Origin of the sequence: Oceanobacillus chungangensis (assembly GCF_003369565.1) — a bacterium.
In the GTDB taxonomy this organism is placed as follows: Bacteria; Bacillota; Bacilli; order Bacillales; family Amphibacillaceae; genus Oceanobacillus; species Oceanobacillus chungangensis.
Genome location: NZ_PIOD01000003.1, coordinates 1 through 115343, shown reverse-complemented (window position 1 = coordinate 115343; position 115343 = coordinate 1). Strand labels below are relative to the sequence as shown.

The 115343-nt window shown below is 37.8% G+C and carries 123 protein-coding genes, 1 tRNA gene, 2 pseudogenes, 2 riboswitches and 2 other annotated features (1 of these 130 running past the window's edge); of the genes and pseudogenes, 70 read left to right on the top strand and 56 right to left on the bottom strand.

Translation table 11 applies throughout. The annotated features are described in order from the left end of the window. A protein-coding gene (locus CWR45_RS03260; protein ID WP_115748369.1) for a phosphotransferase family protein crosses the window boundary here: on the bottom strand, nt 1-322 show its start. It extends 689 nt beyond the left edge of the window; only the first 322 of its 1011 coding nucleotides appear in the window; it begins with the start codon at nt 320-322; its stop codon lies off the left edge, out of view. Nucleotides 323-737: 415 nt separating this feature from the next. Here CWR45_RS03260 and CWR45_RS03255 point away from each other — a divergent pair, with 415 nt between their 5' ends. From CWR45_RS03255 to CWR45_RS03230, 6 genes are all read left to right on the top strand, one after another. Beyond that, the gene (locus CWR45_RS03255; RefSeq protein ID WP_115748368.1) at nt 738-1238 is read left to right on the top strand and encodes a GNAT family N-acetyltransferase; all 501 of its coding nucleotides are present in this window, start codon (nt 738-740) and stop codon (nt 1236-1238) included. 33 nt (nt 1239-1271) lie between these two features. Then, a complete protein-coding gene (locus CWR45_RS03250; RefSeq protein ID WP_115748367.1) occupies nt 1272-1763 on the top strand; it encodes a GNAT family N-acetyltransferase in 492 nt (163 codons plus the stop codon). A 159-nt stretch (nt 1764-1922) separates the two neighbouring features. After that, a complete protein-coding gene (locus CWR45_RS03245; protein ID WP_115748366.1) occupies nt 1923-2309 on the top strand; it encodes a GntR family transcriptional regulator in 387 nt (128 codons plus the stop codon). Then, the gene (locus CWR45_RS03240; RefSeq protein WP_115748365.1) at nt 2306-3196 is read left to right on the top strand and encodes an ATP-binding cassette domain-containing protein; all 891 of its coding nucleotides are present in this window, start codon (nt 2306-2308) and stop codon (nt 3194-3196) included. Before CWR45_RS03245 ends, CWR45_RS03240 begins: the two co-directional genes overlap by 4 nt. After that, nucleotides 3183-3929: a hypothetical protein gene (locus tag CWR45_RS03235; RefSeq protein ID WP_115748364.1), complete on the top strand. Its 747-nt coding sequence runs from the start codon at nt 3183-3185 to the stop codon at nt 3927-3929. Before CWR45_RS03240 ends, CWR45_RS03235 begins: the two co-directional genes overlap by 14 nt. Next, nucleotides 3926-4618, top strand: coding sequence for a hypothetical protein (locus CWR45_RS03230; RefSeq protein ID WP_115748363.1), 693 nt, complete (start codon nt 3926-3928; stop codon nt 4616-4618). The genes CWR45_RS03235 and CWR45_RS03230 overlap by 4 nt, the downstream gene beginning before the upstream one ends. A gap of 54 nt (nt 4619-4672) precedes the next feature. Here CWR45_RS03230 and CWR45_RS03225 read toward each other — a convergent pair whose 3' ends face one another. From CWR45_RS03225 to CWR45_RS03215, 3 genes are all read right to left on the bottom strand, one after another. Further along, nucleotides 4673-5449 (bottom strand): DUF2935 domain-containing protein, encoded by a 777-nt coding sequence (locus tag CWR45_RS03225; protein WP_281271822.1) that lies wholly within the window; start codon nt 5447-5449, stop codon nt 4673-4675. A gap of 155 nt (nt 5450-5604) precedes the next feature. Continuing rightward, a complete protein-coding gene (locus CWR45_RS03220; protein ID WP_115748362.1) occupies nt 5605-6870 on the bottom strand; it encodes an ATP-binding protein in 1266 nt (421 codons plus the stop codon). Between the two features lie 27 nt (nt 6871-6897). Further along, nucleotides 6898-7755 carry an alpha/beta fold hydrolase gene (locus tag CWR45_RS03215; RefSeq protein ID WP_211315922.1) on the bottom strand — a complete coding sequence of 286 codons (858 nt, stop codon included), beginning with the start codon at nt 7753-7755 and terminating at the stop codon, nt 6898-6900. A 321-nt stretch (nt 7756-8076) separates the two neighbouring features. On the opposite strand from CWR45_RS03215, the gene CWR45_RS03210 reads away from it, so the two are divergent. The 5 genes from CWR45_RS03210 (at nt 8077) to CWR45_RS03190 (ending at nt 12490) form a co-directional block, all read left to right on the top strand. After that, on the top strand, nt 8077-8373 hold the full coding sequence (locus tag CWR45_RS03210; protein WP_115748360.1) for a DUF3219 family protein: 297 nt from the start codon (nt 8077-8079) through the stop codon (nt 8371-8373). A gap of 100 nt (nt 8374-8473) precedes the next feature. Further along, nucleotides 8474-9574: a histidinol-phosphate transaminase gene (gene hisC / locus CWR45_RS03205; protein ID WP_425453588.1), complete on the top strand. Its 1101-nt coding sequence runs from the start codon at nt 8474-8476 to the stop codon at nt 9572-9574. 18 nt (nt 9575-9592) lie between these two features. Next, on the top strand, nt 9593-10882 hold the full coding sequence (locus CWR45_RS03200) for an aminotransferase class I/II-fold pyridoxal phosphate-dependent enzyme (RefSeq protein ID WP_115748358.1): 1290 nt from the start codon (nt 9593-9595) through the stop codon (nt 10880-10882). 156 nt (nt 10883-11038) lie between these two features. Further along, entirely contained in the window at nt 11039-11206 is a 168-nt protein-coding gene (locus CWR45_RS03195) for a Fe3+ hydroxamate ABC transporter substrate-binding protein (RefSeq protein WP_115748357.1), read from the top strand. 87 nt (nt 11207-11293) lie between these two features. After that, the gene (locus CWR45_RS03190) at nt 11294-12490 is read left to right on the top strand and encodes a class I SAM-dependent rRNA methyltransferase (protein WP_115748356.1); all 1197 of its coding nucleotides are present in this window, start codon (nt 11294-11296) and stop codon (nt 12488-12490) included. A 47-nt stretch (nt 12491-12537) separates the two neighbouring features. Here the strand turns inward: CWR45_RS03190 and CWR45_RS03185 are convergent. The 4 genes and pseudogenes from CWR45_RS03185 to CWR45_RS03170 all read right to left on the bottom strand — a co-directional run. Next, nucleotides 12538-13875, bottom strand: a pseudogene (locus CWR45_RS03185) (MATE family efflux transporter); the annotation flags it as partial. A 487-nt stretch (nt 13876-14362) separates the two neighbouring features. After that, nucleotides 14363-15265 carry a DsbA family protein gene (locus CWR45_RS03180; RefSeq protein ID WP_425453590.1) on the bottom strand — a complete coding sequence of 301 codons (903 nt, stop codon included), beginning with the start codon at nt 15263-15265 and terminating at the stop codon, nt 14363-14365. A 38-nt stretch (nt 15266-15303) separates the two neighbouring features. Continuing rightward, the gene (locus tag CWR45_RS03175) at nt 15304-15627 is read right to left on the bottom strand and encodes a winged helix-turn-helix transcriptional regulator (protein WP_115748353.1); all 324 of its coding nucleotides are present in this window, start codon (nt 15625-15627) and stop codon (nt 15304-15306) included. A gap of 125 nt (nt 15628-15752) precedes the next feature. Next, nucleotides 15753-17114: an FAD-dependent oxidoreductase gene (locus CWR45_RS03170; protein ID WP_115748352.1), complete on the bottom strand. Its 1362-nt coding sequence runs from the start codon at nt 17112-17114 to the stop codon at nt 15753-15755. A gap of 182 nt (nt 17115-17296) precedes the next feature. Here CWR45_RS03170 and argF point away from each other — a divergent pair, with 182 nt between their 5' ends. Together argF and CWR45_RS20265 are read left to right on the top strand one after the other, a co-directional pair. Then, nucleotides 17297-18262, top strand: a complete 966-nt coding sequence (gene argF / locus CWR45_RS03165) for an ornithine carbamoyltransferase (RefSeq protein ID WP_425453589.1) — start codon at nt 17297-17299, stop codon at nt 18260-18262. Between the two features lie 94 nt (nt 18263-18356). Next, nucleotides 18357-18479 (top strand): hypothetical protein, encoded by a 123-nt coding sequence (locus CWR45_RS20265; RefSeq protein ID WP_281271821.1) that lies wholly within the window; start codon nt 18357-18359, stop codon nt 18477-18479. A 147-nt stretch (nt 18480-18626) separates the two neighbouring features. On the opposite strand, the gene thrB is transcribed toward CWR45_RS20265, so the two are convergent. From thrB to CWR45_RS03150, 3 genes are read right to left on the bottom strand one after another with little or no spacing between them, the layout of a single operon-like run. Further along, complete coding sequence (thrB, locus tag CWR45_RS03160; RefSeq protein WP_115748351.1) at nt 18627-19523, bottom strand: homoserine kinase; 897 nt, start codon at nt 19521-19523, stop codon at nt 18627-18629. Continuing rightward, nucleotides 19520-20581: a threonine synthase gene (gene thrC, locus CWR45_RS03155; RefSeq protein ID WP_115748350.1), complete on the bottom strand. Its 1062-nt coding sequence runs from the start codon at nt 20579-20581 to the stop codon at nt 19520-19522. The genes thrB and thrC overlap by 4 nt, the downstream gene beginning before the upstream one ends. After that, a complete protein-coding gene (locus tag CWR45_RS03150) occupies nt 20578-21879 on the bottom strand; it encodes a homoserine dehydrogenase (protein WP_115748349.1) in 1302 nt (433 codons plus the stop codon). The genes thrC and CWR45_RS03150 overlap by 4 nt, the downstream gene beginning before the upstream one ends. A gap of 227 nt (nt 21880-22106) precedes the next feature. Here CWR45_RS03150 and CWR45_RS19685 point away from each other — a divergent pair, with 227 nt between their 5' ends. The 3 genes from CWR45_RS19685 to CWR45_RS03145 all read left to right on the top strand — a co-directional run bounded on the left by CWR45_RS19685 (nt 22107) and on the right by CWR45_RS03145 (nt 23428). Then, a complete protein-coding gene (locus CWR45_RS19685) occupies nt 22107-22271 on the top strand; it encodes a hypothetical protein (RefSeq protein WP_170138775.1) in 165 nt (54 codons plus the stop codon). Between the two features lie 73 nt (nt 22272-22344). Continuing rightward, the gene (locus CWR45_RS20260; protein ID WP_281271820.1) at nt 22345-22470 is read left to right on the top strand and encodes a hypothetical protein; all 126 of its coding nucleotides are present in this window, start codon (nt 22345-22347) and stop codon (nt 22468-22470) included. A 670-nt stretch (nt 22471-23140) separates the two neighbouring features. After that, nucleotides 23141-23428: a hypothetical protein gene (locus CWR45_RS03145; protein ID WP_115748348.1), complete on the top strand. Its 288-nt coding sequence runs from the start codon at nt 23141-23143 to the stop codon at nt 23426-23428. Nucleotides 23429-23609: 181 nt separating this feature from the next. Here CWR45_RS03145 and CWR45_RS03140 read toward each other — a convergent pair whose 3' ends face one another. Genes CWR45_RS03140 through CWR45_RS03130 form a run of 3 tightly spaced genes read right to left on the bottom strand, consistent with a single transcriptional unit; the run spans nt 23610 to nt 25923 of the window. Further along, nucleotides 23610-24776, bottom strand: a complete 1167-nt coding sequence (locus tag CWR45_RS03140; RefSeq protein ID WP_115748347.1) for an alanyl-tRNA editing protein — start codon at nt 24774-24776, stop codon at nt 23610-23612. A 51-nt stretch (nt 24777-24827) separates the two neighbouring features. Beyond that, nucleotides 24828-25601, bottom strand: a complete 774-nt coding sequence (locus CWR45_RS03135; RefSeq protein ID WP_245975324.1) for a DUF1129 family protein — start codon at nt 25599-25601, stop codon at nt 24828-24830. Continuing rightward, nucleotides 25573-25923 (bottom strand): PadR family transcriptional regulator, encoded by a 351-nt coding sequence (locus CWR45_RS03130; RefSeq protein WP_115748346.1) that lies wholly within the window; start codon nt 25921-25923, stop codon nt 25573-25575. The genes CWR45_RS03135 and CWR45_RS03130 overlap by 29 nt, the downstream gene beginning before the upstream one ends. Before the next feature lie 172 nt (nt 25924-26095). Here CWR45_RS03130 and CWR45_RS03125 point away from each other — a divergent pair, with 172 nt between their 5' ends. Continuing rightward, a complete protein-coding gene (locus CWR45_RS03125; protein WP_115748345.1) occupies nt 26096-26314 on the top strand; it encodes a helix-hairpin-helix domain-containing protein in 219 nt (72 codons plus the stop codon). A 272-nt stretch (nt 26315-26586) separates the two neighbouring features. Here the strand turns inward: CWR45_RS03125 and CWR45_RS03120 are convergent, their stop codons facing one another. Then, nucleotides 26587-27750, bottom strand: coding sequence for an MFS transporter (locus tag CWR45_RS03120; protein WP_115748344.1), 1164 nt, complete (start codon nt 27748-27750; stop codon nt 26587-26589). 472 nt (nt 27751-28222) lie between these two features. On the opposite strand from CWR45_RS03120, the gene CWR45_RS03115 reads away from it, so the two are divergent. The 3 genes from CWR45_RS03115 to CWR45_RS03100 all read left to right on the top strand — a co-directional run bounded on the left by CWR45_RS03115 (nt 28223) and on the right by CWR45_RS03100 (nt 31310). Further along, nucleotides 28223-29041 (top strand): squalene/phytoene synthase family protein, encoded by an 819-nt coding sequence (locus tag CWR45_RS03115; protein ID WP_115748343.1) that lies wholly within the window; start codon nt 28223-28225, stop codon nt 29039-29041. 29 nt (nt 29042-29070) lie between these two features. After that, the gene (locus CWR45_RS03110) at nt 29071-29298 is read left to right on the top strand and encodes a hypothetical protein (protein ID WP_147294821.1); all 228 of its coding nucleotides are present in this window, start codon (nt 29071-29073) and stop codon (nt 29296-29298) included. A 455-nt stretch (nt 29299-29753) separates the two neighbouring features. Continuing rightward, nucleotides 29754-31310: a BCCT family transporter gene (locus tag CWR45_RS03100; RefSeq protein WP_115748340.1), complete on the top strand. Its 1557-nt coding sequence runs from the start codon at nt 29754-29756 to the stop codon at nt 31308-31310. 154 nt (nt 31311-31464) lie between these two features. On the opposite strand, the gene CWR45_RS03095 is transcribed toward CWR45_RS03100, so the two are convergent. After that, the gene (locus CWR45_RS03095; RefSeq protein WP_115748339.1) at nt 31465-31668 is read right to left on the bottom strand and encodes a hypothetical protein; all 204 of its coding nucleotides are present in this window, start codon (nt 31666-31668) and stop codon (nt 31465-31467) included. Between the two features lie 72 nt (nt 31669-31740). Continuing rightward, nucleotides 31741-32187: a hypothetical protein gene (locus CWR45_RS03090; protein ID WP_211315921.1), complete on the bottom strand. Its 447-nt coding sequence runs from the start codon at nt 32185-32187 to the stop codon at nt 31741-31743. A gap of 234 nt (nt 32188-32421) precedes the next feature. Between CWR45_RS03090 and CWR45_RS03085 the strand changes: the two genes are divergently transcribed. From CWR45_RS03085 to CWR45_RS03070, 4 genes are all read left to right on the top strand, one after another. Next, entirely contained in the window at nt 32422-33903 is a 1482-nt protein-coding gene (locus CWR45_RS03085; RefSeq protein WP_115748338.1) for an MDR family MFS transporter, read from the top strand. A 525-nt stretch (nt 33904-34428) separates the two neighbouring features. Then, nucleotides 34429-34758: a PadR family transcriptional regulator gene (locus CWR45_RS03080; protein WP_115748337.1), complete on the top strand. Its 330-nt coding sequence runs from the start codon at nt 34429-34431 to the stop codon at nt 34756-34758. After that, nucleotides 34755-35153 carry a permease prefix domain 1-containing protein gene (locus tag CWR45_RS03075; RefSeq protein WP_115748336.1) on the top strand — a complete coding sequence of 133 codons (399 nt, stop codon included), beginning with the start codon at nt 34755-34757 and terminating at the stop codon, nt 35151-35153. Before CWR45_RS03080 ends, CWR45_RS03075 begins: the two co-directional genes overlap by 4 nt. Nucleotides 35154-35164: 11 nt before the next feature. Then, nucleotides 35165-35803: a hypothetical protein gene (locus tag CWR45_RS03070; RefSeq protein ID WP_115748335.1), complete on the top strand. Its 639-nt coding sequence runs from the start codon at nt 35165-35167 to the stop codon at nt 35801-35803. Nucleotides 35804-35903: 100 nt separating this feature from the next. Here CWR45_RS03070 and CWR45_RS03065 read toward each other — a convergent pair whose 3' ends face one another. After that, nucleotides 35904-36665 carry a MerR family transcriptional regulator gene (locus tag CWR45_RS03065; protein WP_115748334.1) on the bottom strand — a complete coding sequence of 254 codons (762 nt, stop codon included), beginning with the start codon at nt 36663-36665 and terminating at the stop codon, nt 35904-35906. A gap of 311 nt (nt 36666-36976) precedes the next feature. On the opposite strand from CWR45_RS03065, the gene CWR45_RS03060 reads away from it, so the two are divergent. The 4 genes from CWR45_RS03060 (at nt 36977) to CWR45_RS03045 (ending at nt 39906) form a co-directional block, all read left to right on the top strand. Beyond that, nucleotides 36977-37702, top strand: a complete 726-nt coding sequence (locus tag CWR45_RS03060; protein ID WP_115748333.1) for an ABC transporter ATP-binding protein — start codon at nt 36977-36979, stop codon at nt 37700-37702. A gap of 1 nt (nt 37703) precedes the next feature. Continuing rightward, nucleotides 37704-38732 (top strand): ABC transporter permease, encoded by a 1029-nt coding sequence (locus CWR45_RS03055; protein ID WP_115748332.1) that lies wholly within the window; start codon nt 37704-37706, stop codon nt 38730-38732. 71 nt (nt 38733-38803) lie between these two features. After that, a complete protein-coding gene (locus CWR45_RS03050) occupies nt 38804-39418 on the top strand; it encodes a TetR/AcrR family transcriptional regulator (protein ID WP_245975323.1) in 615 nt (204 codons plus the stop codon). 38 nt (nt 39419-39456) lie between these two features. Continuing rightward, a complete protein-coding gene (locus CWR45_RS03045; protein WP_115748330.1) occupies nt 39457-39906 on the top strand; it encodes a GNAT family N-acetyltransferase in 450 nt (149 codons plus the stop codon). A gap of 36 nt (nt 39907-39942) precedes the next feature. Here the strand turns inward: CWR45_RS03045 and thiE are convergent, their stop codons facing one another. From thiE to CWR45_RS03015, 6 genes are all read right to left on the bottom strand, one after another. Next, nucleotides 39943-40566, bottom strand: a complete 624-nt coding sequence (gene thiE / locus CWR45_RS03040; RefSeq protein WP_115748329.1) for a thiamine phosphate synthase — start codon at nt 40564-40566, stop codon at nt 39943-39945. Continuing rightward, entirely contained in the window at nt 40567-41340 is a 774-nt protein-coding gene (gene thiM / locus CWR45_RS03035) for a hydroxyethylthiazole kinase (RefSeq protein WP_115748328.1), read from the bottom strand. After that, nucleotides 41337-42143 (bottom strand): bifunctional hydroxymethylpyrimidine kinase/phosphomethylpyrimidine kinase, encoded by an 807-nt coding sequence (thiD, locus tag CWR45_RS03030; protein ID WP_115748327.1) that lies wholly within the window; start codon nt 42141-42143, stop codon nt 41337-41339. The genes thiM and thiD overlap by 4 nt, the downstream gene beginning before the upstream one ends. Then, nucleotides 42143-42823, bottom strand: coding sequence for a thiaminase II (gene tenA / locus CWR45_RS03025; protein ID WP_115748326.1), 681 nt, complete (start codon nt 42821-42823; stop codon nt 42143-42145). Before tenA ends, thiD begins: the two co-directional genes overlap by 1 nt. A gap of 74 nt (nt 42824-42897) precedes the next feature. Continuing rightward, nucleotides 42898-43001, bottom strand: a riboswitch (TPP riboswitch). 534 nt (nt 43002-43535) lie between these two features. After that, complete coding sequence (thiW, locus tag CWR45_RS03020; RefSeq protein WP_115748325.1) at nt 43536-44021, bottom strand: energy coupling factor transporter S component ThiW; 486 nt, start codon at nt 44019-44021, stop codon at nt 43536-43538. Between the two features lie 92 nt (nt 44022-44113). Beyond that, nucleotides 44114-44231: riboswitch (TPP riboswitch) on the bottom strand. Nucleotides 44232-44443: 212 nt separating this feature from the next. Beyond that, a tRNA-Ala gene (locus tag CWR45_RS03015) sits at nt 44444-44514 on the bottom strand. Nucleotides 44515-44730: 216 nt separating this feature from the next. Here CWR45_RS03015 and CWR45_RS03010 point away from each other — a divergent pair. From CWR45_RS03010 to CWR45_RS03000, 3 genes are all read left to right on the top strand, one after another. Continuing rightward, complete coding sequence (locus CWR45_RS03010) at nt 44731-45021, top strand: YhdT family protein (protein WP_245975322.1); 291 nt, start codon at nt 44731-44733, stop codon at nt 45019-45021. Beyond that, nucleotides 45018-46466, top strand: coding sequence for a sodium/pantothenate symporter (gene panF, locus CWR45_RS03005; protein WP_115748324.1), 1449 nt, complete (start codon nt 45018-45020; stop codon nt 46464-46466). The genes CWR45_RS03010 and panF overlap by 4 nt, the downstream gene beginning before the upstream one ends. Nucleotides 46467-46630: 164 nt before the next feature. Continuing rightward, nucleotides 46631-47140, top strand: a complete 510-nt coding sequence (locus tag CWR45_RS03000) for a DUF4097 family beta strand repeat-containing protein (RefSeq protein ID WP_170138774.1) — start codon at nt 46631-46633, stop codon at nt 47138-47140. A 223-nt stretch (nt 47141-47363) separates the two neighbouring features. On the opposite strand, the gene CWR45_RS02995 is transcribed toward CWR45_RS03000, so the two are convergent. From CWR45_RS02995 to CWR45_RS02960, 8 genes and pseudogenes are all read right to left on the bottom strand, one after another. After that, nucleotides 47364-48506, bottom strand: a complete 1143-nt coding sequence (locus tag CWR45_RS02995) for a conserved virulence factor C family protein (RefSeq protein WP_115748322.1) — start codon at nt 48504-48506, stop codon at nt 47364-47366. A gap of 182 nt (nt 48507-48688) precedes the next feature. Continuing rightward, nucleotides 48689-49210 carry a type 1 glutamine amidotransferase domain-containing protein gene (locus CWR45_RS02990; RefSeq protein ID WP_115748321.1) on the bottom strand — a complete coding sequence of 174 codons (522 nt, stop codon included), beginning with the start codon at nt 49208-49210 and terminating at the stop codon, nt 48689-48691. A gap of 184 nt (nt 49211-49394) precedes the next feature. After that, nucleotides 49395-49643, bottom strand: a complete 249-nt coding sequence (locus tag CWR45_RS02985; RefSeq protein ID WP_115748320.1) for a DNA alkylation repair protein — start codon at nt 49641-49643, stop codon at nt 49395-49397. 74 nt (nt 49644-49717) lie between these two features. Continuing rightward, nucleotides 49718-50262, bottom strand: a pseudogene (locus CWR45_RS02980) (phosphoribosyltransferase family protein). A 73-nt stretch (nt 50263-50335) separates the two neighbouring features. Then, nucleotides 50336-50788: a YueI family protein gene (locus tag CWR45_RS02975; RefSeq protein WP_115748319.1), complete on the bottom strand. Its 453-nt coding sequence runs from the start codon at nt 50786-50788 to the stop codon at nt 50336-50338. A 238-nt stretch (nt 50789-51026) separates the two neighbouring features. Further along, complete coding sequence (locus CWR45_RS02970; RefSeq protein ID WP_115748318.1) at nt 51027-51212, bottom strand: YfhD family protein; 186 nt, start codon at nt 51210-51212, stop codon at nt 51027-51029. Between the two features lie 96 nt (nt 51213-51308). Further along, on the bottom strand, nt 51309-52109 hold the full coding sequence (locus CWR45_RS02965; protein WP_115748317.1) for a TIGR00266 family protein: 801 nt from the start codon (nt 52107-52109) through the stop codon (nt 51309-51311). Between the two features lie 664 nt (nt 52110-52773). Next, on the bottom strand, nt 52774-53388 hold the full coding sequence (locus CWR45_RS02960; RefSeq protein ID WP_115748316.1) for a spore coat protein: 615 nt from the start codon (nt 53386-53388) through the stop codon (nt 52774-52776). Between the two features lie 144 nt (nt 53389-53532). Between CWR45_RS02960 and CWR45_RS02955 the strand changes: the two genes are divergently transcribed. Continuing rightward, nucleotides 53533-54480 carry an MBL fold metallo-hydrolase gene (locus CWR45_RS02955; RefSeq protein ID WP_115748315.1) on the top strand — a complete coding sequence of 316 codons (948 nt, stop codon included), beginning with the start codon at nt 53533-53535 and terminating at the stop codon, nt 54478-54480. Nucleotides 54481-54647: 167 nt separating this feature from the next. Here CWR45_RS02955 and CWR45_RS02950 read toward each other — a convergent pair whose 3' ends face one another. Further along, on the bottom strand, nt 54648-55043 hold the full coding sequence (locus tag CWR45_RS02950; RefSeq protein WP_115748314.1) for a VOC family protein: 396 nt from the start codon (nt 55041-55043) through the stop codon (nt 54648-54650). Between the two features lie 474 nt (nt 55044-55517). On the opposite strand from CWR45_RS02950, the gene nagZ reads away from it, so the two are divergent. Continuing rightward, on the top strand, nt 55518-57209 hold the full coding sequence (gene nagZ, locus CWR45_RS02945; protein ID WP_170138773.1) for a beta-N-acetylhexosaminidase: 1692 nt from the start codon (nt 55518-55520) through the stop codon (nt 57207-57209). Between the two features lie 92 nt (nt 57210-57301). Here the strand turns inward: nagZ and CWR45_RS02940 are convergent, their stop codons facing one another. Then, the gene (locus CWR45_RS02940) at nt 57302-58063 is read right to left on the bottom strand and encodes an exodeoxyribonuclease III (RefSeq protein ID WP_115748312.1); all 762 of its coding nucleotides are present in this window, start codon (nt 58061-58063) and stop codon (nt 57302-57304) included. A gap of 657 nt (nt 58064-58720) precedes the next feature. On the opposite strand from CWR45_RS02940, the gene CWR45_RS02935 reads away from it, so the two are divergent. From CWR45_RS02935 to CWR45_RS02920, 4 genes are read left to right on the top strand one after another with little or no spacing between them, the layout of a single operon-like run. After that, nucleotides 58721-59092, top strand: coding sequence for a GntR family transcriptional regulator (locus CWR45_RS02935; RefSeq protein WP_115748311.1), 372 nt, complete (start codon nt 58721-58723; stop codon nt 59090-59092). Then, nucleotides 59089-59778 carry an ABC transporter ATP-binding protein gene (locus CWR45_RS02930; RefSeq protein WP_115748310.1) on the top strand — a complete coding sequence of 230 codons (690 nt, stop codon included), beginning with the start codon at nt 59089-59091 and terminating at the stop codon, nt 59776-59778. Before CWR45_RS02935 ends, CWR45_RS02930 begins: the two co-directional genes overlap by 4 nt. Next, nucleotides 59775-60608: a hypothetical protein gene (locus CWR45_RS02925; protein ID WP_115748309.1), complete on the top strand. Its 834-nt coding sequence runs from the start codon at nt 59775-59777 to the stop codon at nt 60606-60608. The genes CWR45_RS02930 and CWR45_RS02925 overlap by 4 nt, the downstream gene beginning before the upstream one ends. Nucleotides 60609-60626: 18 nt before the next feature. Continuing rightward, entirely contained in the window at nt 60627-61868 is a 1242-nt protein-coding gene (locus tag CWR45_RS02920; protein ID WP_115748308.1) for a hypothetical protein, read from the top strand. Between the two features lie 283 nt (nt 61869-62151). On the opposite strand, the gene CWR45_RS02915 is transcribed toward CWR45_RS02920, so the two are convergent. The 8 genes from CWR45_RS02915 to trpE all read right to left on the bottom strand — a co-directional run bounded on the left by CWR45_RS02915 (nt 62152) and on the right by trpE (nt 69452). Further along, nucleotides 62152-62562, bottom strand: a complete 411-nt coding sequence (locus CWR45_RS02915) for a hypothetical protein (protein WP_115748307.1) — start codon at nt 62560-62562, stop codon at nt 62152-62154. 494 nt (nt 62563-63056) lie between these two features. Further along, nucleotides 63057-63848 carry a tryptophan synthase subunit alpha gene (gene trpA, locus CWR45_RS02910; RefSeq protein WP_115748306.1) on the bottom strand — a complete coding sequence of 264 codons (792 nt, stop codon included), beginning with the start codon at nt 63846-63848 and terminating at the stop codon, nt 63057-63059. Next, nucleotides 63849-65054 (bottom strand): tryptophan synthase subunit beta, encoded by a 1206-nt coding sequence (gene trpB, locus CWR45_RS02905; protein ID WP_425453587.1) that lies wholly within the window; start codon nt 65052-65054, stop codon nt 63849-63851. It lies immediately after the preceding gene. Continuing rightward, entirely contained in the window at nt 65020-65661 is a 642-nt protein-coding gene (locus CWR45_RS02900; protein ID WP_115748304.1) for a phosphoribosylanthranilate isomerase, read from the bottom strand. The genes trpB and CWR45_RS02900 overlap by 35 nt, the downstream gene beginning before the upstream one ends. 3 nt (nt 65662-65664) lie before the next feature. After that, entirely contained in the window at nt 65665-66450 is a 786-nt protein-coding gene (trpC, locus tag CWR45_RS02895) for an indole-3-glycerol phosphate synthase TrpC (RefSeq protein ID WP_115748303.1), read from the bottom strand. Further along, nucleotides 66451-67476: an anthranilate phosphoribosyltransferase gene (trpD, locus tag CWR45_RS02890; protein ID WP_115748302.1), complete on the bottom strand. Its 1026-nt coding sequence runs from the start codon at nt 67474-67476 to the stop codon at nt 66451-66453. After that, on the bottom strand, nt 67448-68059 hold the full coding sequence (locus CWR45_RS02885; RefSeq protein ID WP_115748301.1) for an anthranilate synthase component II: 612 nt from the start codon (nt 68057-68059) through the stop codon (nt 67448-67450). Before CWR45_RS02885 ends, trpD begins: the two co-directional genes overlap by 29 nt. Beyond that, nucleotides 68040-69452, bottom strand: a complete 1413-nt coding sequence (gene trpE / locus CWR45_RS02880) for an anthranilate synthase component I (RefSeq protein WP_115748300.1) — start codon at nt 69450-69452, stop codon at nt 68040-68042. Before trpE ends, CWR45_RS02885 begins: the two co-directional genes overlap by 20 nt. A 64-nt stretch (nt 69453-69516) precedes the next feature. Continuing rightward, nucleotides 69517-69772, bottom strand: a binding site (T-box leader). Nucleotides 69773-70090: 318 nt separating this feature from the next. After that, nucleotides 70091-70335, bottom strand: a binding site (T-box leader). Nucleotides 70336-70555: 220 nt separating this feature from the next. Here trpE and CWR45_RS02870 point away from each other — a divergent pair. After that, nucleotides 70556-71419, top strand: a complete 864-nt coding sequence (locus CWR45_RS02870; RefSeq protein ID WP_115748299.1) for an AraC family transcriptional regulator — start codon at nt 70556-70558, stop codon at nt 71417-71419. 105 nt (nt 71420-71524) lie between these two features. Here the strand turns inward: CWR45_RS02870 and CWR45_RS02865 are convergent, their stop codons facing one another. Continuing rightward, nucleotides 71525-72073, bottom strand: coding sequence for a nitroreductase family protein (locus CWR45_RS02865; protein ID WP_115748298.1), 549 nt, complete (start codon nt 72071-72073; stop codon nt 71525-71527). A 171-nt stretch (nt 72074-72244) separates the two neighbouring features. Between CWR45_RS02865 and CWR45_RS02860 the strand changes: the two genes are divergently transcribed. The 3 genes from CWR45_RS02860 (at nt 72245) to CWR45_RS02850 (ending at nt 74122) form a co-directional block, all read left to right on the top strand. Beyond that, nucleotides 72245-72952, top strand: a complete 708-nt coding sequence (locus CWR45_RS02860; protein ID WP_170138772.1) for a metallophosphoesterase family protein — start codon at nt 72245-72247, stop codon at nt 72950-72952. Nucleotides 72953-73037: 85 nt separating this feature from the next. Next, nucleotides 73038-73496: a DUF2269 family protein gene (locus tag CWR45_RS02855; protein ID WP_115748296.1), complete on the top strand. Its 459-nt coding sequence runs from the start codon at nt 73038-73040 to the stop codon at nt 73494-73496. Nucleotides 73497-73603: 107 nt separating this feature from the next. Then, nucleotides 73604-74122, top strand: a complete 519-nt coding sequence (locus CWR45_RS02850) for an HD domain-containing protein (RefSeq protein WP_115748295.1) — start codon at nt 73604-73606, stop codon at nt 74120-74122. An 85-nt stretch (nt 74123-74207) separates the two neighbouring features. On the opposite strand, the gene CWR45_RS02845 is transcribed toward CWR45_RS02850, so the two are convergent. After that, nucleotides 74208-75257 carry a D-alanyl-D-alanine carboxypeptidase family protein gene (locus CWR45_RS02845; RefSeq protein WP_245975321.1) on the bottom strand — a complete coding sequence of 350 codons (1050 nt, stop codon included), beginning with the start codon at nt 75255-75257 and terminating at the stop codon, nt 74208-74210. Nucleotides 75258-75857: 600 nt separating this feature from the next. After that, nucleotides 75858-77087 (bottom strand): peptidase T, encoded by a 1230-nt coding sequence (gene pepT / locus CWR45_RS02840; protein WP_115748294.1) that lies wholly within the window; start codon nt 77085-77087, stop codon nt 75858-75860. 127 nt (nt 77088-77214) lie between these two features. On the opposite strand from pepT, the gene CWR45_RS02835 reads away from it, so the two are divergent. The 7 genes from CWR45_RS02835 (at nt 77215) to CWR45_RS02805 (ending at nt 81576) form a co-directional block, all read left to right on the top strand. Beyond that, entirely contained in the window at nt 77215-77715 is a 501-nt protein-coding gene (locus CWR45_RS02835; RefSeq protein ID WP_245975320.1) for a GNAT family N-acetyltransferase, read from the top strand. Between the two features lie 2 nt (nt 77716-77717). After that, a complete protein-coding gene (locus CWR45_RS02830; RefSeq protein ID WP_115748292.1) occupies nt 77718-78560 on the top strand; it encodes a sulfurtransferase in 843 nt (280 codons plus the stop codon). 1 nt (nt 78561) lies between these two features. Further along, nucleotides 78562-79131 carry a DNA-3-methyladenine glycosylase I gene (locus CWR45_RS02825; protein WP_115748291.1) on the top strand — a complete coding sequence of 190 codons (570 nt, stop codon included), beginning with the start codon at nt 78562-78564 and terminating at the stop codon, nt 79129-79131. A gap of 78 nt (nt 79132-79209) precedes the next feature. After that, the gene (locus tag CWR45_RS02820; protein WP_115748290.1) at nt 79210-79779 is read left to right on the top strand and encodes a DNA-3-methyladenine glycosylase I; all 570 of its coding nucleotides are present in this window, start codon (nt 79210-79212) and stop codon (nt 79777-79779) included. A gap of 275 nt (nt 79780-80054) precedes the next feature. Then, nucleotides 80055-80357, top strand: a complete 303-nt coding sequence (locus CWR45_RS02815; protein ID WP_115748289.1) for an antibiotic biosynthesis monooxygenase family protein — start codon at nt 80055-80057, stop codon at nt 80355-80357. A 43-nt stretch (nt 80358-80400) separates the two neighbouring features. After that, nucleotides 80401-80937, top strand: a complete 537-nt coding sequence (locus CWR45_RS02810) for a GNAT family N-acetyltransferase (RefSeq protein WP_115748288.1) — start codon at nt 80401-80403, stop codon at nt 80935-80937. 123 nt (nt 80938-81060) lie between these two features. After that, nucleotides 81061-81576 (top strand): nucleotidyltransferase family protein, encoded by a 516-nt coding sequence (locus CWR45_RS02805; RefSeq protein WP_115748376.1) that lies wholly within the window; start codon nt 81061-81063, stop codon nt 81574-81576. Between the two features lie 236 nt (nt 81577-81812). Here the strand turns inward: CWR45_RS02805 and CWR45_RS02800 are convergent, their stop codons facing one another. Beyond that, nucleotides 81813-83546, bottom strand: coding sequence for a methyl-accepting chemotaxis protein (locus CWR45_RS02800; protein ID WP_115748287.1), 1734 nt, complete (start codon nt 83544-83546; stop codon nt 81813-81815). Nucleotides 83547-83738: 192 nt separating this feature from the next. On the opposite strand from CWR45_RS02800, the gene CWR45_RS20255 reads away from it, so the two are divergent. The 8 genes from CWR45_RS20255 (at nt 83739) to CWR45_RS02760 (ending at nt 91766) form a co-directional block, all read left to right on the top strand. Further along, a complete protein-coding gene (locus tag CWR45_RS20255; protein WP_281271819.1) occupies nt 83739-83861 on the top strand; it encodes an RAxF-45 family protein in 123 nt (40 codons plus the stop codon). A 120-nt stretch (nt 83862-83981) separates the two neighbouring features. Beyond that, the gene (gene abc-f / locus CWR45_RS02795; RefSeq protein ID WP_115748286.1) at nt 83982-85616 is read left to right on the top strand and encodes a ribosomal protection-like ABC-F family protein; all 1635 of its coding nucleotides are present in this window, start codon (nt 83982-83984) and stop codon (nt 85614-85616) included. A 48-nt stretch (nt 85617-85664) separates the two neighbouring features. Continuing rightward, nucleotides 85665-86489, top strand: a complete 825-nt coding sequence (locus CWR45_RS02790) for an aldo/keto reductase (RefSeq protein WP_115748285.1) — start codon at nt 85665-85667, stop codon at nt 86487-86489. Between the two features lie 483 nt (nt 86490-86972). Next, nucleotides 86973-88067 (top strand): ribosome small subunit-dependent GTPase A, encoded by a 1095-nt coding sequence (gene rsgA, locus CWR45_RS02780; RefSeq protein ID WP_425453586.1) that lies wholly within the window; start codon nt 86973-86975, stop codon nt 88065-88067. Between the two features lie 354 nt (nt 88068-88421). Further along, entirely contained in the window at nt 88422-89123 is a 702-nt protein-coding gene (vanR, locus tag CWR45_RS02775) for a vancomycin resistance response regulator transcription factor, VanR-F/VanR-M family (RefSeq protein WP_115748282.1), read from the top strand. Next, the gene (locus CWR45_RS02770) at nt 89116-90228 is read left to right on the top strand and encodes a sensor histidine kinase (protein WP_115748281.1); all 1113 of its coding nucleotides are present in this window, start codon (nt 89116-89118) and stop codon (nt 90226-90228) included. The genes vanR and CWR45_RS02770 overlap by 8 nt, the downstream gene beginning before the upstream one ends. Nucleotides 90229-90332: 104 nt before the next feature. After that, complete coding sequence (vanY, locus tag CWR45_RS02765; RefSeq protein WP_115748280.1) at nt 90333-91208, top strand: VanY-A/VanY-F/VanY-M family D-Ala-D-Ala carboxypeptidase; 876 nt, start codon at nt 90333-90335, stop codon at nt 91206-91208. Between the two features lie 18 nt (nt 91209-91226). Beyond that, on the top strand, nt 91227-91766 hold the full coding sequence (locus tag CWR45_RS02760) for a VanZ family protein (protein WP_115748279.1): 540 nt from the start codon (nt 91227-91229) through the stop codon (nt 91764-91766). Nucleotides 91767-92006: 240 nt separating this feature from the next. Here CWR45_RS02760 and CWR45_RS02755 read toward each other — a convergent pair whose 3' ends face one another. Beyond that, nucleotides 92007-92546 carry an HD domain-containing protein gene (locus tag CWR45_RS02755; RefSeq protein ID WP_115748278.1) on the bottom strand — a complete coding sequence of 180 codons (540 nt, stop codon included), beginning with the start codon at nt 92544-92546 and terminating at the stop codon, nt 92007-92009. Nucleotides 92547-92777: 231 nt separating this feature from the next. Between CWR45_RS02755 and CWR45_RS02750 the strand changes: the two genes are divergently transcribed. From CWR45_RS02750 to CWR45_RS02715, 8 genes are all read left to right on the top strand, one after another. Further along, nucleotides 92778-93320 carry a 2TM domain-containing protein gene (locus CWR45_RS02750; protein ID WP_115748277.1) on the top strand — a complete coding sequence of 181 codons (543 nt, stop codon included), beginning with the start codon at nt 92778-92780 and terminating at the stop codon, nt 93318-93320. 398 nt (nt 93321-93718) lie between these two features. Continuing rightward, the gene (gene fni, locus CWR45_RS02745) at nt 93719-94774 is read left to right on the top strand and encodes a type 2 isopentenyl-diphosphate Delta-isomerase (protein ID WP_115748276.1); all 1056 of its coding nucleotides are present in this window, start codon (nt 93719-93721) and stop codon (nt 94772-94774) included. Between the two features lie 496 nt (nt 94775-95270). Further along, complete coding sequence (locus CWR45_RS02740) at nt 95271-95993, top strand: DsbA family oxidoreductase (protein ID WP_115748275.1); 723 nt, start codon at nt 95271-95273, stop codon at nt 95991-95993. A gap of 471 nt (nt 95994-96464) precedes the next feature. After that, a complete protein-coding gene (locus CWR45_RS02735) occupies nt 96465-97418 on the top strand; it encodes an ABC transporter permease (RefSeq protein ID WP_115748274.1) in 954 nt (317 codons plus the stop codon). After that, a complete protein-coding gene (locus CWR45_RS02730) occupies nt 97408-98358 on the top strand; it encodes an iron chelate uptake ABC transporter family permease subunit (protein ID WP_115748273.1) in 951 nt (316 codons plus the stop codon). Before CWR45_RS02735 ends, CWR45_RS02730 begins: the two co-directional genes overlap by 11 nt. Further along, nucleotides 98352-99107, top strand: coding sequence for an iron ABC transporter ATP-binding protein (locus CWR45_RS02725; protein WP_115748272.1), 756 nt, complete (start codon nt 98352-98354; stop codon nt 99105-99107). Before CWR45_RS02730 ends, CWR45_RS02725 begins: the two co-directional genes overlap by 7 nt. Before the next feature lie 487 nt (nt 99108-99594). Beyond that, complete coding sequence (locus CWR45_RS02720) at nt 99595-100563, top strand: siderophore ABC transporter substrate-binding protein (RefSeq protein ID WP_115748271.1); 969 nt, start codon at nt 99595-99597, stop codon at nt 100561-100563. 192 nt (nt 100564-100755) lie between these two features. Beyond that, nucleotides 100756-101466: a SurA N-terminal domain-containing protein gene (locus CWR45_RS02715; RefSeq protein WP_115748270.1), complete on the top strand. Its 711-nt coding sequence runs from the start codon at nt 100756-100758 to the stop codon at nt 101464-101466. Between the two features lie 317 nt (nt 101467-101783). Here CWR45_RS02715 and CWR45_RS02710 read toward each other — a convergent pair whose 3' ends face one another. The 9 genes from CWR45_RS02710 to hisZ all read right to left on the bottom strand — a co-directional run bounded on the left by CWR45_RS02710 (nt 101784) and on the right by hisZ (nt 109979). After that, nucleotides 101784-103013, bottom strand: coding sequence for a carboxylate--amine ligase (locus tag CWR45_RS02710; protein ID WP_115748269.1), 1230 nt, complete (start codon nt 103011-103013; stop codon nt 101784-101786). 465 nt (nt 103014-103478) lie between these two features. Beyond that, nucleotides 103479-104117, bottom strand: a complete 639-nt coding sequence (gene hisIE / locus CWR45_RS02705; RefSeq protein WP_115748268.1) for a bifunctional phosphoribosyl-AMP cyclohydrolase/phosphoribosyl-ATP diphosphatase HisIE — start codon at nt 104115-104117, stop codon at nt 103479-103481. Next, a complete protein-coding gene (hisF, locus tag CWR45_RS02700; protein ID WP_115748267.1) occupies nt 104108-104881 on the bottom strand; it encodes an imidazole glycerol phosphate synthase subunit HisF in 774 nt (257 codons plus the stop codon). The genes hisIE and hisF overlap by 10 nt, the downstream gene beginning before the upstream one ends. Next, on the bottom strand, nt 104871-105593 hold the full coding sequence (gene hisA / locus CWR45_RS02695) for a 1-(5-phosphoribosyl)-5-[(5-phosphoribosylamino)methylideneamino]imidazole-4-carboxamide isomerase (RefSeq protein WP_115748266.1): 723 nt from the start codon (nt 105591-105593) through the stop codon (nt 104871-104873). The genes hisF and hisA overlap by 11 nt, the downstream gene beginning before the upstream one ends. Continuing rightward, nucleotides 105590-106198 carry an imidazole glycerol phosphate synthase subunit HisH gene (gene hisH, locus CWR45_RS02690; protein WP_115748265.1) on the bottom strand — a complete coding sequence of 203 codons (609 nt, stop codon included), beginning with the start codon at nt 106196-106198 and terminating at the stop codon, nt 105590-105592. Before hisH ends, hisA begins: the two co-directional genes overlap by 4 nt. A 54-nt stretch (nt 106199-106252) precedes the next feature. Continuing rightward, complete coding sequence (gene hisB, locus CWR45_RS02685) at nt 106253-106837, bottom strand: imidazoleglycerol-phosphate dehydratase HisB (protein ID WP_115748264.1); 585 nt, start codon at nt 106835-106837, stop codon at nt 106253-106255. Further along, a complete protein-coding gene (gene hisD / locus CWR45_RS02680) occupies nt 106830-108116 on the bottom strand; it encodes a histidinol dehydrogenase (RefSeq protein WP_115748263.1) in 1287 nt (428 codons plus the stop codon). The genes hisB and hisD overlap by 8 nt, the downstream gene beginning before the upstream one ends. Before the next feature lie 6 nt (nt 108117-108122). Then, nucleotides 108123-108749, bottom strand: coding sequence for an ATP phosphoribosyltransferase (gene hisG, locus CWR45_RS02675; protein ID WP_115748262.1), 627 nt, complete (start codon nt 108747-108749; stop codon nt 108123-108125). Next, on the bottom strand, nt 108750-109979 hold the full coding sequence (gene hisZ / locus CWR45_RS02670; protein WP_115748261.1) for an ATP phosphoribosyltransferase regulatory subunit: 1230 nt from the start codon (nt 109977-109979) through the stop codon (nt 108750-108752). Between the two features lie 416 nt (nt 109980-110395). On the opposite strand from hisZ, the gene CWR45_RS02665 reads away from it, so the two are divergent. The 6 genes from CWR45_RS02665 to CWR45_RS02640 all read left to right on the top strand — a co-directional run bounded on the left by CWR45_RS02665 (nt 110396) and on the right by CWR45_RS02640 (nt 115243). After that, nucleotides 110396-111193 (top strand): histidinol-phosphatase HisJ family protein, encoded by a 798-nt coding sequence (locus CWR45_RS02665; protein WP_115748260.1) that lies wholly within the window; start codon nt 110396-110398, stop codon nt 111191-111193. 89 nt (nt 111194-111282) lie between these two features. After that, nucleotides 111283-111663, top strand: a complete 381-nt coding sequence (locus tag CWR45_RS02660) for a YbaN family protein (protein ID WP_115748259.1) — start codon at nt 111283-111285, stop codon at nt 111661-111663. A gap of 14 nt (nt 111664-111677) precedes the next feature. After that, the gene (locus CWR45_RS02655; protein ID WP_245975319.1) at nt 111678-112481 is read left to right on the top strand and encodes an alpha/beta fold hydrolase; all 804 of its coding nucleotides are present in this window, start codon (nt 111678-111680) and stop codon (nt 112479-112481) included. A 237-nt stretch (nt 112482-112718) separates the two neighbouring features. Beyond that, nucleotides 112719-113645: a UDP-N-acetylmuramate dehydrogenase gene (gene murB / locus CWR45_RS02650; protein WP_425453585.1), complete on the top strand. Its 927-nt coding sequence runs from the start codon at nt 112719-112721 to the stop codon at nt 113643-113645. 456 nt (nt 113646-114101) lie between these two features. Next, nucleotides 114102-114266, top strand: a complete 165-nt coding sequence (gene ytzI, locus CWR45_RS02645) for a YtzI protein (RefSeq protein WP_115748256.1) — start codon at nt 114102-114104, stop codon at nt 114264-114266. Next, the gene (locus CWR45_RS02640) at nt 114263-115243 is read left to right on the top strand and encodes a Gfo/Idh/MocA family protein (RefSeq protein WP_115748255.1); all 981 of its coding nucleotides are present in this window, start codon (nt 114263-114265) and stop codon (nt 115241-115243) included. The genes ytzI and CWR45_RS02640 overlap by 4 nt, the downstream gene beginning before the upstream one ends. Nucleotides 115244-115343: the final 100 nt, after the last annotated feature.

The following is a 115343-nucleotide window of genomic DNA, read 5'->3' as shown; positions in this document are numbered from 1 at the left end:
GCGGCATTATAGAGTAACTCCAACCAAATATTTCTTCGGAATCATCAATAATATATGGAATAGGTACTTCAACTTTTGTTCTTTTATTGATATTTTCAATAAAATATTTTTCCTCAACCAATTGACCAGTATAAAGTGGGTTTCCTTTTAAAACAAAATTCCCTTCAGTTGATGAGACAAACATAGTCTGCCCCATCGCCCCAAATGCTGTTTTATTTGATGAAATAAGTTTACCTAAGTGATGCTTATCAAGCATTGACTGTAACTGGTCATTTTTTATAGTTCCTAATTTATTTGATGCAAATATTATTTTAACAGTCATTTAATATCCCCCAAGCCAATATAAACTAACATATCTTTAAACTTCGCTACCAATTTGAAAACTCCTTCTCCCATAAGATAATAAACTTCTTTTTCAACAAATCTGCAACTCAATGAAATGATGATAATTAATATCCTAATTAAGGTTATGAATCTTCTCAAAAGCTGATATATCAATAAAGAATAGGTGATAAACGCAATGCGAATTGCATCTAATCACTATGTTAGTTCGTGTTACTTATCTTGAACTGGACATGATTAATATCAACCTAAGTTATTCGTAGTTTATATATATCGACAAGAAATAAAAACTGATCCCAAAAAAGTATTCCCAGATGAAGCGTAATTGATTATAATTATTTAATCAATTACGCTATTAAAATTATTTAATCTCTAAAGAAAATGGAGGGATTTATATGAAGCTAGTAAAGGTAGAGAAGCGATGGCAGTCTGAGCATGAAGCCTATGTTAAGGAATGGGGTTCAGCACGTATGGTTCCTAGTAGTTTTAGTTTATCTGGGTATGATACATATGAAGCATATTTAGAGGAACTAGAGATGCGCCAGCAAGGCATAGAAAATTGGGTGCCAAATTCAAATTATTTTTTAATAGATAATCGGAATCGTATCGTAGCGATGGTGAATATCCGTCATAGATTAAACGATTATTTACAAAATATCGGTGGTCATATCGGTTACGGTGTTAGACCGTCTGAACGGCAAAAGGGCTACGCAACGCTTATGTTGGCCCAAGCATTGAAAAAATGTAAAGAACAGGAGCTTAAGCGTGTACTTGTCACTTGTGATGATGATAATATTTGCTCTGCGAAAGTGATTTTGAAAAATGGTGGTATTGAGGATGAGCCATTCCGAGATGAGGATGGCAGTGTAATAAGGAGATTTTGGATTGAACTATAAAAATGATGAATTTAGATTAGATAAGGTGATCACATGATAATTGACAACATGAAAGAAAATGACTGGGAACAGGTTCGTGCTATTTTCATTGAAGGGATAAATACTGCTAATGCGACGTTCGAAACAGAAGCACCGAGCTGGGATACTTGGAATAGGAAGTATTTGCAGGATTGCAGATTAGTCGTAAGGGATGGAGACAAGGTTATTGGCTGGGCTGCATTGCTCCCAACTTCTAGTCAGAAAGCTTACCATGGTGTAGCAGAACTGAGTATTTATCTTGGTGTGGAAAGTAAAGGAAAAGGAATTGGCACAAGCCTATTAAGCGAGTTAATTAAGACAAGTGAGGAAAATGGATTCTGGACATTACAATCAGGAATTTTTACAGAAAACAGTGGAAGCATTCACTTACACGAAAAAGCTGGCTTTCGAGAAGTTGGAGTGCGGAAGCGGGTAGGAAAACTAAATGGTGTTTGGCGTGATGTCATGCTGATGGAAAGAAGGAGTCAGGTTGTTGGGCTTGAATAAGGGAGCGAGACTATAACAACCTCGACTTTATAACGAAGAACCTTGTAAATTTCTATGTAATTTGCAAGGTTTTTTTAAATTTCGTTGATTTTTCAGAAAAAATATCATATACTACATTACATGACTAATGTACTGACTTAGATAAAAGGAGGTGCAAGCTTGATTCTTGATACGGATGGGTCTAAACCAATTTATGTACAAATTGCAGAGTGGATTGAGACGGAAATATTAAAAGGTAATTTAAAACAGGATGAGAAGGTGTATTCGCAATATAGCCTTGCGGAAATGTTTACAATTAACCCAGCAACAGCTGCGAAGGGATTAAACCTTTTGTCGGACGAAAATATTCTCTATAACAAGCGGGGGCTTGGGAAATTTGTGACAAGCGAGGCTCTAGAGCTGATTATGGATAAACGAAAGAATCAAACGCTTAAGGGCTTGCTTTTTGAGGCAGCTATTGAAGCTAAACAACTGAATGTAAGTGAAGCAGAGTTGATTCAGATGTTGCAAGGAATCATGACGAATCTTAAGGGGGATGCGAAGTGAATGTGATTGAATGTGAGGGGTTAACGAAGAAGCAAGGAAGACTAAGAGCATTAGATGAATTGTCATTTGCAATTAAGGAGAATACGATTACAGGCCTAATCGGAAGAAATGGGGCAGGGAAGACAACATTATTAAAGATTCTCGCTGGTTTTTGGCAGGAAACAAATGGCACCGTGAAGGTTTTCTCTGAGCGTCCTTATAATAATCTCTTTTTATCTGCCAATGCAATTTATGTTGATGATCAAATGCAATTTTCAAATCGGCTAACATTATTAGATATTTTGCATGAAGCAGGGAGATTCTATGGTAACTGGAATGCAACGCTTGCCGAGCGCCTTTTTCGCTACTTTTCATTTCATCCGAATCAGGCCCATCATCATTTGTCAAAAGGGAAAAAGAGTACGTTTAATATGATTATTGGATTGGCTTCCAGGTGTGCGTTAACAATGTTTGATGAACCAACAACTGGAATGGATGCTGCGGTACGGAGTGATTTTTACCGTGCACTTCTGAAAGATTACCTTGCACATCCTAGGACAATCATTATTTCTAGCCATCATCTTGAGGAAATAGAAGATTTACTTGAGGATGTATTATTGATTGATAGGGGAAGAAAGTACTTGCATTTACCGATGGATGAATTGAAGGAGTATGCTGTCGGGTTAACGGGAAGAACAGAAATCGTACTGCAATGGACAGCAAATCAAGAGTTGATTCATACGCGTCAGATTGGGGAGGATCTAACTTATACTGTTGTCAAGCATGCTAATCTACCACTTGATAAGGCGAGACAGCTTGGGATTGAGGTTTCAAAAGTATCTGCCAGTGAATTAAGTGTATTTCTGACAAATAAAACAAAGGGCGGGATTGATGATGTCTTTAAATAGGATGGGGTTGGGAACCGTTGTAGCAAAACAGCTCCAATATAAAATGAAAGCATACATTGGTGTATTCAGTTCCTTAGTTTTAGTGCAGGTAATAGCGGTGCTCCTCTCATTAGGCGGAAATGGATCAGGTTCTTCAAGTATCTATGGTTTGTCAATTAATTCCACGTTATATATGAATGTAAATGTAATTGCCTTTACCTTTATGTGGATATTTATTCACGCAATCATGATGACCACAAAGGCTGAACGTGAAAATGGTTTTAGCTTTGTATCCAATCAGTTAAGTAATAACATTTCAAATAGCTGCTTACTACTAATTGCTAGTATTATTGGCGGAATAACAACTATTTTATCTGGATACTTGTTACGAGTAATTGTATATTTTTTCATAGATGTAGATTTATTTATTGGAACGGAATTCTATTATCCACCAGTTGAAGTATTACAGGGAATAATTGCTATGGTTAGTTATTTAGTTTTTGCTAGTTCAATAGGATACTTATTAGGTATTATTACACAGCTAAATCGAATGCTTCCCGTATTGTTGCCAATAATATTAATCGGTATGTTAATTGCAATGGAACGTGCGTGGCAAGGTGCTTTCCTTAAGATTGGAGAATTTTATTTTCAGGAAACGAATGTCTTCCTATTTCTATTTAAGTTTATTGGAACTGCAGTAATTTGCTTTGTAGCTGCGATATTATTATCGAATAGATTGGAGGTAAGAAAATGAGTGTAGTTGCTTCCGTGCTTCCATTTATAATTTTGCTTATTATTATCGTAGCTGTAATAGTCGTTGTATTAAGGGGATTTAATAGGGTAAATATTACAAGAAAAGGATACTGGATATTAGGTGGATATGTTATCGTATTACTTCTATCCGTTGTCATTTATTATTTTATCCCTGGCCCTAAAGAGGAATCTCAACAAGCACCAACAGGTAGGCAAGATTTAAGCGAGGTTCTTTATGGTGAATTACCAGTTGAATCTATTAATGAGTATTTCGAAGAAGAATGGGATTTCTCATATGATAAAGATAGTATTCAAATCGGTTATAAAGGGGATTTAAATAATTCCGTTAGTATTGCGGTGGAGAGAACAGATGGTAACTCCATTAAAGCTGCATTCTATCAGACACCGATTTATGCATCAGGTATTGAATTAACAGAGCATATTAAACCAATAGATATGCAGCTGTCAGAAGACAGATTCTTAATTAATTTACCTGAAACGGTACATTTGGACTTTACGTCTTTCAGGAAGGAATTTCCACTGCTGCAATTTAAAGATTCACCTAATGAAGATTGGATGGGTGATTCTGAAAGGTTTCACTGGGGGGATCAGCTTCTATACTTGCAAATTCCTAGGGAAATAGAGATTAAAACGGAGATGGATGTTTACCTTGAATATGTGAATAAATAATATGTAAAAAAAAAGCGTGATTAAGTGACAAAATTAATCGCGCTTTTGAACTTCCTATTGATTCGCCATGAGACTTTCATCAAACATATCAATAATATGAAGGAACCGATCAGCTTCCCGGAAGACATGGTCAGCAAGAAGAGGGTGGATATTGCTTTTTATTTTACATTCATCAATTAATTCACTCGCAGTTTTCTTGAATTCGCGCAAGGACTTAACGGATACACGATTCTGATCGAGAAATTGATCTAGGATAGGTACCGTTTCCGATTGTGGGCGCATGGAATCGAGATCTAATGCTTGAAAGACGAGCTGATCGAAATCATGACTAAATTCTCGTGCTTGGGAGACCAATTTTCGTTCAGAAGGGTCGAGCAAATGCCCAATAAATTTCGAGTGATCTGCCATGATTCTTAAGAAGAAAACATTCTCTTTAATAATGGTTTCAGGTAATGGTTGTAATTTCCCTTCATTTAAGTCTTTCAATCGATTCGCGAAGTATGCAGCCTCTCGGCTCGTATGGTCAAGTAATAACGGATAGTTATTTGAGCGAATATCGCAATTTAAGCTTAAGCCAAGGACCTTTCTTTTATATGCCCAAATCGATGTTGCGGCTTGATACACCTCTACATTAAATTTAGCGACTTCCTGTGGATCGGAATTCCAGGAAAACTTACTTAGCTTCTCTTCAATCCTTTCAAATAAAGTGATGAATTCCTGTGCCTCTTCTATCAGCTTCGTATCACCATAGCTGAAGCCTAAACTTAAAAATAAAGCATGCTCCTTCATTATTCTTGACCAAAACCTTGTCTCTTCTAGTGATCTAGACACAAATGTGCTTATCTTAACCCGCCTCCTTTATATAACACTAATTGTGTATTCCATTCATAGGTTTATGTTTAGACTAGGTTGTCTAAGAACAGATCGAAATTGAATATAATAAAAAAGCTTGACTAATCATTGATTAACCAAGCTTTCCGTGTAGACTAGAATCCCATTCTCCCTGCATATTCTTCAGTTTCCCAATCCTGCCTCATCGTTCGTCTTTGATTTTCTAGCAGGTCTTTGACGATTTTATCTACATCAATTTGCTGTTCATAATGCCACTGAAGCGCTACAGACATATATAATTCGTTCAGCTGGGCAATAGACAATCCCTTTGTCTGTGTTGTTACTTGCTCTAACATCACCTCATCAAGGAATTGTGTCAGCCCTTTCTTACGTAAATATTCACTGCGTAATGTATCATCAGGCTGCTTGATTTCGTATGCGCGATCAAAGCGACCAGCTCGATTAATCAGTGCCGGATCAATCTTTTCAGGGTAATTCGTTGTCCCGATTAAAAAGATGCCTTCTTTAGATGTTGCTCCGTCCAATGTATTTAGGAATACGGATCTTGCATGTTCTGGCATCGAGTCAATATCCTCGATGATAAGGATCATTGGTGCCATCTTCGTAACTGTGGAGAACACTTCTTTTATTGAGTAGCTCGTTGTATATTCGGTAATTTGCCAATAAACAACGGGTGCTGAAACACTTCCGGCAATTGACTTTACAAGTGTTGTTTTCCCGTTCCCAGGACTTCCGTATAAGAGAATCCCCCGTCGATATGGGATATTGTATTTTTTAAAGAAGGTCCCACTCTTTTGGAAGAATTCATCGATTGAGCGGTAAATATCCGTTTTTACATCTTCCTCCAATAAAATGTCTTCTCTTTGAATTTGGTTTGTAATCTGTTCCTTCAATCTCTCTAGTCCATCCTCTGTATCTGTCAGTACGTTGATACCCTCAAGCATATAATTGCGCTGCTTCTCAAGAATGTAATTTAAAAAGTTGAGCAATAACTGATGATCCGTTGCAAAAACAAATTCCTGAATATAATCAGAGTGACTTTGATATATCGGAATTCGGACGATTGCAACCTCATAGTTCGGAAAGTAGAAAATATTATTTACGAGTGAAGGGGTAACGGAAAAGCGCTCTCCCTCGTTATAGCTAATATTGAAGGTACCCAAAGTATCATAGATGCTTGCAATCACTTCCACATCGAGTTCTTTTTTCGCCAAAATTTGTCCAATTGTATTGAAAACTTCCTCAATACCTTCCTCTAAAGCAAACAGATTGAAATCATGTCCAAGCTTTTTCGCTAATATTTCTTTAATCTTCGTGATTGCAACAGCATAATCGTAATAATGTGAAATCGTGTTGCTATCAGTATCACTATATTTAATTAATGTCGGTTTGTTGTTCATGCGAAATTCCTCTCGAATTTATTTGTTTTAGTTTAATTGTTTTAGAAATTGGTCAATCTCCTTTCCGATTCGCTCCGGCTCCCATGCGTGGATATAGTGACCAGCATCAAGGGTTAAGTGTTTCCCGTAAATTAAATCCTCTGTATAACTGAAAAGTATCTCCTGCCAATTAGGGACGTCTATTTCTTCCCCGTCCGAGATGAAAAAGTACATTGGTGTTTCAAAGGGAACAGGATCATTATTAACCTTTTTTGCATTCTCTTTAATTTGCTTTACTTCCTCCTGCATGTTGGAAGTAAGTGTCCTTCTATAGAAGAGGGCTTGATATGTATCTACTTCTTCTGCTGATAAATAACCCGACTGAATAGCTGCAGAACTATTTGCTACATCCGGAATAAATCGTAATAGCCCAGTACGTGCTGCGAATACTGCGAGATTTTGTGTAAATATATTCGGTAGTACCATATTTTCATAGCTTCCTGGAATAGCAGGATCTAGGCCAATAATGGCTGTTACCTCCTCTGGATATTTTTGTGCCCAGCGGATTGCTTCGATTCCTGACATAGAGTGGGCTGCTAATACATATGGAGATGCTATCCCTGATTTTTCTAGTGAGGTACGAGATTCTTCTAAAATAACATCGATATCTCGCGAAACATCGGCAATGTCGCTCCAGCCGTAACCTGCCTTCTCAATGACGGCAATTTGGTATTGGTCAAGGAGTTCTGACCAAAGCGGCTTAAAATCAAGCGTTGGCGCACTTGTTCCGCCACCAGACATGAAAACTATGGCTGTATCACCTGTACCTTCAGTATATACCTGCATCAAATGACCATTGACAACAACAAGTTTTCCTGGTGGAGGTGTCTCCTTGATTTCCTTCACTGTTACGATTTTATTGTAGATCCAAGAACCACTAATTATTAAGATTAATAGGATGATAATTGTTAGAAATAAAATGGTAATGATTTTTTCACAAGGAAACCCCTTCTAATAAATTTGAAGATATTTCTGAATCATCTAATCATTATCATACCATATTCGAAATAGTACTTAAATATTTTTGGCGGTGCATGTCAATTCTCATATTTTGTCGAATCTTAGTTTTGATAACAAGCATGAGCAAAATCAATAGGCTAGTAATGATGTTGGTGAACTGATAGAATTTAATCAATAGAAAGCTTAAAGAAAGGTGCGTGTGTTGGCATGACGAACGTAAAAGTAACGATAAATGACGTAGCAATCGAAGCAACAAATTTTCAACAAGAGCAATTGCAGAATGATGAGAAAGCACGGCGGAAAATCAGCTTTGATTTTAAAGTAAGAAGTGAACAGTCACACGACATTACGACACTGCTCTATAAAAATGACTTCATTGTAAAAGTTCAAGAAAAAGAGTTGGAATTCCAGGCAACGATTTATAACTATTCTACTTCGATTACTGATTTAACGGTAAAAGATGCTGTTGGCGATTTTAAATTAGAGTTAATTGAAAAAGTTTAAGAAAGGTTACTTTATTTCGCTAATATGTTATATAATGAATGATTATTAGGAACTAAGTATATTTTCAGTTTAATAAAGATTGTTGGAAGGGATGGTCTACTTGTCAAATCAAATTAAACCTCGCACAGTTTTAAAAAATATTGAACCTTACACACCAGGAAAGCCAATCTGGGAATTACAACAGGAACTAAATTTGGATAAGGTTGTGAAATTAGCATCAAATGAAAATCCATTCGGCCCGTCTCCGAAGGGTGTAGAAGCAATATCCTCTCAATTAGCAGAGCTTAATCGTTACCCAGATGCAGATACCGTTGAAATAAAACAAGCAATAGCTACAAGCTTAGATGTAAAACAAGAGCAAGTTATCGTAACAAACGGAGCGGATGAATTAATCACTCTAATCTCAGAAGCTTTCTTAGAAAAAGATGATGAGATTATCGTACCATCCCCATCTTTTAGTGAATACGACTTTGGTGCACATATTATGGGTGCGACTGTTGTGCCTGTTCCATTTGAAGAAGGTTTTCAGTTTAATGTGCAGAAGTTAGTGGATGCTATTACGGAACGTACGAAATTACTATACCTTTGTTCGCCAAATAACCCAACAGGTACATACTTATCAAAAGCAGATCTTGATCAACTGCTTCAGGCAGTACCGAAAGATGTCCTAGTCGTGCTTGATGGTGCATATAGTCATTATGCGACTGCCGATGATTACACCGATGGGATCGAATATGTTAGAGAAAATCAGCCGATTTTAGTGCTCCAAACTTTTTCAAAAATATATGGACTTGCCGGTGTACGTGTTGGCTTTGGGATTGCACCTAAATCTATAATCCAGAGTATCCTGAAGGTAAAAGAACCGTTTAATGTGAATAGCTTAGCACAAGCAGCTGCGAAAGCAGCGATTGCGGACGAAGAGCATGTACAGAAATCTAGAAAAGGAAATCTTGCTGGATGTGAGCAGCTTTATCAAGCGTTCCAAGAACTAAATCTAGACTTTACAAAAACGCAAAGTAATTTTATTCTTGTTAAATTAGGACCTGATGCAGAGAGTACTTATAACAAGCTTCTCGAAAAAGGAGTAATTGTCCGCTATGGAAAAGGCTGGGGACTGCCTGAATATGTCCGTGTATCAGTAGGTACGAAGGAAGAGAATCTATTTTTTATTGAGTCATTAACGTCAATTTTAGACAATTAATTACGGAGGTATGAACCATTGAACAATCTTGCCAAACAGTTAAATGCAGACATTAGCGGAGAGAATAATGAATACTATGAATTACTTTCCAATCTAGGCAGAAGCATGTATTATCCAAAAGGAATATTGAGTCAGAGTGCTGAGGCTAGTAAGAAAGCAACACGATATAATGCGACAGTTGGTATCGCGACAGAAGGAAAAGAACCAATGCATTTTCAGCATATCCAGAAGAACCTAGATGCTTATGCACCAAAGGATATTTATCCGTATGCTCCACCTGCAGGAAAACCTGCACTGCGCCAAGCGTGGAAGGATAAACTGTTGAAAGAAAATCCTTCTCTACAAGGAAAAGACTTTGGATTGCCGATTGTTACGAATGCACTTACACATGGATTAAGTATTGCAGCCGATTTATTTGTAAATGAAGGTGATACGCTAATCATGCCGGATAAATTCTGGGGAAACTATAATTTAACCTTTACAGTCCGTCGAGGCGGCGGTATAGAAACATTTGCGTTATTTGATGAGGAGAACAAATTTAATGTTGCAGCCTTTAAAGAATGTCTAATGGCTCAAAAGGAAAAAGGGAAGGCAATTGTATTGCTTAACTTCCCGAATAATCCAACAGGTTATACGCCAGGTGCTGCAGAAGTAGCTGGTATCGTATATGCATTAGAAGCAGCGGCTGAGGAAGGAATAAATCTAGTCGTCCTTCTCGATGATGCCTATTATGGATTGTTTTATGAAGATTCAGTGAAGGAGTCAATGTTTGGCCAGTTAATCGGCTTACACCCAAGAATACTGCCAGTGAAAATTGACGGGGCAACAAAGGAAAATTATGTTTGGGGTCTGCGTGTTGGATTCATCACATACGGCGTCGAGAGTCCCATGATTGCTCATGCATTAGAACAAAAAACGATGGGACTTATTCGCGCAACGATTTCAAGTGGATCACACTTGTCACAAACAGTTATTTTAGAATCATTGCAATCAAGTGAATTCGAAGCGGAAAAACAAGAGAAGCATGATATTTTGGAAAAGAGAGCGAATAAAGTCAAGGCTGTATTAGAAAAGGAAGAATACAATGCCTACTGGTCTGTTTATCCATTTAACTCTGGCTACTTCATGTGTTTGAAGTTAAATGGTGTAGATGCCGAGGAATTACGAGTGCATTTATTAGATAAATACGGGGTTGGCACGATTGCTGTAAATACTAAAGATTTACGAATTGCCTTTTCAAGTGTAGAAGAAGAGGACATTGAAGGATTGTTTGACTGTATTTATCAAGGAATGAAAGATTTGGCATAATAATAGGATACGATTTCCCTGATAATTTCATTGGTGGTTGCTAGTCATCGATGGAGTTATCGGGGATTTCTTATGAAATCAGTCCCTCATAAGAAACGTTTGTCATTCTTAATCGTAATAGAAATATTGACAAAATATATAATAGGGGGCGGGGTAATGTTTAGAGAAGAGCCGAAGTGTAATAAGTGTGGAAAAGAAATTAAAGATAATGAAATTGTTTTTATTAAATTGCGTTATCCTAAGCGCAGAGGGATGACGGAAATAAAGGCATATTTAAAGAACGAAGGAAGTTTCACCTGTGAAGCGTGTATGAATCAAAAATAAATACATATCACTAAAAGCGTGGTCATGCCCTTTCCCTTTTCCTGCCAACGTGCGATAATGGGAAAAAAGCAAGGATAGGATGAAGTTATGAAACCGACAATTGATTTAAAAGTAAACGCTAAGTTTATTGAACAATATAAGAATAAGTATCCTTTAATAAGTAAAGATGCAGTAGCGAATGTAGAAGCATTAACAGAGGAAGGTGCGATTGTAAACCTGGTCGATAATAATCGCCAATTTATTGCTAAAGGTTATTATGGTGAGCAAAATAAAGGTATTGGCTGGGTCCTGTCCCATGATAAATGGGAAAAGATTGACGATGAATTTTTCAAGGATAAGATTCTCACAGCGATTAATAAACGCGAAGCCTTTTTCAAGGATATAAATACTACGACTTTTCGTGTTTTTAATGGAGAAGGCGATGGAATTGGTGGACTGACTATTGATTACTTTGATGGTTATTATTTAATCCAATGGTACAGCGCAGGTATTTACACTTTCCAAAATCAAGTGCTGGGCGCACTAGATTCTCTTGGTGATTATAAAGCGATCTATGAGAAAAAGCGCTTTGATACGAAAGGGCAGTACCTTGAGGATGATGATTTTGTTAAAGGTGAGCGCGGTCAGTTTCCGATTATTGTTACAGAGAATGGGATTAATTACGCGATTTACTTGAACGATGGAGCAATGGTAGGTATTTTCCTTGATCAGCGTGACGTACGCAAAGCGATTCGAGATAAATATGCAAAAGGCAAAAATGTGCTGAACACATTTTCTTATACAGGAGCTTTCTCTGTAGCAGCTGCACTAGGTGGGGCTGAGAAAACAACGAGTGTCGATCTTGCGAAACGCAGTAAAAGTAAGACAATTGAGCAATTCAGCTTGAATGGGATTGACATAGAAGAGCAGGATATCATTGTCATGGATGTCTTCGATTACTTTAAATATGCAAAACGAAAAGATTTGAAGTTTGATTTAATTGTCCTTGACCCACCAAGCTTTGCACGTTCTAAGAAGCATACATTCAGTACGGCAAAGGACTACCCCGCTCTAATTAAAGATACATTAGAAATTACAGAGAAGAATGGGATTATCATTGCTTCCACAAATAATGCCTCGTTCGGTATGAAGAAATTTAAAGGCTTTATCGAAAAGGGGTTTAAAGAGATGAATACAAAATACACTATCCTTGAACAGTTTTCTCTGCCAGCAGACTTTCAGGTAGATAAGAATTTCTTACAAGGAAAATATTTGAAGGTTCTTGTTATCCAAGTACAAAACTAAAAAAAATCCGCTTCAATCCCTATAGAGGGATAAAGCGGATTTTTCTTTTAGGTAAATAATTCTTTCCTCCGCCATTTTCCAAACCGAAAATACAGAAATGCAAAAATACTGCTAACAAGGAAACTTGTTCCCATTCCCACTGCAATCCCAATATCGCCAAAAAGATTGGCGAATAACGCTGACAATGGATAACGGAGAATCCAGAAGGAAATGAGGTTTAGCACTAGCACTTGATACATTGCACCAGCAGCTCGAACAATTCCATTTAAAATAAAATTTATCCCCAAAAATGGATAACATAGTGCGATAATCTGCAAATACCTTGTTCCAAATGCAACGGCTTCTTCTTCTTGGATAAACAGCTTCATGCTGAACTCGGCAAAGAATATAATAAGAATCCCGATTACTGTCATTACGAGGAAGTTGTATAGCACTCCATATTTTGCGATTTGGCTGACCCGTTTCCAGTTTCGTACACCAATATTCTGCCCGGCCATACTATTTACTGCTGTACTGAGTGCATGCGCTGGGAGCATTACTAGACTATCAAGCCTTTGGGCAGCACTAAATCCTGCTACAACGCTTCCACCAAATGCTGTAACAACACTCATAATCGCGGCAGAACCAGCGGATATAACTGCCATTTGTAGGCCAGATGGAATACCTAGATTTAGAATCAATCGGACCTCACGCCAAGAAGGGAGCTTTGGCGAGCTAAATGGTGCAAGTTTTTTCGTTAATATATAAATAATGCCATAAAGAAATGCGACTGCCTGTGATAGAATGGTTGCATAGGCAGCACCGTCTACACCCCAATTAAATCCAGAGATAAAGAGTGGATCTAGTACAATATTTAAGATAACCGCGATTGTGACAAATCGTAATGGTGTCTTACTATCACCAAGTGAACGAAGCACAGTACTAATAAAATTATAGCCAAATAAGAAGAGGATTCCGAGAAAATTAATTCGTAAATAAGTGATTGCTTCCGCCATCATACTTTCAGGTGTTCCAAGCAGTCTTAAAAACTGTTCAGCAAAAAGATAGCCTATAAACCCTAAAACTGCTGCAATGATTGTCATCAAGACGACGAAGGCATTTAAATAGCGTTTTAACCCATCCAAATTATCCTTCCCTTTTTGCTGGGATAAAATGGTTAATGCTGCGTTGTTTAGACCAATTACAAATGATAGTACGGTAAAAATAATGGTTCCTGAAAGGGAAACAGCACCTAGTGCATTTGCACCTAGTAAGTTGCCAACCCATAAACTATCCACAATTTGATACGAGGTCTGCAACAAATTTGTTAGCATAATTGGACCTGAAAACGCAATTAATTGCTTTAGGATGCTTCCTTGTGTGAAATCATGTTGCTTTTTCATTGAAAAACCTGCCTTTGAGAAGAGTGTTCACTTTGCATCAGTAGAATTCAGGTGAACTAGAAAATTGTAATCCCTTCATGAAAATACATATGATTTAAGGGTAGTCTATAAGCTTATTGAATTCAATATAAGTGCTCAAAGAGAGTGAGCGATTTCTTACTGTTAGCATTTTAGATAAAATGTGAACTAACTTTGGATGATATTTGCATCCTTGGCTGTCACTCCAGAAATACAATTCGCACACCTTAGGTGAGCTGGTGAGCCTTCTTGTGCTGCTGCACTTCGAAGTCTTACCTAGGCTCTTTTTCCGACAAAGATGAAATATCCTAAGGTGTGAAAATTCGATAGCAGAAAACAACATTACCCGCACCGTACTTTACATCGACGTTCCTTACCATATTCGACACAACTATCATTTTGAAAGCACCCACATTAAAAGAACAATCCTCAAAACGAGAATTGTTCCGATGCTTAGCCTATAAAATTTCAATTATTTTTTAACGAAATACGTTTCGCCTAGAACTTCTTTAGCTTCATAGTCATTCGTTGAAAGCTCTTTTTCTACAAAATCTTTAATCGCTGCTTGTTCTAGATCGTACATAACTTCAATTTCTTTTGAGAATAAGAGTTTTTCCTTTGCAAGGTAATCCTCAAGTGTTGGTTGTTGTTTTGATTTTGGATCCTCACCAAGTACTTGTTTAAGTCCGGCTACATAATACTCAAATGGGCGTCCGCCAACGATTTTAACCCCTTTATTTTCCTCGTTAACCATTATAATTGTAGGGAATCCTCTTGCACCCAAGCTAGCAGCAAGTTGGAAATCTTCGTTTAGCAATTGCTGACTATCTGGATGTTCCGCTTCTTTCACAATTGCCTTTCCGTCAAGACCAAGACCGTTTACAAGATCAATTAATACTTCTTGATCGGAAATGTTTCGATTGAAAGCAAAGACAGCTTCTCTTGCGCGACGCAGGAAGACACGAGCAAGTTTTTCATCATGCTTTTGAACAATCTTAAATACACGTGATGGCGGGAAAGATGATGTTACAGGGTTGTCATACCATAAAGAACCATCAATTGGCATTCGAGTCATGTCACCAACTTCTCTCCAGTGCCCAGCAACATCACTTGGTCCAGCAATTCCGTTTTGTACGTCGGCAAAGCCGTCGCCCCATTTTTCAAGCAGACCACCCATGACAGTGTGGACATTGAAGTAGTCACCATATTGCTCTAAGAATCGATTAAACTGAGGCTCGATTGCCCAGCAATGCGAACAAATTGGATCCGTTACATAATAAAGCTCAATTGTTTTCTTAGGTGCTGTCAAATCAATCAACTCCATTTCTTCGCTTCCTGCAACTCCGCATACTCCTGTCTCTACATCACAAACCATATTATTATTGTTATTTGCCAATTTATTTATCCCCCTTGTCATTTGCTTTCTACATTCATATTCTGTCTTGCCCATTCCTGAATTGGTTTTAAACTTTTAGCTAGTGAACTCCCTTTTTCTGTCAGTACATACGTAATGGTAACTGGTGTACCGCCTTCTACTACTTTGTCGACAATTCCATCCTCTGCAAGCTCGGAAAGTTTCAGTGATAATGCTCTTGAAGTGATTCCTGCCAAATCTCGTTTAATATCTGAGAAATGTGCCATCTCATGCTCACATAGTGATAAGTAATGGACAATTTGCCCATTCCACTTTTTCCCTAGAATCTGGAATGACGCTTCAATATAAGGACAAACTTTCATTTGTACCACCTCTAATTATGATTATAAACCGGTATACAAATTAAATCAAGTATAAAAAGTATACAATATAAAGAAAAAAATAAGCCGGAATCATGAGGGGTAGCTCATGTTCCGACTGCTTCCTTTTAATCAAATTTACTAAATAAATCATTTAATGCTTCGCTCATCGATGGATGTGTGAATATATGGTCACGTAAAGCCGTATAAGGCAATTTCGCTTCCATCGCCAGTCTAACGATATTAATCATTTCACTGGATTCAGCACAGAATAAGGTACAACCTAAAATTTCCTTTGTATCCGGGTTAATTAGTGCTTTTAATAGTCCATCGGTTTGCTTGATTATTCGTGATCGCGGAACCTCGCCAGCTTTCATTGTAGCTGCTTTATACGAAATTCCCTTTTTCTTTGCAGTTTCCTCATTCAGTCCAACGTGTGAGAGTACAGGGTCAATAAACACAGAATCGGGGATGTTTTGACGATCCTTCAGTGTATAATTTCCCTCACCAACGAATTGGTCACGAATAATTCGGAAATCATCTAAGGAAATATAAGTAAATTGTGGACCGCCTTTTACATCACCTAATGCCCAAATATTTGCTGCAGTTGTTTTTAAGTAATCATCGACAATAATAGCGCCCTTGTCATCGACTTCAATAGAGGTGTTCTCAAGGCCGAGTGCATCTGTATTTGGCTTTCTTCCGGTTGCAATTAAAAGAGCGGAAGCAGCTATTTCTTTCGCATTGTTTCCCTGTTCATATTTGACAGTAACACCGCCATCTTGATCAATGATTGATGTTGCATTACTATCCAATGTAATCTTAATATTTTTTGCTTCTAGTACTTTTCTTACTTCCTCAGCTATATCTCGATCATCTCTCGGTAAGAAGGTAGTACCATGATCAAGAATGATGACCTCTGAACCGAAGTTTGCATATATAGAGGCAAATTCTAAGCCAATATAGCCGCCACCAATAATTACGAGTTTCTCAGGAAGTGTTTCTAATTGTTGAAGTGTTGTCGAAGAATAAACAAAGTTACTCTCCTTTATTCCATCAATTGGTGGAATTACAGGAACGGAGCCAGTATTGATAAAGAAGTTTTCCGCTGTTAATTCTAGTGTTTCAGTTTCAGCGGTTAGTTGAACCGTATGATTATCGAGAAAGCTTGCTTCAGCAGTGTAGACCATTACACTATCTTGATCCGCTAACATATGGAAATTCTTATCACGTAAAAGGGAAGTTAGGTCATCTTTTTCCTCAATTGCGTATTGGTAAAAATCTTCTTTCGGTGCTTCAGAATATTTCCTCTCATTTGATTGATAAACGAGCGCTTTTGTCGGAATACAAGCAATGTTGATACAGGTACCACCATACATTTCGGATGACTTTTCAATCATCGCCACTTGTTTTCCAAGATTTGCGAGTGTGTTAGCTAATGTTTTTCCGGCCTTTCCAAAACCAATAATTATTGCATCATAATGTTTCATTATTTATCATCTCCTATAGTGAATATTACCTTCTACACGATAGATTAAACAAAAACGAGATATGAGTGAAAATGAAGGATGGATGGAAAATATTATTGCCTATTTTTCGAAAACACTATTGAATATTTATTCTTATTATTGCATAATAATTCATAATAGTAGTTATAGGAGGAGCGAGGATGATGACGGGGAATGTGAAGATGGATAAACAACAATTAAAGGGAAAAGATTTTTTAAAGCTAATTGATTATACCCAAGAAGAAATCAATTATTTATTAGAATTGGCCGACGAACTGAAAACTCTACAAAAAGAGGGGAAATCCACCCAACCTTTAAAAGGAAAAACATTAGGGATGATCTTTGAAAAGTCATCGACAAGAACAAGAGTCTCTTTTGAAACGGGAATTTTTCAATTAGGAGGTCAGGGGATCTTCCTCAGTACACAGGATATTCAAATGGGAAGAGGCGAGACGATTGCTGATACAGCTCAAGTGTTATCTGGCTATTTAGATGGCATTATGATTCGTACATTCGCCCAGGAAACAGTAGAAGCGTTAGCTGCATATGCAAGCATTCCAGTCATTAATGGGCTTACGGATTTATACCACCCATGTCAAGTACTCGCAGATTTACAAACGATTAAGGAAATAAAAGGAAAGCTTGCGGGTGTCAAGGTTGTCTATATCGGCGATGGAAATAATATGGCACATTCACTCATGATTGGCGCGGCTAAAATGGGGATGGACCTTACGATTGTATCCCCGAAAAATTATCAGCCGCTTCAAGAAGTAACGGAACAAGCGCAGCAAATTTCATCCGAGCATGGTGCGAAAATTACGGTGACAGATAATCCTCAGACTGCTTGCGAGGATGCAGATGTCATTTATACCGATGTATGGGCAAGCATGGGACAGGAGCAGGAACAAGCGGAAAGAGAGCTTGCATTCAAAGGGTATCAAGTTAATGAAGCATTATTATCCTTGGCGAAACCCGATGTAACATTTATGCACTGCCTTCCAGCTCACCGGGGAGAAGAGGTAAGTGCTGCGGTGATTGATGGTAAACATTCCGTTGTCTTCCAGCAAGCTGAAAATCGCCTGCATGCACAAAAGGCATTGATGGTTGCTTTGATGGGTGATGAGGATTAGGCCTTTGTTAGAAGCGGAGATGTCATGTCGTAACAAGAGAGCGTGAATATCAGCACGAGCACGCGGATATCGGCAGGAGAGCGGGAATATCAGCATGAGCGAGGAAATATCGGCAGGAGAGCGGAATATCAGCACGAGCGAGGAAATATCGTCAGGAGAGCGGGAATATCAGCATGAGCACGCGGATATCGTCAGGAGAAAAAATATATCAGCATGAGCACGCGGATATTGCCAGGAGGAAAAATATATCAGCATGAGAACAAGGTTATCGCCAGGAGGAAAATTATATCAGCACGAGCACGCGGATATCGCCAGGAGAAAAAATATATCAGAGAAAAGGACCTAGCGCACTCGCTAGGTCCTTTCAGCCACAATCAATCTTTAATCCTGTTTGATCAATTTGTAATGCTTTTATTTCATAGTCAGGAAGTATTTTCTTCATCTGGTTAGCGATGGTTTCTCCTGCTCCTTCCGGGACGAAGGAAATCATCGTTGGACCTGCACCACTAATCACCGTTCCGTATGCGCCATACTCATTTGCTGAGTTTCGGATGAGATGGTAATTAGGAATGAGTTCTGCCCGGTATGGCTCATGAAATAAATCCTTCTCCATCATTTTCCCAGCTAATGAATAATCACTAGATAATAATGCTGCGATGAGAACATTGCTAACGGCGCTTGCGCTAGCAGCTTGTCCTCTCGAATAGCTTTCAGGAAGTACGCCGCGTGCCTTTTCCGTTTTTAATTCAACGTTTGGAATATGTACAATGATATCGGACTTGATTTCGGGCAATCGGACCCAATGAGTCTCTTGGTCATCTGTGATTGCAGCAATCACTAAACCGCCATATAGTGCTGGAGCGATATTGTCTGGATGTCCTTCAATGTCTGTTCCATATTGTAATTTTTCTTCGGTTGTTAGAGATAAATTACAGAGTTGATTGGCTATTTCAATCCCAGCTAGGACGGCGGAGGAACTGCTTCCAAGCCCGCGTGCTAAGGGAATATTACTTGTCTCGACTACTTTGCATGGTCGAAGCTCTTTATTGTGACGTGCTGCTGTTTGCTTTGCTATTTGATAAATAAAATGCTCTTCATAATTTGTAACAGGCCCTAGAAGGGATGAGCGGTGTTCGAACTCCCAATTATCTGCTTCTGTCACTTCTAAATTAAGATGGAGATTTACTGCAAGTCCTAAAGAATCAAATCCAGGACCGATATTTGCCGAGCTTGCTGGTACTTGAATGGTGAAACGCTTCATTGTTTCACCAATTTTTGAATGTATTCGGTAATCGCTGCTTCATCATTTGGTAGAGTGGTAGGCTCGACTTTAATTTGATCCATTGCTGTTTGTGGATCCTTCAGTCCATTTCCTGTAAGAACAGCAACGACTTTGCTTCCTTTTTTAATCGCTCCATTTGCAACTTGTTGAATAACACCAGCAATTGATGCGCAAGATCCTGGCTCGGCAAAAATTCCTTCTTTGCTTGGTAATAATTTAAACGCATTGATAATCTCATCATCAGTAACGGAGCCGATTCTTCCACCAGACTCTTCCTTAGCATTAACAGCCAGTTCCCAGCTTGCAGGATTACCAATACGAATGGCAGTTGCAACGGTTTCTGGACTCGCAATTGGTTCTCCTAGAGTAATGGCTGCAGCTCCTTCAGCTTCAAATCCGAACATTTTTGGAAGACCAGTTTGTTTATGTTCATTATATTCTTTGAACCCTTTCCAGTAAGCACTAATATTTCCTGCATTACCAACTGGAATAGCAAGAATATCAGGCGCATCCCCTAGAAAATCGCAAATTTCGAATGCTGCTGTTTTTTGACCTTCTAAACGATAAGGATTAACCGAGTTTACTAATGTAACAGGCGTTGTTTCACTTAGTTTACGTACCATTGTTAATGCATCATCGAAATTACCATCAATTTCAATAATTTCTGCTCCATACATAACTGCTTGGGCAAGTTTCCCGAGCGCTACTTTTCCTTTAGGGATAACAATAATTGCTCTGATTCCTGCTTTGGCGGCATATGCAGCAGCGGCAGCAGATGTATTCCCAGTTGAAGCACAAATAACCGATTTACTGCCGTCCTCAATCGCTTTTGCTACTGCAACAACCATTCCTCTATCCTTAAAGGAACCAGTTGGATTTGCACCTTCAACTTTCCCATATAATTCGATTCCTAAATCCTTGGAAAGATTAGGGAAGTAGATTAATGGTGTATTCCCTTCATTAAGTGTAAGTGCAGGAGTTTCATCTGTAACGGGAAGATATTCTTTATAGTTGTTAAGTAATCCTTGCCACTTCATTTTGCTACATCTCCTTCTACCTTATAATAACTGTTTACTTCGAGTACAGCTTGTAATTCGTTTAGATTTTCTAATGCCTTTTGGAAGTTTTCTAGTGATGTTTGGTGTGTAACAACGACAATCTCTGCTGTTTCTGCCTTTTTATTTGGGTTTTGTAAGATCCGTTTGAAGCTAATGTTAAGGTCATTAAATAAGGTAGAAATACGTGAGAATACGCCAACTTCATCTTTTGCATGGAGACGTACATAATATTGTCCATATCGCTGTTCAGGTGTTTTTAATACTTTCTTAAAATGGGATTTCACAAATTGGTTTCCAGTTACACCTAATCGCATATTTTTAATAGCAGCAATAACGTCAGACATAATAGCAGTAGCTGTTGGTAAGCTTCCTGCACCAGGTCCGTAAAACATCGTTTCCCCGACTGCTTTCCCGTATACATACACTGCATTATACTCATTCTTCACATCTGATAATGGATGGCTATTAGAAAGGAGGGTTGGCTGTACGTTGATTTCAAGCTGTTGGTTATCGAAATTAGCGAAGCCTATCAGTTTCATTGTATATCCAAGCTGCTTTCCATACTCTAAATCTTCAATTTCGATGTTCGTAATGCCACTCACTTCAACATCCTCTAAGTCAACATCGGTTGAAAAGGAGAGTCGGCCTAAAATTGCCATTTTTCTAGCTGCATCGAGTCCTTCAACATCTGATGTAGGATCTGCTTCAGCAAACCCGAGATCCTGTGCTTGCTTTAATGCTGTTTCATAGCTTAATCCCTCTGTATTCATTTTGGTTAAAATATAGTTGGTAGTACCATTAACAATCCCCATGACTTGCTGAATTCGGTCCGATGCCAGTCCGTCGACGATTCCTCTCAAGATTGGAATACCGCCTGCAACACTTGCTTCATAATAGAAATCACATTTGTTTTTGCTTGCAGCCTCTTGAAGTTCTATACCGTGTAGGGCAACGAGATCCTTATTCGCTGTTACAACATGTTTTTTTGCAGCAAAAGCTTTCAAAATATATTCTCGGGCGAGATCAATACCACCCATAACTTCTACAACAATATCAATTTCTGGATCATTTAAAACATCATCAGGATTAGAAGTGAGAAACGTTCGATCAAGGGCGACTTCACGCGTTTTTTCCAAGTCGCGAACCAAAACACTTTTTACTTGCACGCCACATCCGAGTTGATGGACGAGTTTTTCCTGATGCTCCTCAACTAGCTTTATCACACCTGAACCAACTACACCTAATCCTAAAAGACCGATAGATACATTGTTTCCCACAAAATCACCTCATAAATTATTTACTATAAATATTTTAATATTTAATACATTTAAACACGAATATTAACGTATAGCAATAGAGAACTTTCGAACAATTTCAATTAAATCAAAAAAGTTAAAACACTTTCGCCCAAAAAAATCTGTAAATTTCACATAATAATGAACCAAAAATTTCCTAAAGGAATAAATTAAATAAAGAGTCCTTGTAAAATTTGGGGGTGGGCAAGATGAATGATGCGATTATAGGTTTTATCTTTGGTATATGTTTAATCATTGGCATGGGATTGGGATTATTGTTTAATTCAATAGAAATGGGTGGAGCAATTGGGCTAGGTGTAGGATTATTAATGTTGCTTATCTTTCGTAATCAGGATAGGCAAAGGTATCGGTGAGTTACTAGCTTCATGCTTTGTATTTCACAGTATTTGGGATGCTTTCAATGAAATTACTGGGTGAATTCAGGAAATGTCGTCATTAACCGAGGAACCAACATCTGAATATGTAAATGAGTTGATGATGAATCATCGCAGATATTGCCAGATTGATTCAAACGAATTGTATGATTCCAGATTTAATAATGAATTTGTTTAATAGATAGGAACATTAGATTGGAAGTTGGAGCTGTTTTTCAAGCTAGTTGGATGCTTATAGTAAAGACAGAGCGTAGCCAAAACTTCTTCCGCGAATGTAAAGAAGCGATTATCTTATACAGTAGGTAATTGCTTCTGCTTCTATTTTTCAAAAATATGAATCACTATCTAAGTAGTTACATAAAATAAATATTAAGCAATTTTTACTTATTCAATGAATAATTTCTGAAAGACTCCATGATTAACTTTATCCTGCCAGAGTAGTTCTATAATTTCATCTCCTATAGATGGGGAGGATATTACTTGAAATCAATGGAAGTTACTTGCGATTAATGTAGCTGTTTAAGGCAATGGTTGAATCAGATATCCGTAGATGCATACATGGGCAAGTCAAAGAATAGAATGCGAATTTCCAAGAGAGGTCAGCAAGAATCTGTGAAACAGAATGCAAGAACTTTCAAGGCCAACATAGTTTACAAGTATTAGTGCGATTAAATTATTGCTGGAGTCTAATAAAGATAAAATGAGAAAAAGTAGGATTTTAAGATTGAAAGTATTAAGAAGTAAAACCTCTTCTCCTCTTCTATTATTCTTATTAAACAACTCCTGAAACCAAGCATATTAATCTCACATATTCTCTTACTAAAATTTGAAAGAAGAAGGAGGTTATTATGGTGACAATTGCAGCGTACTGTGGTGATTTTCAATTTACTGTCCTGGAATTTGTCTTTACAATAACAAATGAGGTAGAAAAGAAGATCAAGAATAGAAAATTATTTTATGAAGAACAAATTACGCATTATGTAAAGAAAAAAGTAGAGCGATTCTTTCTTGGCGTTAAAATGGATAAACATATTTTAATCGTTTATAAATATGAGGCATATAATACGATTATGTTCCGTTTGGATAATATCCTGAAAGAAAAGAATATCTTAAGTGTAATTGAATCGGCAAGATAGGTGTAGATTAATAAAAAACTTCGTAGAATCTACTAACCCATTATACTTGGGGGGAACCTAAGGATAATGGATAGGAGAAGCAGTAAATTCATATTTCTCTCATAAATCTTTCCTCCGAGAAAGCGAATCTAAAGAATAGAAAAATACAGCAGGTTGGCACAATGCGTCTGCTGTATTTTTATTAAACCTGTTTTTTAATAAATTCATAGAACTGTACTGAATCCTCATTAGAGGGAAATCCAGCTTGTGCTGATTGGTCATTTCCTCCACCTTTTCCATTAAATGCAGGGAGATGCTCCTTGAATAATTTCCCGCACGAGAAGTGTTCGGATCCACTATGATAAAGTAATATCTTATTTTCAGCTGTAGTAGCGAGTAATACAATAATTGCTTGATCTGTAACAATTTTAGCAGCCAACCGCTGCATATCCTTTAGTGATTTGTCTGCAAAAACATGAGATACAAGCTTTCCTTCCATATTCGAAAGCAGTTCTTTAGATAAATAAGCTTCATTTTGCTCTTTAATATGTGAAAGTTCCGTTTGAATTTGTTTATATCCTTGTTCCCATTTTTCAAAACGATCAAGAATATCCTTTCTACCAGTATTGAACTTTTCCGAAAGGGTATCGATAATCGCTAGGACCTTATTATAATCTGCCAAAGCACGATTACCGCATTTAAAATGAACGCGTGTTGCACCTTTTAGTTTCTCAGCTTTAAATAATTTAATCATGGCAATTTGACCGGTTCGTGTAACATGTGTACCGCCACATGCATTGTATTCAACGCCCTCGATTTCGACGATGCGAATATTTTCCGTTACCTTTGGCATTTTAACTACGGGGATATTCCTTAGTTGTTCATTACTTACAAAATAACTAGAAATCTCGAGATTTTGATAGATACGATTATTTACCTCTTGCTCTACCACCGTGAGCTGATCATTAGTAATATCTGATTGGTCAATGTCAATCGTCACATCCTCTGTTCCAAGATGGAAACTAACAGTTTGCGCTTGGAGAAGATCTCGAAATACAGCGGATAATAAATGCTGGCCACTATGATTTTGCATATGATCAAATCGTCGCTCCCAATCAAGCTTACAAATCACTTTATCGGTTTCTGGCAACCGTTCAACCTGGTGAACAACTTCACCATCCTCTGAGAAAACATCTAATACTTTGATTCCATCGATACTACCTAAGTCACATGGCTGTCCACCGCCATGGGGATAGAAAGCAGTTTCTTCAAGAATGATGAAATATTTTCCATCTCTTTCTATTGAATCGATGATGTTTGTCCACCATACCTTCTCATAAGCGGACTCATAATAAAGCTTTCTTGTCATCATTACATCCCCCAATTTATTGATGTATTTCATTGTCTGCTAAATTAATTTCTAGCCGTTTTTTTTCCTTTTTCCCTTTTGAATAATAAATACCAAAATTCCAATGGAAACGATGATTAATATTGCAATTGTCATCGCAATATAAGTTGGATTCTTATTAATGCTTTCAGGAATGACCCTTGTTGCTAAAGGTCCTAATGCCATGAAAATCGGTAAAATAATGGTAAACCAAGTCTTCGTGTAAATAGCCGCAGCAATAAAAATGATGATGTCTGCAATTATAATCAAGTTATTTTGCATTGGTGTTGCTACGAAGAAAGGTTCTGTATCTAGTTTCAATTCTAATAATAGGATGACAACAAAGACTCCTGTCATTACTAGCTGAAGGGCAATACCAACAACATAAAAGCTTTTTGAATGATATAATTTCGGGAGTATATTAACAAGAAAGAATCCGTAAATGATAAACGATAAAATCACCATTCCAAGGCCTATCCATAATCCTGTTTTTGACAGTGAAATTGTCCCTTCAATAGCAGGTCCTAGACTGAAATATGCCAGTAGAAGGAAGGTCATCATCGGTACTAAACCTGCAAACTGACGGAAATCAAAGCCCATTTCATTTCCAATTGTTTTCATATATGCTCTTGGACTGCCACCTGTAATATCTTCAACGCTTTTTCCTTCCGCTTCGGCTTCATGTAAATGATCGCTAAGTTCCTCAACAATGTCGTTGATTTGCTGATCATTCTTTCCCTTTGATGTTAAATACATGCGTAATTCAATGATAAATTGCTCAGATTTTTGACTTAGCATTTTGTTCATCCCTTTCCCCCAAGATAGAATTCATTCCGAATGATAAGTGCTGCCATTGTTCCTTAAAAAGCTGGAGCTCTTTTTCCCCCTCTGCTGTAATCGTATAATATTTCCTTTTCGGTCCGTTTGGTGATTTTCTAAGCTCCGTCGACACAAAATTATTCTTCTGCAAACGCATTAATACTGGATAAATACTGCCCTCACTAACGACAGCGAATTTATGCTGCTGGAGTTTTTCAATCATTTCATATCCATACGTTTCCCCCTTGGCAATTAGTGCCAGTAAACTGCCATCAAGCAACCCCTTGAGCATTTGACTAGATGTGGACATGATAAACACCCCAAACAAAGATTATTCATAATAATACTATCTTACAATATGGTATAGTGTTATGCAAGATAGTAAAACATTTAATAGAAAAAATTTATTTGCTATTATATTAGTATTAAAAACGTAAAAATAAGAAAAGGATACTAACTGATGGCAAAGGAGATGAAAAGGAATGGAACAAGAACAACAATATGAAGAGGGTAATCTACCGAAGAATCTAGCGAAACCAGCTGTGCGGGCGCTTGCAGGTAAAGGGATTTTACGATTAGAACAAGTCGCAGAGTGTAAAGTGTCGGAATTACTTGCATTGCATGGGATGGGACCAAAGGCTGTAGAACAACTTCGTATTGCACTTAATGAGCAGGGATTAGCATTCCTTGATGAAACTTAATGATAATGAAAGGCGAGGGCTGCCCAAAAACGTGCTTTATTATTGCTCACTTGCTAACCTAGGAAAGCAGTTCGCATTCCGCGGACTACAGAAAATTCCTTTACTAAGAACGTTACGGATATTAGTATCTTCACTAACTATCCGCAGTTGATTGAAACGACTGTCCGGAAAGGTATCGGAAGTAATCGATGGGAAATAAATATCTAAAAAAAGACTGCCACATCGTAATTCACGAATTTCGATGTGGCAGTCTTTGATCTATATCAACTTCACTAATGTTGCGCTTTACGTTTACGCTTTTTGTAAGCTGTGATGGAAATAAGTGCTGTTATTAATGCGACGATAACAAAGAGTCCGCCTACTGTTGGGTTTTGTTTAACCGAAGCTTGTTCAATAACAATTCCACCGACTGAGGAACCAAAGGCAATACCTAGATGCACAGAAGAGTTATTTAAGCTTATTTGAATGTTTGATGTCTCAGGTGCAGCTTGCATTAAATAACTTTGCATCGGTGGCGTGAGAGCCCAACTCATCATACCCCAGACAACCATGATTATTATAAATAAAGGGATTGAAAATGTTGTGTATGGGATTATAAAAATTGCAATGCCGAATAGTAAGACAACCGATAGAATTGTAGGCTTTGCGCCAAATCGGTCGGAAAATGTTCCACCGATAAAACCTCCACTTACTGCAGCGATTCCAAAAACAAAGTAAATGATACTTACCCATGTCCCGTCAAGATCCATTGTAGATTTTACAAATGGTGTTAAATAGGCATAGAGCACTGTATGACCAGTGAGCATGATAAACGTGGTTGATTGTGCAAATAACACAACAACATTCTTAAGCGAACCGAGTTGTTTTCTAATTGAGATTTGTTCGGTAGGAGCCATTTTGCTCATAAACAGGAATATTCCAGTTATCGACAATAAGCTCAAGACTGCGATCATTGCAAAAGGAGCACGCCAACCAAAAGCATTTCCGAGCATTAACCCAATTGGGACACCTAATACGAGCGAACCACTGACCCCCATATTAACAATCCCAATTGCACGTCCACGATATTTGTGTTCGACAATATTTGCAGCCATGACAACACATAGGACAATGAGCAGGGAGCTACTTGCTGCTGAAATCATTCTAGAAATGAATAAAATTGTGTAGGATGGGCTAAAAACAGCGACAAGATTTCCAAAGAAAAAGATAAATAGCGTGATTAATGTTAATTTTTTTCTTTCAATTTTTGCTGTTAAAAATGATAAAATTGGTGCTGATATAGCGAATGTAAGTGAAAATATGGTAATCAATAGACCGGCTTGTCCTAGACTAACGTTTAAATCTGTCGCAACTAAATCTAGAATTCCCCCAATTATCAATTCAACCATTCCAACTACAAAGGAAACGATTGTTAATAAATATACACGTTTATCCATATTATGACGCCTTTCTTCATTTAGATACCTGTAATACTTTTACCATATTAAGCTTATTCAGTCCAGAATTCAAGGCAGAAATAGAGTTTGTTTTGGGTTTTGGATAAAGTGCTAATTAAGTAGGCGCAATGTTGATTCCCGCTACAATCAACGGTGATAATATCGTTACATCTTGTAAATTAAGATAACTGCACAATCTTCAGCGGAAGAAATACACGGAGACTCCTGCGGGAAGCAGAGCCTAGGTGAGACTACGAAGTGTGATAGCAAGAGTAGGCTCACCAGCTCCCCGCGGAAAGCGTAGTGTATTTCTGAAGCGACTGGCCTGAGAACCTATAGCACATTATATTAGATACCGCTTTAATAAATTGAATAAGTAATCATCTGTAGGGATTATTTTACAAAGAGGAAAAAAATGTTGAAATTTGCTATAATTGAGTTACCATAAGAACTTTGGAAAGTGGGAATCTAAGTGAGTAATAATACGAAACTTCATAAGGATGCAATGCGTGTACTTAAGCAGACAAGCAGAACGTTCTTCATTCCAATAAATACATTAAATCCTACTTTAAAAAGCACAGTAGGTTCGGCATATTTATGTATGCGAGCAATCGACGAAATTGAAGACCATGAAACATTGGATTCCAATCTAAAACAGCATCTGCTGCTTACAACGGCAGAACTTTTGAAACAGCCATTTAATGTTGAGGCATACGAACAATTATTAAAGCCATATGAGTCGCTATTGCCTGAAGTGACATTAAGGCTTGGTGATTGGTTAGCTGTTTGCCCAGACGAAATTCGTGACAAGGTGAAAGAATCAACAAGTATCATGGCAAAGGGAATGGCGAAATGGGTCGAAAAGGATTGGATTGTTAAAACAAAAGAAGATCTAGATGAGTATACTTACTATGTAGCAGGGCTAGTAGGGGTAATGCTGTCCGATATATGGAAATGGTACAATAATACAGAGACAGATTATGATTTAGCAATCGGTTATGGCAGAGGATTACAAGCAGTCAATATGCTACGTAATCAAGATGAGGATGCTGAACGTGGCGTGCAATTTCTACCAGAAGGCTGGACAAGAAATGATATGTTCCAATACGCTGCAGCAAACTTGGATATGGCAGATGAATACATAAAGTCAATCAATACGAGAAGTATTCTTCTATTTTGCAAAATACCGCTCGCATTAGCGAAGAAAACCTTAAAGACATTAAAGAGTGGCAATGAAAAAATGTCTCGTACGGAAGTTGAAGATACAGTAGATGAAATAATAAATAATTAAACAGCAGAACACGGTTAGTATAGCTAATCGTGTTATTTTTGGAATTTGCTTCGAAGCAAAAGGAACTGCCTGTGATAAATGATAATGTTTTAGCACAGCTAATGCTTGTTCTTGAAATGATGGCGAAATCAGCAAAACAAATGGACCCACTCAAGACACGTTATATTCCTGAGATTCCCGAATATCCACGAATTCAAAAGGAAATTACTGATCTACAAGCTGCAATGCAAATAAGTAAACGAAAACCTCTTATATAAATGATTTATATATGTCCAATAGACTCCAATCAAATTAATAATTGGGGTTTATTGGATGTATTTTTATCTAAAAAAATTCTGCCTGTATATAATGCAACTCATGCTAATGTTTCTAAATTTTGTTAACAAAATTTTTATAAAGATGTTTAAATTGGAGATGATATGGGTAATAGTATATTTGTTCCAAACAGTTTACGATACCCCCCCTGTTATAAGCCTAAAGCACTTCCAAATCTTATAAATGTAAGTTTCACTAAGTGGAAACTGGCTTTGACTATTTACCCAAGTAACGCTATAATTGAAAACTATGTTAAAAAATTGAGCAAGTTGGTGGATTTTCGTCGTTGGTTATTCTCTAAGAAATGAGAGTAAGCAAGTCCATCCAACGGTCTTTAATGACAAAATGCAACAATTATATTTTAGACACTTGTTCCTAATAAATTAGGAGGAAACACGTGGATTCTGAAAAAGGAAAGAAATTAGATTGGCCTGTATTTATTGTAAGTGGAGGATTCTTGATTCTCTTTGTATTAATTTCATTTTACGATAACGAGATGGTCGGAAATGCAGTTGATACCTTATTTGCTTATTCGTCAGATCTCTTTGGAGCGTACTGGCAAATACTATTGCTTGCGAACTTCTTTATTGGATTGGGGCTTGCAGTTTCAAAGTACGGAAAAGTTAAATTAGGGAAGCAAGATAAGCCACAATACAGTTATTTTGGCTGGATATCTATGATTTTAGTTACATTGCTTGCAAGTGGTGGTGTGTTTTGGGCTGCTGCTGAGCCAATGTATCATTACATGAGTACCCCGCCATTATTCGGTGGTGGAGAATTTAACAATATCAATGCTGCATTTGCACAATCATTTATTCATTGGGGCTTTACAGCATGGGCGATACTTGGAACATTAGCGGTTATTGTTATGATGTATGTTCATTATCAGAAAGGCTTGCCGTTGAAGCCAAGGGGATTATTATATCCGATTTTTGGTGAGAAAGTATATCAAAAAAGTGTGATTGGTTCTTTAGCAGACATATTTTCCATCATTGCTACTGTTGCTGGTACATTAGGACCTTTAGGTTTCTTAGGTTTACAAATATCCTATGGTTTAAATCATCTATTCGATGTCCCTAACACACTGACAGTGAGCATTATTGTAGTCGTTGGACTTGTGATTATTGCTGGTATTTCAGCTGCTTCAGGAGTGGATCGCGGGATTTATCATTTAAGTAATTGGAATGTGCAATTTACTATTTTATTAGCCGTGATTGTGATGGCTATTGGTCCGACAATGTTTATTATTGATGCATTTATCGGTGGCACAGGATTCCATTTACAGAACTTCTTCCCTATGAGTATGTATCGCGGGGATGAAGGTTGGCTTTCATCTTGGACTATATTTTTTTGGGGTTGGTTTATCGGCTATGCCCCAATGTTAATTATATTTATTAGTAGGATTTCTAGGGGGCGAACGATTCGTGAGTTGGTGCTTACCGTTTCTATCGTTGCCCCAATTGTGACTAACTTCTGGTTCTCGATTGTCGGTGGTACAGGTGTGTTTTTCGAATCGGAAAATCCAGGTTCAGTCTCAACTGCGTTAAATGAGGCTGGAATGCCTGCAGCTGTAATGGCAATTACAGATCAACTACCAATGGGTACGTTGATGGGCTTTGGCTTCTTACTCGTTTCGATTATCTTTGTTGCAACAACAACCGATACAATGGCATATTCGATTGCAGCTTCAATCGAAGGGAATGATAATCCAAAACGCTGGTTGCGTGTTTTCTGGGCAGTGATCTTTGGAGCTACAACTGTAGCAATTCTGACGATTGGGGAAGATAGTATTACCTCGATCCAGAATTCAATTATTATCACAGCCGTCCCAGTATCATTCTTAATATTGCCGCCTTTATGGAATGCGTTGCAGATTGCAAAAGTAATGGCAGCAGAGCAAGGACTTGTTAGCAAACGAGAAGCTAGAGCAAAAATAGAAAAAATAGTAGATTAAAACGAGGCTATCATCCTTTTTTAAGGATGATAGCCTTTTTAAACATGTAAATTGCGAGTTCTGTCGGTGGCGGTAATTAGTTTAATACTTTTTTCTTCACAAAAGTGGAGCAAAGGCAGTGCCGATAGATAAAATCTAAACTTTTTAATTTGATCTATCTTGTAACATTATTGAAAAGTGCTTTGAGGGCTAGAAAAATAATAGCCAATGCAAACACAATGACTGCAATTGCACCAGCAGCAATTAAGAAGTTAATAACTGCCGTAGAAGTAAGGAATGCAGCTGCAAGGTCTGTCACAACAATTAGCGCGAAACCAGCAAGAACTCCAGCTAAAAAGAGCAATGCTAATTGATTCATAAGTAATCCCCCCTTTCCTAATAATTTATGAGGAAAGGGGGGAGGTTGTTTGTATGGTCCAATGTCATTAACTTAGAAGCATTGAAATGATTCGATGCGATCCAAATCAATTCCGAAGTATACCCATCTAAAGCCATTCCATCTAAACCCAGCTACAGATGTTCTACCAACAAATGTTGGGAAGAACCAGAAGGCGTCTCTTCTTAACCAAATGTAGGTAAATCGGAATAGGCATCCACGAATAGCGCCGGGATCCACTGCAAATGTTTGAAATTGTGATTGTTGAGGGGTGAAGTTAGGGGGTGGAGTTGTCGGTGCACCACTCTGCCCACCACCAGGTTGCCCAGGGAATCCACCGGGGCCAGCAGGCTGTCCGGGGAATCCACCGGGACCACCCGGCTGCCCAGGGAAGCCTCCACCCGGCTGCCCAGGAAAGCCTTGCCCAGGACTTCCTGGGAAACCAGGCAGGCTAATAAATCTTTCATCCTCATCTCTATATGGTGGTTGATAATAATCCATTTATAATTTCCTCCCTTATTAAGATTGTTCCATTTAATATATGGGGGAATTGTCTAGATGGGGATTGATTTTTTAAGAATGGGCTAAATGGTGGTAAGTAAACATAAAATATTTTTAAATCGTCCAGAGCTACTTGTTGTCTTCTTATGCGCATGCTATTATTATCATGCCATTTCTGAAAAATGCTTCATATAAGTACCTTCAGAGTTTATGAGCTGGAAGGAGTTTCAATTTATGAGTAACACAAATCCACCCAAGAAATATGAATACTTGGCTGATGATCCGAATGTTAAAGTTGCACCAATTATGATTTCACTAATAATTGGAGCTTTCTTTGCGATATTAAATGAGACCTTGTTAAACATTGCCTTAACAACATTGATGGAGGAGTTCAATGTCTCCATTACGACTGTGCAGTGGATGGCAACAGGTTTTATGTTAGTAATGGGAATTGTTATTCCAGCCTCCGCATTATTGATGCAATGGTTTACTACGAGGCAAATATTCATAACAACGATGTTAGTTTTTACGATTGGTACTACAATAAGTGCCTTCGCCCCGAGTTTCCCTATATTACTTATAGGTCGTTTCATGCAGGCGGCAGGAACTGGAGCACTTATGCCAATCATTTTTAATGTGTTTTTATTAATTTTTCCACCAAGAAGAAGAGGGAAAATAATGGGCCTTGTTGGTCTTGTAATTATGTTCGCACCTTCAATTGGACCAACATTATCTGGTATTATCGTTGAATATCTCGGTTGGCGTTATCTGTTTATCACAGTAATCCCGTTTGCACTGTTTTCGATTCTTTTTGCACTAAAATATTTAGTAAATGTTTCAGAGGTAACAAAGCCAAAAGTCGATATTTTATCTCTAGTATTCTCCTCAATAGGATTTGGAGCAATCGTGTATGGTTTCAGTTCAGCAGGAGCAAGTGAATTAGGATTTTTCAGTCCAAAAGTATACTCGATTATTATTATCGGCGTCATTAGTGTAGTTTTATTTGCTATCAGACAATTGAAATTGGATGAACCGATTATGGATTTACGTGTCTTTCGTTACCCGATGTTTACCCATGGTATGCTAATGTTCTTAATCATTATCATGGCAATGTTCGCTTCAGAAATTATTTTGCCTATTTACATGCAAGGGCCATTAGCGCTGGCTGCTGCCACTGCAGGATTAGTCCTACTTCCTGGTAGCATTTTAAATGGCATAATGTCACCTTTCATGGGCGGATTATTTGATAAATTTGGACCTAGAGTGCTGATGATTCCCGCTACGATTGTTCTAAGTGGGACGATGTTCATGATGAGCCGATTAAGCTTAACAACACCGGTATGGGCTGTAGTTGTCGGTTATATTTTACTAATGCTTTCAGTCTCGGCAATTATGATGCCAGCAGAAACCAATGGATTAAATCAATTGCCGAAACGACTCTACCCACACGGAACAGCGGTCATGTCAACACTACAACCCGTAGCAGGTGCGATTGGTGTATCAGTATTTATTAGCATTATGAATGCAAGACAAAAAAATATCTTACAGCAATCAAATGACCCGGCAAATATTGCTAACATAAACGAGGCAATGGTTTCTGGTGTTGAACTTGTTTATCTCATCTCGTTTATTTTGTCAATCATTGCCGTAATCTTAGCTTTCTTTGTGTATCGTGCTGTACCAGTAGAATCAGAAGAGTTACAAGAGCAGAAATAGATAGTAGATATCCAGCTCCATCTCAGATAATTTATCTGAAATGGAGCTGGTTTTATTTTGCTGATTTCTAACATTTATCAAAAGATGAATTCTAAATAGCAGTTGATATAAAGTGTGAACTATCTATCTTAGGGTATCAAATTCCCTTGGACCAATCGCTACGGATATACACTACGCTGGGATTGTGCAATTGCTGTAATCTTTCTATCTATGATATAAGACGAAAGAGCAATTCCTCTGTCATGGCCGTTGATTGTAGCGGAGGACAGGAGACTCCTGCGGAAATAGCAACGGCTGAAGATTGATCGGAAGCGGTTTTCTTCCGGAAGGAGCAGACCGCGTTGCCCTCCGGATGCGCGACTGTCCGCAGCGGAAATCAACGTAGCTCAAGTTCATTGTTTAAATAAATATAAACAAATACAAAATTATCATACTATTTAATTTAAAATTACTTTGACAGGCAGAGTAATCCGAAGTATAATTACTATGTCAGATAGAGTATTAACAAAATAAGGACGTGGCAATGTGATAAGAAGTGATTTTATACGAGGTCATTTGGATGCGATTATTTTACGCCTTATCTTAGAAAAGGATCGATATGGCTATGAAATTTCAAAAGAGATTAGTTCACGTACAAATGACCGTTACCAAATTAAAGAGGCAACATTATATGCTGTATTTCAACGTCTTGAAAAAAAGGAATTACTTGAATCTTATTTAGGAGGGATATCTAAAGGTGGAAAGAGAAAGTATTATACCATTACGACACTTGGAAAAGCATATTTAAAGGAATCTGTTGCAGAGTGGAAAGTAACAAAGAATATTATTGATTTATTTATGGAGGGATTGGATTGAAGGAGTTAAAGGGCCATGTTGATGAATTATTTAGGGGAATTCCAGAAAGCGAGCAGAAAACAGCTATCATGGAGGAGGTTTTGGAAAACCTAGAGGAAAAAGTATGGGATCTTATGGAGCAAGGAAAAGCTGAGGAAGACGCTATTAATAAAGCGATTGTTGAGTTTGGTAGTATTGAAGATCTAAAAAATGAACTTGGGGTAAAGCAACCAGTTAAAAAGAACAATACAAAATTAAATTTAGGATTCTCTATTTGGGGGAGCATCATCATTATCGCATTGTTTGTTTTCATGAACTTTTATTACAGTCCTAATGTAATCTGGTTTGTCTATCCAACATTTGCTATATTATGGTGGCCGTTATCGATGTATTTCATTTGGAAACGAGCGAATTAAGGAGAGATGATATGAAGAAATATGGGGTTGGTTTTGCGGTTATAGGAAGTTTCATGACGATTGCTTTTTTAATCATTGTAAATCTACTAACTAGTTCAGAACATATTTGGTTTATTTATCCTTCCGTTGGATTACTGCTATGGCCAGTTGGCTTATATTGTATGAAAAACAAGTTTTACAAGCTCTTTGCGGTTTTATGCAGCATGCTTATTATTATTTTTCTTATCATCGAAAATTATCAGGATACACCGGGATATCCATGGGCCTTATATGCGGTATTTCCGGTTCTATGTTGGCCGATTTTAATGTTATTAGGAAAACGCGCAGGCAACATTATTGTTTCACTCGTAGGAAGTTCAATTATTATTATCTATTATTTAATGCTAAACATCTTCCTTGAACCAGGCTATCCATGGGTAATTTTTCCAGCGTTTGTTGTATTATGGTGGCCGTTGACGATCTTTCATGTGACAAATAAAAGTTATTTTAAGTATTCTATCCATGCGAGTATATTCGTCAGTGCATTTTTTATTCTGGTAAATGCCATATCTACACCACATACGATTTGGGCAATTTATCCAATCTTTGCTGTGCTATGGTGGCCACTTAGTATGTATTATTTTGTTTATAAGAGAAATTTGGGTAGATAAAATGATGCCGTTATTGTAATTTATTCATTCAGGAGAAATAAGGAATAGAGGAGGTATCATTTCTCCTCTATTCCAATTTTTAACCTGGAATTAGTTTGAATTATTTCATTCCTAAATAATTCAGAATAGCATCGCGTAAGAATTCGGTGCCACCTTTAACCTGTTTGTCATAATAAGCAGTGAAACGCTCGTCGGCAACATACATTTCCGCAAGACCTGCATGTGCCTCCTTTGAATAACTCGGCCATGAGTACATCAACCACTCTTTATGCTTTGCCGCCACCTTTTGTGCTAAATCTGAAGCTGGATCTCCAGTAGCATATGCCTGTTCAAGTAAGGAAAAAAATTCTTCACCCAAATTATTCATCGCTTGAAAGGCTTCTTCCGACATTCCTCTCAGTTTGGCATTACTAGCATTAACAGTATCATCACCATATTTTTCGCGAACTTCATCACCGTATTTTTGTTCGTTCTCGTCTATCATTTTCTCTTTAAATGCTGCGAATTTCTCTTTATCCTGCATTGTGATTCCTCCTTCTTTACTGGAAATCGTCTTTTCAACAGTAGCCATAAGATTGTCAAGATGGGCTCTCTTCTGCATTAGTTTTCGATAATGATCTTTTAACGCGTCTGTTTGATTAAAAGCGGGATCCTGAATAATATTCATGATTTCTTCGAGACTTATTTCTAATTCACGATAGAATAAAATCTGCTGCAGCAGATCAACCTCCTTCTGACCGTAAATACGATAACCAGATGAATTAATTCTTGCCGGCTTTAGTAATCCAATCTGGTCATAATATCGAAGGGTTCTCCCGCTTACACCTGAGAGCTGCGCCAATTTATTAACGGTATATTCCATCTGTATCCCTCCTGACAACTATTATGATAAACCTTGACGCTGCGTCAAGGTCAAGAGATATTTAAAATAAATTTTCGTTGTGCAATTAGTTTAAGAACTGGAGAATACCGATATATACGAAAAGGCGCCGATAACTGCTTCGAACTCACCGATATATTCTAGGCAGACGCCGATATTCGACAAAAGCACTGGTTAGCAAGCAACTAGACTAAAATTTACAAATAATATGAGTGATTACTCACTTTACAAAAAATAAAAAGTGGTTTATGCTTTAGTGAGTAATTACTCACTTTTTAGAAAGGGTGATTTAGATGAGAAATGAAAGTACATGTATATCGATTCGCAAGGTGTCAAAGCAATTTGGCAAACATGAAGTATTAAAAAATATTAATCTAGAAATCTACGAAGGTGAGATATTCGGCCTTCTAGGACCATCAGGGGCTGGAAAATCGACATTGGTAAAGGAATTGGCTGGACTTGATGTGCCAAACTCTGGAGAGAACTATATTTTTCAAAAGAAGATGCCATCATTAAAACTAATGGAGAGAGTAGGGTATATGGCACAAGCAGATGCTTTGTATGAGGATTTAACAGCATATGAAAACCTGCAATTTTTTGCAAGTTTATATGGATTGAAAGGGAAAAAGCAGAAACAGAGGATTAATGAAGTGATGCAGATTGTAAATCTAATGGATCATCTTCATAAGCCTGTCTCAAATTATTCTGGTGGGATGAAGCGGAGATTGTCGCTTGCTATTGCACTTCTGCATGAACCTGAAATATTGATACTTGATGAACCGACTGTTGGCATTGATCCTGTACTAAGAAAAAGCATATGGGAAGCGTTTTATGAATTAAATCGTAAGGGCACGACCATTATTGTTACCACGCATGTTATGGATGAAGCTGAAAAATGTGGTCGTTTAGGATTAATGCGTGATGGAACGATGATAGCTGTTGGCACTCCAGAGCAATTAAAGGCGGAAACCAATTCCACTACGATTGAAGAAGCTTTTCTAATTTATGGAGGTGCTTAAGATGCGAGTTACAGCATTATCAATCCGAATACTACGGCAAATAATTCGAGATAAACGGACATTAGCATTGCTTATTTTTGCACCGATTCTTGTACTTACAATGCTGCATTTAGTTTTTGATGGCGATGATTATGTCCCTAAGGTTGGTTTAGTTGATCTGCCGGAGATGATTACGGAACAAATGGATTTAAGTGATGCTGAGATAACCGAGTACAGCAATGAAACGAAAGCAAATGACGATTTAGCAATTCAAGAAATAGATGGATATGTCGTATTAGATGGGCAAGTACCTTCCATTTTTCTTGAAGGAAGTGATCCGAGTGTAAATGGTGCAACATTAAAATGGATTCAATCAGCATTTACGAATCTCCAGCAAAATGGAAATACAACGGAGCTGGAAGTGGATTATTTACATGGTTCAAGCGACATGGGATCATTTGATTATTTTGGACCGGTATTACTAGGCTTTTTTGTCTTCTTCTTTGTCTTTCTAATCGCAGGGGTTTCATTTATTAGAGAACGTACAACTGGCACTCTTGAGAGGCTTTTATCAACTCCATTGCGAAAATGGGAAATAGTGATGGGCTATGTATTCGGTTTCGGGATTTTTACAATGATTCAGTCCACCATTATTGCTTGGTATGCGATCTATGTACTGGACATGATGATGGAAGGGTTGTTCATTTATGTACTCGTCATCACATTGGCAATTGCTCTTACGGCATTAACCCTAGGGATATTGATCTCCTCTTTTGCAAATAATGAGTTGCAAATGATTCAATTTATTCCTATCGTTGTTATTCCGCAGATTTTCTTCTCGGGATTATTTAATTTAGAAACAATTTCAGATTGGTTGAGCTGGGTTGGACCGTTTACGCCGCTATATTATGCTGCCGATGCATTACGGGATGTGATGGTTAGAGGTTATGGATGGAGTGAAATCTATATCAATATTCTTGTCTTAATCGGATTTTCCATCCTGTTCATGATATTGAATATCATAGCACTTAGAAAATATCGAAAAATATAAGGCACGCTATGTCGAAAAAGATGGGATAATCAAATATAATTAAGATGAATAGAGATAAGAGGCGATATACAATGTCTAGTGAGTTACTGAAATTAACCGAAAAACAGAAGGCAATCCTTGATGCTGCAACGGATTTATTCGCTGAGAAAGGTTTTGCAGGGACTTCAACGAGCGAAATTGCGAAAAAAGCAGATGTAGCAGAGGGAACTATATTTAAGCATTTTAAATCGAAGAAGGGGCTGCTATTATCTGTCATTTCACCGATGATTAAAGTAATTGCACCAATGGTTAAAAAGGATTTGAATAAAGTATTCGATAAGGACTTTGAAGAAGTTGAAGATCTAATTCGAGAATTTATTGATAATCGGACTCAATTCGTAGTAAAAAATATGACTATGTTTCGAGTGCTGATTCAAGAAATACCTTTCCATCCAGAGCTGAAGGAGCAATTTATTGAGCATATTAGTAAAGACGTGGTTGTACGTGTCCGGGAGATTATTGCGCATTATCAAGAAAAAGGACAAATTGGCGAAATGCCTATTGATTCTGTAATTCGTATCATTGTTTCGACAGTATTTGGGCATGTTATCGCCAAACTGCTAATTATAGACGAAGCAGAATGGGATGATAAAGCAGAGCTAGATAGGACGATTCAATTTTTGATGAAAGGCTTAGCGCCTGAATAATAATCGCTCTCGGATGCTCAGGGAGGAGAGTTAGAAAAATGATTCAAACAATTAATAACAAAGATAGCCAGATTGCGGAACGAATACTCGCAATTCAAATCCCAGCATATGAAGTAGAAGCAGATCTAATCGGATTCTATGGGATTCCGCAACTGAAGGATACAATTGAAACGGTGCTGGCATCAGAGGAAATCTTTATTGGGTTTTCCCTTGAAAATCAGCTTGCAGGATTTATCTCGTATGAAGAAACTAATTCGGAAGTGGATATTTGCCGTCTGGTTGTCAATCCAGAATATTTCCGGCGGGGGATTGCAAGGTCGCTATTATTGGATCTGATTCAGCGGACTAATGGTAAGCGACTTATCGTCAGTACAGGGTCTAAAAACCTCCCTGCAATTACACTTTACGAAAAGTTAAGTTTTGTAAGATATGATGAAGTTGAGATTGCAACGGGAATTTACCTATCGCAGTTTGCGAGAAAATGCTAGAGGAGGCAATACATAAGCGTATTGCCTCCTCTAGCATTATAATAATGTAACAGCTCTTTTTATATCCGGTGCAGCCGTAATTGCAGAAATAACAGAGACACCATCTGCGCCTGATTCGATGACAGAAGTGGCATTTTCTGTTGTAATTCCACCAATTCCAACAATGGGAAGTTTTGTAAATTCCCTTCTTAAATTTGTAATCCATTCTAGACCAACAGCTTCCTTCGCATCCAGCTTTGTAGTTGTATCGAAAATTGGACCTGCACCAACATAATCAACCAAATCGATTGGACTAATTGCTAACTCCTTTGCATTTGAAACAGAAAGACCAACAATTTTATTCGGAAAAAGCTTACGTACTGATTCTACTGGGATATCATCTTGCCCAACATGAATTCCATCTGCATCTAAAAGGTCCACTAATTCAATGTCATCATTAACGATAAAAGGAATATCTGCTCTTTGACAAATCGCACGGAGCTGTTTACCTAGATTTAGTTTCGCTTCACCAGCTAGACAGCCATCTCCTTTTTCACGGAATTGAAATGCAGTAATTCCAGCCTTGACCGCCTCCTCCAGTATTTCTGCTGGATTTCGATTACAGTTCTGACTTCCCATAATAAAATACTTTCGTAAGATTTGCTTGATAGAAAAAGACATTTAAAATCTCCTCTCCAGTTCTTTTACTTCTAGTGAAAGAGCATCAATAAAACTTGGAATGAATGTCCCTGATCCATGAACATGTTTATGTGATGCGGCATATTCGGCAGCTAATCCATAAAATTGAACAGCTGCTAATGCTTGTTCTTCAATGGAATCATCCGTTGTTAAGCATGCAGTTAATATAGAACCAAGTAAACATCCAGCACCAGTTACTCTCTCAAGAATTGCATGCCCTGTATTATTTTGGATCATTTGATTTCCAGTACAAATAAAATCGGTTTTTCCTGTAACTACTGAAATAGTGCTGTACATCTCCGCAACTTTTTGCGCAATTTCCTGTGTATTGCCATCACCAATCGATTCCACCCCTTTTGTTTTCCAAGGGATGTTTACAAGGTGGGCAAGCTCACCGGCATTGCCTTTAATTGCAGTAGGTCTTATTTCTGCCAAAATTCGTTTAACAACCTCAGTTCGAAAGGATGTCGCTGCAACACCAACAGGATCCAGCACTACAGGGATACCTTTTTCAATTGCAGCTTTGCCAGCGAGGATCATTGCTTTGACTTCATCTTCTCTTACAGTACCAATATTTATAAGGACGCCATCTGCGGCTGAGGCCATATTCCAGGCCTCTTCTTCTGCCTTTGCCATGACAGGTGCCCCGCCAAAGGATAATAATCCATTCGCAGTGAAATTCATGACGACTTGATTCGTTAGATGATGGATAAGTGGAGTTGCTTCCCGCACTTCCTTAATAATATTCGGGTTCATTGCTTCACCTTCTCTACTCTGGTTGCCCAGTGATTCGTTGGACCATGGCCGGAACCAAGGGGAAATGAATTTGCAATTGCTGCTGTAACAAAATGTTTTGCTTGCCTAACTGCATTGTATAATGGAAGACCTTGACCTAAAAAGGCAGCAATAGCAGCGGAATACGTGCAGCCTGTGCCATGTGTATTCTTCGTATCTATTCTTTTTGCTGAAAAGCGATGCATTACATTGCCATCGTAGAGAATATCGATAGCATCTCCTTTCAAATGCCCACCTTTTATTAAAGCTGCACCCGCATCGAATTTCTCTACAATTAATGCAGCAGCCAGTTTCACATCATCAATCGTTTCGATCTTTTCCCCGATTAAAAATTCAGCCTCTGGAATATTCGGAGTAACTAAAGTTGTTAGAGGGAGCAGTTGCTCACGTAAAAAGTTCCTGGCATTTGCTTCGATTAGTGTATCCCCACTTGTTGCAACCATCACAGGGTCCATCACGTATGGTGCATCAATTTTTGGCGTTTTTTCCGCAATTAATCTCATCATCTCAATGTTTGCAATCATCCCAGTCTTAAATGCATGAATGGGTATATCTGAAATAACAGCATCGAGCTGATGTTCAATCATTTCAAGTGGCACGTGATGAATCGATTGAACACCAGTAGTATTTTGGGCTACTACCGATGTAATGATAGACATACCGTAGCTCTGTAATTCCTGAAAGGTTTTTAAATCTGCTTGAATTCCAGCTCCGCCGCTCGGATCTGTTCCAGCGATGGTTAATGCGGTTTTGACTGCTGTCATTATTTGGTCACCGCCATATCTCCAGACCAGGTCTCATATGTTATCGCCATCTCCCAAAATGCTAGCTCAAGCTGACAGCTTTTACGGAATGCATCTTTAATTCGTTGTTGCTCTTCTAATGGGGCATTGGCAGCAAGAACATCCAGGCGTTTTCGCATTTCCTCGGTCTCTTTTCCGGACTCCGCATAAAAGTGAATCCATTTATGGAAAGGATGCTCCGCTGTCGGGTGGTACTTGTTTATTAACTCCTGACCAATTTCCAAATATGTCCATGGGCACGGTAATAACGCACCGAGGGTCTCCGCTAAGCTTCCTGTATAAGCATGATACAGCATATGTTTAATGTAATGATCTCCAGAAGGAGGCAGCGGGTGTCCCTGAAGATCCTCAAAACGGACTCCGATATACTCAGAAAAATTTAGATGTGGTTTTACTTCATCGAACAGCGTAAACTGGATTTGCTCATGGAAATAAGTCATATCATCTCGATTAGTAGATTTCGAAAGTGCAAGACTATAAACTTGAATGAATGCATTTAGAAATTCGAAATCCGCTTTAATATAGTGCTCTACCGCTTCCTTTGGCAGTTCACCTTTGCCTATTCCTTGAACAAAAGGGTGGTCAAAAATCATTTGAAAAATATCCTCGTTTTCTTTTCTTAAATCATCTGTGAAAGTCATGGAAAAGCCTCCTTGTTTTTATTAGATAGGAAGCTACTAGGGGAATAGAAAGTAGATTAAGTGAGGGTAGACTAACATGTCCTCGACTACTTCCCTTCGCTGGAATTACCCAGATCAGGTTCCAAGGGACAAAGGAAGATTCCTTATCTCAGCACAATTCGCGCCCCTAGTAGTTTCATACGTTAAGATTCATTAAATTTTCTATATTGCTATTTAGATAAACTGCGGACTAGTTTAATGTGCTAAGGGCTCACGGACCAATCGCTCCAGAAATACACTTCGCTTTCCGCGGGGAGCTGGTGAGCCTACTTGTGCTATCGCACTTGGTAGTCTCACCTAGACTCTTCTTCCCGCAGGACAAGGAATGCTTCGGCAGCGTAACATCGCACGAAGAAAATCTCCCTTTATTTTCGAGGAGTCTCCGTGTATTTCTTCCGCTAGGTTTTTTACAACTGCTGTCATCTTTCTATCTATGATATAAGACGAGAGGGCAACCCCTCTATCTTGGCAGTTGATGTAGCGGAGGACAGGAGCCTCTTGCGGGAAAAGAAACGGCTGAAGTTCCATCGAAAGTGATTTCTTCCGAAGGAGCTGAAGCGTTGCCATAAGGTGCGCTAAAGTCCGCAGCGGAAATCAAAGTTGCGCTTAGTCAACACTTAATATCAACTGTTAATCATCTATCACTAGAAAAAATCCGGATATTCAGAATAAATTAGTGACGTATTACGTTTACAGTTTTAATCCTTGATACGATAAACCAGCCGATGATGGCTCCTGTTGTACTGCTTACTAGAAATGGCGGGATAAAGGCAAATGCACCAACAGAGCTTCCCATAAATAGATAAGCAAATGGTACAGAAGCAAGTGCGCCAATAATGCTACTGCCAACTCCTTCTCCGAGAGCGGCTAAGCCATTCCTCCCTGATTTCTGGTAGAGATAACCTGCCAGGAATGCCCCAACCATGCTTCCGGGAAATGCCAAAAGCGTTCCAAGCCCGAGCATATTGCGAAACAAACTAATCATAAATGCAATGACAACTGCTGGACCTGGTCCAAGTGTGACTGCTGCAGCAACATTGATTGCGTGCTGCATCGGATATGCTCTAGCAATCCCTGCCGGAAACCATACGAGCTGAGCTGTGATAGTTCCAAGTGCAATAAGCACAGCCATTGTTGATATTAATCTTGTTCGATTCATTCGATTCCCCCTGCTTTATACTAGGGGACAAAAAAAGCCAAATCCTTATTGGACCTGGCTTGATAAGCTGAGAATAGGTGGACATTATGTGGTAAAACATCCGACTACTTCCCTCCGCTGGTATTAACCAGATCAGGTCCATAAGAGTCGGAAAGTGTATCGATGCTTTCCTCTCAGCCCACACAGTTTTGGGCACCCCTAGTAGTAATATGTATGAAATTATCACTTACAAACTAAGCATAGCAGAGATAATAATATTTGCAACCAGAAGATTTTAAAATAATAGATAACTCCCGATAGGAAAATCAACAACGTGCCATTGTCTGCAGCTTATATAAATAGCAACAAAACATAAGAAATTAAGCAAAAAAAAAAGACTAGCGAGACACTTAAGCATGTGTCAAACTAACCCTGTGTTTAGATGGAGCCACGGGGAATTGAACCCCGATTACTTGAATGCCATTCAAGTGTAATCCCATTATACCATAGCCCCAATAGTAAATTTACAAATGTTACTTAACTTTCATTATATACTTTCTATCATTGTATTTCAATTAGAGAATAAGGTTTTTGAATTAATATATTATTTTAAAAAATCAATCAAAAAATCAGCTCATTATTTACATTTATCTCCTTCTTGTTATAATTGATACTATGTAAAAATAATGTTGAATCGTTCCGTCGATTGATTTTATAAGGGGGAAATGACGTGAAGAAAGAAGATATCGATAAAAATGATTATCGTTTTAAAATAGCGAATCGTGAGGCTTTAGTTGGTATTGGATTAGTAATCTTTAATTTTATTTGGTGGTTTGGATTTGCGTATGGATTAGGTGGACAAGATCCTAATAAATATTCTTATACGTTTGGATTGCCAAACTGGTTTTTCTATAGTTGTGTAGTTGGATTCATTGTAATGATAGTATTAGTATTCTTAGCAGTAAAGTTTTTCTTCGTGGATGTTCCATTCGAGGAAGATGAGGAGAATGAAGATAAATGAACTGGCAAGTAATTTTACCGTTACTATTATTTTTAGTTATCGTGTTTTTCGTTGGAATATGGTCTGCAAGGCATGTTAAATCGAGCGATTCCTTTTTACAAGAATATTTTTTAGGTGGTCGAAGCTTAGGTGGATTTGTCTTAGCGATGACGCTAGTATCTACATATGGTAGTGCCAGCAGCTTCCTCAGTGGACCGGGAGCGGCATATAATCAAGGACTTGGCTGGGTTCTGCTTTCCATGACGCAGGTTGCAACCGGATATTTTGTATTGATGGTCTTAGGGAAAAAGTTCGCCATCATTACGCGTAAGTATAATGCCGTTACGATTGTTGACTTCTTGAAGGAGCGCTATCAATCAAAATGGGTGGTCATCCTATCTGCAATTAGCATTATTATCTTCCTTTTCTCAGCGATGTCGGCACAGTGGATTGGTGGAGGACGCTTAATTCAGTCGCTAACTGGGCTACCGTACATAACAGCTTTGTTTATTTTTACAGCATCTGTCTTAATCTATGTGATTATTGGGGGATTTCGTGCGGTTGCAATTACCGATACGATTCAAGGAAGTGTCATGTTTCTTGGTACGCTAATTTTATTAGTTGGGGTAATTATCGCTGGTGGAGGAATTCCTGCAATTATTTCTGATTTAGCAGCAGAGAACCCTAACTTAATTACACCATTCGGTACGAACGCAGATTTGACACCACAATATGTTTCGTCCTTTTGGGTTCTAGTTGGTGTAGGGGTCGTAGCACTTCCACAAATTGCCGTGCGTGCGATGTCCTATAAGAATTCCAGATCCCTTCATCGCGCAATTGTGATTAGTACTGTTGTTGTCGGCTTTATTATGTTAAATATGCATTTAATTGGTGTATTCGCTAGACCAATTTTACCTGGGATTGAAGTAGGGGATACCGTGATGCCATTAATCTCGATGGAGGTGCTTCCACCTTGGCTCGCTGGGATTGTATTAGCGGCACCGATGGCGGCAATCATGTCAACAGTAAATGCATTGCTAATTTTAGTTAGCTCGACGGTTGTAAAAGATGTCTATATTAATTATATTAATCCAAAAGTTTCTGAGGTAGGAATAAGACGGTTAAGTATGGGAGTTACAACCATTTTAGGAGTGATTGTTGTATTAATGTCACTGAATCCACCTGATTTGATTATTTGGTTAAATCTGTTCTCTATGGGCGGATTAGAATCGGCATTTATCTGGCCAATTATTGGTGGACTATACTGGAGTAAAGGGAATAAATATGGTGCGATTGCTTCGAGTGTTGTCGGGATTGTTTTTTACATCATCTTTGAGACGTATTATCCACAACCATTCGGAATGCACTCTGTCGTATCGTCGATTGTGCTTGCTTTCATAGCCTATGTATCTGTTAGTTTAAGTACACAGAAGAAGGATAGAGGATTAAATAATAGCTTTAATTAAATATCCATCTCTGGACGGAGGGGAAATCAACCGTGAGCTGGTTTCTTATCTAATCAATGTTTCGCTAATAGTCGGGAGATTTATCTTTAAAGGACAGCGAGATAGAGCAACTTTCCTTTGAAACATCATCAGGTGAAGCAAAAATAAAAAATATTTCCAGTGATGTGATTCACGGGTCTGCTAGTTCTGGTGATATCGTTGTAAAAAATCTCCATGGGAAATCTCTCGAAATGGAAACATCTTCAGGAGAAATAGAATTGGAGAAAATAATAGTCGAAAAAGCGTCACTTCGCGCCAACTCAGGTGATATAGCAGCAGACTATTTGATGGCGGAAGAAACAAGTGTAAAAACATCATCAGGCGAAATTGACGTTCGAAGCTTTACAGGAAATGTGAAAGCTGAATCCAGTTCTGGAGATGTAAAATTCTCCGCAGTAGGCGAGGCAGCATATGATATTGAAACGAGTAGTGGTGACATTACAGTTGGATTTTCCTTAGTACAGCTGAATGCAGCGATCGAGGCGAATACAAAATCCGGGAAGATAAAGACAAACCAACCATTACAATTGGAGAGAGAGGCAAAAGATAGATTGGAAGGAATTATTGGTTCAGGTGAAAATCCAATAATATTAAAGGCAAGGTCTGGAAATATAAAAATCTTACAGGCAAAATAGAGAATGGCAGATGAGAAAAAGCGGTATTTTCTTGTCTGCTTTCTTTTTTAATAGAGAGAATTAGAACCTTGTTACTAATAATCACGATGTATAGATTGTTTGGTGAAATAGAATATCAATGGTAGAGCGAGGATAACCTCGTGGGATTATCTTTATCGAGATGAGCATAAGGAAGTAGGAGTACATTATATACAAAAAAAAGCTAACCGAGCATAGACTCGTGTTAGCTTCCTTTCGTTGCTTGGGTCATTTGATGCCAGATAGAGCCCTTGGCATCTTCTCCACCTTTAATCCGTGCTAGTGCCATTTTTATCTGCATACGTACTTCGAATTCAGGATCGTCGATTGCTGCCTCTAGGGCTGGGATAGCAGATTCATCACCAACTTCATATAAAAACATCGCTGCTCGCCAGCGAACAATGCGGCTTGAATCACTTAAAGTCTCAATCATTTTTGGCATAGCTTCTTTAAAGCCTAAGTCTGAGATACAATCTCCGGCTGTGCGTCGAACATTGATTGCTTTATCATTCAATGCTTTGTATAAATAGGGGAGGACCTCTGGTTCTTCAATCATGCCAAGATATGCCGTAGCTAATCTTCGAATTGATGCTTTTTCATCATCTAGTGCCTTTTCAAGTAATGGCAAATCTTCATAGCTTGGAATGAGTCGGTCAAGTGCAGCGAAACGAACCTTCCAATCTGGGTTATTTAGTTCTTCGATTGAAATTTGACTTTCCTTCTTAGCTTCATTAACTTCCATAGAATCTCTAGTTTTGAACGCTAGTTCGACAAGGGTATCTAAGCGTGCTTGATCATAGCTCGCAACTATTTCCTCGACAACATCATTGCCGATTTCCTCCATGGATCCATATCTAGTATGCTGTTCGACCCATTTTCTGTCTAGAATAACGTTTGGTGAGGAAGGGGATGCTGCTAAAATTGCATTTGTGAATCTTTCAGGAAGTCCAAAGCGTTTTTCCTCACTACCGTCTTCCAATTTAACTTGCATTGGGATATCACGGAAAAGTTGAATAAAAACTTTTATCTCTCCATAAGCATCCTGTGGCTGAGGCACTGCCTTTATTATTAGCGTTTCTTCGTCATCTTCACTGCCAAGAACTTTGCGAACCTCTGGTAATATACTTTCCCACGGAACTTTGGGATTTCTTGCCAATGCGATGAAATCAACGACACGATAGAGGTTTTTTACACCTTCAATTTCGAATAATCTTTTGACATAGTCGGGTGCATTTACCAAGTCATCGTCATGCTTATAGTTGAAATTCTCTCCAGCGGGTAATTCATCGTTTACATTAATTTTCATCGAATGTGGGCTTGGAGTTGGTTCAATTGAGACAATTTTCAAGTTTATCCTCCTTTCAAGTAAGATGCTAAATCATAAAATACCGATATATTTTGAAATACGCCGATATATTGGTGGAACGCGCCGAAATATAATGAAAACACGCCGATATCCACCAACTTCTCGCCGATATTCGACAAACTTCGAGGAGAGACAGTGCTTGCCCCCCTTCAAGCAGGCACCCTTTAATCCGCTAATACGTCTGCAAATGCTTTTACATATGGTGGTAAATCTGGCGGGCGGCGACTTGAGATAATATGTCCGTCAACAACAACTGCTTCGTCTAACCATGTTGAACCTGCATTTGTCATGTCGTCCTTGATTCCAGGCGTGCTTGTTACTGTCTTCCCTTGTAAAATATCTGCTGAAATAAGTACCCATCCAGCATGACAAATTTGTCCGATTGGTTTCTTCGCTGCATCCATTTCCCGAACAAAGCTCAATACTTCAGGATAGCGACGTAATTTATCTGGCGCCCATCCGCCAGGTACGAGGATTGCATCATAATCAGCTGAATTGATATCAGTAAATGCATAATCTGATTCTGCAGGTACGCCGTATTTTCCGATATATTTATGATTTGCTTCTTTTCCAACAAAATCTACTTGTGCACCTTCTTCGCGCAGACGCAGAACAGGATACCAAAGCTCTAAATCTTCAAAATCATGCTCAACTAGAGCGATTACTTTTTTATCTTTGAGTCGCATAAGATCCCTCCATCATTTGATATATTAAGTGTACCAGAGGATTGGATAAATTTCGATTATCTAAACTGATAAGCATAACTTAAACGATATAAATTTTAATGAATAAGCAGGCAAGATTATGGGGGATTTGCAAATAAAAAAACATCGCTCACAATCTTAAGCGATGTTATTCCCGCTATAAAATTTAATTACTATTATACGAAGCAAACTGAATAAATGTACGCTCATCCTCGACAAGTCCACATGATGCACATTGGATTCTGTACTTTGGTCCTTGGTATAGATTATGAAAAACCTCGACCTTTTCATTCGTATATTCATTGATGACCTCGCCAGTTTGTGCATCTAATTTAACTGGTGTTGCTACTTGTTCAATCATATTAAATCGCGAACGATTCGTTTTGCAGTTAGGACAACGATAGGGATTACTCATAACGACCACCTCCATCCATTATTATTCCTATTTTTCCAGTTAATATGAATAGAGGGGTGCTGAGATGTCGTAAATTAATCTCTAAAAATCGGCAATTTCTCTAAAAATATAATATCATCACGTAATGAAGCGTCACCTTCAGCTAAAATTGCAGCTCTAGCAACAATATTTCCGCCGGCTTGCTCAACCAAATCTTCTAGCGCTTTAATTGATTCACCTGTGCTAATTACGTCATCGATGACGGCAACTCGCTTTCCTTTAATTAATGCAACATCTTCTGTATCTAGGCATAATAGCTGTTTTTTTGAGTCGTAATCGAGACAACTTCATTGATTAACGGGTTGTCCATATAAGGTTTTACACTTTTTCGTGCAACAACATAATGCTTCATATGTAATTTTTTTGCAAGTTCATATACTAAAGGAATTCCTTTTGCCTCAGCAGTAACGAGAATATCGACGTTTGCTAATTTCTTGGCTAATTGAACTGAAGCAGCTTCGACAATTTCGACGTCTCCTAAAATTACAAAACTTGCTATTTTTAGATCCTCTGCAATTTGAATAATTGGTAATTCTCGAGTTACGCCAGCAACTTCTAATTTATATACTTCTGTTTGCATGAATATCCCCCATAGATTATGATGTTGCCTAACATTAAACAAAAATTCCCTGAACTGTGACAGGGAATCTAGATTATTTTTCAGTAGATCCGAACCAGTGCTTCAATTTAGCGAAAATAGAAGTAGTTTTCTCTTCGACTGGTTCTTCTGGTTGACTTTCTTCCGTGATAAAAATTTCCTCTTTATCAATTGCATGATCATAAGTTAAGACAGCGCCAATATCCGTATTATTTTCTTCATCTGTAATTGTTGTGTAAGGAATTTGATATTTATCTGCTAATGCTTTTTCTTCTTTTAGAAATTTATATGAAACATGACCATTGATTAATAGCTTAGCCTGGGTATTATCTTTCATCGCTTCTTCTAATTTCGCGAGTCCTTTGTCGGTCATTACTTGTCCAATTGTTAGGGCAATAACGATTCTCTCACGAAGGGTTCCTAAAAATTGTTTGCGCTCATCATCTTTAGGAAGTCGTGTACCATACATACCATCTGTTAGATATTCATCCACACTCTTATTGCTCATAATTGATCAATCCCTTTTATGCGTTGTTAAACTTAATGTACTGCAATTTCCGTATGTATGTCAAATACACTAAATAGAAAAACTACTTTAATATAATTATAAAGAGCGACCAGTAAAATGTAGGTCGCTCTTTATCCAAATGAAAATCTAACCAAAGGGTTTATACAAAATCTTAATGATGATAAGGTATATTGATGAAAACCAACATTAATCATTTCTGCTAATCAAAAGAAAGGCGTCACAGCTTCGGATTTTTTCCTTTTACACGTCGATCCGCAGCTCTACTTCTTGCTTGCGCTACTAAGTCATCTTCATCAGCAAATTCCTCAGAGAATTCTACGTCAATTCCGTCGGTTACCAGTTGCTGTTTCGGTGTCTGTGCTAAGAAGTTATTCTTTGATTTATTGTGATCATCTCTACCCATGCCATCCACCTCTTTGTATAGGATTTTCATGGATAGTATGTGCAAAAAATTGTCCGATATTACCTAGATTGGAACACCATTAACTGGTAATATCCCTTATCTGCTTCTATCCCCACCAAAGATATCGAATAATCCTCCAGCAATACTTCCTTCATCCTTCGAACCGCCTCTACCAGGTGCTGCAGCAAATACTCTGCTAGCAAGTCTGCTGAATGGGAGCGACTGAATCCAAACAGTTCCTGGGCCACGTAAAGTCGCGAAGAATAATCCTTCTCCACCGAATAATGCTGTCTTTACGCCGCCAACGAATTCGATATTATAATCTACGTCACCTGTCATTGCAACTAGACACCCAGTATCGACGCGTAATGTTTCTCCAGGCTGAAGTTCCCGTTTATGAATCGTTCCACCCGCATGAACAAAGGCTAAGCCATCACCTTCGAGCTTTTGCATAATGAAGCCTTCTCCACCAAAGAAGCCAGCCCCAATCTTACGTTGAAATTCAATGCCAACTGCAACCCCTTTTGCAGCTGCGAGAAATGAATCTTTTTGACAGATTAATTTCCCTCTAATTTCGCTTAAATCCATTGGAATGATTTTTCCAGGATATGGTGAAGCAAAGGATACATGCTTTTTACCAACGCCTTGATTTGTAAAAGTCGTCATGAATAAGCTTTCACCAGTGATTACTCGTTTCCCAGCACCAAGTAACTTGCCCATCAGTCCACCTTGATCCTTGTTGGAACCATCGCCAAAGATTGTTTCCATGCGAATCTCATCATCCATCATCATTAAGCTTCCTGCTTCCGCAATTACTGTTTCCTGTGGATCAAGCTCGACCTCGACAAATTGCATGTCATCCCCATATAGTTTGTAATCAATTTCATGATTGTTCATTTCTCCCCATCCTTTCGATTATATAAATACTATTACGGGTAACTAATGATAAAGATTCGTTTTTTGTTAGACAATTTGGATGTTATGATGACAACTATTTGTCATGTAATAGATGATAGTCAGCAGTTGATATAAATTACGAACTAGTTAGGTGCTTCTAGCCAACCGCTCCAAAAATACACTTCGCTTTCCGCGGGGGGCTGGTGAGCCATCTTGTGCTTACGCACTTCGAAGTCTCACCTAAGCCCTTCCTCCCGCAGGAGTCTTCGTGTATTTTTTACGCTAGTATTGTGCAATACTACTGTCAGCATTTTATTTATGATATAAGACGAGAGGGCAATTCCTCTATCATAACCGTTGATTGCAGCGGGGGACAGAAGACTCCCCGAATAAAAACGATTCTCATCGTGTGATGTAACGCTGTCGAAGCCTTCATTGTCCTGTGGGAATAGCAACGGCTTAAGAACCATCGGAAGTGGTCTTCTTCCGAAGGAGCAGACCGCGTCACCCTCCGGATACGTGACTGTCCGTATCGGAAAGCTCTTAGTTCGCATTTTATATAAATAGCAACCAACTATACAAAACGTCCCCTAGGTAAAAAAACTATTTGCATCTTCTACCAAAATTAAAGGAGTCCAATATTTGGACTCCTCGATACTTGACGTTAATGTGGCATTGTACCTTGTACGGGTGCGAAGGCGTTTATATAGTTTTGCATATCTTCTTGCTTCAGCTGTGGTACTTGGTAGTAGTGATGTTTGTTCTGGTATAAATAAACTTCAAAAGCCATTTCAATTAGATTTGGAACACTATCTGCAAAAACTCTTCTCAAGACAGGATTCGTTATTTCCAGTGCTGTCATTGTAAAAGCGGAAGAGGATGCTTTTAAATGGCCCATCCAAAAACTGGAGATACAATGATCGTTTATCTCATTAGCCGATTGTGCAGGTGTTTTAGGCTGTGAAGGCTGCATTCCATAAAGGGTATTATTACTAGCTGCCATATTATAGGTTTGCGTTTTAATCGCTGGTTCGCTTCCGGTTTTTAAAGCTTCCACAATCGAATTATACGTCTGTGTTAAATAATTCTTATGCTGTCCAAGCATTGTTTTTAACTCTGGGTCTTGGATATGTGATTCATACAGAAAATAATGCTCCATCGCGCCAATTAATCCACCCATTGCTTCATGAATATCAAAGAGCTCATGCCCACCATGGCTAATATTTGCTGGCATCTGTGAGGAACCTTGAAATTGTTGATTTTGCTGTTGATTTTGCAAATAAATTCCCTCCTTTAATAAGTCATGGTTAGTTTGAGCCGTATTGATTTTGTTATACATAAAATAAACTTTACTTAACTTTTTAAGAGATAAGAGAGGGGAAATATGCTACGATGGAGAAAAATAATGACGGAGGGATATTGAATGAGGGAGAAGGAACAGATTGAAATTGACAGTCGAATTTCCTTAATTGACGGACATGATTTAGGGGTAACAGAGCGAACAGGTACATACGTGATTCAGGAAGAGGCACTGACATTGATTGAAACTGGACCGAGTCCATCAATTAAGTATGTTAAAAAGGGATTAGCGGCACTTGGGTTTTCATTGGAAGATGTAAGATATATCATTTTAACGCATATTCACCTTGATCACGCAGGCGGGGCAGGATTGTTGCTTCAAGAATGCCCGAATGCAAAAGTTGTTGTTCATCCAAGAGGAGAAAGACATCTTATCAACCCGAGAAAATTAGCTGCTGGGGCAAGAGCTATTTATGGAGATAGTTTCGCTGAATTATTTGATCCTATTATTCCCGTTCCAGAAGAGAAAATTATTACAAAAACGGAAGGCGATACGCTAGGTATAGGGCCAAGCTGTACATTAAAATTTTATGATACTCCGGGACATGCGAAACACCATATCAGCATTTATGATCCAATAAGTAATGGGATGTTTACTGGTGACACTATAGGGGTTCGCTATGCACAATTAAGCCGAAATGGCGTTGAATTTTTCTTGCCTTCCACATCGCCAAATCATTTTGATCCAAATGCTATGGAGACATCGATTAAACGGATTCGTGAACTGAATCTAAATCGAATCTATTTTGGACACTTTGGAATGACTGAGGACGTCGAAAATGCATTACAGCAGGTTTCTGATTGGCTGCCCGTTTTCGTTGAAGAAGGGGAGCGAGTAATTGCCACTAGGAAAGGTTATGATGAGCTTGCGGCGAGATTAATTGGGCGAATCCAGGAAACATTAAGAAAACAAGGAATTGAGGATGACCACGAAGTATATATTTTGATTAATTTAGATATGCAGGTTAGTTCGCTAGGAATAATGGATTATTTTCAGAAGTTAAAGCATTAAAAAATAAGGCATTGAGGATATTCTATTTGAAAACAGGGACAGGGGAAATAAATCTGCCGACCTTCCATTTATAGTAAATATAAAAAAAGCTGTGGATAAGGTTATACTATCCACAGTTTATTATTTAGACCATATAAAAGGATACCCTGTTGTGGATAATTAAAAAACTATTTGGTATAATTTAGCTCCCAAGATATTCCGTTTCTATCTTTTACAATCGCATGTTTTGCACCCCAGAAGGTATCCTGTAATTCCATCTTTATTTCGCCATCGGCTGCAAGTGTATTGTAGATTTGGGTGATTTCATCTTCACTTTCAAGATCAGGGCCAAGTAATAGGTTACTATCTTTATCAGGTTCATCCCAAAATAAATCCGCAAAGTATAAGATGCAATGTTCATTTATATGCAATTCGGCGTGAATATATTTGCCTTCATGCCCTTTAAACATGTCGATACCATCAGATAACTGCGTATTTTTAATTTCTCCACCAAATACTTGCTGATAATAAGCGACCTCTTCTTTACAATTTTTGATTCGAATATGTGGCACAATTCGTTTCAATTTAAGACCCTCCTGTAAAGTTACGTAATTTCCCTATATAATTGATAATACATAGCAAATGTTGAAAAAGCGAATCTTAATGTTAAACTCCAGATGACTTATATGTGAACAAAAGCGCAAGCTTAGCGAAATACGACTGCGCCCGCACGCGTGGGGTAGTTCGACATGACAATGTCGAACATTCCTTCGTAGGAGATAAAGGAAACATGCCCTTCACTTTAAGGGTATGTCGGCCTTCGTTAGGCACCCAATCGATGTTGACTTTCACCACAAAGGGTATAAGTGCGACTAAGTCTCATGTGTAACCAATGGGCAAGTCTTCTTTCTTGTACGAAGGTAAAGGAAGTCTCGCTAGGAGCACGAGCGCTGGAGCTGGACGGGGCCTAGCTTATAAGAAAATTATAAAAGGGAATTTTTATGCTTTCCTATTTTTTAGATAGTTCTGGCTTAAGACGGATAATGGAGGAATGTAATATGATAAAGAAAATTTTGTACGTTATTATTCCAATTGTCATTATTATTATTATCGGTGATCAATTTATAACGAACGATGACGAAGGAGATATCGGTGAGGAAGAACAAGGTGAGATGACTTATGATTATGTACCGCCAGAACCAGGCCATACGAAAAAGGCTGTTAAAAATAAAATCAATGAGATTTATGCACAGGCTGAAGAAGGAAAAATCCCTGGCGTACCCTTCGTTCTTGGAGAGACAACGGAGCAGGAAGTAACGACACAATGGGGAGACCCAGAAACAGTAATTGAAGCGGAGAGCAAGAACTATTCGGAATATCCGTCCAAGCATGTTCATATTGGTTATCAACAAGATTGGATTATTGATTTACGGTTGTACGATGAGGAAGAGCTTTCGGATATCTCTCTTAATGATATTGAGCAGATGAAGGGCGAGGCAGATGATATTCGCTATTATCAGGATGATGATTTTGATCAAATTATCCTAATTTATGATGTTAATAAGGATTATCAATTGAAGCTAGTTTTCCCGAACCCAACAGATGAAAATCCCAACCCGGTGATCCATCATACTTCACTTGTTACTTTAGTCGATATAAATCAATTAGTACTTGATGAAAAAATAAAGAATATGAGCTTGGACGAAAAAATTGGTCAAATGCTATTTGGTGGTATATCTGGTACATCTATTTCGGCTGAAACGAGAAGTCTAATCACAGACTATAAGATTGGTGGAATCATTTTATACGCCGATAATATGGGAAATCCAGAACAAACGGTAAATTTAGTCAACCATTTAAAAACGGAGAATAGCGGGAACGCGTTTCCGATGTTTATTGGGGTCGATCAAGAGGGGGGAGATGTTTCGAGACTGCCCGGAGATTTAGTTTCTATTCCAAACGCTAACGAGATAGGCATACAAAATGATCCGCAATTTGCATTTGAGATTGGTGAATTACTTGCATGGCAGCTCCGAGCATATGGTTTCAATCTTGATTTTGCTCCGGTGTTTGATGTAAATAGCAATCCTGATAATCCAATTATCGGCGATCGATCGTTTAGTGATGATGCAAATATTGTGAGTGAACTTGGAATGTTAACGATGAAGGGACTGCAATCGCAGAATATTATTCCTGTTATCAAGCATTTTCCAGGTCATGGTGATACATCTGCTGATTCTCATTTAGAATTGCCAATCGTCAATAAAGGTCTTGATGAACTTAAAGAGCTTGAATTAGTTCCATTCGAATATGCGATAAAAAATGGGACAGATGTTATCATGATTGCACATATTTTGTTACCGGAGCTAGATCCTAATCTTCCATCCTCCATGTCTAAAGAAGTCGTAACAGGAGTGCTGCGTGAACAGCTTCACTATAATGGCGTTATTATTACAGATGATATGACAATGGATGGAATTACCGATCATTATCAAATCGGTCCTGCAACAGTAGAAGCAGTAAAGGCAGGGAATGATATTATACTTGTTGCACACGAGTATCAAAATATTGTCGCGGCTTTCGATGCGATTAAAGAAGCTATCAAAAAGGGAGAAATATCTGAGGAAAGAATTGATGATAGCGTGCGCCGAATTATTGGTTTAAAGCAAGAATATGAATTAAATGATGAACAAGTTCCTCCAGTAGATATAGAAAAACTCAATGAAAGTGCTGAAGCAATACTTGAGTGATAATTAGCCAACAAATGCTGTTACCATTTGGTAACAGCATTTGTTGGCTATTGTATAGAATAAGAATCGATTAAGAATAACTTACATTCAACTTATTTCAGTGCTTCTGTTTCAAGCATGATTGGGCAATGGTCGCTGCCGAGAACCAGTGAATGTACTTGCGAATCAATTAACTTATCGACTAGTCTTTCAGATACAATAAAATAATCAATACGCCACCCTATGTTTCGCTCACGAATGGTTTTCATATAGGACCACCACGTAAAAATATCTCCTTTGTCTGGATAAAAGTATCGTAAACTATCAACGAATCCTGATTCTAATAAATGCGTCATTTTCCCACGTTCTTCAGGTGTGAAACCAGAGTTTCCGTAGTTTGTTTTATAATTCTTTAAATCGATCTCTTGATGTGCAACATTCAAATCACCACAATAAATGATTGGTTTAATTGCATCTAATTCCTTCAAGTAGACAAGAAGTGCATCTTCCCACTCCAAGCGGTAATCAAGTCTTGTTAAATCACGTTTCGCGTTGGGAGTATACACATTTACTAAATAGAAATCTTCATATTCCAGCGTAATAATTCGTCCCTCATCTTGGGTTTCTTCAATCCCAACACCGTATTTTACTGATAGAGGCTTTTTCTTTGTGAAAACAGCAGTACCAGAATAGCCTTTCCGCTCAGCGTAATTCCAATATTGGTAATAGCCTTCCAAATTCAAATCGATTTGGCCCGCCTGTAATTTTGATTCTTGAATGCAAAAAATATCTGCATTAATTTCATGAAAATAATCTAAAAATCCCTTTTTTACACAAGCACGAATTCCATTAACGTTCCAAGATACTAGTTTCATTAAAATGATTTCACCTCAAAAAAATTAATATATTCATTCTACCATATAAGGCCTGATCATTTGCTTATCCCAAGTTATAGATGTAATGAATAGTTGATGTAAAGTGCGGACTAGTTTAATGTGCTAAGTGCCCTCGGACCAGTCGCTCCAGAAATACACTACGCTTTTCGCGGGGAGCTGGTGAGCCAACTCGCGCTATCGCGCTTCGTAGTCTCACCTATGCTCTTCTTCCCGCAGAAGTCTCCGTGTATTTCTTCCGCTTTGGTTGTGCAGTTGTTATTTTTAGCATTTTCTTAATAAGGTGCGATGCATTACCTCCCTGAACGCCGGTGATTGTAGCGGAGGACAGGAAAATCCCGCGTTTAAAGCGAAGATGTTGAGCCCGCGGAAAGCGACTACCGGAGCGAAAATCAACTTCGGGCTTAACTAGTCCGCACTTTATATAAATAACAACAAACCATATAAAATGAACTTTTAAAAAATATGCTTGACACAATTAGTGTATTAAACATATAATACATACAGAAGCGTATTAAATCATTAATACACATATTTTTTTACGTATAGCGTATTAAGTGATTGATACACCGTTTTTTTACATTTAGTGTACTAATCACCTAATACACAATGCAACTATGAAGGAAAGGAGTCGTTGCTATGAACGTGAACTTAAATAAGCGCGAGCCTGTTTATGTGCAAGTGATTCGGCATTTTAAAGAACAAATTGCTACAAGGAATCTCAATCCGGGGCAAGAAATTCCATCACGAAGAGAATTGGCGAATCAATTAAAGATTAATCCAAATACGGCTCAGCGAGCATATAAGGAAATGGAGGAACAGGGATTGATTTATACCGAGGGGAATAGTCCAAGTAAGATCACTAAAGATGAGAAGATTCTAGGGGCAGTTAGGGAGGAACTGATAGGGCAGGCAATTGATTCCTTTATTGCCGCGATTGGCCCAATTGATGTACCACTTGATGAAGTTGTTGGATTAATCCGGGAGAAATATAGGGGGGATAAAGAATGATTGAAGTAAAAGAATTAAAGAAAAAGTTTGGCCGCAAACAAATATTAAATGGCGTCTCATTTACTGCGAATAAGGGTGAGATAACATGCCTTATCGGTATCAATGGTGTTGGGAAAACAACGATACTGAAGGGAATTATGAATTTGACACCGATGAATAGCGGACAAATTTTTATAGATGGAAAGAATCTGAGCAAGGATACGTATGAAAAGATTACCTTTATTCCTGATGCAATAACGATGATTCCGACAATGACAATAGCACAAGCAATGCAGTTTATGCAGGATTATTATAAGAGCTGGAATCAGTCACGAGCAACGGAATTGTTGAGCTTTTTTAGATTGAAACAAGAAGATAAAATCTCTAGCCTGTCAAAAGGAAACACTGCGAAAGTGAATTTACTGCTTGGGCTTGCACTTGATGTTGATTACTTGTTAATGGATGAACCATTTTCTGGGATTGATATTTTTAGTAGAGAACAAATTGCCAATGTCTTTACAAGTCATCTAGTCGAGGACCGAGGTGTCATTATTACAACCCATGAAATCAATGATATCGAGCATTTAATAGATAAAGTAGTCTTGCTTGATAATGGGATTGTCTTAAAGGAATTTAGTACAGAAGAAATGCGCGAAGACGAAGGGAAATCCGTTGTCGATGTGATGCGGGAGGTTTATCAAGGATGAAGAGCTATTTGAAACTAGTTAATTTTGAGATCGGACGATTTATGAAAATTTACCTTGTGCTAATTGGTCTTACTATTTTGTCTCAGCTTATCGGTGTCATTATTTTATCCAAAAGCTATGTAGCAAATGCGAACGAAGCAATTTACGAATATTTAGTGCCATTCGGACAGTTTATTGAAGAGTATGGTCGAATGAGTATGATGTCAGTTGTCGATAGTATTTGGTTTATGGGACCAATTGCATTATGTGCTGCAGCATTTCTCTTTTATATATTCTTCATTTGGTATCGGGACTGGGTGGGCAAGAATACGTTTATTTATCGTCTGTTCATGCTGCCGACTGCAAGATTAAATGTTCTATTATCAAAGGCTACGACAATATTTTTATTGGTGCTAGGCCTGGTGGCGATGCAACTAATATTACTGCCTATTGGTAGTATGCTAATGAAGTGGAATGTTCCTTTAGATTTTAGAACAGATATGACTATTAGAGAAATTATAAATAACTCTCACTATTTATTTATTTTAATTCCAGATTCTTTTATTCAATTTCTAATTAATTATGGGCTTGGTTTCATGGCTGTTTTCGTGCTATTCACAGCAATTTTATTCGAGAGAAGTTTTCGGTGGAAGGGTGTTCTGCTTGGGATTGTTTATTGTTTGATAGCATCGGCTATATTCCTGGCACCGCTTATCTATGAGTTTGGTATCCAAGCAAGTTTCTTTTATCCAGTCGAATTACTCATTATCGAAATTATTCTAGGAATACTAGTTATCGCCATATCCATTTGGTTAAGCAAGTTTCTATTAAATAAAAAAGTTACTGTGTAAGAGAAGGGAGAGAAAATAATGCGTTATTGGAAGTCTATAACTATCATTATAATTGTCATTTTAACGTTTGGTGTATTTTATATTCAAGCTGCAATAGCGGGGAATTATAATCCAGAATTTGCAATTACGACAACGAGCGGGGACGAAACAGTATTAAAAAATCTGGCGTTGCTTAGCAATTATCAGGTGGATGATTTGATAATTAGTACGGAAGGAAGCAAGTATAAAGAAGACTCGTCTTATATTGATCTTATCGTTGGCAATTACACGAATCCAAAAATAAAACAGCTTCAAGGCGATCATCGTAGCTTCATGCGTGGTAAAAGAGATATCTCAGGACTATATGAGAATGAGGGATTGCTAGCATATGCAGAAGTCAATTTTGAATTACATCGTGGGGAGGCAAGTGATTTTTCCTTTGATATTGAAACTTTAGATAAAGAATCGGGGAAGAAAACTGCATTTACTATAGATGTGCCAGAAAAGAAAATATTTAATTATGTGTATATCGAGGATGTACGGGTAGTAGATGACGTAATGAAAGTAACCACTAGTAATTCTGTGAAGGATGATAAATATAGAACAGGGCAGATTCATATTTACCATTTCAATCTAACAGATCAAAAATTAGTGAAGGATGAGATTATCGAAGCAGAACAAGAGGGAATGGATGGGCAGTTAGATTTAGTCCGGCTTTTGAATGATTATGAAGAACTTGGTGGCGAGAAATACCTTGCGTTTGAACTTGAATATGTGGAGGATATTGATTTAGCAGATGAAAATTTACATCATGACTATTACCCTGAATATAAAGGCAGTGAGCTTGTAGTCTATAATCTTGAGACCAATGAGCAGGAGGAGATTGAATTACCAGACGAATTACAACAAGCGATGAAACGAATCGATAATACGTTCGGTAATATTTATGTCCATAACTCCAAGCTTCATTTTATTGAAATGACTGACACAAGTATGGAAATAATGGTTTATAATCTTGAGAGTGGTGAGACGGACAGTAAGCACTCTATTGAAATCCCTAATGCAGATACGGTTATGCAAATGGGTTCGCCGATTTATAAAATAAGAGATGATAAATTATATGTTGTTAACAGTGTAATTAGCCGCGATATGCAGTCATCAATAATTGCAGTAGATTTAGCTACAGGAGATAAATTATCAGAAGGATCTTTGGAAGTACAGGGGAAAGAGAAGGATAAGGAAATATACAATTTACATGTTTACGATTTAGTCATTGAGTAATTAGTTAAGGCAATTTTATTTCGAATGGGTTTGGAGTTGGCTGTTGACTCCAAGCCTATTTTAAAAGTTAAGAAAGTATTAAATATTTATTACTACATAATTGCAACTAAGGCTATCACCTAAAGTCTTAGTCTAAACTAGTTTTCTAATAGATCAGTATAATTAGTAACAGACATCTCCTGTTGTGCATATAATTTATTAACATTCTAAACCCCAATTCACATGTGATGTTTAACAAAATAAAAGCAGAGAATAAGATACCCTATTCTCTGCGAACTATTTTTTACTGATTCATGGAACTTCTAAGCATAGACATTAACTCTGGGACTAGTGGGTCTAAACCAGCTCCGTGTTCTTTATCATTTCTTTGGGATAAAAGAATCACTAGAACGATGACAATAGTAATGTCATTGTGAATCTTGATCGTGGGATTTCCAATATTCTCAAAGTTGCTATAATCATTATCTAACTGAGCCTGTTTCTGATCTTGGTCTTGCTTCTGTTGTTGTAATTGAAGCTGCTCTTGAAGCTGTTGTTGCAATTGATACTGTTCTTGAAGCTGCTGCTGAAGTTGAACTAGAACATCTTCTAATCTAATTGAGATATTTTCTTCTTTAGATGGGCGATGTGGGTTATGGGATTTTTCCTTACAATCACATTCCTTATTATAACTTCCCTTATAATAACTTCCCATATTGATATAACTCCTTTCATTATTTAATACTGTAATATATGTACTTTGAAGTTCCCTGCAAGTGTGTTTGTCTTTTATACATTGAAAATGTACGTAAAACTAGTATTTATCATAAATTATTACAATTATTTAAAGGGAGATAAGTAAATGTGTGAATGCAGTAGGGATGTGGACTATACATAAAGCGACTGACGGAATATATATATATAGAATCTAGCTAAGACTTAGATTAGATTTAGATTATCCTTACAACCCATGATTCGCTCTTTTTTTAGAAGGCCACTTGATCACTGGCTTTCTTTTTTTGGTGCCTGTCATTCCTCGAGTTTTGTTGATTCTTCTCGAAAAAATAAGCAGGCAAGCGATTCGAGGGCTTGCCTGCTTATACTTTGCACTGGTGAAATCATTTGAATTCTAATGTAATAGATGCCAGCTGATATTCATGACTATTTGATATTTTACAAACATGCGATGCATTTTCCAATAAACTCGAGTTAACCCTTCACCCCAACCTCAATACTTCCCTGCACGAGCTTCCTAACTTCCGCATCCTGCCTTTGATGAAATAGGTCTACTATTTTACTGCCGACAATAACGCCATCACAATGTGTACCAAGCTCATTTGCCTGTTCTACACTTGAAACGCCGAATCCTGCTAGTACGGGAACAGGGCTATTTTCCTTCAATGTATCTAAATAGGCTTTTACATTCTTGCCATGTGATTGTCGCGCGCCAGTCGTTCCCATAACGGAGACAGCATAAAGGAAGCCTTCTGATCGTTTTGCTATTTCAATCATTCGCTCTCTCGGACTTGTCATTGCAACTAAACGGATAAAAGCGATGGAATGTGCCCGTAATGCTCCTGCAATCATATCTTCCTCCTCCATTGGCAGGTCGGGGATGATGATGCCATCAACGCCAGCTTTTTCACAGTCCGCTGCAAATTTTTCTAACCCATAATTATAAATCGGATTTAGATAGGTCATAAAAATAATCGGCACTTCAGGTTTAGCTTCAAAATTTTGTAAATGATTCAGCACTGCTTTTAAACTTGTGCCATTAGAAAGTGCGCGTTGCCCTGCTGCTTGAATCGTCGGTCCGTCGGCGATTGGGTCGGAGAAGGGGATGCCAAGTTCGATTGCTGCGACACCGCTATCTTTTAGAAATTGAATTCTCTCTTCTAAAATGTCCAGACCTCCATCACCGGCCATAATATAGGGAATAAACAATTTCTGTCCTGCTGATTGTTTTTCTTGGAAAATCTGCTCGATTCTTTCTTTTCCCATTTATTTCTCCTCCAATCGATCTTTTACTTGCTCTACATCCTTATCCCCACGTCCAGATAAGCAAATAACCAATGTTTGATCCGGCTTCATTTCCTTTGCAAGCTTCATTGCGTAGGCAACTGCATGCGCGCTTTCTAGTGCAGGAATGATTCCTTCGATTCTCGACAACGCTTGAAATGCGTCCAATGCTTCGTCATCTGTAATCGCAGCATAATGGACACGACCAGTTTCATTTAAATGACTATGCTCCGGGCCAACGCCAGGGTAATCGAGTCCGGCGGAGATGGAGAATGCTTCGGTAATTTGCCCATTTTCGTCCTGCAAAAGGTTTGATAATGTTCCATGTAAAATCCCTTTGCTTCCTTTTGTAATTGTAGCCGCATGTTGTTCCGTATCAATTCCAGCCCCAGCAGCTTCGACACCAACTAGTTTTACAGCTTCCTCTTCAATAAATGGGTGGAACATGCCAATTGAATTACTGCCACCACCAACACAGGCGACGATTGCATCTGGTAGTTTCCCAGTTTGCTCAACAATTTGTTGCTTCGTTTCCTTGCCGATTACAGATTGCAAATCACGAACAATTTTCGGAAATGGATGTGGTCCAACTGCGGATCCTAAAATATAATGGGTATCATTCACATTGCTCGCCCAGTAGCGTAAAGCTTCATTGGTAGCATCTTTTAATGTACCGCTTCCGTGGCTGACACTGCGAACTTCTGCACCTAATAATTCCATGCGAAACACATTCAGTTTTTGCCGACGAATGTCTTCCTCACCCATAAATACAATACATTCAAGATCAAAAAGCGCACATACTGTTGCAGTCGCAACACCGTGCTGACCAGCGCCAGTTTCAGCAACGACCTTTTTCTTACCCATTCTAAGTGTAAGCAGCGCCTGACCAATTGTATTATTTATTTTGTGTGCGCCTGTATGATTTAGATCCTCGCGTTTAAGATATATATTTGCCCCGCCAACTTCTTTGGTTAACTGTTCTGCAAAATAAAGAGGCGTTTCCCTGCCTACATATTGCTTCAAATAATAGTGTAATTCCTCGATAAATTGCGGGTCATTCTTAGCCTGTTCATATGCTTCCTCTAATTCTAGTAGTGCGGGCATCAATAGTTCTGGAACGAATCTTCCTCCAAAACTACCAAATCTTCCTGTTTCATCTGGCATTGTGTAGGTTGTCAATTGTCTCATCCTTTCGATTGCTTACTGCAAGTTTAATAAATTGCTTGATTTTTGTATGGTCCTTTATCCCATTTGTTTCAACGCCGCTAGAGACATCAACTCCAGCGGGATTAGTGAGCTTAATTGCTTCTATGATATTGTCTGCGTTTAGTCCACCAGCTAAAAGTATTTTCTCATGTGGAATGGCAAGATGATCAATCATTGTCCAGTCAAACGTTATCCCGTTTCCACCACGGTATTCTCCCATTGGACTGTCAAGTAAATAATAATCACAAGGGTAGGATTCAATGGCAGCAAGATTTTCCTTTGTTACTGAGAATGCTTTAATGATTTTGTATGGTAGTGCCGCAGCGATATCAGCAGGTTCGTCTCCGTGTAGCTGAATATAATCGAGCCCGACGATTTCTGCGATTTCAACCATCTTATCGATTGTTTCATTTACAAACACACCTACCTTTTTAACAGAAGCGGGGAGCGCTCTCGAAATATCCCTAGCAGCTTCAGGTGAAATTTTTCGCTTACTCTCAGCAAATACGAAGCCGATAAAATCTGCTCCAGATGTAAACGCAACTTCTGCTGCCTCTCTTGTTGTGATCCCACATATTTTTACAAGCATGATTTATTTCGCTCCTCCCGCAGGCAATGCAACTTTTAGTTTTTGAAAGGTCTGTTCCAGATTATCTGCACGCATTAATGTTTCCCCAACTAAAATAGCCTTTGCTCCAGCATCTCTTGCTCGAACAACATCTGCTGCAGTTTTCATTCCACTTTCACTAATCAAGATTGTGTTTGGGTTCGTCAACATTGCTGCGAGCTTTTCAGTAGTTTCCAAATTGACCTCGAACGTTTTCAAATTTCGATTATTAATCCCGATGATTTCTGGATTTAATTGTAGTGTTGTTTTCATTTCTTCTTCGTTATGAACCTCAACCAAGACTTCTAGGTCCAAGCTTCTAGCATAGTAATAGAGATTTTCTAAATCCGTTGTTGATAATGCAGCAACGATTAATAGAATAATGGATGCACCAGCAGCCTTTGCTTGATCAATTTGAATTCGGTGAATAATGAAATCCTTGCATAATATCGGTAAATCAACAGCTTCTCTAACCGCACGTAAATCGTCCATTGTACCATTGAAAAAAGGTTTATCGGTAAGAACAGAAATAGCGGCAGCACCATATGCTTCGTATTGCTTGGCTTGTGTTACAGGATCTACTGTCATTTTTATTTCGCCTTTTGATGGGGAAGAGCGTTTGATTTCGGAAATAACGGCCATAGTATTTGCTACGCGTACCCTCTCTTTAAATGTAGTGATTTTCTTCGCTTCAACTGGAACAAAAGTTTGATTGATTAATGCTTTTACTTCTTTTTCTTTTTCAATCAAGATTTTTTCTAAGATGGACAATTAAAACACCTCGCTTGGGATTTTTTTGCTGTAATTCATTAGAAATTCTAATTTTGCTAATGCAGCTCCAGAATCAATGCTCTCCCGTGCTAGCTCGATTCCATCTTCAATGGTCTCTGCCTTGCCGTTTGCAAAGATGCCAATTCCGGCATTTAATATGGTTGTATTGTAGTAAGCTCCACTTTTTCCTTTTAGTACATTAAGTAGAATATCTGCATTTCGATTTGCATCCCCACCACGAATTTCATCTTTGGAATAGTATGGTAAGCCGACATCCTCAGGTCGCAATGTGAACGAAGTGATTTTTCCATTATCAAGGAGCATAAGCTGGTTCTCTCCTGAGAGTGTCGCTTCATCGACATTTCCGGCACCGTTCACGACAACTGCACGTTTTCTCCCCAACTTGTGTAATGCCTCTGTTAAAATTGGCATTAGTTCCCTTCGATAAACACCAAGCAGCTGTGACTCGAGTGTAATTGGATTCGTTAATGGCCCGATTGCATTAAAAATTGTCGCTATCCTTAATTCTCTTCTTACTTTTGTAAAAGGCTTCAATGCTACATGAACATTTGGTGCGTATAGGAAGGCAATTTGATTCTCCTGCAGCAGCTCCTCTGTTTGTTCCTTGGAAAAAGATAGCGATACACCTAATTTTTCAAGGACATCTGCACTCCCGGATTTACTTGTAATACTGCGGTTGCCATGCTTTGCGACTGTAACACCTGCTCCAGCAAGTACAAATGCAGAGGTAGTACTGATGTTAAAGCTGTAGGATTTATCCCCTCCAGTTCCGCAGTTATCCATTGCCCCTGAAACGGCAGTTGCTTGGAAGGAAGATTCATTTCGGATAACATCAACAATCCCGGTAATTTCATCTGCAGTTTCACCTTTTGCTTGCAGGGCGGTTAAAAAAGCTGCAATCTCGGAATCTGTTGCTGTCTCCGTAAAGCAGTAATGTACAGCATCCTTCATTTCCTCAGTTGAAAGGTTTTCTCGATTAATTAATTTTTCCAGATAGTTTTTCATTGGTATTCTCCTCTCGAATTTTCGTTACAAAATTATGAATAAGCTGCTTTCCTGTTACTGTTCCGATTGACTCGGGGTGAAACTGAACACCATATAAGGGATACTGCTTATGCTTGATTGCCATAATCTCCTCATCTTCCATTGCTATTGCAACGATATCCAATTCTTCTGGGATTCTCATTTCATCAACTACATAAGAGTGGTAGCGCATAACCTCAACTGGATTGGGTATTCCCTTTAAAATCCCTTTTTTACGATGGGTGATGTACGATGTTTTTCCATGTTTTATCTCCTTTGCGAGTCGAAGTTCACCACCTAATGCCTCTGCAATGACCTGCTGTCCTAAGCAAATTCCAAGAATCGGAATGGTTTTATAAAATTCTCGAACCAAGTCTAGACATATCCCTGCTTGATTCGGTAAGCCAGGACCAGGTGAAATGATTATTCCTTGTAAGTCCATTGCTGCTATTTCTTTTAGTGAAATGGCATCATTTCTTACAACAGTTACAGGTTCATTTTCACCTGCCACATATTGGTAAATGTTGTATGTGAATGAGTCATAGTTATCTACTAACAGGATCATAACGATTCACCTCCATAATTGACTTTGCTTTGTTTAACGTTTCTTGATATTCCATTTTGGCGTCGGAATCATAAACAATTCCTGCCCCTGACTGTAAAATGGCCTGCTTATCTTTAATAACAAGTGAGCGAATCGCGAGGGCAATGTTTAAATCATGATTAAAGTTGATAAAGCCAATTCCACCTCCATACACGCCACGCTTCTTTTCTTCTAACTCATTAATCAATTGCATCGCCCGAATCTTCGGTGCACCGGATACAGTACCAGCTGGTAGACAAGCAATTAGTGCATCGATACTTGATAAATCACGGCGAAGCACACCTTTTACCTCGGAAACAATATGCATGACATGCTGGTACTTTTCAATTGTCATATAGGTTGGAATTGTAATGCTGCCAACTTCGCATACGCGTCCAAGATCATTCCTGCTTAAATCAACGAGCATCCGGTGTTCTGCGATTTCCTTTTCATCCTGTAGTAGCTCCGTGGCAAGTGCCTCATCTTCAGCTTGCGATTTCCCACGTGCCCTCGTTCCCGCAATTGGATTCGTCACGATTTCTTGACCTGTCGTTTGTACAAGACTTTCAGGAGACGCCCCAAGTAGGAGATAGGATGCAAAATCAATATAGAACATGTATGGTGATGGATTCGCCTCCCGAAGCTTTTGATAAAATGAGAGGGGATCCACGTCCATCTTCGCGGAGAACCGCTGAGATAAAACGACTTGGAAGACATCCCCTTGCTCTAGATGCGTCTTTGCTATGTTGACATTCTCAATAAATTTCTTTTCCGTCATTTCTGCTTGAAAGTCTAGGTTTGCTTTCTGTTGAATCAATGGCTCGATTGATTTACTTAATACCTTTTTAAGTTGCTCGAGCCGATCATCTAAAATTGTGTCGGCTTGCAGATTGTGGTTTAGAACAATTAAACTGATTGTTTTATCAGTATGGTCAAAGACGATGATATCCTTGAAAACCATGAAATGAATGTCTGGCATGTCGAGGTTATCTGGTAACATATTGCCAATATCCTCATGTAAACGAATTGAGTCATAGCCAATATAGCCGACTGCACCACCGTAGAATGGAAAGTGGAAGTCGAGTTCAATTTTTGGAAGATGCTCTTTTAAATAGTCGAGCGCGTGTTGATCGACCATTACCCTTGTATCTTTTTCACAAGTAATAACAGTTGTCCTCGGTCCATTTCCGATGATTTCCTGATATGGATTTGCGCCAATAAAGGAGAATTTACCTTTTTTTTGGTGTTGAAATGTGCTTTCCAATAAGAATTTCTTCTTGCCTGGTAATTGTCTGTAAATATCGATGGGTGTTAGATTCCCTGCATGTTGCTTTGTCGATTTAAAAGAGTATTCATTGTTACCCGAATGTGACATTTTCTTCCTTCCCTTCATTTATTAAATAAAAAAAGTCCTCTATAAACACATAAATAATGTGCTTATAGAGGACGATTGGACCGCGGTGCCACCTCTGTTGAAAAGAATTTCTTTTCATCTCTTTCAGATACAGGAAGCGATTCATCCGATATCCTATCCGTATAACGTCGGAAGTCCGTGTTTTCTTACTGATCCACAAAGGATTGTTCGGAAAACCTCTCATAAGTCCATTCAGTAATCATCTACATACTGGATTCCCACCGACACCAGCTCTCTGATATGCTTCTGGATTACTTACTTCTCTTAATCATTGATTTAGATTTATTTATTATTACTAAAGGCTGTTTTCAAAATTGATATAATACGATATAACTTAGGATGATAATTGCTCACCGGCCTACCGCTCCGGAAATACACTTCGCTTTCCGCGGGCGGCTGGTGAGCCTTCTTGTGCTGTCGCACTTCGTAGTCTCACCGAGGCCTTTCCTCCCGCAGGAGTCTCCGTGTATTTCCTCCGCTAGGGTTGTGCGTAATCACTCGATATAGAAGTGATATACGCTCTAGATATGACAGTTCGTTCGCACCAATAACAGCAACAAGCGATGCAGACTTGAAAAATACAAAAAGGCCCCTCATCCGAAAAGGACGAGGGACCGTGGTACCACCTTTATTAGCTAAAAATCAGCTCACTTTAGCAATATCAAGCAAACTGCTTAATATTCGTCTCGTATAACGATGAGACCTGTTCGCCAAAGCCTACTGAATTATCGTTCGGTTTGGAAGCTCAGAAGCCCATTCATCTAAGTGTTCACACTGGTTTGCACCGACCACCAGCTCTCTTTAGTGACTAATTTAGATTACTCTTCTTCATCATTGCTTTTTACTAATTTAATTATTGATACCAATATTAAGACAATTCAAAATGAAAGTCAAGTGCTTTTTGAAAAAATATTTCGGAATGAAATCGAGTAAGGTCGGAAACAATTTTTTCATGTATGATAGAGGTAACAATTTACAGTATGCAAACCTGTCATCGAATAGCACAGCAGGACAGGAAATAAAGCTATAAAGTGGCTAAGATAGCTTTAGAGAGGAGAGGCTATATGGAAAGTCTTCAGCGGTTGGTTGATAGCATAGATTTTATCGAAAGGCATTTAGATGGGGATTTGCAAATCGAAAAGATTGCAAAGATTTCCTGCATGTCTAAATTTCATTTTCAACGAATGTTTCACATGCTGACAGGGTTTACCGTTGGAGAATATATTCGAAATCGACGGTTGACAAGGGCGGCGGAGGAGCTTGTACAGTCCAATAGTAAAGTGATTGATGTCGCCTTGAAATATGGGTATGAAACGCCTGAGTCTTTTACGAAGGCCTTTCGTAACATTCACGGCATTACTCCATCAGCTGCACGAAAAAAAAGCCAGTTGCTAAAGGCTTTCCCTAAACTCTCGTTTCAAATACAAATTAAGGGTGATGTTGAAATGGAATACAAAATCATGGAGAAGGAAGCATTTCAAGTAATAGGGAAAGGTATTCAAACATCGACGGTAAACGGGGAAAATAATCGTAACATTACAGCATTTTGGAACGAGTCGAATAACAATGGGTTTTCTGAAGCACTCGCTAAAAATTGCGGTCCATTAGGATTAATTGGTGTTTGTGCTGACTTTAATCCACAGCAAGAGAATATGACATATTTCATTGGCGCGGAGAAACAAACGGAGACATACCCTACTGAATGGCAGGAGCTTGAAATACCGAAAGCAACTTGGGCAATTTTTCCTGTGAAAGGATCGATGCCAGTAGCAATGGTAAAGGTTTGGGAACGAATATTTTCAGAATGGTTCCCATCAACTGGTTATGAACATGCAGAAGGACCAGAGTTAGAAGTATATTTAAGCGATGGAGATCCGAATAGTGTTGATTATTATAGTGAGGTATGGATACCAATAATAAAGAAATAATATAATAATTCGTCATTTCCTGGGAAATATTGACGAATTATTATATTATTAGTTGTCGATTATATATAACACCGCATATCTTGTAGAACATGCGGTGTTATTTATCTATCCATTAAATCTAGTGAATTTATTATCGACTGCTATTCTATCTTTTATAATTGGTATTTCAGAAAAATATCCAAGGTGCAGGAAGCCAACGATTTTTTCATTTTCCCCGACATTTAATATATCCTTCACGTTTGGATTATATATATGGGGATTTGTTTTCCAAACTACACCGAGCTGTTTTTCCCATGCTAACAACCAGAAGTTTTGAATCATTGCAGCGGTAGCACCATAGTTTTCATCCCATTGTTTTGGAATGTCAGGTTCCTCCATAATTACAACTAAAATTGCGTTAGGCTCATTTAAATAGTTTTCTCGATTCTCTTGTCTTTCCTCTGGATAAGTTGCAGCAACTTTTTTCGCAAAGATTGGCAATTGATGCTTATCTACATAGACAAAGCGCCAAGGTTGACGAAGTCCGTGTGTTGGTGCCCAAATCGCAGTGTCTAATAGTTCCCTTACTAATTCCTCTTTAACTTCTTTATCTGTATAACATTTTTTTATTGCCCGTCGTTCCCGTATTAGTTTATTTAAATTCGTATATCCCATTTCCCTCTTCCCGCCCTTATCTATTAAATGATAATTATTTTCAATTAGATTCTAGCTGAATAATAAAGAAAACGCAACCAAAATGATAGATTTAGCCTTTACGGCAACTGTTAATAATAGTATAATTTTGAAAAATCATAGTACTGTTTTCGGAAGGGAAGGATTCCCAAGGTGCGTACCTTTTATGTTACGGATATTCATGGTAATTTTAATGCGTTTACAAGGCTACTAGACCATGTTAATTTTGACCCAATGAAGGACAAATTAATTATTGGTGGTGACATGATAAATCGTGGACCAAAAAGTGCTGATGTGTTGCATTGGATAAAAGAGAGGGCACAAAGCTATCCCGATAACATTGTTATAATTGCTGGAAATCATGAAGAAATGATGATCTGGTTCATGAAGGAAATTTCGCCAATGTGGATGGAATTTGGTTGGGAGGAAACGATGAACAGCTTTAGAAATAAATACGGCTCTGATAAAGCCTGGGATATAGCAGAAGAATATGCAGCATGGTTTGAAACACTCCCACTGCTGTATGAGGATGAGCATGGAGTCTATGTACATGCGGGTGTAGATATTCACCAAGGTAAGGAACAGCAGCCGGATAATATTCTGTGGATAAATGATCGTGAACTATCGACACTTGATGAGCTTGAATTAACGGAGTGGTCTAATGATAAATATATTTTTCGTGGACATAATCCAAAAAGTAATGTTCAAGTCATCGGGAATTTCGTAAATTGTGATTTGGGCAGTTGTGTATTCTCGGATAGTTCTGCGGCGTTAGCATTAGTAGAAGTTAATGAGAAACGTTATTTTAAATGTATGGTGGATGGAGACATTACGTTGCATAAAATTATCGGTATGCAATAAATACTAACGAAATTGTGAGCGCTATGACAGCCTTTCATGCATCCAAATAGTGTATGATAGTATTAGCTGTTTGGAGGGAATAATGATGTCATTATATGAAATACTTGTGTTTATTCATGTGATATCGGCGATACTAGGTATGGGACCTGGGATGATCATGACCTTTGTAGTGTTAAGGCCAAAACCAAAGAATATGACGGAGTTAAAGCATGCATTCGCAATTCGAAATTCCTTGCATGCATTAACAATGATTGGCGGATTATTATTATTAGGAACAGGTCTATGGATGGGACTATTAAATCCATATTTATTTACGCAAGGCTGGTACAATATTAGTTTGATTTTATTTTTAATAGCTTTAGCATTTGGACCTGTACTGTTGGCACCAAGATCGAAACCTATAAAATTAATGCTAATAGAACATAAGGAAGAAGAAATTCCAGCTTCATATGACTACCTGTCGAAGAGATTATTTAATATGGAGCATCTGGAAAATCTCCTGTTCCTAGCAATTATTGTATTGATGATTATTAAGCCATTTTAGTGCATCTGTCTAGTGCAGATGTGCTTTTTAAAATAAATAACCTATTCATTGCATTGAGACAGAAAACATGCTATATTCATTAAAATAATTTTAATGGAGGCGATTATTTGGTAACATTAGAGCAAGTATTCACACATCCGATTACCCAGAAATACTTGAATCGCTCAGGTATTGCCCATGCGATTGCCGTAGCGGAGTATGCATACATCTTTGCGAAGCGATTCGATGTTAATCCAGATCTTGCAACAAAGGCTGCACTGCTTCATGATGTGGGGCATTACACTTGGTATAGTGATGGCGAATGGGATTATGATCTATACAGGGAAAATGATATCCATGCAATAAAAGGTGCAAGTCGTGCCCATAAGTTGTTAATCAGAATTGGTGAAGACCGCCATGCCGCCAAGGAAATTGCCATTGCGATTTTGCTGCATACCGATTCTTATTTACCAAAGGGTGAACTCGAGCTTAATCCATTACAACGCGTTGTGGCAATGGCAGATGAAGCTGATGAAGAGAATGGCGGAAATCATCATTATAAAAAAATTGATGATGCTGCTGCATTAGAGCGTATTCGCGCCTTAGATACGTTAATTGCCAAGGAAGTAAATGAGGAATCAAAGTAAAATTGTTCCACTGATTTCGACAAATTTTCCACAGTATTCCATAATGTAAAAAAATCCTGCTCTCGAAAGAACAGGACTACATAACTTATTCATTTTCATTAAAATATTCTTCTAACGTGATACCTTGATCCATGATTTCCTTAGCTGCCTTTTCGCCGACATAGCGCAAATGCCATGGTTCAAATTGATACTGCGTAATTTCTTCTTTCCCTTTAGGATAACGAATAATAAATCCAAATTCTGCTGCATGTTCTTTTACCCATTTACCTTCTTCGGTATCGCCAAAGTCCGTATCCAATAGGTAACTCACATCAACACTAGTAACATCCATTGCTAAGCCTGATTGGTGCTCACTTTCTCCTGGAAGAGCACTGAATTTATTCGCAGCCTCTTCGCCATTCGCACTAACATAGTTGGCAAAAAGCGATACTTGAGTATCATAGCTTCTGTAGCCGGATTGAGCAAATAGCTCTAGACCGTCTTCATCAGCTGCTTGAAATAGTTCTTCTAACGCCAGTGCAGCAATTTCACGCATTTGTTTCTTAGGTAATTCTTCTGTAAAAGGGAAGCGAACATTTGGTACAACAAGATCTTCCGGATTATATTCAGCTGGTAATGCATGCTCCTTATTGATTAAAGCAAGCTGATCATATGGGTTTGCAATTACCGGTGTACCAGCATTTGTCGCGGCCGGTTCAGCAACTAATGGAAGTCCTGCCCCAGCTTCTATTTTCTCGCCATTTGCTAGTGAATCTGCAAGTACTTGCTCCGTTTCTTCATTATAAATCCCTAGCGCCATTAGGTTTTCATGTTGCAATTGAAAGTCTGTTACTGCCCATGTTGTTGCTTCATCAAAAGTTCCACTGACGGTTATATCGTAGCCAAGCTCGTTTAAACTTTCTTGCAGAAGCTCAACCTGATCTCCTTGATCTTTCTTCTGAAGTTCACCTTTTGGGACCTTTACTGTGCCATCTTGATTTCCATTTTTATCAGCAGGTGTTTCGACATTGTCTTCTGACTTATTATTTTCTTCATTGTTTGTTTTATTTCCATTAGTATCTTCAGTTGAACATGCAACGAGAATGAAGACTAGCATGAACAAGCTAAAAAAGGTAGTAATTCTTTTTTTAAACATGGTGAATATCTCCTAACGCTTCTCATAATATAATGCTATTAATCTATTCGAATGAAATCGAATGTAACAGTGGTAAGCCGTTTCCATTTTCTCATAGATTCTATTTAAAGTGCAATAAAAATAAAATAATACAGTTAATCCTAAATTTTTTTACTTAAAAGGAGGTATCGTCTGTGACTATCGTTGCATTTGTGATTGGTTTACTTGGTTTTATTTATGCATTAGATAATCAATCAAAGCTAAAGAAATTGACGGAGCGGCTGGAAGAATTAGAAAAGAAAGAACGATAACTAAACGCAGGAGTAGGTAATATGGACATAACATTAGAACTTCAATAAAGTAATAGATCCCTTTAACACTTCATGTGAAAAGGGTACGGTATTTAGATTGATAAAATTGATGATGAGATATTAAAATATCATGTGATGGTTTATAGTCCAGGAGTTAGTTTTCAAGCCGCGTCACAGAGTGGGGATAAAGCTAGCTACTCTCTCAAACAAAAGTAGTAGTGGAGCTTATGATTTGATGATGGCCGTTGAATATGCTCTTATAGATGGAAATAAATAAGTCCGATTCAAAAATAGAATCGGACTTTCATTATTATTTCTTAGCAAACAAGCGGCAAATCTCAATGATTACTTTTGCAGCCTTTTCCATTGATTCAACGGAAACGTATTCGAATTTACCATGGAAGTTTTCTCCGCCAGCAAAAATATTCGGTGTAGGCAAGCCCATGAACGATAGCTGTGATCCATCTGTGCCTCCGCGGATTGGTTCGATGATTGGTTTAATGTCTAAATTCTTCATCGCTTCGCTAGCGATATCCACAATTTCCATTACAGGCTCAATCTTTTCACGCATATTATAGTATTGGTCCGTTAATTCAAGCTCAACATTTTCTACTCCATATTTTTCCTTCATTTCATTGACATATTTTTCTAATGTTGCTTTTCTAGCTTCAAAGCTTTCTCTGTCATGATCACGAATAATGTAATATACTTGTGTTTTTTCTACTTCACCATGAATGGAAATTAGATGGTAGAAGCCTTCATGTCCTTCTGTATGTTCTGGTGCTTCTTGTTCCGGGAACTTTCCAATAAATTCTGTAGCAAGCTTGCTTGCATTGATCATTTTATTCTTCGCTGTTCCCGGATGTACACTGCTTCCTTTAAATGTGACTTTTGCTGCTGCGGCGTTAAAGCTTTCATATTGTAGCTCTCCAAGAGGGCCGCCATCCATCGTGTATGCATAAGTTGCATCGAAACGCTCCACATCGAATTTATGTGGTCCGCGACCGATTTCTTCATCTGGAGTAAAAGCAACACGAATACGTCCATGTTCAATTTCCGGATGCTGAATTAGGTAATTCATTGCTGTCATTATTTCTGTAATACCAGCCTTATCATCAGCACCAAGCAAAGTTGTTCCGTCAGTTGTGATTAAAGTTTGTCCTTTATAGCTTGGAAGCTCTGGGAATTCCTTGGCAGATAATACGATGTTTAATTTTTCATTAAGTGTCAGGTCATTCCCATCAAAGTTCTCCACAATTTGCGGATTGACATTTTTTCCTGTGAAATCTGTTGCTGTATCGACATGTGCTAAGAAGCCAATCGTAGGAATTTCTTTATCTGTATTGGCTGGAAGGGTCGCCATTAAATAGCCGTTTTCATCAAGCGCCACATCCTCCATACCAATTTCTTTTAACTCTTCTACAAGGACATGAAGCAGATCAAACTGTCCTGAAGTAGAAGGGGTCGTCTTTGAATCTTCATTTGATTGTGTATCTATCTTTGCATATGTAGTAAAGCGCTTAATTAGTTCCTCTTTCATTAGGTTATTCGCTCCTTCATTTGATATAATTGTATATTATCATACACGACAGTATTCACGAAATAATTTCAGAAGGATAATGCCGCAAGCTCACGAATAAATATGAATATGAATTGGAATGATGACTTTGATTAGGCAAGCATTAGGTAGCGATGCAGAAGAATTAGCAGTATTGATCGGGCAAGTGGAAACGGAAAGTCCCTATATGCTTTACGGAGCAGGGGAAAGGAAAATTACTGCAGAAAAACAAGCGCAAATGATTGAAACATTAACAAAAAAGAGTAATTCGGAAATACTAGTGTCAGTTGAAAACAATAAATTGGCCGGTTATCTATTTGCTATTGGCGGGAATACGATTAAGAATAAGCATTGTGCTTACATAGTAATCGGTATTTCAGCGGAAAATCGGGGAAGAAGTATTGGTACACGGTTATTTCAAGAATTAGAGAAATGGGCATTAAACCATGGGATTCATAGATTAGAACTCACTGTTGTTACAGAAAATATTGCGGGAGTAAAGTTATACGAGAGGGCAGGCTTCAAAATTGAAGGAATAAAACAAGATTCACTATTTATGGATGGTAGATTTGTAGATGAATATTATATGAGCAAAATACTGGAGGGGTAATAATGTCGAATTTAATTAGTGTGGAACGATTGAAGAAGAGACTTGGAAACAATCTTGAAAACACGATAATAGTCGATGTGCGATTTCAATTGGATAATCCGGATGCAGGAAGAAAAATGTATTTGGAAAGCCACCTTCCAGATGCGGTTTACCTTGATCTAAATCGTGATTTATCAGGAAGAGCAGAGAAGCATGGTGGTGCTCATCCACTTCCAGACAGGGAGACATTTGCTGCGAAAATGGGTAATATCGGTATTGATGAAGATACAACTGTTGTGATTTATGACCAAGGAAATGAGATGTTTGCTGCTAGGCTTTGGTGGCTGCTAGAAAATAGTGGACATGATAAAGTTTATATCCTTGAGGGTGGATACAAGCGCTGGGTTGAAGTTGGAAATGACGTTACGAAGGAAATTTCCAGATTACAGCCGAAAGTATTTAAGCCTAATTTCCGTAATGATCAAACGGTAACGATGGAAGAAGTAAAAGAAAAGACGGAAAACCATACTGCAATATTAATTGATTCACGTGCCAAAGAACGTTACCTAGGTGAAATAGAAACATTATATAGTAAAGCGGGACATATTCCAGGTGCGAAGAATTATTTTTGGAAAGATGTCCTTACCGATGATGGCTTATGGAAAAATGTAGAGGAGCTTGAGGAGCACTTTGCCGCATTATCAAAAGATGAAGAAATTATCGTCTCCTGTGGTTCAGGTGTATCGGCATGTCCGAATATCCTTGCATTAAAATTAGCAGGTTATACGAATGTGAAATTATATCCAGGAAGCTTCAGTGACTGGATTTCTTATGATAAAAATGACATAGAATTGGATGAGAGCTAAGATGGAACTGAAACGATGTGCATGGGTTACAACAGACCCAATTTATGTGGAGTATCATGACGAGGAATGGGGTGTTCCTCTTCATGACGATCAGAAATTATTCGAAATGCTTACGCTTGAAGGAGCGCAAGCAGGTTTAAGCTGGATTACAATTCTCAAACGCAGAGAAAATTACCGAGAAGCATTCGATAATTTTGACCCAGAAGTAATCATGAACTATGACGAGGCAAAAGTAGAGGAGTTAAGGCAAAACGAAGGAATTATTAGAAATAAGCTAAAAATTAATTCTGTTATTACCAATGCAAAAGCATTCTTGAAAGTAAAAGCACAATATGGCACATTTGACGCGTATATATGGCAATTTGTTGATGGCAAACCTATCATCAATCATTGGGAGGAAATTGGACAGATTCCTGTGTCTACACCAGAGTCTGAGCAAATGAGTAAGGATTTAAAAAAACGCGGGTTTAAATTTATCGGGCCAACGATTTGCTATGCATTTATGCAAGCTACGGGAATGGTGAATGACCATACGAAGGATTGTTTTAGGTATTCTAAGCATATGGAATGAATAATGAGCATCCCGATAAACAGTAGGGGAAATAGAGTTCTTTTGATAAAAATGACATAGAATTGGATGAGAGCTAAGATGGAACAAAAAAGATGTGCATGGGTTACAACAGATCCAATTTATTTGAAATATCATGACGAGGAATGGGGTGTTCCTCATCATGACGATCAGAAATTATTCGAAATGCTTTCGCTTGGAGGAGCTCAAGCAGGTTTAAGCTGGATTACAATCCTTAAACGCAGAGAGAATTACAGGGAAGCATTTGATAATTTTGATCCGAAAATCATTATGAACTATGATGATTCAAAAGTAGAGCAATTAAGGCATAACGAAGGTATTATTAGAAACAAGCTAAAAATCAATTCCGTTATCTCTAATGCAAAAGCATTCTTAAATGTTCAAGCACAATTTGGCACATTTGACGAATATATATGGCAGTTTGTTGATGGCAAACCTATCATCAATCATTGGGAGGAAATTGGGCAGATTCCTGTGTCTACACCAGAGTCTGAGCAAATGAGTAAGGATTTAAAAAAACGCGGATTTAAATTTGTCGGACCAACGATTTGTTATGCATTTATGCAAGCTACGGGATTGGTGAATGACCATACGAGGGATTGTTTTAGGTATTCTAAGCATATGGAATGAATAATGGGCCTCCTGATAAACAGTAGAGAGAAATAGAGTTCCTTACAATCAACGGGTTCATTTATTGAGGAGAACTTTTAAATAAGATTCTAAGGTGCAAATTCAATATGATTTTGTACCTTAAGTTTTTTAGTAAAGGCTAACTCCAATATAATTTGTTAGAATATTAACTAAAATTGAAGTTATCTTTAATTGTATCTATCCTACATTTTACCAATGATAAGAACATCAAAAAATATTATAGGTGAATATATTTCAAAAAAGGAGCTAATGAAATGATATTGGAAGCAGTTATGCTACAGGTTAAGGAAGGTATGGAAGCTGAATATGAGCAAGCGTTTCGGCAAGCATCAGAAATTATATCGTCAATGGCAGGTTATATATCCCATGAACTGCAACGTTGTATGGAAGTAAAGGGGAAATACTTACTGTTAGTAAAATGGGAAACAATAGAGGACCATACAGTTGGATTTAGACAGTCAGAAGAGTATCAGGAATGGAAAAAGCAATTACATAAATTCTATGATCCATTTCCAACTGTTGAACATTTTGAGCAGGTTACTCTAAAGGGATTTTAGTAATTATTTGTAAAGAATTTGCAGAGAGTGGAGGTAGAATATTGTGGTAGAACTAAAATATTTTGAACGGCCAGATTTTGAACAACTCATTTATTGGATTGATTCAACTGAGTTCTTACTTCAATGGGGAGGACCGGGGTTTCATTATCCTTTGGATAAAGATCAACTAGAAAAATATATCTACAATGCCAATCTTGACGGTTCAGAAACGTTAATTTATAAAGTAATTGATAAGGAATCTGAAGATACTATCGGACATATCTCTCTCGGAAAGATTGATAGAAAGAATAAATCTGCAAGAGTTGGAAAAGTATTAGTAGGTGATAAAGATACAAGAGGTAAAGGAATAGGTCAGCAAATGATCAAGGAAATCCTTGGAATTGCCTTTGATGAGCTTCAATTACATAGAGTTAGTCTCGGAGTTTTTGATTTTAATGTTTCTGCTATCGCCTGTTACGAAAAAGCAGGATTCATAAAAGAGGGGTTACATAGAGATTCAAGAAAAAATGGTAATGAATACTGGAGTTTGTGGGAAATGAGTATTTTAGAGAATGAATGGAAGGAAATCAAGAAGGCTTAAGTCTACTATTAATGATTGTATCAGAAATAAAAGAATATCTAGTATAGGAATACGATAGTAAGGAGTTACTTTATTGTGTTAGATGAAAAAGCAATTGTTGGTCTTATTAAAGAAGATAAATGGATGATGGAAATATTAGATAGTGCCAAGTCTTTGAATTTGCCTGATTGGTGGATTTGTGCAGGATTTGTCAGGACAAAGGTATGGGATGTATTACATAATTTTAATGATAGAACACCTCTTCTAGATATTGATGTCATTTACTTTGACCCGGCAAATATTGATGAATTAGAAGAAAAGAAACTAGAGCAAAAGTTATTAGACCTAAGACCGAATATTCCTTGGTCTGTAAAGAATGAAGCGAGAATGCACCTTAGAAATAAAGTTCCTCCTTATCGCTCTTCTATTGACGCTATCTCAAAGTTCCCGGAAACTGCGACAGCTTTAGGTGTAAAGTTGGATGAAGGAAACAATGTTATTTTAACAGCTCCATTAGGAATTAGTGATCTTATCAATCTAGAAGTGAAACCAACTCCTTATTTTACAGTAGCTGAAGAACGAATGAAAATTTACGGAGAAAGAATAAAAAAAAAGAACTGGAAATCTATTTGGGGTAATTTAAAAATCTACCAAGAGTAGTTTATTTATAAGTTAGGCTCACTAGTCGAGCGCCCGTGAGAAGCGGTAGCTGTCTAGCAGTAAGTAACAAATTTCCCTCCAGTTTATAATCAGCTAATCGGTATAAACCCATTACGAGGAAAATAAATAATTGACTAATAAAGAAAAGCTCAGATGTTGGTGCTTCAACTCAAAATTTAGAGAAAAAAATCTAATTTTTGGGTGCACCACCGTTCTGAGCTTTTAAAGCTATAAGACTAAAGTCTAAACAGATTTATTTCATAATTCATTTGTTCTGCTAGATCCGCTAATTCGTCCGCATTATGTGAAACTTCTTCCATAGAACTAGCGGATTGTTGTGTGGAAGCTGCAACCTGCTCGACTCCAGCAGCTGATTCTTCTGAGACAGAAGCAATATCTTCAATAACATTGTTCATATCACTGCTTCTAATTGTGATTTCATTTAGGTTGTTTGATATAGCATCAATTTTTATAGCCATATCGGAAACAGCAGCGTTAATGGATGCAAAGCTTTTTCCTGTTGCTTCAATTTGGGTTGTTCCCTCTTGAACCTCGTGATAGCCAGTACTTAATGTTTCGACCACTTGAATGCTTTCCGTTTGAATAGCGGTAACGATTGTTTTAATTCCCTCTACAGATGAGGATACTTGATCTGCAAGTTTTCTTACTTCGTCGGCAACAACAGCAAAGCCTTTACCATGTTCTCCAGCCCTTGCCGCCTCAATTGCCGCATTCAATGATAGTAAATTGGTTTGATCTGCAATATCACGAATGACAATGACTAGTTTGGAAATCTCAGCAGATTGTTTATCCAAGTTCTTAACCTTTTCAACAGCAGCGGAAACGATAGTGTCAATCTGTTTCATTTGTGAAACAGATTTATTCATAAGGGTTGTGCCATTATTTGTTAAGGATAAAATATCGTTTGAACTTGCTGCAATTTCCTGGCCACTTTTTTCGGATTGTATGACACGTTGTACAAATTCAGACATATTTTCTGCTAAATCCGATGCACCATTTGCCTGTGTTTCTGCGCCTGTGGATAATTCTTCCATTGTCCTAGCAATCTGAATATTTCCTTCTTTAACTTCTTTTGCAGATTGTGTTAAGTCTTCGCTTCTAGTTGAGACGGAATTTGCTGCCTTTGCTATATTACTTAGAATGTGTTTAAGACTATCCTTCATTTGATTAATAGTGGCTGCTAATTGGCCTATTTCATCCTTACCGTTATAGTCAATTGAGTCAACTTGCAGATTCCCATCTGCTACTTCTTTCGTTAGTTTCACTAAGTTTGATAGTCCAACTGCAATATTCCGACTAACAAACAGCATTAATATTGTACCAATTACCACTACGGTAAAAATAGCAATAAATAAAATAAGTATGCTGCTATTGATATTATTTGTAGATGTTTTAACTAGTTCTTCCTGATCCTTCTTAACATCGTTTGTTAAATGTTCTACTTGTTCAAGGATTTCATTTCGATAATTTGATGAATAGCTTCTTAGTGACGTAGCATATACAACTAAATCATCTTCAACGGAAGGGACCATTTTATTTAGAAAGGTATCCTTTATCCCATTTATATTATCTTGTATCGTATTGAAAGCTTCCTTCTGTTTCTTTGTAGTCAGCTTTGGTGTCATATCAGCCATTATCGTATTGACTTCTTCAGTGTATTCGTTATACGTATCAATATATTGAGCATCCTGTGTTAATAAATACTCGGCAATTTGGAAGTCTTGTAGCTGGATGAGTGAGGACAGATGTGTCATGTCATTTACCCAGACATTTTGTTTTTCTATTGCCTTGATATTATCTTCTGTTTTATTTAACTGTAAGAAGACAATAAAGCTAGCGATAATAATGAGTCCTACTGTCGTGAAAAATGCTATTAAATACTTTTGACCAATTTTAATATCTTTCCATGTGAATCTTTTTATCTTTCTATTCTTTTGTTTCTTTTTCATAATCTTCCCCCTAACTAACTATGAAACTTATTAAAATAGAATAATACAAAATGTAGCTTTATTTTATATCGTCATTAAAGTTAGAATTGTTAAGTTAATATTAAGTATTTTTTCCTGTGATAAAATAACTATTGACTATGTTGTGATACTTATCTTAATATTATAAGTATATATTTAAAGGAGGTGGGTAAGATGGAATTTGCTGGTAGTGGTGTAGTGAAACTTAGAGAGTACCTTTGTATTCGCTATGCTATTTTTGCTGCATTTTTGTTCAACGGGATTAGTCTGTCCTTTTTTAGAACAATTGAGCGGTAAAAATACCAGTAAGAGACATCTGCCTACGAACGGAATTTAAAAAGACGTTGGGGGATTCACTTCCTGACGTCTTTTTTCTATGCGTAAAATAATGTCTCTTCTATTTCGGAGGAAGAGAAAATGATTATTTGTAGTTTAAATAGAGTTACACAAACTTATGGAGCAAATACAATATTTAGTGACATGACATGTGAAATTAAACAAGGAAACAGGATTGGATTAATTGGCAGAAATGGTGAGGGAAAGACGACACTACTCAATTTAATCGCCAGAAAAACAGTGCCTGCAACAGGAGTAATAACTTGGAAAAAAGGGCTAACGATTGGGCTGTTACAACAGAACCCGGAAATTGATGGGGAAACAATATCTGTGACACTTCTATATAATGTCTTTTCTGATTTAAATAAATTAAGAGCTAAGATGATTGAATTAGAGGGAAAAATGAGTACGGAGACTAATTCTGAACGATTAACGTACTATATTGAAAAATATGGGGATTTACAGGAGAAATTCCAAGAAGATGGCGGCTATGAAGTAGATGCACAGGTGAGAAGAATTATGTCTGGTCTTCAGATCGAGGATTTGGCAAATAAAGAATGGAGAACCTTGAGCGGTGGTGAAAGAACAAAGATTGGGTTGGCTATGCTGCTTCTTTCCGCACCTGATTTATTATTACTTGATGAACCTACAAACCATTTGGATTTTCTGGCAATTGAGTGGCTTACTGAGTTTATCAAACAGTATGATGGAACCGTCATTATCGTATCCCATGACCGATATTTTTTAGATGAAACAGTGACATCCATTCTGGAGATTGATCAAGGAGAATTAATTACCTACAAGACAAATTATTCAAACTATGTAATCGAGCGAGAAACACGTTTACTGCAGGAATTTCAGCATTACCAAGATCAGCAAAAGAAAATAAAGAAAATGAAAGAAACAATCAAGCGATTGAAAGAATGGGCAAATCAGGCAAATCCACCAAATGATGGGCTGCATCGACGTGCGAAAAGCATGGAAAAAGCACTTGAAAGAATCGAAGTGCTGAAACGGCCAATATTAGAACAGAAAAAGATTAGCCTCGATTTTCAGATTAACAATCGAAGTGGTAAGGATGTTGTCATATTTGAAGAAGTCAGTAAACAATTTACAGAAAAAACGCTATTTCATTCAGTAAATATGCATGTTCGTTTTCAGGACCGGATTGCGATTATTGGAGAAAATGGGACCGGTAAGTCAAGCATGTTAAACATTATCTTAGGAAAAGATAAGGCGGATTCGGGAACTGTTAAAATAGGCAGTAATTTATCGATTGGGTTTCTTTCCCAGCATGTATTGGAGCTGAATAGTGAGCAGACAATTCTAGAGGAGTTCCGCGACCATGTTCATGTTGCAGAAGGGGAAGCTAGAGCGATATTAGCGAAATTCCTTTTCTATGGTAAAACCGTGTTCCAAAAAGTGAGCGATTTAAGTGGTGGGGAGAAAATGCGTCTGAGATTAGCGGAACTTGTACACCAAAATCATAATCTATTAATCTTGGATGAACCGACAAACCATTTGGATATTGAGTCGAAAGAAGTATTAGAGGATGCTCTGAAATTATTTGATGGAACGATAATTGCTGTATCACATGACCGATATTTTTTGGATCGACTGTTTCCTATCACTTATTTACTGGCAAATCAAACACTAACTAGATATGAAGGGAACTTCACATTTTCAAGAAGCAAGTGGAAAGAGTCGCAATTTTGAAAGGATATGGTAAACTAAAATAAATACGGTTAGAGAGGATGCGATAATGTGCAAAATATTACACTAAACAATGGTCTAGAGATGCCCCAATTAGGTTTTGGTGTCTGGCAAGTACCCGACGAAGAAGCAACAGCAGCAGTAGAAAAAGCATTTGAATCTGGCTATCGTTCCATCGATACAGCGAAGGTATACGGAAATGAAGCAGGTGTTGGCAGGGCAATTGCAAATAGCAATATTCCTAGGAAAGAGCTTTTTATTACGACTAAGGTTTGGAATAGTGATCATGGCTATGAAAATACATTAAAAGCATTTGATGCGAGTTTAGAAAGACTTGGACTAGACTATGTAGAGTTATATCTCATTCACTGGCCAACTCCTAAATATGATGAATATGTTGAAACGTATAAAGCGCTGGAAAAGCTATATAAAGATGGGCGTGTAAAGGCAATTGGTGTTTGTAACTTTGCTATCGAGCATCTTGAACGTATTTTAGATGAGTGTGAAGTCGTTCCAGCGATTAATCAAGTGGAATGTCATCCATACTTACAACAAAAAGAATTAAAGGAATTCTGTCAAAAACACGGAATTTTAGTGGAAGCATATAGCCCATTGATGAATGGAAGAGACGTTCTAGAAGACGAGGTTGTGAAGGGATTAGCAGAACTGTACGGCAAAACACCTGCACAAATCATTCTTCGCTGGCATTTGCAAACAGACGTTGTTGTCATTCCTAAATCTGTCACACCTTCAAGAATCGAAGAGAATATCGATGTTTTTGGCTTTGAGCTAAGTGAAGCAGACATGGAGAAACTCGCAACACTAGATCGCAACATCCGTATTAATAAAGCACCAAATGAAAATAATAATAGATAGTTAATTAGTGAATCAGATGTGTAAATATGCACATCTGATTTTTTTTTTAGTTGTAACATAGGGATAGCGATTCAAAGTTGAGTGCAACAAAGGAGAATGCATTTCCATGAGCATCCGATGGATCTTTAGCTGTAGGAGAGGAAGATGCGATTCTTATACAGGGATTGCAATTTATATACTGGCATAATCCAAGCGAAGGAAATACACGGAGACTCCTGCGGGAGGAAAGGCCTCGGTGAGACTACGAAGTGCGCAGCACAAGGAGGCTCACCAGCCGCCCGCGGAAAGCGTAGTGTATTTCCGCAGCGGTGGGCTGATGAGCGAATTTAAAGAAAAATTCGCACAAAACCTCTATTTTGTAGTAAACTATTAAAAAATATGGTTCATCCATTAGGAAAGGTGTGATGCAGTATGATTGAAACTCAAAAATTAACAATAGAAATCAAATACACTAGCAGAAAAATGGAGGAACAGTCGGTATAGATGACTTTTCCTCCACTAAACAGGAGGAAAACAAAATTGAATAATCTTATTAAACTTGGTTGGGAAAGCCCGAATACAGCAATAAACACGGAGTTTATTGCCCGTGTAATCACCGTACAGAAAAACAGCTATCGTATTTCTGACGGAGAAATGGAATATTTAGCGCATCTAAGCGGTAAATTCCTTAATGAAGCAACCTCAGTACTCGACTTTCCAGCAGTTGGTGATTGGGTAGAGGTACAAAAGCTGGCAGATGAACAGAAGGCAGTTATTAATCAGGTATTGCCGCGAAAGAGTCAGTTTGTCAGACAGGCTGCAGGACTAAGAACAGAGGCACAAATCGTTGCAACAAATATTGATACAATATTTATCGTCAATTCACTAAACCATGATTTGAATATGAGACGAATCGAACGCTATGTGCTGGCGGCATATGAAAGTGGTGCATCGCCTGCCATTGTTCTGACAAAGAAGGACGAATGCTCCCAAGAAGAAGTTGATACTGCGATTACTGAAGTAGAGTCGGTTGCGATTGGAATTCCAATTATAGCAGTTAGCAGTGTGACGAAGGACGGGATCGAGGAGTTAATGAAGCTATTGCCGACTGGCCGGACAGCGGCCCTGCTTGGGTCTTCAGGTGTAGGAAAGTCAACCTTAGTAAATACATTGCTTGAAAAACAGGTGCAAGATACGAAGGGTATTCGGGAATCTGACAGTAAAGGACGTCATACGACGACACATCGGGAAATGTTCATGCTTCCAAACGGAGCACTCATGATTGACACACCGGGAATGAGGGAGCTGCAATTATGGGAGGGTGAATCGGCAATCGATGCGACATTCCAGGATGTAGAAGAACTAGCAGCAAACTGTCGATTTACTGATTGCAGGCATGAGTTGGAACCAGGCTGTGCTGTAAGAGAAGCTTTAGATAATGGAGAACTGCCGGAGGGGCGCTTTCAAAACTATGTAAAGCTTCAACGTGAACTCGCATATGAGAAAAGAAAGCAGGATCAAAAGGCACAGCAGGAAGAAAGGAATAAATGGAAGCAGGTTTCTAAGGATTTGAAAAGTAAATATAAACGTCGTGGCTGATTCGCCGAGTTGGTTTATGATTAAAGAAAATGAGAAGCAATTAGTAAATCCTTTGCTTCTCATTTTTTTGATAGTTAAGAAAGTATAAAATATTTCTTACTACATAAGTGCAACTAAGGCTGTCCCCGAAAGGCTCGGTTAAACCTTAGTTTTCTAATAGTTAAGAATGTATAAAATCTTACTATTTATATTAACGAGTTGCTCACAGGTAAAGATAGATAATATATCTTTGGAAATAGGAGAAATGATAGGCTATGTTAAAATAAAGTTTGATCCAATTATGCTGATAAGCTAAATAGAAAATGAGTAGAACTTGAAATATAGCTGTATGTTAAATTTATTAGGAGTGGAAAGATGCGAGATATTTCGATATTAATTGCTGATGATGCAAATGAAATTGCTGATCTGGTTGCCATCCATTTAGAAAGAGAAGGCTACTACTGTATTAAAGTATCGGATGGACAAGAAGCTATCCGTGTTGTTGAGACTCAGGTCATTGATTTGCTGATTTTGGATATTATGATGCCGAAAATGGATGGATATGAAGTGACCCGACGCATTCGGGAACAGCATAATATGCCTATCATATTTTTAAGTGCTAGAACATCTGATTTCGATAAAGTACAGGGGCTCGTAATTGGAGCAGATGATTATATGACTAAACCGTTCACTCCGATAGAACTGGTTGCTCGTGTAAATGCTCAGCTCCGACGTTTTATGAAGCTGAATCAGCCTAAAAAAGAAGCAGATAATAACACTAGCGTGGAATATGGTGGATTGGTTATTTCTCCTGATCATCATACAGTTACGCTATATGGTGAAAGCATAGAGCTAACACCGAAAGAGTTTGATATTTTGTATTTACTAGCAAGTCATCCAAAGAAGGTTTTTAGTGTAGAAAATATATTCAGGCAGGTATGGGGCGAGGCATACTTTGAAGGTGGTAATACCGTTATGGTTCATATACGTACGCTTCGGAAAAAGCTTGAAGAGGATAAACGGAAAGATAAATGGATTAAGACAGTATGGGGAGTAGGGTATACATTCAATGATTAAAATGATGCGCAGTTTTCGCTCAAAAATGGTGTTGTTCTTTTGTTTAAGTATGCTTGCATCAGGTATCATAGTTTATTTAATCTTTAAAGGACTGCAATACTATTATCATACTAATGCTCAGTTTGGAGACGCACTTTTTATATATCGTCAAATTATGAAAGAGCTTGGCGACATTAACTTCTTCTTACTGCTATTTATCCCGCTTTCGTTGGTTTTCTTCTATTTACTCACACAGCGCTATTCGGCTTATTTCAATGAGATTTCAACCGGAATCCATTATCTAGCCCGAGGTGACTTCTCATACAAGGTTCAGGTTAGGTCAAATGATGAATTTAGAGATATCGCCCAAGATATTAATTTGGCAAGCGAAAAGTTGAAAGAAGCTATAGAAAGAGGAGATTTTTCGGAAAGCAGCAAAGACCAATTGGTCGTTAATTTAGCTCATGATTTGCGGACCCCGCTTACCTCGGTTTTAGGCTATTTGGATTTGCTCCTAAAGGATGAGAGTCTGTCTAAAGAGCAAGTCAGACATTTTTTAACGATTGCTTTTACTAAGTCACAGCGTTTGGAAAGACTGATTGATGAATTATTCGAAATAACTAGAATGAACTATGGCATGCTGCCAGTTGAAAAAAAGCCAATTAATTTAACTGACCTGCTTAACCAATTAAAGGAAGAATTGTATCCTGTATTTGAAAAGAATCATTTGGTTGCTCGGATGAATAGTCAGTCCCAACTACCTATTTTTGGTGATGGAGATTTGATAGCACGTGTGTTTGAAAATCTTATAACTAATGCAATTCGTTATGGATATGAAGGTCAGTATATTGATATTAACGGTTTTATTGATTCAGATGAAGTGGTAATACGAGTTGTTAATTATGGAGATAGCATTCCCCCAGATGAACTCCCGTACCTCTTTGACATGCTCTACACCGGAGACAAAGCACGAACGCATCAAGAAGATAGTACAGGCCTTGGATTGTTCATTGCGAAGAATATTGTGGAGCAGCATAATGGAACTATTACTGTTGAAAGCAGCGTTATCAAGACAATTTTTGAAGTTCGTTTACCAAAGGAAAGTGAACCAATAAATTATGATTAACGATAAGTACAGAACTTAAGAAAAATTTAAGATTTACCCTACTCTTTTTTTAAATAGTTTGCCCTATTCTTATAAGCAAGGAAGATTAAGGAGGAAACTGAAAAATGAAGAAGTGGGGCTTTTTAATATTGTTATTGTTTTTGGGATTAATTTTCGTAAATATTGAATCTTTTTTTGAACCCAATATAGAAGTACAAAAATATGATCAATATGTAAATGATTTAGCAGATGATAAAAGTGTCAATGAAAATATTCAAACGATAGAAATTTTAATGAAACAAATCTACCAAGGAAACCTTCTTTTGGTCAATAATGAATATCCAGTTCATCAAGAGAGTATTAAATCGGATATCATCAATTTAAATTCCAAAACTGAATTATCGAATGGATATGAGCTGCCAGGTAACGACATTTACTTGTCAGAGGATGTTGCCCGTGAATTTTCAAAGATGATTGCTGCTGCAGAAAAAGAAGGAGTACATAATTTCTCCATAACCAGTGGATTCCGAGACTTTGATATGCAAAGTATGCTTTATAAGGAAATGGGTTCTTCCTATGCTTTGCCAGCTGGCTATAGTGAACACAATTTGGGCATAGCGCTTGATGTGGGATCCACTCAAATGAAGATGGCCGATGCACCGGAAGGAAAGTGGATAGAAGATAATGCCTGGAAATACGGGTTCATTTTACGCTATCCAAAGGATAAAACGAATGTAACAGGAATTCAATATGAACCGTGGCATATCCGTTATGTCGGTTTGCCGCATAGTGCGATTATGAAGGGAAAGAATATTGTTTTAGAAGAATATTTAGATTACCTAAAAGAAGAAAAAACCATTTCTGCCAGCATTAATGGGGGAAAATACATGATTACCTATTACCCCAGTTTCGGGAGCAGGATGATTAACATACCGGATAATAGCTATTTTGAGATTTCAGGCAACAATATTGACGGAGTAATAGTGACAGTTTACGAATGATAGGAATAGGGGATTTATATGGGAAAATCAATAATTAATCCAAATAAAATAACTGCTGGCTTGTTGGTCGTATATTTATTTGTTTTAACATGGATAATACTTTTTAAAATGCAATTTTCATTTCAAGACTTGCGTCACTTCACGGATTTTAGAGGGATCAACTTAATCCCTTTTGCTGGTTCAGTTATTAAAAACGATCAAATAGATATTGGTGAAATAATCTATAACGTATTTGCATTTATTCCATTTGGAATTTATATCAGTATGCTAAAACCAAGTTGGTCTTTCTTGAAAAAGATTGTACCAATAGCAGGAGTTAGTTTGTTGTTTGAAGTCTTACAATTCATCTTTGCTATAGGAGGTAGCGATATAACTGACCTTATGGGAAATACATTAGGGGGAGTTATTGGAGTTGGATTTTATATTGTATTTTGTAAGCTGTTTAGTACAAAGGCAAATATAATTCTTAATGTTTTAGCTTCGATCGGAACATTATGCATTTTTGCATTAGTGCTGTTATTAATTTTTGGTTTTATTAGGTATGGGGATTATGGCTAATTGATGAATTGAAAATAGGAAATTATTAATGGAACGAAGAGTGACAACGAATGTAAATTATTGACGGGTTTGGGTTACACTTTCCAATTAACAAACAGGCAGGCACAGCCTGTGTCAATTTACAAATCGAAAACCCAACTTCAAGTAAACTCATAAGGAAGTTGGGATTGTTTCACTTATATATAGAAGTAACTTAAATACATAGCTAGCTAAATGTGTTGTCAATTGTTTACACATTATCTATCCAAAAACACGCTTCACAGCATCTTCATATTCACTAAAATACTTAGGAATATCCACATAATCCAGCCCGTCATACATACTTCTCACGATCGACTCGTTATACCATTTCTGCTTGTCCGGCCCAGCGTTGAAATTATTCCAAACGGTATCTCCCTGCTTTTTAAGATCCTGCTCGAGACCAAGCAGATTATCGAGTTTATCGGCAACAATTAAATATTTTATTTCCTTTTCAGTATTTTTTACCGTATCAATTGTATGCTGTTTACGCTCCTGCCAGGATTTCGATTTATCTTCCGTGTGGGCAGCAACTAGCTTCGCCACAACCTTCCCGAATTCTCTTTCGATATCCTCAATTTCAATTGGTGTATCTTCAACTACATCATGAAGGTAACCGGCACAGATTAATGCTTCACTAAATCCTGATTTTTGTAATCGTTCGGCAACTCGAATTGGATGGGTGATGTAAGGAACATCTGAATTCTTTCTTACCTGGCCTTCATGCGCCTTTGCTGCAAATGCTTTTGCTTTTTCTATCATAAATTTCCTCCTTTATTTTTTGGTAGTTAAGAAAGTATAACGACTTTCTTAACTACATAAGTGCAACTAAGGCTGTCACCGAAAGGCTTGGTTAAACCTTAGTTTTCTAATATTTATCTTTGTTCATGATTAATTATTTTTGGCATATTTTTAGTATAGCAAGGCTGTATAATATAAAAATATTATGCTACATTATCTTTGAGAGGAAATCCATCGCAAAGGGGAAATGAAATGGTCGGTTATGTGATTGTTGCTTGTGAAATCTTGTTTTGGATATTTGTAATAGCTGGTCTGGTAGCTAGGTATATCTTTAAAAGGAAAAAACTTGGAGCACTATTATTGATTTGTACGCCGCTTGTAGATTTACTCCTATTAATTGTAACAGTTATTGACTTGAAAAACGGAGCGATTGCGACAACAGTACATGGGATAGCAGCAATTTACATTGGGGTTAGTATTGCGTTTGGCCACCAGATGATTAAATGGGCAGACGAACATTTCGCGGCTAGATTTGCAGACGGTGAGAAGCCGGTGAAGAGAAAGAAATATGGTAAAGAATATGCGAGGTCTGAGCGTTCGGGCTGGTATCGGCATTTACTGGCATGGTGTATTGGCAGTGCCTTTTTGGCAGGAATCATTTTCTTTATCAAAAACCGGGAGCAGACGGAAGCATTATATGGCACACTTCGTTTATGGTCAATCGTATTGGCTGCTGATTTCCTAATTAGTTTCAGTTATACAATTTTCCCCAAGAAGGATCCACGGGAAAATTAATTCGATTTCCTTTTATTTTGATTGGGAAACAAGTACACTATTAGTTGAGCGTTTAAAAAGGAGGATAAAAAGGACCGGTCGGCTAAGTTCGCAACGTCCTGGGACTGCGATTACTCGCCCCATCGGAAAGTTTTGTTGCAATACCGACACTAGCCCGTCCTGGGCGTCGGAAGTTCGAGGTGGCGTAGCTTTGAGTAACGAAACGGTCTTCCACAGGATGTGGTGACTTCTACGTTGTCTACAGGACGTAGACGGTTTTAGTAGAAGTTCCCTGAATGTTTTAGTGTGAGTAACGGAAAAGCAAGCCAACTAGAAACAACGATGTGTCATTTTTACCGGACTGTTTGAACAACCTCTATAAAATGTGGATTATTTTTTAGTAAAGTGAGGTACCTTATATGGAAAAGGGAATCAACCAACGAAAAACCGAGCATATTCGTCTCTGTTTAACAGGAAAAGTTGAAGGTGTGAATAAATCAACGGGTCTTGAAGGGATCCATTTTATACATAATGCATTACCAGAGATTAATTTTGATGACATTGAAATTAAGACAAGCTTTTTAGATAGAGCATTAAGAGCTCCTTTTTTAGTAAGCTCAATGACAGGCGGATCTGACTTAGCTGTTACGATTAATCAAAACTTGGCAATTGCTGCTGAAGAAAAAGGATGGGCACTTGCAATTGGTTCTACACGAGCATTCCTTGAGAGTGATGCATATAAAGAGTCTTTCTTGATTCGCGAGCAAGCTCCAAATACGCCATTAATCGTAAACCTTGGTGCTGTCCAATTAAACTATGGATATGGTGCGGAAGAGTGTCAGCGGATTATTGATAAAACGAATGCAGATTCAATTGTGCTTCATTTAAATAGTCTCCAGGAAGTCGTTCAAGATGGTGGCGATTTAAACTTTGAGAATTTACTACCGAAAATAGAACAGGTTTGTAAGACGCTAGAAGTACCTGTTGGTGTGAAAGAAGTAGGATTTGGTATTGATGGTACTGTTGCAGAAAAATTATACAATGCTGGAATTTCATATATTGATGTTGCTGGTGCAGGTGGAACTTCTTGGAGTCAGGTTGAAAAGCTGCGTTCAAGAAACCCATTGAGAAAAGCGGCTGCAGAAGCATTTAATAATTGGGGAATTCCAACGAAGGATTGTCTCGTATCTGTTAGAAGCAAATTACCTGAAGTACCATTAGTTGCAAGTGGTGGAATGAAAAATGGTGTCGAAGCGGCAAAAGCGATTACAATTGGTGCGGATATGATTGGCTTTGCACGTCATTTACTGAAGGCTGCAACAGAATCAGCAGAATCGGTAATCGAAACAATGGAGCAAATTGAGTTAGAACTGAAAATGACGATGTTTGGTATTGGTGTGAAAAATCTCGAGGAGTTGAAGAACACGAATCGGGTGAGTGTAATGGGCCAATCATTATTAGATGAAAACAGCTAAAGCAGTTTGCTTTAGCTGTTTTTTTAAGAATAGGAAAGTATAAAAATTTCCTGTTTTAATCGAAATGACTGGGGAGTCACGTCCAGCTCTTACGCCCAGCGGGACTTCCCTCACTTCATGACAATCTGGCGAAACAAAAGGCTTGAACCTTGTGTTGAAAGACAACATCGACTCGCTTGAAGGGGAAGTTCGGTCAAAAACGCGACGTCTTAAGACTGCGATTACTCGCCCATCGAAAACCATTGTCGCAACGCCGAAGGGACTACATCCTGTAGTCCCTAGGTATCCTTTAACTCTTAAGAAAGAATGTTCGACACGCAGAACCACCCAACTGTGGAGCAAAGTCCTTAAGTCATAAACGGTCCTTGCGCTTTTGATTCAGTATTGTTTTAGCGAATTACCATATGATAAGCGTAGGTATAAAGATGCAAGCACATAATTTTTACCGAATGGATTGCTGTGCTACAATATCATGTAGGAAAGGAGTCTGTTAAATATGAGAATTGAGGTATGGTCTGATTTTGTTTGCCCATTTTGCTATATTGGAAAGCGCAGACTAGAAAATGCAATGAAACAGTTTGAACATAGTGATGACATAACTGTCGAATATAAAAGTTATCAGCTTGACCCAACGGCAAGGCATATTCCAGGGAAGGATTTTTACGAAACTTTCTCGGAATTAAAAGGTCTTCCACTGGATCAGGTAAAGGTAATGAATAACCAAGTTGGTCAGCAAGCCGCAGGTGAGGGATTAACTTATAATTTTGATACGATGCAATATGCAAACACCTTTGATGCCCATCGCGTTGCAAAATATGCGACTAAGCAAGGAAAAGGAAAAGAAGTAACAGAAAGATTTTTGCATGCCTATTTTACAGAGTCAAGATTAATGAGCGATCATGAAACATTAATCGAATTAGCCGTTGAAGTTGGTTTAGATAAAGAAGAGGTTAAAGAAATTCTTCAATCAAATGATTATACTAAAGCAGTTCAAAATGATATTACAGTAGCACGTCAAATTGGAGTACAGGGTGTGCCATTTTTTGTATTCAATGAGAAATATGCTGTATCAGGTGCTCAACCTACTGAGGTATTCTCTGAAGTACTTGAAAAAGTATGGGAAGAGGAAAACAAAGAGCAAGTATTGCAATCATTGAACCCAAAGAAATCAGAGACTTCATATTGTACAGATGAGGGCTGTGACGTTAAAGAATCATAAAGAAAGTTAGGCTAACTTGTTGCTATATATTGCGATGGGTTAGTTTTTTTAGATTTGTTTGATTTTATCTTTCACAGTTGTATCGATGAGTGATGCCATGTGAGTTAGCAGTGGGCTTTAGAGGTTATCCGTTTTCTTCTGGAACGAACGCACACTAGTTTCGAGCAATATAAAATTTTCACGGTGCGCTTGTCAATTTCACTTCAGATATTCAGCAATACGTTCAATCCAATAATTGTAAGCGGATTATTTAATATATAATTATTGCTTGTTTGTATTGACGATACATGTATTTCTGATATACTGTAATTAAGAATCTAATTGATAATGAATATCATTCTTATTTAGATTCGTTAGAATATAAGAATTATTATTACGTTATTATACGTACAAATAAACATATAGGTGGATAAAGGCTAATCTTGATATTGTAATATATCGTTAGATTAGTTTTGAAGAGAAGGGCAGTCTATGAAGATATGGTATTTAGTATTAGCGCTAATTGTTCTTTCCGTAACATCTATTTTTATCGGGGTATCTGATATTACGTTACTCGATTTATTTAGTTTAACGGATGAACAAATTCAGATTTTAATGGTTAGTAGAGTACCGAGGTTAATCAGTATTGTCATTGCTGGAATGAGCATGAGTATTGTTGGCTTAATTATGCAGCAGCTGAGCAGAAATCGTTTCGTTTCTCCGACAACTGCGGGAACAATGGATGCGGCGAGACTTGGAGTACTTATTTCATTGATGATTTTTACATCAGCTACCCCATTACAGAAAATGACAGTATCGTTTGTATTTGCACTAATAGGTACAGTTATCTTTATGAAGATTTTAGAAAAGATAAAGTTTAAGGATGCTGTATTTATTCCACTTGTTGGATTAATGTTTGGGAATATTATTAGCTCTATCTCTACATTCATCGCATATCAGAATGATCTCATCCAGAATATGTCTTCCTTCATGCAGGGCGACTTTTCAATGATCATGAGTGGAAATTATGAATTAATGTTTGTTAGTATCCCTGTTCTTATTGTTGCCTACCTCTATGCAAATAAATTTACGATTGCTGGTATGGGGGAAGATTTCTCGAAGAATCTAGGCTTGAATTACCGACGCGTTGTAAATCTAGGCTTGATTATCAGTGCACTTGTTACAGCTTCCGTTATACTTTCGGTTGGTGTTATCCCTTTTCTAGGGTTAATTGTACCGAATATCGTGACCATTTATTTAGGTGATAACTTGAAGAAAACATTAATACATACAGCATTGCTAGGTGCGGTATTTGTACTTGTTTGCGATATTATCGGTAGAATTATCATTTATCCTTATGAAATTCCAATTAGTTTAACTGTTGGGGTAATAGGTAGTGCTATTTTCATCTATCTATTGGTAAGGAGAAGAAAGTATGGCATATAAGAAGAGAATAATCATTTTAGCCGGTATCGCATTATTACTAGCATTGTTATACATTTTCTATGATTTAAGTGGAAACATTGATTATATATTACCTAGAAGAATTACAAAGGTAGTAACCATTATCTTAACAGGTGGGGCAATTGCCTTTGCAACAACATTGTTTATGACGGTTACGAATAATCGGATCTTAACACCTAGTATATTAGGACTTGATTCCCTTTATTTATTGATTCAAACCGTAATTGTCTTTGTCTTTGGCTCCCATACACTAGCGATGATGAGCGGGAATACGAACTTTCTTATTTCAGTTGGGTTAATGGTATTGTTTACTTTAATTCTCTATCACTTCTTATTTAAGGGCGAGAATAAGAGTATTTATTTCTTACTATTAATCGGGATGATTTTAGGAACTTTCTTTAATAGTTTTTCTTCGTTTATGCAAGTGTTAATTGATCCAAATGAATTTATGATTGTCCAGGATAAGATGTTCGCGAGTATTAATAACGTGAATTCCGATCTTGTAGGGGTTTCGATTATCTTAATAGTTATTACTATGATCTTCTTTATCCCGTACTATAAATATTTAGATGTTATGGCATTAGGGAAAGATCAAGCAATTAATTTAGGCGTACCATATGATAGAATTGTAAAACGACTATTGATAGTCGTTGCGGTACTAATTTCTGTTTCAACAGCTTTAATTGGACCAATTACCTTCTTAGGATTACTTGTTGTTAATCTTGCGTATGAATTAATGAAGACATATCGGCATGCATACATTTTACTTGCTGCTGTATTAATAAGTATTATTGCATTACTTGGCGGACAATTTATCGTGGAAAAGATATTTACGTTCAGCACAACAATTAGCGTTATTATTAACCTTATTGGTGGGATTTACTTCATATTTCTTTTACTAAAGGAGAATAAATCATGGTAAACATAAAAAATGTATTTAAATCGTATCAAAATAAACCTGTTATTGAGGACGTTACTCTGGAAATTGAAAGAGGAAAAATCACGTCGTTTATTGGGCCGAATGGTGCTGGGAAAAGTACGTTAATTTCTATGATTAGTCGCCTGATTGTAAGAGATGAAGGGCAAATTTCAATCGACGGCATGGACATTCTCAGCGTAAAAAATAATGAACTTGCTAAGAAAATTTCTATTTTAAAGCAATCGAATCAAATTAATTTGAAGCTGACGGTTCGCGAGCTTGTCTCATTCGGTCGTTTTCCTTATTCACAAGGGAGACTCTCAAAGGAAGATGTAGCTAAGATTGAAGAAGCAATTGATTATATGGAGCTTCGCGATATGCAAGATAAATATTTAGATGAACTCAGTGGTGGTCAGCGCCAGCGAGCGCATATTGCAATGGTTATTGCGCAGGATACGGAGTATATTCTACTTGATGAACCACTAAATAATCTAGATATGCGTCATTCCGTATCAATCATGAAGACACTAAGGAAATTAGTAGATGAAATGGGTAAAACCATTGTTATCGTTATTCATGATATCAATTTCGCATCTTGTTATTCGGATAACATTGTCGCACTTAAGGATGGCAAGATTGTAAAAGAAGGTCGAACATGTGATGTGATAGATAAATGTGTATTAAAAGAAATCTATGACATGGACATTGAGATTAAAGAAATTGATAACCAACGCATTTGTGTTTATTTCTAATAACCGTTGATGATGGAGAAAATGGATAGAAGGGGAGCATGCATTTTCTTGGTAGATAAGAAAGTAAAAAAACTTTCTCACTGCATAAGTGCAACTAAGACTGTCGCAAAAGGCCTGGTGACAGTCAGTTTTCTTAGAGAAGGAAAAAAAATCCCCTTATAATGGAAGCTCATAAAAATGAACCAATCCACTATAAAGGAACCCTCAATTCTTATCATACCTTATCTTTTTGATTAGGTAAATGGATTTGTTTCATAATATGACTTATAAGAGGATGTTCAAAAAGTCTGGTCCATTTGAACGCACATTAAAAGGATACATGTCTCGAGCGCTCGGCATGTATACGTTCTTAATAAATCAGCTCATTTGCTGCAAATTAATGACTTTCTCTACTTTGAGGATGGATGTTTCTCCAAACGATTCCTAAGTATTCATACGTTGATGGTTATTGTTAATAATATATATTATTCAAAAAGGAGAAATATAGATGAAGAAATTAGGACTATTGCTAATAACAAGTTTATTGCTATTTATTATCGCTGCCTGTGGTTCTGCAGAGGAAGGCGAGCAAAATGCAAATACAGGAAATGAAGCACCAAATACAGAGGAAGCATCAGATACTGTTACAGTTAAACACGAGCTGGGGGAAACTGATGTACCAGTAAATCCAGAAAATGTCGTTGTTTTTGACTTTGGTATTTTAGATACGCTTGATAAACTAGGAATTAATGTAGCAGGTGTTGCACAAGCAGGAACAGTGCCATCTTATTTGGAAAAATATGCTAGTGATGATTACACAAATATCGGAAGTTTAAAAGAGCCAGACCTCGAAGCAATCTCAAGCGTTGACCCAGAACTAATTATTATCTCTGGTCGCCAAGCGGAAATGTATGAAGAATTTAGTAAAATTGCACCAACGATTCACCTAGGTGTAGATACAACAAGATATATGGAATCATTTAAAGAAAATATGGCAATTATCGGTGAAGTTTTTGATAAGCAAGAAGAAATTGATGCAGAAATTGCAACGATCGAAGAATCAATTGCAGCAGTTAGCGAGAAAGCTACAGATTCCGGTGAGAAAGGTCTTATTATCTTAGCAAATGATGATAAGATAAGTGCTTACGGTGCAAATTCACGATTTGGGATTATCCATGATGTACTTGGAGTAGCACAAGCAGACGAGAATATTGAAGCATCTACACATGGAATGAACGTTACGTTTGAATATGTTGTTGAACAAGATCCAGATATTCTATATGTCGTTGACCGTGCAGCTGCTGTAGGTGGCGAAACATCTGCACCACAATTAGTGGAAAATGAATTGGTTGAGAATACAAAAGCATTTAAAAATGATAAAATCGTATACTTAAATCCTGAATATTGGTACCTGTCTGGCGGCGGACTAGTTTCAGTAGCACAAATGGTGCAGGATATAGATGATAGCTTGAATTAAAATGAGTATAGCAGGTAGCCTTAGGGTTGCCTGTTATTTTTTGTTTCGGAAAGGGAAATGCTTGTGTAGTAATCTGGAAAAAGTAGCTAAATTATTGCATACCTCGAGGTAATTCATCCGATACTAAACTTGAAATTAAGTATGCATTTGTGTTTGAATAAAAGAAGAATCATGAAATGAGGGAAGTTTTTAATGAAGAAATTTATTACCTTAGCACTTATGCTAAGTATCGGTCTATTTGTAACAGCATGCAGTGATGGTTCTGCAGATAAAAACGAAAGTAAACCAGAGGATGCAACTTCGGAACAACAAAAAGAGGAACTAACTTTTGGTAGTGAAGAACGTGTAGCTGAGGATACTCCAGTAGTTTCCGTGAATGGAACTGAAATTAATGGTGATCATTATAATTCTGTATACACGCGGGTGAAAACGATGCTGTATAATTATGGACAGGATGTTTCAAACCTAGATGTTATTAAGGAACAAACCATTACGCTGCTAATTGATGAAGAGCTAATTAGACAGGATGCAGCCGAAAAGGGCATCGAAGTTACAGAAGAGGAAGCACAAACAGAATTAGAAGCAATCAAGGAAGAAACTGGTGAAGAGCAATACAATAATATGTTAGAACAGTTTCAAATGAGTGATGAAGAATTTAGAGATCAGCTGATAAATGATTTAACTACCATGCAATACATGGAGGATCAATTTGACATTGAAGTAACGGAAGAAGAAATTAAAGAGTATTACGATAAGCTAAAAGAGCAAAATGAAAAAATTGGTGAGCTGACAGAGGTGGAAGATAGAATCGAATCAGCACTCTATAGTCAAAAGCAAAGTGAACAGTTACAAGTTAAAGTTGAGGAACTGAAAAAAGAGGCAGAGGTAGAGACCTTAATATAACAATAAAAAAGGCATCGTCCAATTGATTGGACGATGCCTTTCACTTTTAAATAAGAATACATAAACGATTTCCTGTATAATTCACGTGACAAGAGAAGCCACGTCCAGCTCAATGCCCGTACTCCTAGCGAGACTTGCCGATTGGTTACATATGAGTCAAGTCGCACTTATACCCTTGTGGTGAAGTCAACATCGATTCGCTTAAGCTCCCAAAGAGATTCCTTTATCCCCTAAGAAGCAATGTTCGACACGTCGAACCACCCCAAACTATGGGGCGCAATCTGTACACAACACAAACTAGCTTTAAGCTTTTGTTCCTATAATGGTGGGTACTTTTTAAATTTCCGGTAGAAATTAAAAGTGGAAATAAGCACATATAATAACCGTTTTATATTCTTTTCAACTGAGAAATAATTCATTGGATTCTTTACACGCTTTTCTTTATATAAGGTTTTCACGCGATCGCGCAATTCTTTGTCCTTTAAATACTTCAAGAGCAATCCCTTAGGAAGGATTGTATACAGCATTTCTTTTTCAGCAACGGTATAGGACAGAGGCTGATTTTCGAGATAATCCTTTATATAATATTCCACTGGATTGTGTCCACCAGTTGTTACATAATAATTACTTCTTCCAAGGCGAGGATTTAATTCAAAGAATTTATATTTTCCGTCCCGTGAGTCGTATTTTAGATCAAAGTTTGCAAATCCAATATACCCAACTTTTTTTACAAGCCGTGTTGCTTGCTCAACAGCTTCATCATTACGAGAGGTGCGTATTACAAGGGGATTGCCGATTCCACCTGGTGTGTGATCCTCCAATAATGTTTGTCCAAAGGAAGCGAGCTTAACCTCTCCGTCCTGTGCGATATAAAGGGTGAGGATATGCATTGCTGTGTCATCACCCGGAATAAATTCCTGAACGATCAATTCATCAAGATAGCCAGCATTTCTGATCAAGTCGATGATCTGATCAAGCTCCTGGCGATTCTGTGCAGTGAATACTTTCTTTTTACCAGCGAATTTCAGATTTTCATAAGCAACCCTGCTAGTAGGTTTAATAACTACTGGAAATGAAAATGGCAGCTCTGAATCGAGTGTATGGTTTCCAGCGAATGCAATAAACTTCGGGTAATCAATCTCTAACTCATCACATAGATCATAAAATTTGGCTTTATCAATCACGGTGTGTAAGCTTTCTCTATCGGTATAAGGTACAATCCAATTTTCTTCAAGCTTATCTCTTAGGTCAACTACCATTTCTACATGCCAATCATCACTGCCAATGATTAGTTTTGGGGTATCTGGATATGTTTGAGCAACCGTGTTTAGACATGCAAGTAATTTATCATTATCCTCCATTCCAGGTTCAAGCACAGGAACGATGATTGCAGAATGCTTAATTGGACCAATCAGCTGTCTTGAGACACTAATAGATTTCACTCCGTACGCTTCATGGAAAGAACGTGCAGTACTGTAAACACCAATACTCGCACCTAGAATTACTGGTATAAATGATTGCTTTGCTAACATTATATCTTGTTCCATATTTTCTCCTTTCTTAGCAGAAAAGAAAGAAATAATTCTTTCTCGCTGCAACCGTGCAACTAAGGACTTTACCTAAAAGTTTGACACACTAATATTTTAATTAAATAATATTATTCGCTGCTTAATATAATTAAGTGGGTAAAGGGCATGTTACATTGTAAACTAATTTGAATAGAAAGTGAAACCTCAATTTTATGGGAGAAATCTTTCCATACTATATGTAATTCTAGCATATAACGAAAAAAATCAGTATTAGAAACAATTGTTCCAATACTGATATTCTATTTTTTTATAAAATATGGAGAGAGACTTCACTGAAAATCAGAAATATAATTACTTCCATTCAGTTTGTATACAATTTTAAATACTTCAAAATAGCATGCGAGCGCTCCTCAAAATCTCAATCAACATTATTTGACATAACTTAACTCGGGGCAAGAGGTAGGTACCCAAATACAGGATTGCTTACTTTTCTTGGCCTTCCTTCTGAATATGACGCTTTTTCAATTCATTTTTAATATCGCCTACAGATACGTCCATTAATTCCATTAATACAAGTGTATGGTAGGTAAGGTCAGCGATTTCGCTAGTAACTTCTGCTTTATCATTATTTTTAGCACCAATAAGAACTTCACTTGTTTCCTCACCAATTTTTTTAAGGATTTTATCCATTCCTTTTTCGAATAGGTAGGCGGTATAGCTACCTTCCGTTGGATTCGCACGGCGCTGTTTAATCTTTGCTACAACCTCGGAAACAATTTGATGTGCTGGGGTATCATTCGAATAAAGGTTATTATTAAAGCATGTTTCCTCCCCAGTATGGCAAGCAGGTCCGATTGGATTGACTTGAATTAGCAAAGCATCGGCGTCACAGTCGAAAGTAATTTTCTTTACTTCTTGCTTATTTCCGGAAGTTTCTCCTTTATTCCAAAGCTCGAGTCTACTGCGGCTGAAAAACCATGTTTCACTCGTTTCAATCGTTTTTTTCAAGGATTCTTCGTTCATGTATGCTAATGTTAATACTTTTCCAGTTTCTGCATCTTGCACGATTGCAGGGATAAGTCCGCTCGTATCGAATTTCAGCTGGTCAATATTTATTTCCATTCGATTTCACTCCTAACGGTAATTGCTTCCGATTCTAAGTAGTTCTTCAGTTCTGGTATGCTAATTTCCTCGTAATGAAAAACGGATGCGGCTAAAGCTGCATCTGCAGCACCTTCTGTTAAAACATCTGCAAAATGCTGGATAGTTCCAGCGCCACCACTAGCAACAATTGGGATATTAACAGCATCGGCGATAGCCTTGGTTAATGCGATGTTATAGCCATTTTTCTCTCCATCTGCATCGATTGCGTTAATGACGATTTCTCCGGCTCCGAGATTTTCACCACGTTTTGCCCATTCAATAGCATCAATGCCAGTGTTCTTTCTTCCGCCATTAATATAAACCAGCCAATTGTTTGCTGCAACTTCTTTTGCGTCGATGGAGAGGACGATACATTGGCTGCCAAATTTTAATGCTGCTTCCTTAATAATTTCAGGATTCTGTACAGCAGCACTGTTTATCGATACTTTGTCTGCACCAGAGCGTAACACTTTATGAATATCATCTACAGTGCGAATCCCGCCACCAACAGTAAAGGGAATGGCAATTTCTTTTGCAACATTTTCCACTACATCAAGGAAAATATCACGTTCCTCATTTGATGCTGTTATATCATAGAAAACAAGCTCATCGGCGCCTGCTTCATTGTAGCGTTTCGCTAATTCTACTGGATCAGCGACATCTTGGATATTTTGAAACTTTTTCCCTTTCACTACGCGACCTTTATCAACGTCCAGGCATGGTATAATACGTTTAGCGAGCATGGGTATCATCCTCCAGAAGTTCTGTCAATTCGATTGTTCCGTCGTATAATGCCTTGCCGATAATTGCTCCGTAAAGATCAAGGGACGTTAATTTTGTCACATCTTCTTTGGAGGAAACACCGCCAGAGGCAATGACATTCATCGTTGTTGCTTCATTGATTGTTTGCAGTTCGCCGAAATTAGGTCCTTGAAGCATGCCATCCTTCAGAATATCTGTATAAACAATCGTCTCTACTCCAATTTCCTCTAGTATTTTGGCGAGGTCGAGTGCCTTTACTGTACTAGTTTCTGTCCATCCATCTGTCGCAACGAATCCATTTCTAGCATCGATAGAGACAGCGATTTTCGATCCATACTGTGCGACTGCTTCTCTAAGAAATTCTTCGTCATTAATCGCAGCAGTACCGATAATTACGCGTTCGACACCAGAAGAGATATATGCCTCAATTACTGATAGCGAACGAATTCCACCACCAACTTGAACAGGTATTTTCGTATTTGCTGCAATTTCCTTTATTAATGTTTGGTTCATCGACTCTCCAGATTTTGCGCCGTCAAGGTCAACGATATGGACATATTCTGCGCCTTTATTCTCCCATTGCCTAGCAATATCAACTGGTGTGTCACTATAAACTTTTTCTTTACTATAATCTCCTTGAATAAGGCGAACACATTTGCCACCACGTATATCGATTGCTGGAAATAAAATCATGAGATCAGTCCTCCGTAATTTTTTAATAGTTGGATACCTGTTTTTCCGCTTTTTTCAGGATGAAATTGCATTCCGACAATATTACCCTTCTTAACAATTGCAGGAATGGTCCCGCCATACTGCGCACTTGCAACAAGAGTATCTTTCTCCAAATTGCCTCCTACTGCATAGGAGTGAACGAAGTATACAGAGGGATTATCTGTTAGGTTATGAAGTAAAGAGCTGTCCTGATGCTGTGTTAGCGTGTTCCATCCCATATGTGGTACCTTGACTGAATCTGTTATTCGATTGACACTGCCTTTTAGAAAACCAAGACCTTCCCAGCTTCCATCTTCAAATCCTTGTTCATAGAATAATTGCATGCCTAGACAAATTCCGAGAATCGGCTTCCCAGCACTAATCTCCTGTTTTAATACGGATACTAAATCTAATTCGTTTAAAGCATCCATCGCATCCTTAAATGCGCCAACACCTGGGAGAATAATAGATTTTGCATCACGTATGAATTGTGGGTCTGTTGTTAATTCTGATTCTAGTTTGAGCTTGTCTAAGGCAAATTGCAGGCTTTTAATGTTACCAGCGCCATAATCGATAATTGCAATCATTGTTCATTCCCCTGTTCTTATTCTAAGTTTAACTTTCCTATGCATTGTCTTAAATTAAAGCGAGCCTTTTGTCGATGGAACGCCCTCAATTCTTGGGTTTATCATACTTGCTAGGTCAAGTGCACGGCCAAATCCTTTGAAAATTGATTCTATGATATGATGTGAGTTTCTTCCATATTCTAGATTGATATGGAGGTTCACCTTCGCGTTGCTTACAAAGGCTTGAAAGAACTCCTCAACAAGCTCCGTATCGAAATTGCCAACCTTATCTTTTAATCCATCTACATTGAAAACAAGATAGGACCGGCCACTAATATCAAGCGTGACATTTGATAATGCTTCGTCCATTGGGGTTGTAATATTTGCGTAACGGGTAATCCCCTCTTTATTTCCTAATGCTTCATTGAAAGCTTGCCCGAGCGCGATACCAATATCCTCTACCGAGTGATGCTGATCGACTTCTAAATCGCCATCACAGCGAACGTCCAGATTGAATAAACCATGCTTCGTCATTAGTGTTAACATATGATCGAAGAAGCCTACACCTGTATTAATAGAGGAAGTACCATTTCCATCTATATAAAAATCTAATTGGATTGCGGTTTCCTTTGTTGTTCGAGTAATTTTCGCATTACGCATTTGGTTCATCCTTTCTGATTGCGATAGAATTCGCATGTGCTGTTAAACCTTCCACCTTTGCAATAGTAATAATCGACTCACTGGCCTTTTGTAATGCTTCTTTCGAATAGCGAATAATGCTGGATTTCTTTACAAAGTCATATACACCAAGTGGGGAAGCGAAACGTGCAGTTCCATTTGTCGGTAATGTATGATTTGGTCCGGCAAAGTAATCGCCAAGTGGTTCAGGTGAATAATTGCCGAGGAAAATAGCCCCAGCATGTTTAATCTCACCTAAACTTTCAGTCGGATTGGAAATCATTAACTGTAAATGCTCAGGTGCAATTTCATTTACGATATCAAGTGCTGCTTTTAGTGAATCGGCGACGATGATTTTTCCATTTTGTTTTACTGATTGTTGAATAATTGCTTTTCTTTCAAGAGATTCTGTCTGATTTTCTACTTCTGCTTTTATTTTCTCTGCTGTTTCCTTGCTTATCGTCACACAGATTGCACTTGCTGATTCATCATGCTCTGCCTGTGAGAGCAGGTCAGCTGCAACAAAGCTAGGTGGGGCTGTTTCGTCTGCAACGACACAGATTTCACTCGGGCCGGCAATCATATCAATCGCTACATCACCGAAAACCCATTTTTTTGCCCGTGCGACAAAGGCGTTCCCTGGACCGACAATTTTATCAACCCTATGGACTGTTTCCGTTCCGTAAGCTAGAGCGGCAATTGCTTGAGCACCGCCAACTTTATAAATCGTCTTGATACCGAGCATTTCAGCTGCAACAAGGACGTATGGATTAACCTTTCCATCCGTTTGTGGTGGTGTCGTAATAACGATGTTTTCTACACCAGCTATTTGTGCAGGAATAACATTCATTAAAACGGTTGATGGATAGGCAGCCTTGCCACCTGGAATATAGACACCGGCGCTATCAATAGGGGTAAGCTTTTGCCCTAGAAGAATTCCAGGCTGATTATTGATAAACCAAGAATTTTCCTTTTGTGCTAGGTGAAAGTCTGTAATGTTTTGTCTTGCTAGCTGCAATGCAGGCAAGAATTCGGAGTCAACAATGCTTTTTGCTTCGGAAAATTCCTCTGCGGAGACAATAATATTTTCAAGCTTAATCCCATCAAATTTCTTCGTATAGCCTTGCAAAGCCTGGTCACCATTTGTTCTGACCTCGTGAATTATTTCTAGCACTGCTTGATCAAGTGCCGCTTCATTCTTAATGACAGTGGAACGGTCTTTATTCGATTCCCAGAACTGCTCTGCTGTTACGATTTTCATTCTTTATCACTCCAATGCCAGCTTTAATTGATTGATAAACTGATTTACTTGCGTTGATTTTGTTGCAAAACTTGCTTTATTAACAATTAATCTCGTACTGATAGTCTCAATATCTTCCAGAACTGATAGACCATTTTCTCTTAATGTATTGCCAGTTTCGACGATATCAACAATATAATCGGCTAAGCCAATCAATGGCGCTAATTCGACAGAACCATTTAATTTTACGATTTCGATCGGTTGCCCTTTTTTCTTGAAATGCTTCTTGGCAATGTTTGGATATTTCGTTGCTATCGTTAGCTTCTGATTATCCGAGGGATGATGGTCAGCCTTTCCGGCAACAGAAAATTTACATTTACCAATCTTTAAATCTAGTAATTCGTATATATCTGCAAGAGATTCTAAAATATTATCCTTTCCGACAATGCCAATATCTGCAGCGCCTTTCTCTACATAGGTTGGGACGTCAACAGCTTTAACAAAAATCACCTTAATTGATTGATCCAAATTATGAAAAACAAGCTTCCGACTTTCTTCAGTCAGCTCTGGAAAATGTTCGCCAGTTTTTTCAAGCAGGGAAATGGTTTGCTTTGCAGGTCTCCCTTTTGCTAATGCTAAAGTAATTTGTTCCAATTATTTCTCCTCCTTAATAGCTAGACATTGGCTGACGAGCTCATCGGCACTTGCAAAGGTGTGTGACTTAATTTGAGTAATAAGCTGCTGCTCATCTTTTGTGTAATTGACGATGGCTGTGGTGGCATCATTTACTTCCACGTTATCTACTAAATAAGTTAATATCTGCAGTCCTTCATTCCGTAATCGATATGCTGCTTGAAGTGCAGCCTTTTGTTTCGTTTTATCATACTTAATAATAAAATCGGGTTCAATCTCTACAATTTCTTTTCCTTGCTGCTGCAATGCATGAACGAGGTAATCGACCTCAAATGCAAAGCCAATAGCGGGAATTGTATTTCCAAATTGCTTTCCAAGATGGTCATATCGTCCACCCATTAAGACTGGTTTACCAATACTATCAAGAAAACCTTGAAAGATGATGCCAGAATAATAATCCATATTGTTAATTAATCCAAGATTCAATACAATGGAATCAGCAACACCGTAATCCACGAGCACATCGTATACAGCAATGATATTTTGCAGCACCTGCTTCATTGATTCGTTGCGAATAATCTTTTTTGCTTCGTCAATAACGTCTGCTGGATTACCATACATCATTGGGATTAATTGAATCGCATTTCGTAAATCATCTGCAAGGCCAATGGCTTTGAGAAATGGCTCGATTTCTACTAAGTTTTTTGAATGGATGTATGTTTGTAATGTTTCAAGCTGGTTTTGGCTTATGTCTGCTTGTTGAATCAATTCCTTGAAAAAACCAGCGTGGCCAAGTTCAATTTTGAAATTGGTAAAGCCTAAATCCTTTAGTGTATGAATCGCCAAGACAATCACTTCTGCGTCAGCCTCTGGACTATTATCACCAAAGAACTCTACCCCTGCCTGTGTACTTTCTTTTTGCTCATTTTGTTCGATTGACTGGCGGAATACATCCAATATATAAAAGAGTCGCTGGTCTGTTGTCGCTCTATTCATTCGAGCAAGCGGGATTGTAACATCGGGTCTAAGCACTAATACCTGTCCAGAAGAATCGATAACTTTAATCATTTCATCTTTATTTACAGTGCCGGTAATACTTCCATACATATCATATTGTTCAAAGGTAGAAGTCCGTACTTGTTTATAGCCGTAAGTAGTAAAGCGATGTTTAAAAGTGTTAATGAGCTGTTCTCTCATTTGAAAATCTTCAACATTTGAATTTTTATTCTGACTTAGAATATACTTTTGCATTGCGATTCTCCTTTATATGTCTTAATAAGATGGCTGATTCCTGATTACAATTGCTTTGTGGGTAGCATCCAGATCAAGCGCCCAAAGGCTAGAGAAACTAACTACAGCCTAGGTATGATAGTTCGTTTCTCTCCACTTATGGACAAGATCTGGGTGGAGTTCTTCAGCCATTAAACGAGCAATTTGTTTTTAAAATAAACTTTATTACTTTATCGCTTTATCTAACTAAAGTTATATAGTATTATATTCAGTATAATTAAAAATGTCAATAAAAAAGTGGAAGTGCCCGTTTAGCGATGTACGGATGTGTAGAAAGTCTCACTAGTCGCTGGAGCTAGATGTGGCCTTTCCAATCATTGGGATTACATGGAAAAATTTATATATTTTCCTATACTATAAAAAAGGAAGTGTTGTTTATGTTCGATTACCATATTCATAGTGATTTTTCCGCTGATTGTGAAACGAAGATGGAAACAACAATTGAGAAGGCAATTGAAATTGGACTTGAGGAAATTTGTTTCACGGAGCATATTGATTATGATTATCCAGATAAGGATTGGATTTTTGAATTTGATTTAGCAGCATATAATCAAAAAATAAAAAGAATGCAAGATACGTATGCAGACCGTATTCAAATTAAAAAAGGAGTAGAAATCGGACTTCAACCTCATTTACTCGATCGATACGAAGCATTAATGAATCAAGAGTCATTTGACTTTGTTATTTGCTCCATGCATGCGACAGAGGGGAAGGATCTTCATTCCGGTGAATTTTTCCAAGGGAAAACAGTGGAGGATGCATATCAAATCTATTATGAAGAATTACTAAGCTGCATTAAGAAATATAAGGAATTTAGTATTCTGGGACATCTAGATTTAGTGAAACGTTATACAAAGGAAAAGAGCAGCGATAATTTTCATTCGATTATTAGAGAGATTTTTAATGAAATTATTCCTGCTGGAAAAGGGATTGAATTAAATACGTCAGGCTACCGCTATGGACTTGACGGTGGTATGCCAAGCGCGGATATATTGTCATTGTATAAGGAGTGCGGCGGCAAAATTATCACACTTGGATCTGATTCTCACGTTGAAACAACGCTTGCTTATGAGTTTAAACAATCACTTGTGTTATTGCAGGAAATTGGCTTTCGTTATGTTTCAACATTTGATCATGGAAAACCAACGTATCACTCTATTGAGAAATTAATCTAGTGTTCAAATAATAGTTAAATCTACAACCGATATTATTAATGTTTCATGTTATAATGTGGTTAAAATATAATCTTAGCTGGTGTTAAATCATGATCCATTTGAAAAAGGTATTATTAATTATCGCAGGTACAATTTCATTAGGTTTAGGCATATTAGGTATCTTTCTACCGTTACTTCCGACAACGCCACTCCTGCTACTTGCAGCTGCATGCTATGTACGCAGTTCCGAACGTTTATATAATTGGTTAATTTCGAATAAATATTTTGGTCCATATATATTAAATTATAGACAAGGAAAAGGAATCCCATTACAAGCTAAGGTCGTTGGTGTTTCCGTATTGTGGATTTCGATGTTATTTACGATTATCTTCGTCATTCCATTAATGGCAGTTAAAATATTGTTATTCTTAATTGGGTCTTATTTCACATGGTTTATTTTGAAGCAGAAAACATTAAAGAAAAACGCTTAAATGAGGGGTATTTTTTGAAACAAAGAAGTAAGATAAGTATTGCAATACTAATTGCCATTATTATTTGTGGAATAGTAGAGATTAGACAGGCAAGGACTGAATTATCCTTAACAGATCCAATTGTATTTGTCCATGGCTATAAAGGGACAGAGAATTCCTTTGGCTATATGCTCGATCGTTTTGAAAAAGAATACCACTTGGGAAATAAAGGGCTTCTTTATTATGTAAGTGCCAATGGACATCTGCATGATTATATTATAGATGCAGAGAAATCTGGCCCAAATTTCATTCAAGTCGTATTGGAGAATAATCGTGATGATTTCGCTGATAGTACAGATTACCTCGCCTCCGTTATGCAGCATCTAAAGGAAAAATATGGGATTGAATCAGTCAACCTTGTTGGCCATTCAATGGGTGGAATTATTTCAATGAAATATATAATGGGATATATGGGGCAAGAGTATCCGAATGTTGATAAATTAATCACAATTGGCAGCCCGTTTGATGGGATATATAGTCAAGAATACTTTCAAATAAACGTTGATGAAGCAGCAACTGATCTGATGCCTAATTCACTTGCACTAGAACTGCTTCACGCCAGTAGCTTTCCTAAAGGTGTAAATGTGTTAAGCATTGGCAGCACAGGTGATGTAGTGGCAGTTCCTGAAAGTGTAGCGACGTTAAGAAGCATTGTTCCAGAACAACAATTACAAGAAATAATGCTTGAGGATGAAAATCTTGGTCATAGTGCATTACATGAAAGTGCAGAAGTAGATAAATTAATCCACTCATTTTTGTGGCAAGATGGGCTGCAATAACTTACAATATAGAGATGTTAGAAAAATAAGGCAAACGCCTAAGCCTTTGGGCGAATGCCTTAGTTGCACTTATGTAGAAACAAAGATGGATATACTTTCTTTTCTGCCAATAAAAATTCACCAATTTTTTGGTGAATTTTTAGGCAGGCAAAAAGTTTAAAAGCTTTCATGCAACAGAGACTAGACATAAGATTAATTGTATTATCGAATCCTCTTAGGAATATTTAATTTAAAGGAATGATAGGTTTGGCTAATAATCATCATATATATGATAAACTAATCAACATTACAACTGCTGAGGATGTGCTGGTGAATGAGCAGCTGAAGAACCATACGTATACACATCTTGGCGGCATGGCTGATTACTATGTGACACCGGAAAGCTATGAGCAGGTACAGAAAATTGTAAAACTGGCAAACGAAGAAAATATTGCTTTCACATTATTAGGCAATGGGTCGAATCTAATTGTTAAAGATGGCGGCATTCGTGGGATTGTCATGAATTTACAAAAGTTAAATGAGGTTAGAATAGAGGGTAATAATCTGATTGCGCAAAGTGGTGCACGAATAATTGATGCTTCAAGGGAGGCACTTCAAGCGAATCTTTCTGGCCTGGAATTTGCGTGCGGAATCCCTGGATCTGTCGGTGGTGCTTTATTCATGAATGCAGGAGCATACGGCGGGGAAGTAAAAGACGTCCTAGTGAGTACACTAGTTGTTAATAGAGAAGGTGATCTACTTACTTTATCTGCAGAAGAGTTAGATTTAGCATATCGCACGAGCAACATTCCAGATAATGGTTATATCGTACTCGAAGCTAATTTCGCATTAAAAGAAGCACATTATGAAGCGATTAAGGAAGTAATGGATGATTTGACTTATAAACGGGAATCGAAGCAACCATTAGAGTATCCATCTTGTGGAAGCGTCTTTAAACGCCCACCAGGTTATTTTGCAGGAAAGCTAATCCAAGATAGTAACTTGCAAGGTAAGCAAATAGGCGGAGCACAAGTATCCCTTAAGCACGCTGGCTTTATTGTAAACAAAGACAATGCAACAGCAAAGGAATACATCAACCTCATACAATACGTGCAAGCAACCGTTAAAGAAAAATTCGGTGTTGAATTAGAGCGAGAAGTGAAAATTATTGGTGAGGATTTATAGAAAAATAACCTAAAACAAAACTGCAATCATTAAAAAATGGTTGCAGTTTTTTATAAGTGAATTTTGTATTTTTCGTTAAGATTTAAATAAAACAGACTAGTTGCGATGTGTATTTTTAAAAGAAATATCATTGGCAGAAATGCATCTTCATTAGAAACTGATTTCTTATTATATAGGGAGATAGCAATCTGTTTCTTTGCACCATCCTAGCGAAGGAGATACACGGAGACTCCTGCGGGAGGAAAGGCCTCAGTGAGACTGCGAAGTGCGATAGCACGAGTAGGCTCACCAGCCGCCCGCGGAAAGCGTAGTGTATTTCCGTAGCGACATGCCTGAGAGCACCCATCACTCTATAAAAGTTCAGAGTGGAAATTCGCCACTAGAATCATTGAAAATGCTTTCGGAGTAGGTTAAGCTAATAGATAGTGAATTAAATATGAGGGGGAGAAATAGGCAATGGGTGCTTATATTATTGCTGGGGTTGTTTCGCTAGCTTTTGTAGCAATGGTATTCTACCTGTCTATGAAACAGATATCCAAAGGGTATAGCTATAAACACTCCATTGATCCACTTCCAGAAGACGAAAAAGAAAATAGTACAGAAATGAGAGGGATAAAATGAAATTTTCAACGATTGGAACAAGCTGGATAACGGAAGCATTTATTAAGGCTACAAATCACTTCAAAGAAATAGAACTTGTATCTGTCTATTCCCGGTCAGAGGAAACAGCAAGAAGCTTTGCAACGAAGAACGGCGCATTGGAATGGTTTACGAATATAGAGGAGATGCTTGAAACCGATACGGATTTTGTCTATATTGCATCACCAAATATTTTGCATTATGAGCATGTACTAGCTTGTATTGAACATCAAAAAAATGTCTTTTGTGAGAAACCAATGGCGTTAAATGAACGGCAATGGCAAGTTATTCAAGAACGAGCAAAGCAGAATGATGTATATGTTTTCGAGGGATACAGGCATCTATTCTCACCAAACTATAAAATATTAAAAGATTCACTTAAGCAGATCGGGCAGGTTCGTAGTGTAATGCTCCAGTATATCCAATATTCATCAAAATACGATGCATTTAAAGATGGAAACATAGGAAATGTATTTACAAAAGAGTTTGCTGGTGGAGCTCTAATGGATTTAGGAGTATACCCACTAAGCATGGCGATTGATTTATTCGGTGAGCCAGATGATGTGACATACTTTCCAACACTACTAGAAAATGGTGTTGACGGAAGTGGGACCCTAGTATTAACTTATGATGGGTTCAATGTGACGATTCTTTGCTCGAAGATTGCCCAAGCAAATATGCCATCGGAAATCCACGGGGAAGACGGAACAATCACAGTCGATCATATTGCTCCGATTCAACAACTAGCAGTCTATAATCGAAAGACAAAGGAAACTGTAAATGTTGCTGAAGAACAGCTGGATTTAGATATGGTTTATGAGGTTGAAGTGTTTCTTGGAATGGTTAAGGAAGGAAACATTAGAAATCATGAATTATGGCTGGAAAGAAGCAGATTGGTTGCCAAATGTTTAGAAGTTGCCAGAAAAAAACAGGGGAGCTTATTGTTCCCAGGAGAATAAAAGAGGTCGCACTGACTTAGGTACCGACCCCCGAAAGTTAGAGTAGAAAATCTAACTTTCGGGGGTGTTTTTATGGTCAAATATAGTGAAGAATTTAAAA

Coding starts and splice junctions, on each gene's coding strand:
- CWR45_RS03255 (WP_115748368.1), top strand. CDS start 738: ATGAAGCTAGTAAAGGTAGAGAAGCGATGGCAGTCTGAGCATGAAGCC.
- CWR45_RS03250 (WP_115748367.1), top strand. CDS start 1,272: ATGATAATTGACAACATGAAAGAAAATGACTGGGAACAGGTTCGTGCT.
- CWR45_RS03235 (WP_115748364.1), top strand. CDS start 3,183: ATGTCTTTAAATAGGATGGGGTTGGGAACCGTTGTAGCAAAACAGCTC.
- CWR45_RS03230 (WP_115748363.1), top strand. CDS start 3,926: ATGAGTGTAGTTGCTTCCGTGCTTCCATTTATAATTTTGCTTATTATT.
- CWR45_RS03220 (WP_115748362.1), bottom strand. CDS start 6,870: ATGAACAACAAACCGACATTAATTAAATATAGTGATACTGATAGCAAC.
- CWR45_RS03210 (WP_115748360.1), top strand. CDS start 8,077: ATGACGAACGTAAAAGTAACGATAAATGACGTAGCAATCGAAGCAACA.
- CWR45_RS03195 (WP_115748357.1), top strand. CDS start 11,039: ATGTTTAGAGAAGAGCCGAAGTGTAATAAGTGTGGAAAAGAAATTAAA.
- CWR45_RS03190 (WP_115748356.1), top strand. CDS start 11,294: ATGAAACCGACAATTGATTTAAAAGTAAACGCTAAGTTTATTGAACAA.
- CWR45_RS03180 (WP_425453590.1), bottom strand. CDS start 15,265: ATGGTTTGTGATGTAGAGACAGGAGTATGCGGAGTTGCAGGAAGCGAA.
- CWR45_RS03175 (WP_115748353.1), bottom strand. CDS start 15,627: ATGAAAGTTTGTCCTTATATTGAAGCGTCATTCCAGATTCTAGGGAAA.
- CWR45_RS03170 (WP_115748352.1), bottom strand. CDS start 17,114: ATGAAACATTATGATGCAATAATTATTGGTTTTGGAAAGGCCGGAAAA.
- argF (WP_425453589.1), top strand. CDS start 17,297: ATGACGGGGAATGTGAAGATGGATAAACAACAATTAAAGGGAAAAGAT.
- CWR45_RS20265 (WP_281271821.1), top strand. CDS start 18,357: ATGAGCGAGGAAATATCGGCAGGAGAGCGGAATATCAGCACGAGCGAG.
- thrB (WP_115748351.1), bottom strand. CDS start 19,523: ATGAAGCGTTTCACCATTCAAGTACCAGCAAGCTCGGCAAATATCGGT.
- thrC (WP_115748350.1), bottom strand. CDS start 20,581: ATGAAGTGGCAAGGATTACTTAACAACTATAAAGAATATCTTCCCGTT.
- CWR45_RS19685 (WP_170138775.1), top strand. CDS start 22,107: ATGAATGATGCGATTATAGGTTTTATCTTTGGTATATGTTTAATCATT.
- CWR45_RS20260 (WP_281271820.1), top strand. CDS start 22,345: ATGTCGTCATTAACCGAGGAACCAACATCTGAATATGTAAATGAGTTG.
- CWR45_RS03145 (WP_115748348.1), top strand. CDS start 23,141: ATGGTGACAATTGCAGCGTACTGTGGTGATTTTCAATTTACTGTCCTG.
- CWR45_RS03140 (WP_115748347.1), bottom strand. CDS start 24,776: ATGACAAGAAAGCTTTATTATGAGTCCGCTTATGAGAAGGTATGGTGG.
- CWR45_RS03135 (WP_245975324.1), bottom strand. CDS start 25,601: ATGAACAAAATGCTAAGTCAAAAATCTGAGCAATTTATCATTGAATTA.
- CWR45_RS03130 (WP_115748346.1), bottom strand. CDS start 25,923: ATGTCCACATCTAGTCAAATGCTCAAGGGGTTGCTTGATGGCAGTTTA.
- CWR45_RS03125 (WP_115748345.1), top strand. CDS start 26,096: ATGGAACAAGAACAACAATATGAAGAGGGTAATCTACCGAAGAATCTA.
- CWR45_RS03120 (WP_115748344.1), bottom strand. CDS start 27,750: ATGGATAAACGTGTATATTTATTAACAATCGTTTCCTTTGTAGTTGGA.
- CWR45_RS03095 (WP_115748339.1), bottom strand. CDS start 31,668: ATGAATCAATTAGCATTGCTCTTTTTAGCTGGAGTTCTTGCTGGTTTC.
- CWR45_RS03090 (WP_211315921.1), bottom strand. CDS start 32,187: ATGGATTATTATCAACCACCATATAGAGATGAGGATGAAAGATTTATT.
- CWR45_RS03085 (WP_115748338.1), top strand. CDS start 32,422: ATGAGTAACACAAATCCACCCAAGAAATATGAATACTTGGCTGATGAT.
- CWR45_RS03070 (WP_115748335.1), top strand. CDS start 35,165: ATGAAGAAATATGGGGTTGGTTTTGCGGTTATAGGAAGTTTCATGACG.
- CWR45_RS03065 (WP_115748334.1), bottom strand. CDS start 36,665: ATGGAATATACCGTTAATAAATTGGCGCAGCTCTCAGGTGTAAGCGGG.
- CWR45_RS03060 (WP_115748333.1), top strand. CDS start 36,977: ATGAGAAATGAAAGTACATGTATATCGATTCGCAAGGTGTCAAAGCAA.
- CWR45_RS03055 (WP_115748332.1), top strand. CDS start 37,704: ATGCGAGTTACAGCATTATCAATCCGAATACTACGGCAAATAATTCGA.
- CWR45_RS03050 (WP_245975323.1), top strand. CDS start 38,804: ATGTCTAGTGAGTTACTGAAATTAACCGAAAAACAGAAGGCAATCCTT.
- CWR45_RS03045 (WP_115748330.1), top strand. CDS start 39,457: ATGATTCAAACAATTAATAACAAAGATAGCCAGATTGCGGAACGAATA.
- thiE (WP_115748329.1), bottom strand. CDS start 40,566: ATGTCTTTTTCTATCAAGCAAATCTTACGAAAGTATTTTATTATGGGA.
- thiM (WP_115748328.1), bottom strand. CDS start 41,340: ATGAACCCGAATATTATTAAGGAAGTGCGGGAAGCAACTCCACTTATC.
- thiD (WP_115748327.1), bottom strand. CDS start 42,143: ATGACAGCAGTCAAAACCGCATTAACCATCGCTGGAACAGATCCGAGC.
- tenA (WP_115748326.1), bottom strand. CDS start 42,823: ATGACTTTCACAGATGATTTAAGAAAAGAAAACGAGGATATTTTTCAA.
- thiW (WP_115748325.1), bottom strand. CDS start 44,021: ATGAATCGAACAAGATTAATATCAACAATGGCTGTGCTTATTGCACTT.
- panF (WP_115748324.1), top strand. CDS start 45,018: ATGAACTGGCAAGTAATTTTACCGTTACTATTATTTTTAGTTATCGTG.
- CWR45_RS02990 (WP_115748321.1), bottom strand. CDS start 49,210: ATGCGACTCAAAGATAAAAAAGTAATCGCTCTAGTTGAGCATGATTTT.
- CWR45_RS02985 (WP_115748320.1), bottom strand. CDS start 49,643: ATGAGTAATCCCTATCGTTGTCCTAACTGCAAAACGAATCGTTCGCGA.
- CWR45_RS02975 (WP_115748319.1), bottom strand. CDS start 50,788: ATGAGCAATAAGAGTGTGGATGAATATCTAACAGATGGTATGTATGGT.
- CWR45_RS02970 (WP_115748318.1), bottom strand. CDS start 51,212: ATGGGTAGAGATGATCACAATAAATCAAAGAATAACTTCTTAGCACAG.
- CWR45_RS02965 (WP_115748317.1), bottom strand. CDS start 52,109: ATGAACAATCATGAAATTGATTACAAACTATATGGGGATGACATGCAA.
- CWR45_RS02955 (WP_115748315.1), top strand. CDS start 53,533: ATGAGGGAGAAGGAACAGATTGAAATTGACAGTCGAATTTCCTTAATT.
- nagZ (WP_170138773.1), top strand. CDS start 55,518: ATGATAAAGAAAATTTTGTACGTTATTATTCCAATTGTCATTATTATT.
- CWR45_RS02940 (WP_115748312.1), bottom strand. CDS start 58,063: ATGAAACTAGTATCTTGGAACGTTAATGGAATTCGTGCTTGTGTAAAA.
- CWR45_RS02935 (WP_115748311.1), top strand. CDS start 58,721: ATGAACGTGAACTTAAATAAGCGCGAGCCTGTTTATGTGCAAGTGATT.
- CWR45_RS02930 (WP_115748310.1), top strand. CDS start 59,089: ATGATTGAAGTAAAAGAATTAAAGAAAAAGTTTGGCCGCAAACAAATA.
- CWR45_RS02925 (WP_115748309.1), top strand. CDS start 59,775: ATGAAGAGCTATTTGAAACTAGTTAATTTTGAGATCGGACGATTTATG.
- CWR45_RS02920 (WP_115748308.1), top strand. CDS start 60,627: ATGCGTTATTGGAAGTCTATAACTATCATTATAATTGTCATTTTAACG.
- CWR45_RS02915 (WP_115748307.1), bottom strand. CDS start 62,562: ATGGGAAGTTATTATAAGGGAAGTTATAATAAGGAATGTGATTGTAAG.
- trpA (WP_115748306.1), bottom strand. CDS start 63,848: ATGGGAAAAGAAAGAATCGAGCAGATTTTCCAAGAAAAACAATCAGCA.
- trpB (WP_425453587.1), bottom strand. CDS start 65,054: ATGAGACAATTGACAACCTACACAATGCCAGATGAAACAGGAAGATTT.
- CWR45_RS02900 (WP_115748304.1), bottom strand. CDS start 65,661: ATGCTTGTAAAAATATGTGGGATCACAACAAGAGAGGCAGCAGAAGTT.
- trpD (WP_115748302.1), bottom strand. CDS start 67,476: ATGAAAAACTATCTGGAAAAATTAATTAATCGAGAAAACCTTTCAACT.
- CWR45_RS02885 (WP_115748301.1), bottom strand. CDS start 68,059: ATGATCCTGTTAGTAGATAACTATGACTCATTCACATACAACATTTAC.
- trpE (WP_115748300.1), bottom strand. CDS start 69,452: ATGTCACATTCGGGTAACAATGAATACTCTTTTAAATCGACAAAGCAA.
- CWR45_RS02870 (WP_115748299.1), top strand. CDS start 70,556: ATGGAAAGTCTTCAGCGGTTGGTTGATAGCATAGATTTTATCGAAAGG.
- CWR45_RS02865 (WP_115748298.1), bottom strand. CDS start 72,073: ATGGGATATACGAATTTAAATAAACTAATACGGGAACGACGGGCAATA.
- CWR45_RS02855 (WP_115748296.1), top strand. CDS start 73,038: ATGTCATTATATGAAATACTTGTGTTTATTCATGTGATATCGGCGATA.
- CWR45_RS02845 (WP_245975321.1), bottom strand. CDS start 75,257: ATGTTTAAAAAAAGAATTACTACCTTTTTTAGCTTGTTCATGCTAGTC.
- pepT (WP_115748294.1), bottom strand. CDS start 77,087: ATGAAAGAGGAACTAATTAAGCGCTTTACTACATATGCAAAGATAGAT.
- CWR45_RS02830 (WP_115748292.1), top strand. CDS start 77,718: ATGTCGAATTTAATTAGTGTGGAACGATTGAAGAAGAGACTTGGAAAC.
- CWR45_RS02825 (WP_115748291.1), top strand. CDS start 78,562: ATGGAACTGAAACGATGTGCATGGGTTACAACAGACCCAATTTATGTG.
- CWR45_RS02820 (WP_115748290.1), top strand. CDS start 79,210: ATGGAACAAAAAAGATGTGCATGGGTTACAACAGATCCAATTTATTTG.
- CWR45_RS02815 (WP_115748289.1), top strand. CDS start 80,055: ATGATATTGGAAGCAGTTATGCTACAGGTTAAGGAAGGTATGGAAGCT.
- CWR45_RS02805 (WP_115748376.1), top strand. CDS start 81,061: ATGATGGAAATATTAGATAGTGCCAAGTCTTTGAATTTGCCTGATTGG.
- CWR45_RS02800 (WP_115748287.1), bottom strand. CDS start 83,546: ATGAAAAAGAAACAAAAGAATAGAAAGATAAAAAGATTCACATGGAAA.
- CWR45_RS20255 (WP_281271819.1), top strand. CDS start 83,739: ATGGAATTTGCTGGTAGTGGTGTAGTGAAACTTAGAGAGTACCTTTGT.
- abc-f (WP_115748286.1), top strand. CDS start 83,982: ATGATTATTTGTAGTTTAAATAGAGTTACACAAACTTATGGAGCAAAT.
- rsgA (WP_425453586.1), top strand. CDS start 86,973: ATGACTTTTCCTCCACTAAACAGGAGGAAAACAAAATTGAATAATCTT.
- vanR (WP_115748282.1), top strand. CDS start 88,422: ATGCGAGATATTTCGATATTAATTGCTGATGATGCAAATGAAATTGCT.
- CWR45_RS02770 (WP_115748281.1), top strand. CDS start 89,116: ATGATTAAAATGATGCGCAGTTTTCGCTCAAAAATGGTGTTGTTCTTT.
- vanY (WP_115748280.1), top strand. CDS start 90,333: ATGAAGAAGTGGGGCTTTTTAATATTGTTATTGTTTTTGGGATTAATT.
- CWR45_RS02760 (WP_115748279.1), top strand. CDS start 91,227: ATGGGAAAATCAATAATTAATCCAAATAAAATAACTGCTGGCTTGTTG.
- CWR45_RS02755 (WP_115748278.1), bottom strand. CDS start 92,546: ATGATAGAAAAAGCAAAAGCATTTGCAGCAAAGGCGCATGAAGGCCAG.
- CWR45_RS02750 (WP_115748277.1), top strand. CDS start 92,778: ATGGTCGGTTATGTGATTGTTGCTTGTGAAATCTTGTTTTGGATATTT.
- fni (WP_115748276.1), top strand. CDS start 93,719: ATGGAAAAGGGAATCAACCAACGAAAAACCGAGCATATTCGTCTCTGT.
- CWR45_RS02740 (WP_115748275.1), top strand. CDS start 95,271: ATGAGAATTGAGGTATGGTCTGATTTTGTTTGCCCATTTTGCTATATT.
- CWR45_RS02735 (WP_115748274.1), top strand. CDS start 96,465: ATGAAGATATGGTATTTAGTATTAGCGCTAATTGTTCTTTCCGTAACA.
- CWR45_RS02730 (WP_115748273.1), top strand. CDS start 97,408: ATGGCATATAAGAAGAGAATAATCATTTTAGCCGGTATCGCATTATTA.
- CWR45_RS02725 (WP_115748272.1), top strand. CDS start 98,352: ATGGTAAACATAAAAAATGTATTTAAATCGTATCAAAATAAACCTGTT.
- CWR45_RS02720 (WP_115748271.1), top strand. CDS start 99,595: ATGAAGAAATTAGGACTATTGCTAATAACAAGTTTATTGCTATTTATT.
- CWR45_RS02715 (WP_115748270.1), top strand. CDS start 100,756: ATGAAGAAATTTATTACCTTAGCACTTATGCTAAGTATCGGTCTATTT.
- CWR45_RS02710 (WP_115748269.1), bottom strand. CDS start 103,013: ATGGAACAAGATATAATGTTAGCAAAGCAATCATTTATACCAGTAATT.
- hisIE (WP_115748268.1), bottom strand. CDS start 104,117: ATGGAAATAAATATTGACCAGCTGAAATTCGATACGAGCGGACTTATC.
- hisF (WP_115748267.1), bottom strand. CDS start 104,881: ATGCTCGCTAAACGTATTATACCATGCCTGGACGTTGATAAAGGTCGC.
- hisA (WP_115748266.1), bottom strand. CDS start 105,593: ATGATTTTATTTCCAGCAATCGATATACGTGGTGGCAAATGTGTTCGC.
- hisH (WP_115748265.1), bottom strand. CDS start 106,198: ATGATTGCAATTATCGATTATGGCGCTGGTAACATTAAAAGCCTGCAA.
- hisB (WP_115748264.1), bottom strand. CDS start 106,837: ATGCGTAATGCGAAAATTACTCGAACAACAAAGGAAACCGCAATCCAA.
- hisD (WP_115748263.1), bottom strand. CDS start 108,116: ATGAAAATCGTAACAGCAGAGCAGTTCTGGGAATCGAATAAAGACCGT.
- hisZ (WP_115748261.1), bottom strand. CDS start 109,979: ATGCAAAAGTATATTCTAAGTCAGAATAAAAATTCAAATGTTGAAGAT.
- CWR45_RS02665 (WP_115748260.1), top strand. CDS start 110,396: ATGTTCGATTACCATATTCATAGTGATTTTTCCGCTGATTGTGAAACG.
- CWR45_RS02660 (WP_115748259.1), top strand. CDS start 111,283: ATGATCCATTTGAAAAAGGTATTATTAATTATCGCAGGTACAATTTCA.
- murB (WP_425453585.1), top strand. CDS start 112,719: ATGATAGGTTTGGCTAATAATCATCATATATATGATAAACTAATCAAC.
- ytzI (WP_115748256.1), top strand. CDS start 114,102: ATGGGTGCTTATATTATTGCTGGGGTTGTTTCGCTAGCTTTTGTAGCA.
- CWR45_RS02640 (WP_115748255.1), top strand. CDS start 114,263: ATGAAATTTTCAACGATTGGAACAAGCTGGATAACGGAAGCATTTATT.